Raw genomic sequence first — 115,343 nt, 5'->3', positions numbered from 1 at the left:
TAACAGAGGGATGGGAATTAGCCCAAGGCGTTGCCGGTTACAGGCTTTTATACAGTGATGGGTCAACTGTCTTCATTGACAGATCGCCAAATAGCTTTGAGCTTCAGGAATGCATGATCGAACCAGTCATGATGGCGACACCGCCAGCGCAGGAGGATGAACCGCTTGAAGAATTGACTTGCTGCGATGGGTGCAGAAGACGCGTAGTTCCTGAAGTTCCCTACCAAACGCAACCGCTCCGCAACAAAACTAAGGAAAGCGGCGGTGGAAGTAACGAAGCGGTATTACCTGGGGCAGTCGTCGGGAATTGAATGTAACCTCAATGTCCTCATCGAACGATTGAATGATGCGCTGGAGGGAAAATGAACGAGTTTAATTTTCAGGTTGGTGACAAAGTACAGAAATGTACCGGCGACTAACGCCAGGAGGGAAATAAAAATAATTCCTCAGGTCTGGCGGAAGGTAGGGGTAGCGCTAAGGTATCTCCTCCTAGGCGCAAGATACGAAAGTAATGATAGTTAGTAACGGAAGCGTGACACTCAAGGTAAGATAAGAAGAGAGTAGAGACGAAGATTGGGCTAAACTTCCCCACTAGTGTCCCACAGAGACGGAACTAGTCTATCGTTACGAGATAAGCCTTTGATTCTTGGTAGCGAATCCCAGATTCGAACTGGGGACCAACGGATTATGATTCCGCTGCTCTAACCACTGAGCTAATTCGCCACTGTATTTGGAGGGTTTGCAATTATGCCCTTACAGGGCAACTCTGTCAAGGTTTACAAGGGCTTGCGAATATTATCTATATGATCTTGAACAAGAAAAAGGAGGCGTTGTCTCACTCCGGAAATCCGATCAGCACAAAACGCGCAGGGCCGATGACGGGTTAACCTCGCCCCATCGTATTCAAAGCAACTGTATAATGCCTTGATGAAATTCGATCTGGTTATTGTCGGTGGCGGGCTGGTCGGCGGGAGCCTCGCGCTTGCTCTCAAGGGCAGCGGTCTCAAAATCGCTTTGGTGGAGTCTCGCTCGCCGCTTCCGCTTCCTTCCGATGACACCTGGGACAGCAGAATTTATGCCATTAGTCCCGGCAGTGCGGCTTTCCTGCAAAATCTGGGCGTATGGCAAGCCCTGAAGGACGATCGAATAACCCCCGTTTATAACATGGCTGTGTTTGGCGACGACACTGCCGCACGTCTTGATTTCAGCGCCTACGATATCGGTTGCGCCGAGCTGGCTTTTATCGTGGAAAACCGCCAGCTTCAGACCGCAGTTTGGAACGCCCTCAAGCGTCAAAAAAAGCATGTAACGATTTTCTGTCCCGCACAATGCACTTCAGCGGTATGGAGCGAATCTCACGCGGAATTGCGCCTGGACGATGGAAATGCGCTGCAAACCGCACTGATCGTTGGCGCCGATGGCCTGAACTCGTGGGTACGGTCGCAGGCAAATATCGAAGTGGCGCGCCACTCTTATCAACAGATGGGCGTAGTAGCCAATTTCCAAACCGGGCGGGCTCATAATAATGTCGCCTACCAATGGTTCCGGCGAGATGGCGTGCTGGCGCTGCTGCCATTGCCCGGAAAACTCGTATCCATGGTCTGGTCCGCCAAGGAAGAGCACGCCCACGCGTTGCTCGGTTTATCCGAAGCCGAGCTATGCCGACAGGTCAGCCAGGCTTCCTATCATACATTGGGGGAAATGCAGCTTGTGACTCGGCCCGCCGCTTTTCCTCTGAACTTCGTGCACGTGAAGAAGCTCGTGCAGCCCCGTCTTGCGCTCATCGGCGATGCCGCTCATGGCATCCACCCGCTCGCGGGACAAGGGGTAAATCTGGGTTTGCGCGATGCGCACAAGCTGGCTTCCATTATCCAGGAGCGCGGCTTGCAAGCGGATTGTGGCGATTACCTGCTGCTGCGCCGCTATGAGCGGGCGCGCAAGGAAGATATTCTAGCCCTGGAACTCGTTACCGACGGTTTGCAGAAGTTGTTCGACAACACGAATCCAACCCTTGTTCGCCTGCGTAACTTAGGGATGGGAATTACCAACCGCCTGCCTCTCATAAAGGACCGGTTGATGCAGCACTCGTTGAGCTGAAGAGAGCTGAGGCGGATTATAAACTTGAATTTGCAAAGTGTAAGTGATAACAAGTGAGAGGCGGCAGATAACAGTCATGCGCCGTAAAACCTTACTTCAACCGGAGCAACACGACTATGCGTTTAAATCTCGTCATCCCTTCTTTGCTATTGTACTTTTTTTTTGGCGCGGCCCATGCTGATGAGGCATCGTTAAGAAAAGCGCTCGAGGTAAGTTTTCCGGGAGAGAAAATCGAAAGCGTGAAGAAAACTCCCTATCTCGGGCTATATGAAGTCGTGGTGGGCGGGGAGTTATTTTATACAGACGAAAAAGTATCCTACCTTTTTTTAGGCCATGTGGTTGATCCGCAAACGAAGGAAAGCCTTACCAGCGAACGCTTGCAACAAGTGAAGGATGCACGCCGCATCGATACCGCGTCCCTACCGCTGGAACATGCAATCAAGGCAGTCAGAGGCAACGGAAAGCGCAAGCTGGTAGTTTTTTCGGATCCAAATTGCCCTTTTTGCAAGCGGCTGGAAAAGGAATTGACCAATGTTAGCGATGTAACGGTTTATACCTTGCTTTACCCTGTGCTTCGAGGATCGCTCCCGACGGCTACGGCGATCTGGTGCTCTCCCAACCGCCTCAAGGCCTGGGAGGACTTCATGCTCAGGAACATTGCCCCACCTGGAAAAACCTGTGAAACACCGATGGATACGCTCATTGAGGTGGGTCAGAAGAACGGTATAAGCGGTACCCCGACGCTGATTTTTCCCGATGGCTCGATAGCGCCCGGCATGATTCCTGCCGCAACCATCGAAAAGAGACTGAGCGCGGCATCGGTGAAATGACTGCGGGGGAGATGCGAGACCAGGACTCCCGCTGCTAACTTGCCGCTTTACCGGTTCTGCGCGTCCCGCGCCGAACCTTGCGGCACGTATGCGGCAGGCATCAACACCCACATCTTGCCCGTCTGCCTCATCTTCCCTGCCTGGTCCGCTGCTTCCCGGCCAAAACCCCAGAAAAAATCGGCGCGAACATTGCCTTTGATGGCTCCGCCGGTGTCCTGCGCCACCATTAGCCGATGAAGCTGCCTGTCGGTATTGGGCCAGGTGGTGGCAAGAAAAACCGGCGCACCCGGGGGTACGGTACGAGGATCAACAGCAAGGCTTCTGCCTGCGGTCAGCGGCACTCCCAGCGAGCCCAACGGTCCTGGCAGGGCGGCTGGCAACTCGCGGAAAAAGACAAAACTCGAATTCTGACGCAGCAACTCCCCCAGTTTGTGCGGATTCCTCTGACCCCACGCCTTGATTCCCTGCATGGATGCTTTTTCCAGAGGTAATTCGCCGCGTTCCACCAGCAGCCTTCCGACGGATTTATAAGGATGGCCGTTTTGTTCCGAGTAACCTACCCGCACGATTTCACCATTCTCGAGTTCTACCCGCCCCGAACCCTGGATCTGCAGGAAAAACAGTTCGACCTCATCGTCCACCCACAGGAGTTCCTTGCCCTGTAGCCGCGAGGGATTACCGGCTATGTCAGACCGGCTGTAATATGGTACGACCTTGCGGCCTTCAAGCCGGCCTCTCAGCCGCATGTTTTTGAGTTCCGGATAAACCTCGCTTAAATCAATCACGAGAAGTTCATCGGGGGTCGTGTATAACGGAAAGCGGTAGCGCCTGGATTGCTTGCGGCTGCCCTTCAGCAAGGGTTCGTAATAGCCAGTGATAAGACCGTCGCCGCTACCATCGGAATTCAGCACCTGGTGTGGAACAAAACGGCTCTGGAAGAATTTTCGCAGGGTGACGCTGTCCTGCCCGCGCATGGTGTCAGCCTGGGTACAGGTTTCCTGCCAAAGCTGCCGGTTTTTCAAAACAGCGCAACTGCGGAGAAACGCGTCCAGCGCGGGTAAAATATCGTCGTCCGACCAGCCCGTCAGGGTGTTCCAATCGGTTGGCCTGAGGGGGGGTACGGAAAGAGCCGCGACCGGTGAACCGGCAGGCTCGGTCCCCTTTTCGGTAGCGATGCGTGGAGTAGGCGTTGTCGTGCCACATGCATTGAGCAATAATAAGGCGGTAACAGCGAGCAGGCCTAATTGGTCTTTCATCAGGTTATGGGTTAAAGTCGTATAATTGCAAATATACAACATGATTGATCCTATGTGGGTATTACTCCTGGAAGCGGCCGTCGCCCTGTCGTTATTTCTTCTCATCATCTGGTGGACAGCGAAGCCGCGCAAAAAAGATGACGAGAACGATGGAAATGACGGAAAAAAAGACTAAAGGCGTTCGCGAATGACAATTTGATTTCATTATCTCCGCTATTGAATGCATTCTCGCAAGCCGGCAGGAATAGCGGTAGAGGTTTGGGCGGTTCTGTGGGCGTTCCTGCTCCTTCCATCAATAAAATACAGTGCGATCCCGCGGGTTATTTGGCAGAATACTCGTCTTGGAAAGATGGGTTTTCGTACAAGGGGCATTAACAATGAAGTATCAAAGTTTTCAGGAATTCTGCGCGTACATAGGAGAGCGTAATCCAGGTCAGCCGGAATATCTGCAGGCGGCGGCTGAAGTCATGGAAAGCCTCTGGCCTTTTATCACGGAACACCCCCGCTATGCCGAGCACGGCATTCTGGATCGTCTGATAGAGCCGGAGCGAATAATCATATTCCGGGTATCCTGGGTAGACGATAAAGGGGAAGTGAACGTCAACCGCGGGTATCGCATTCAGCACAGCTCTTCCATCGGGCCTTACAAGGGCGGCACTCGTTTTCATCCGACGGTAAATCTTTCCATCCTTAAATTTCTGGCGTTCGAGCAAACTTTCAAGAATGCCCTCACTACCCTGCCTATGGGTGGCGGAAAAGGTGGCGCGGATTTCGACCCTAAAGGCAAGAGCCAGGGAGAGGTGATGCGTTTCTGTCAGGCCTATATGAGTGAACTGTTCCGCCATATCGGTTCTGACATAGACGTACCGGCGGGTGACATCGGCGTTGGCGGGCGGGAAGTGGGGTTCATGGCGGGTATGATGAAAAAGCTGTCCAACCGCTCTGATTGTGTATTTACGGGCAAGGGCCTGAGCTTCGGCGGATCACTGATTCGTCCGGAAGCTACCGGTTACGGCACGGTGTATTTTGCCGAGGAAATGCTCAAGCAATCTGGCCGGTCGCTCGATGGCTTGCGAGTTTCTGTCTCGGGCTCGGGGAATGTCGCGCAATATGCGGTGGAAAAGGCGATGGCGCTCGGCGCCAAAGTCATCACCTTGTCGGACTCCGACGGTACCATAGTTGACGAAGCCGGCTTCACCATCGAAAAACTGGCGGAGTTGATGGAGGTAAAAAACAGCCAGAAGGCGCGCATCGGCAGATACGCCGAACGGATAAAGTGCAATTTTATTCCTGAGAGGCGACCATGGCACGTGCCGGTCGATGTCGCTCTGCCATGCGCCGTCCAGAACGAGCTGAACGACGAGGATGCGGAGACCTTGATCAAAAACGGGGTGATCTGCGTTGCTGAGGGCGCCAATATGCCTTCCACCGCAGAGGCGGTGAAGCGCTTCGAACGGAGCGGCGTTCTTTTCGCGCCGGGTAAAGCAAGCAATGCGGGCGGGGTGGCCACCTCCGGTCTGGAAATGAGCCAGAACGCCATGCGTCTCTCCTGGCCGCGGGAAGAGGTAGACGCAAGGTTGCTCGAGATCATGAAGGCTATCCATGAATCCTGTTTACGATACGGCCGGCGGAAAGACGGTAGCGTAAGCTATGTCAACGGCGCCAATGTAGCTGGTTTTGTAAAAGTGGCTGACGCGATGATCGGACAGGGAGTGATCTGAAGAGAAAGTCTCCGCTTCCATCCGGCTCACTGGACTCGAAGAGATCAACCGATCCAGACCGTTTTGATGTTAACAAACTCCCGGATGCCGTGGTACGAAAGCTCCCTGCCAAATCCGGAAGCCTTCGTGCCGCCAAACGGTAAACGGGGGTCAGACCTGACCATGCCATTGATAAAACAGGAACCAGCCTGAATTTGCCCTGCTATTTTTTCTGCTCGATCCAGATCGCGGCTCCAGATGCTGGAACCAAGGCCAAAACGCGTATCGTTGGCAATGCGAATTGCCTCTTCCTCATCTCGAGCGCGGATGATGGCAGCTACGGGACCGAATAATTCCTCATGATATGCCCTGGTTTTCGCTGTTACCCTATCAAGCGCAGAGGGCGGGTAGAAAGCGCCTGCCCCACGGACGGGTTCGCAGCCAAGGACCGGTTGGGCGCCTTGCGCAATCGAGTCTGCTACCTGCTGATGCAAATCCTCCCGCAAATCTAGCCGCGCCATTGGGCCGATCTGAGTAGTTTCATCCATCGGGTCGCCCATCTTCAGTTCTGCTGCTTTCTTTATAAACAGGGCGACAAACTCATCGGCGATTTCCGCTACCGGGATAATACGCTTTGCCGCTATGCAGGACTGTCCGCAGTTTTGAAACCGCGATCGCACTGCGAAGCTTGCGGCGAGTTCCAGATCGGCGTCCTTCAACACGACGAACGCATCCGATCCCCCCAGTTCCATAACGCATTTCTTCAAATGCTGTCCGGCATGGGAAGCTACTTCGCGTCCCGCCGGCTCTGACCCGGTCAGGGTAACGGCCTGGATGTAGTGGCTTGCGATAACGTCGGCCACGTCAGACGCTTCAATCATGAGCGTAGTAAAGAGATGGGGAGGAAATTCCGCGTCGCGGAACAATTGCTCCAGCGCCAGCGCGCACCCCGGCACACTGGATGCATGTTTCAGAACACAGCCGTTGCCCGCCATCAGCGCAGGAGCGGCAAAGCGCATCACCTGAAAGAACGGAAAATTCCACGGCATCACGCCCAGCACGACGCCGAGCGGTTCGTAGCAGACATAGCTTTTGCCCGCGCCGGTCTGAACCACTTCCGCTCCCATGAAATGCTCGGCATGCACCGCGTAATAATCACAGACAAGGGCGCATTTTTTTATCTCCGCGTGGCCCTCGCGCACGGGTTTACCCATTTCAGCGGCCATCAATGCGGCGTATTCGCTGATCCGCTCATGCAGCAGCTTGGCGACGCAATTCATCCGCTCCACGCGTTCCGCGAAGGTCGTTCGCGCCCAGTTTCGCTGCGCGTTGTAAGCTTGCTCCAGCGCCTCTGCGAGATGATTGCTATCCCAACTGGTATAAGTTTTCAGTGTTTTTCTGGTAGCGGGGTTCAGACTGATATACGGCATGATGTGCTATTCTTCAAAAAGAAGTGTCAAACTCGACGGACGGCAAAAGCAGCCCGAATACAGCGCCGAATCCATTCGATTTTCCATCTCAATTACTTTATATATAGCAGCTTATGAGAATTTTGTTGGCGGGCCTGTTTTTTGCGATTTATGCGGGAACCCTGGCGGCGAGCCAGGATGACGACTTCATGGCCATGAGGCAAGCGTTCCAGGCGGGAGATGCCTTGCGTATGGCGATATTTTCGCAGCGTCTGCGAGGGCATGTGCTTGAACCGTATGTAAGCTATTATCAGTTGCGCCCGCAGCTTGAAAATACAACGGTGAGCACCCAAACGATCGAGGAGTTTTTCAACCGTTATCCGGACAGCCCTTTGAGTGACCGCCTGAAAGCCGAATGGCTGAAGACTTTGGGCAAGGCGCAGGAATGGGAATCATTTGCCAAGGGGTACCCGGATCTGATGAATAAGGATACCGAGCTTATCTGCTATTCCTTTCAACAGCGCCTGGCGGCCAACGATAGCAGTGCGTTCACTGAAGCACGCCCGCTCTGGTTCAACGCACGCGACCTGCCGGAAAGCTGCACCCCCTTATTCGATGCGATGGTTACGGCTGAAGCCTTGACGGAGGAAGACATATGGGCGCGCCTGCGCCTGGCACTCGAAGCTGGCAACGTGGGCGTAGCTAAACGCATCAATGAATACCTGCCGGAGAATCAGGCGCTCGATGAACGCAAGCTCGCTTCCGCGGCCGAGAATCCCCTGCGCTACCTGGAAAGGCACCGGCACGAGATCAAGACTCGCGGTGATCGGGAAATCGCGCTTTTCGCCGTACTGCGCCTGGTGCGCAGCAGCCCGGATCAAGCCTACGCGTATTGGCCGAGGATAAACAAGCAATTCAGCGAAGCAGAGCATTCCTATTTCCTGTTGCAACTGGCGGATCAGGCGGCACGCAGGCTCAATCCCTCTGCATTGAACTGGTTTATGGAGGCGGCTAGCACCACTGCGCCAGTGCCCCTGTCGGATGCGCAACTGGGGTGGAAAACACGCGCTGCACTGCGCGCGGGAGACTGGGACCTGGTGCTGGAAACCATCGAAGCCATGTCTACCCCCGAACAGCAGGCGGGAGTATGGCGTTATTGGAAAGCGCGCGCCTTGAAAGCCAGAGGCAAGACAACGGAAGCCAACGTCATCCTCGCGCCCTTGAGCGCGGAGCATAATTTTTACGGCCAACTGGCGGAAGAGGATCTGGGCGTAACGATCGGCGCTCCAGCGGAATCCTATAAACCCACGAAGAAGGAAATTGCCGCAATCGAACGATTGCCAGGAATCAAAAGGGCGCTCGCCTTGTATCGGCTGAACCTCAGAACAGAGGCCACACGGGAATGGGTATGGGCAATTCGCGATCTGGACGACCGGCGGCTGCTGGCCGCCGCTGAGGTTGCCCGGCGCAATGGAATCTACGACCGCGCCATCAATACAGCGGAAAAAACGGTACAGGATCATGATTTCAGCCTGCGTTTCCTCGCGCCTCATCGCGACGCGCTGCGTAATATCGTGAAACAGCAGGAGCTTGACGAAGCCTGGGTATACGGACTTATCCGCCAGGAAAGCCGTTTCATAAGCGATGCCAGATCCAGCGCCGGCGCAATGGGCCTGATGCAATTGATGCCGGGTACAGCAAAATGGGTATCGAAAAGAATGGGGGTTCGAAAATATCGTCCAGCCCTTGTGACCGAGGTAAATACCAATCTGACATTGGGCACCTACTACCTCAAGCATGTTCTGACGCTATCCGGCAATCAGCCGCTGCTGGCTTCCGCTGCATATAACGCAGGCCCCGGCCGGATATTTCAATGGCGTGACGAGAAGCAACCGCTGGAAGGCGCGATTTTTGCAGAAACCATCCCATTCAATGAAACGCGCGACTACGTGAAAAAAGTCATGAGCAACTCGATGTATTATGCGAAGAGCTTCGGTCATCAGTTAACCTCCTTGAAGAACCGGCTTGGCATAGTGGCATCCAGATCGGGGGTGGAAAAACTTTCGCAGGAGGAAGTGGCGCCATGAAAATCGATAATGTCTGCGTTTTCGGCGGCAGCGGGTTTGTCGGGGGGCATCTATTGAATCTCCTGACCGATCAGGAAATTTATCTGCGTGTTCCCACCCGCAACTATGAACGCTCCAAGGAGCTCCTGGTTATTCCCACGGTGGATCTGGTGGAGGCGAATACATACGACGATGCGGAACTTGACAGGCTGCTTGCTGGCATGGATGCAGTCATCAATCTCGTCGGTGTTCTTCATGGTGATTTCGAGACGCCTCATGTGGAATTACCGCGCAAAATCGTGGCAGCGTGTAAACGAAACGGAATTACGCGCTTATTGCACATGAGTGCCCTGAATGCGGATACCAGTCAGCGGAGCGGCTATCTTCGTTCGAAGGCGGAAGGCGAAAGCGTCGTGATGACATCAGGCTTGGCGGTAACCGTTTTCAGGCCATCCGTGATATTCGGTTCGGGAGACTCATCGATTAATTTATTTGCCAGACTGGGGAAATTGCCGGTATTGCCCCTCGCATGTCCCGAAGCCAAATTCCAGCCGATTTTTGTTGAAAACGTGGTGCAGGCATTTACGCTGAGCCTGAATGACCCGAATACTTTCGGCCGGAGTTACGATCTGTGCGGTCCGAAATGCTACAGTCTGCGGCAGCTTGTGGAATATGCGGCACACGTCACAGGAAATGATCCGGCTATCATTGGCCTCGGCGACGGCCTTTCCCATCTTGAAGCGGCAGTAATGGAGATACTGCCGGGAAAACTCATGACGCTTGATAATTACTATTCGATGAAAGTGGACAACGTGTGTGATTGCGAAAAGTACAATGCCCTTGCGGAAGCCTGGGGTATTCGTCCTACCGCACTGGAAGAAGCCGCACCCTTGTATCTGGCGCACCAGACTCCACGCGAACGTTACGATCACCTTCGGCACTGGGCGGGAAGATGACGTTTCTGAAACCCGGAGGCAAATCAGCCATGAAGACCTATCTGGTTGGCGGCTCCGTACGCGACGAGATACTCGGCCTGCCGGTAACAGACCATGATTACGTCGTCGTCGGGTCGTCGCCTGACGAGATGATAAGGCTTGGCTATCGCCCGGTAGGAAAAGATTTTCCGGTTTTCCTTCATCCTCAAAGCCAGGAACAATACGCGCTGGCCCGGACCGAGCGCAAGATCTCGCGCGGATACAAAGGCTTTGAAGTTTATGCATCCCCTGAAGTTACGCTGCAGGAGGATCTGGCGCGGCGAGATCTTACCATCAATGCCCTTGCCAAGGATCAGGACGGCAATATCATCGATCCGTTTGACGGCATAGCCGACCTTGAAGCCGGCGTACTACGCCATATAAGTCCGGCATTCACTGAAGATCCGGTACGGGTGCTGCGAACATCCCGTTTTGCCGCACGCTTCGGCTTTCACATCGCTCCGGAAACGCTTGCACTGATGAGCGAGATGGTACACAACGGTGAAGTGGACGCATTGGTGCCGGAGCGGGTCTGGCAGGAGTTTGCGCGTGGATTGATGGAACAGCGTCCTTCGCGAATGTTTTATGCGCTGCGCGAGTGCAGCGCGCTCACGCGCATCATGCCCGAAGTGGATGCCTTGTTCGGTGTACCCCAGCCGCCGCAGCACCATCCGGAAATCGACACCGGCGTGCACGTGATGATGGTAATCGATTACGCCGCATCCAAAAATTATTCCCTCGCGGTGCGGTTTGCCGCACTTACCCACGACCTCGGCAAAGGCACGACCCCGCCAGAAGAGTGGCCTCGTCATATCGGTCATGAAGCACGCAGCGTGAAACTGGTACAGAACTTATGTGAGCGCATCAAAGTCCCTAACGACGTCCGCGATCTGGCGTTGCTGGTCGCACGCTACCATGGAGACGTGCATCGCGCGGCGGAGCTGCGGGCTGCCACCATTGCCAACATGCTTCAGGGTGTGGATGCCTATCGCAAGCCGGAACGCTTCGAAGAATTTCTGCAAGCCTGCTCGTGCGACTTTCACGGCCGGCCGGGCTATGCCGAAAAGCCTTATCCCCAAGCTGAGCGATTACGCGAAGCGGCAAATGCCGCCAGAAGCGTGGATGCAGGCGCAATCGCAGCGGAGTTGTCCGGCGCGATTTCCGACCCCGCCCGCTTGCCAGTTGCAATCAACACCAGAGTAAGCGAAGCGCGCATCGCCGAAATCAGAAACCGCCTGGCTCAAGCAAATTCTTGAGAAGCTCGCTTCTGCCGCCTTGCAAGACACCGTGGCAAGCCTGGCCGTCAGGTATGGCAGTGCCCTGTGACACCGCGCTTTTCCAGGTAGCGTTGATGATATTCCTCGGCCGGATAAAATTCGGCAGCTGGAGAGATTTCGGTCACGATGGGCTCGCGCCATCGACCGCTTTGCTCTAATTTTTCCCTGGATGCCTTCGCCGCGGCCTCCTGCTCGGGCGTGTAGAAGAATATTGCCGAGCGGTACTGCGTACCTACGTCCGGCCCCTGCCGGTTGCGCGTAGTAGGATTGTGGCAGTCCCAGAACACGTGGAGCAAGGTATCGTAGTCAACCTGCGAGGGATCATATTTCACTTGCACCACTTCCGCATGGCCGGTTTTACCTGTGCACACGTCGTGATAGCCTGGGTTTTTGAAATGTCCGCCCGAATATCCCGATATTACCTCGCTCACGCCCTTGACGTTCCGAAACGCAGCTTCAACGCCCCAGAAACAGCCTGCTCCAAAAATCGCTTTTTCCGTCATTGTCGTCACCCCTTGAGGTTGTCCGGTTTGAAAATTATAACTGTATACCTATCGGTACCCAAGTTGGTATATAGGTCGGTACATAGGTGAGCCGCAGCAGAAAATAATGCGTTAACTGTTCTTCGTGTACCGGCTATCGCGGTTTGCGCGGCGCATGGGCGAACAGCCGATCATAAAGAAAGTTGGGGAGTAATTTCAATACTGGCGCAACGACTGCCATTTGCCAGGGAATCACGGCGAACAACGTCTTGCTCTCGACAACGTGCACAATTTTTTTTGCAACGTCTTCCGCTGGCAGGAGGAAGGGCATACGGAAAGGATTATTCTCCGTCATGGGCGTAACGATATAGCCGGGACAAACGGTGACGACGGATACGCCGCTACCGTGCATTTCGACACGCAGGCTTTCCAGATAGCTGATAGCGGCGGCTTTGGAAGCCGAGTAGGCGCCACTGCCGGGCAGGCCGCGATAACCCGCGACACTGGCGATACCGACCAGGCTGCCCTGCCCGGCTTTCTGCATGGCAGCAGTGAACGGCTGAAAGAGATTGATCATGCCGACGACGTTAGTCGCGAGGATGTCCTCGAAAACTACAGTATCTTCGGCGTATTCGGTAAGCGTTCCACGGCTGATGCCGGCATTGGCGATGACGATATCGGGACAGCCATGGCGGCACATGAAATCCTGCGCAGCCGTACGGATAGCCGGCGCATCGCGAACATCGGCTTCGTAGACAGACACATCGGAAGATAATTCCGCCGCAAGGACTTGCAATAAATCCCCGCGTCTTGCAATCAGCCCAAGTGTGGCGCCCATATCGGCATAGTGTTGCGCCAATGCCCTGCCCAGTCCGCTGGACGCGCCGCTGATGATGACTTTCAACGCTTGGAAATTCGCGCTATTTCCTTATCTGCTCCTTGCGCACTTTCTCGACCAACTCCTCCAGCGTTCTAATGGTATCTTCAGGTGTGCTCCCCATTCTTCCGCTGGTCATGTATCTCCCATCCACCACTACGGCCGGCACGCCCGTAAGGCCGTAATCCTTCGACATGCGGGTTGACCGCGACACCTGATTCTGAACGGAGAAGGAATTGTAGGCGTCGATGAATTTCTGCCGGTCTATTCCCTGCTTTGCCACCCAGTCGAACAATACCTCGTCCTTGGAGAGATCAGTCTTGTCGCGATGGATGGCGTCGTAAACCTTGTCATGCAGCTTGTCTTTTTCTCCAAGCGCTTCCAGCGCGTAAAACGTTTTTGCGCCGGGAACCCAGTTTGCACGAAAGATGGCCGGAACATACCGGAAGCTTACGTCTTTCGGCATGCGCTTCAACCAGGCCTTGATTCGCGGATGCAGTTCGTAGCAGTGGGGGCAGCCATACCAGAAGAACTCTATGACTTCTATGTTTTTCCCGCTGTCGGTTGGCTGAGGATGGGGCAGAACGGTGTAATCACTCCCTTCCGCAATCTCGGTCCGGGCGGCGGAGATACCGCTTGCACTTATGCCAACCAGTAAAAGTACCGCTGCAAGCAAACGCAATGAATTCATATTTTTTCTCCTGGAGATAGACTATATATTTGTTCGCGCTGACTACCGCGGTATAAAACGTCCTCTTACTGTGCTCCTTCATGTGACTTGATGAGGCTGCTCTGCACGCCGTTTTGTTGCAGTGATGCACGGACCCGGTCACTATCGCTGACGCTGGCAAAAGGTCCCACGCGTACTCTGTGCCAAATACCTTTTTCCGGCAAATCGGCCGCTTGAACCGATGCTTCCACCCCGAGCATCGCCAGTTTCGCTTTCAAATTGTCGGCATCGTCGGCTTTCTGGAAAGATCCTGCCTGAAGAAAATACTTATCCTGAGAGGAAGACGGCTGAGCGGCTTGCTTGAGTTGGCGCTCCGGCACCGCCTCCTCGGCCTCCGGCAGTATCTTGTAGAATTCAAAACGCGGCTTGGCGTCCGCGGCGGCAGCCGGTTTGGCTTCGACACCATGGCCCAGGAGTTCTTTTTCAATCGGGTTTGCAGCGTTTTTTGCTGCCAGACTATCGGCGGGCTTGTCTTGGGAAATAAACGGACTCGGTGCCTGGTTGATATACATCCACGTACCGATGGCGCTGAGCAGGCCTAGCGCGTAGCCGATAAACAGCCCCAGGAGGAGGACGTTTCCGTTTTTGCCAGGAAATGAGGAGTTAGGGTGGGTTTTATAATCTCGGCTCATGGAAAACCTGTCGAATATCATTTACATTTTGGCTGGTGCGGTCACGCCCAGCAGTTTCAATCCATTGCTCAATACTTGCCGTACCGCGGCTACCAGACCTAACCGGGCCAGCCGTAGCGGAACCTCCGGCACCAGGAAACGCGTAGCATTATAGTAACTGTGAAACTCACCCGCCAGTTCTCTGAGATAGAAGGCTATCAAATGAGGGGAAAGTTCCTTTGCCGCCGCTTCCACTATTTCCGGATAATCGATCAGTTTTTGCAACAGGGACAGTTCCACGGTACTCGCAAGCGGACTCATATCCGCAGTAATCAGCACCGCAGCATCTTCGCCCCATTGTTCCAGCACGCTGCAGACTCTTGCATGAGCATATTGCACGTAATAAACAGGGTTTTCGTTACTTTGCGACTTGGCGAGATCCAGATCGAAATCCAGATGCTGATCACTTTTACGCAGCACGTAAAAAAACCGCGCTGCATCGTTGCCTACTTCCTTGCGCAATTCCCTCAAGGTGACAAATTCACCGGAGCGGGTGGACATGGGCGCTTTCTTGCCGTTACGGTAAAGCACTGCGAACTGCACCAGCGCGATTTCAAGCTTCGCGGGATCGAGCGCCAATGCTTTCATCGCGCCTTTCACACGCGGTATATATCCGTGATGATCAGCTCCCCAGACATCGATGACGCGCTCGAACCCGCGCTCGAATTTGTTGAGATGATAGGCGATATCGGAAGCGAAATAGGTGAATTGCCCGTTTTCCCGTTGTACCACACGGTCTTTTTCATCGCCAAAATCGGTTGAGCGGAACCACGTGGCCCCATCCTGTTCATAGAGATGGTCCCCTTGTTCGAGCAATTCAACCGCATGCGCGACAGCACCGCTGGCAAATAAGGATTGCTCGGAAAACCAGGTATCGAAAACAACGCCGAATTCCATCAAGTCATTGCCACAATCCCCCAGCTGTTCCGTCAGGACAAAATTGTGGATATACGCATAATCCTGTCCCAATAATTTTTTTGCGTTGGCAATCAGTCCGTCGAGCTCGGCCTCGGTATTGTCGCCCGTTTCCCCCGCGAGGCCATCGAACAGCAAGTCAGGCTCATGCACATAACGCCCCCCATGAGCCTTGTATATCAGCCTCGCCATATCGCGTACATACTCGCCCTGATAGGCATTGCCAGGGAAACGTGAAGTCACTCCATTCAGCTCAAGGTAACGCAGCCACGTGGATAAGGCGAGAATATCCATCTGTCTGCCGGCATCATTGACGTAATACTCGCGTGCCACAGAATAGCCGGCTGCAGCCAGCACATTGGCCAGGCTCGCGCCGAATGCGGCGCCTCTGCCGTGTCCCACGTGCAGAGGTCCGGTCGGGTTGGCCGAAACGAACTCCACCTGAATCTTTTTGCCCGCACCGATATTGACATGTCCGAACAATTCGCCATGTTCCAACACATGACGCGGAAACTGCTGCTTGGCGGATGTCTTGAGAAACAGGTTGATAAAACCCGCGCCCGCAATCTCGATTTTCTCCAGATAAGGTGAGGCGGATAGCGCATGGACGAACAGCGCAGCGATCTCACGTGGATTTCTACGCAGCGGCTTGGCTAACTGCATCGCCAGGTTACAAGCATAATCGCCATGGCTTGCTTGCCGGGGGCGGGCGAACTCTATGTTCACGCCCACGCTCGGCGGCGCCAATTCGGTAAGGGTTGGGTGCAGAAGTTCGGTGAAGTGGGATTTGAAATCAGGCTGTGCTGGCGAAATCATGGCCACATGGCGGTAATGTGCAGCCCTCATTATAGCGGCGTTGGCATGAATTACGCTTGCCAGTTTGATTTACCCGGATTGCTTCGTGAATAGGCGGATAGGCGGAACGCAGCAAACCGGTAGTCCGCTCCCCTCACGGGAGCGATGCCTACCGCCTTACGCCCGCAGGTTCCTGGCAAAAAAGGGACTCACTGACCCCGTCCTTTTCGCCTGCGGGACGCCTGCAAAGGATCGCTAAAAGACGATGGTCCAGCCGGGTTGATTCGCCTGCTGCTTTGTATAGGATACCCCGTGCACCTTCAACCCGTTCTGGTTCAGCAACGTGATGATACCGCCCTTATTGGATAAGGCAGCGGGCGGTTGCACCTCGACACGAAGCGTGGCGCCGGGCTCGAGCGTTCCGCTCAACGGCATTTTCGCTTTCTGCTTGTCGGCCAAGTGCCAGCCCGCTAGCGAAATGACGCGATCACTGGCATTCAGTAGTTGAACCCACTCCTTTTCGGGCGATTCTTTGGAATTGACCAGCGCCGCAATAATGCGCACCAAGCCGTCAGGTAGTGATTCCGTGGGTTGCGGCACAACCGGGTCGGGGTTGATGGGTTCGTGTTCCTCTCCAGCGCTCAATGTATGCCCCGTTACATCGTCCGTATGCCAGCTTTGCGACTGGAACTTCAAAAAAACCGCTGTCCACTGTTGCTGAAGGGGAAACTGAAAAAGCAGGCCGCCGTCCTGCCATACCCCGTCATCCGCAATAAATCTGCCCACATTACCCTGGTTCATATGAATATCATGAATGCCGTTACCAGGTAAAAATCCGAAGTACTTGTCTGCTTTATTGCTCTCCGGTCCCCATCTTTCACCGAAGGCATAGACCAGCGCCTCCTCATCCGCCATCGCGCGCTGCACGATCTGGTCGAGCTTCTCATTCAGATCATTATCAGGCCCAGGCAGATCATGCGGGAGGGGGGTCATCAGTCCCGCCTGCACCAGGTTGCCTCGGATAAGATCAAGCGCGCCCGACTCGGGATTTGGCGCAAGCCGGTTAAAGCCGCTGGGTAGAACGGACACGACCTCCGTGAGCGGGTGGATGAAGTGGGATTTGATGTGATACATCAACTCGGATGGCGCCAATTGAGATTTCACGTTGATCGCTATTCGATAATTGACGCCGATCTCATCCACGATGTGGATCTGGTAGTGGGGTGAAGACCCCGAACCGAGGCGGCGGGAAATAGCCCTGCCTTTCAAAACGCCATAACTATTCAGCGGCATGTTTTCCTCCCAGACAATTACTTCGAGCGATGCTCAGATTAAGAATAGCCTCAAATTCGCCGGTTTGCGGAAAACATTTTTTACCGCATCTCCTGGCTTATCCCGTCTTTGCCAGGAATTCGACCATGCGTATCGGAGCATATGCCTTCTTTCGCCCCTCACCATCGCAATCTGAGGTAGCCTTCTGTTTCAGCGAAATTAAAGCGCACGGTGTTGGCGCCGCGCTGCAACCGCGGCCGCTGGGCAAGAGGCTTGAATGGCCCTGCCGCCGAACGGGACTGTTCAAACCGGAGCCGTCTGTCGCTTGGGGAGAAGATGTGCAGTTCGTACTGTCCGGCACGAATTTGGCGCAATTCGGGAGCGAATGGCCGGGCCAGCGGTTCACCCACGAATACGCCCTCCCCCGGCCACGCCACGCTCTTCCAGTAAGCCTCGATGGCGCTTGCGCCGAGCGCGTAGTGAAACATTGCAATAGCCGGAAAAGGAAATTTCTGCATGTGATTGCAGGGCTCCACCACAGTGCCGTAGCTCGCGGTGGCGCCTGCTTCCAGCCAGCGCAGGCTGCTCATCTGGTTTGAATCCGTGAGCTGGCCGCCCGCTGATGTCAAATGATCAGCCAAGGCCCCCGGCAGAAAATCCAGTGTATTAAGTTGCGGCACGTGCACCGATCCCGTGAAATAAAAAAGCACGTCGTCGCGGTCCGAAATTGCTTCGGTTTCCAGAATTTCAATGGGAAAAACACCCGCCAGCTCTTTTGCAGCCAGTTCAAAATAACTGGCTCGCACGCTACGCTCCTTGTCTGGCGTTTTCACCAGATAGGCGCTACCGTGCGGGAAACTGTGATCAGCGGCAATACCCCGGTCAATGAGCGCCTTGACTTGCTCGAAGTCGACGCCGGCGAGCATCATCGCGGGCCGCAACTGGTGATCGCTTGCCGGATCAAAGCTGGAAGAGTTGAAATAGGGGCTGGCTTGCGTCGGCCCGCAACCGAGGGAGCAAAAGCTCTCGTCAAAGCCGAAGGCCAATGCGGACGTCAGCGACATGCATCCCACCCGGTAGGGAAGGGTCCAGGCCACGGCGTAGGCTTGAACATGGGCAGGTACCATCCGGTCAATCTCGGCCTTCAGTTGCTGAAACTCTTCCTTTGACAATGCGCTGTGGCCAGCGGGGAACTCCAGATGGATTACATTGCCTTCGGGAATATGGCGCGCCTTCTGGTAATAACTGCCAATTTGCCGTGACAGGGGATCGCTGTCGTTAATAATGACCGCGATATCTTCGGGAGTCAGTGCCGTGTGCGGTAACTGAACCCGCGCTTGGGCAATTCCGGGCGGTGGTGCAAGCAACAGGATAGCGAGCAGCGTGCTGGCAAGCGGCGCGAAAAGCTTTATCGTGGAAAAAAGGCTTTTGCAACCATCACGGCTTGACGCCGTCTGATTACCTGTAAGCGTTACGCCCCCGGCGCCTCTCCAAGTCGAGAGGAATCCGCGAAACCGGGCTGCGCAAATCGGGATTAGAGAGCTGTTCCCCTCTCTTATTGCATAAGCAAATTTCATCGTCATGCATGATAATGATTCCAGGAGAACGAGTCCACTATCCAATGCTGCCTCTCCACGATCTTCTTCATCAGCAAATTCCCGCAGTGCCGGTTACGAAACTGCTCGGAGTGATCAATCTCGTGGTTTTTGCGGCCATGCTCGCCGGTGGCGCAGGTCTATGGCACTCTTCCAATAGCGTCCAGTTGGCATGGGGAGCCAATTTTGGCCCGGCTACGCAAGACGGGGAATGGTGGCGGCTGGGGAGTGCGATGTTCCTCCACTTTGGCGTTGTCCATCTGGCGTTGAATCTTTGTGCGCTCTGGGACGTCGGCCAGCTTGTCGAACGCATGTATGGACACGTGCGCTTCGCGTGCATCTATTTTGCCAGCGGTCTGGCGGGCAACCTGTTGTCGCTCGTCGCACATAGGGGGCTGGCCATCTCCGGTGGCGCGTCAGGGGCCATTTTCGGCATATGTGGCGCCCTGCTGGTCTTTATGTGGCGTGAGCGCGGCAATCTCCATCCACGTGATTTCCGCTGGTTTTTCTGGGGTGCTGCCGGCTTTGCAGCCGTCAGCCTTGTTCTCGGCCTTCTAATTACCGGTATCGATAATGCTGCCCATATCGGTGGGTTTGCGGCTGGAATATTGGGTGCGATGATATTCGCACGACCTGCCGAGGCAGGCGGACGCGGCTCATCCCGTCGACTCCGCCGCACCCGTCTGCTTGCGGGCGGCGCTTTTGCACTCGCGATTATCATCCTGGTCACCCAGATCCCCGTGCGCACTTATCGATGGAGTGAAGAGGTATTGACACGCCAGGAGATTGGAGAATTCCTACGGGACGATGCCGCGATCACCCGGACATGGCAGAACATACTGGACGAGGGCAAGCAAGGGGGCGTTTCCTTCGACGAGCTTGCGGGGCGCATCGATATCGCTGTCGGTGACCGTTACGAAGAAAGTTTTGAGCAGCTTTCCCATCTGCCCCCCGATCCTGCCCTGCCTTCCGCCGCCACCGTGGAAATGCTGCGCCAGTATGCCGAGCGCCGCAGGGACGCATCGCGCGCCCTGGCGGAAGGACTGCGCGCCAACAAACCCGAGCAGATCCGCGATGCGCTGGAAATGGCCAGGCAATCGCGTCAATTGACCCCCGAGCCGTAGAGGGGTTAATACACTTTTTCAGCCATGGTTTGCTGCATCAGGTTCCATGAAGACGATCTCCCAGATATGACTATCCAGATCCTGAAATCCATGCCCGTACATGAAACCGTGGTCTTGTGGCTCGTTGTAGGTTGCACCGCCGGCAGCGACTGCGTTGCGTACCATTTCATCGACTTTTTCCCGGCTCTCTGAAGAAAGACAAAGGAGCACTTCTGTGCTCTTCGCCGCATCGCAAATTTCTTTGGGGGTAAAAGTCTTGAACTTGTCCTCGATCAACAGCATGACGAATATATTGTCCGCCACGATCATGCAAGTGGCAGTCTCGTCAGTAAATCGAGGGTTGAACGTGAAGCCGAGCCTGGTAAAAAACTCCACCGATTTGTCCAGATTCTTTACCGGCAGATTCACGAAAATTTTGGTAGCCATAATCCCTCCATTTTAAATTATCAGCAATGAGCGTCGCTCCGCCGTGCCTCCCTGATAGTTCATGGTAGTACGGAGTGAATGGAATGGGTTTGCTGTAGCCATGTTTTTCTGTTTTTTTACTGCCTTTTACTACCACACAGGAGTCGCAATGGCTTGGCGTTCATTTGGTAATTCTTTAAATCCAGGCACTCGAAAAAATTTTTGACACACATCAAAAAATATAGCACTATGGCCCCAACGCACTAGCAGTAGTAAAATATATCGAAGTTGAATACTAGATGTTGTGGTATGGCAGTACCGCAGCATCCCAGCTTCAACCCCGGGAAAAAGCAGATTTCCCATATAGATGAGGAGAATCGGAGATGCAGCTTGCCACAAACAATACAAACCACGCGACCGTATCCGGGCACGAGTTTTCTTCTGCCCCTTCCACACAGAATTCGCGATATTCTCAATACAAGATCATACGCCGCAATGGTTCCGTGGCTGCGTTCGAGCCGGCCAAGATATCCATTGCGATGACAAAAGCATTCATCGCCGTCAATGGCGGCCAAGGGGTGGCGTCCGCCAGGGTGCGCGAAGTGGTGGCACGGCTGACGGATGATGTGGTGAATGCGCTGATTCGCCGCCAGCCTTCCGGCGGGACTTTTCATATCGAGGATATTCAGGATCAGGTGGAGCTCGCGCTGATGCGCTCCGGAGAGCACGATGTGGCGCGCGCTTATGTGCTTTACCGCGAGGATCGCGCGCGGAAGCGGGCGAAGCAGAAAGAAATGGGAGTGGTGGAAGCGCCGGCCGCCATTCTGAATGTGATCGAGAATGGCCGCAAGGCCCCGCTGGATACGGCACGGCTGCTGACGGTGATTGAATCTTCCTGCGAGGGTTTGGGCGAAGTGGTAAATCCCGGGCTGATACTCAAGGCAACATTGAAAGACCTGTACGATGGGGTGCCGATGGAGGAAGTAAGAAAATCGGCGATTTTATCGGCACGCGCCTTGATCGAAAAAGAGCCCGCCTACAGCTACGCCACCGCACGATTGCTGCTGCATACCATTCGTTTCGAGGTGCTGGGGGAAGAAATCCTGCAACAGGAAATGGCGAACCGCTATGCCGGGTATTTCCCGGAGTTCATCAGGCGCGGGATCGATGCCGAGTTGCTGGATGAGCGTCTGGCGCAGTTTGACCTGCCACGCCTGGCCAAAACCCTGGATGCGGGGCGCGACCTCAAATTTGGCTACCTGGGCCTGCAAACCTTGTATGACCGTTATTTTCTGCATGTGCAGGAGCGGCGTATCGAGCTGCCGCAGGCATTTTTCATGCGCGTCGCGATGGGGCTTGCGTTGAACGAAATCGATCGCGAGGCGCGCGCCATCGAGTTCTACCACGTGCTGTCAAATTTCGATTTCATGAGTTCGACACCGACCCTGTTTAATTCGGGAACCCGCCGGTCGCAGTTGTCTTCCTGTTATCTCACCACTGTGCCGGACAACCTGGATGGCATTTACGAGGCGATCAAGGAAAATGCGCTGCTTGCCAAGTACGCCGGAGGACTGGGCAACGACTGGACGCCAGTGCGGGCAATGGGCTCGCGTATCAAGGGCACCAACGGCAAATCGCAGGGCGTGGTGCCTTTTCTCAAGGTCGTGTCCGATACGGCGGTAGCTGTGAACCAGGGCGGCAAGCGCAAAGGCGCGGTTTGCGCCTATCTGGAATCATGGCATCTGGATATCGAGGAATTTCTGGAGCTGCGCAAGAACACCGGCGATGACCGCCGCCGTACCCATGACATGAATACAGCCACCTGGATTCCCGACTTGTTCATGAAGCGCGTGATGGATAACGGCGAATGGACGCTTTTCTCGCCTTCCGACGTGCCCGATCTGCATGAAAAGTTTGGCAAGCGGTTCGAGGATGCCTATCTGGCCTACGAGGAAAAAGTCGCGCGCGGCGAGCTGAGCCTGTACAAGAAAATCCCGGCGCAACAGCTATGGCGCAAGATGCTCAGCATGCTTTTTGAAACCGGGCATCCGTGGATCACTTTCAAGGACGCCTGCAATGTCCGTTCGCCGCAAAATCACGTAGGGGTAGTGCATAGCTCCAATCTCTGCACCGAGATAACCCTGAATACAAATGAGCACGAAATCGCCGTGTGCAATCTTGGCTCGGTCAACCTCGCAGCCCACATCCATGAAGGAAAGCTTGATGCAGACAAGCTGAAGCGCACTGTCAGCATTGCCATGCGCATGCTGGACAATGTAATCGACATCAATTTCTATGCCGTCCCCAAGGCGCGCAATGCCAACCTCAAGCATCGACCGGTGGGATTGGGGATTATGGGCTTCCAGGATTGCCTGCATATGCTGCGTATCCCCTACGCTTCAAAAGAGGCTGTGGAATTTGCCGACCATGCAATGGAAGCAGTTGCCTACCAGGCCTATTGGGCTTCCACCGAAATGGCCGCGGAGCGCGGCCGCTATGCCTCCTATCGCGGCAGTCTGTGGGATCGGGGGATTCTGCCTCAGGACACGCTCGACCTGTTGCGTGAAGAACGCGGCGGATATGTCGAGGTGGATATGTCCGCTACCCTGGATTGGGACGCATTGCGCGAGCGCATCAGGAATCACGGCATGCGCAATTCCAACTGCCTGGCAATTGCACCGACGGCAACCATTTCCAATATCATCGGCGTATCCGCGAGCATCGAACCGACGTTTCAGAATCTTTACGTCAAATCCAATTTATCCGGGGAGTTCACCATGGCTGGCGAGTACCTGGTAAACGACCTGAAGAAGCTGGGACTCTGGGACGAGGTGATGATTGCCGACCTCAATTATTTCGATGGCGCCCTGGGGAAGATAGACCGCATACCCGCCGACCTTCGCCGGCTTTACGCAACCGCCTTCGAGGTGGAACCGCAGTGGCTGATCGAAGCGGCATCACGGCGGCAGAAATGGATCGATCAGGCGCAGTCGCTGAATATCTATATGTCTGGGGTTTCCGGGAAGAAGCTGGATGAGGCCTACAAACTGGCTTGGCTGCGCGGCCTGAAAACCACCTACTATTTGCGCTCGCTCGGAGCAACTTCCGCGGAAAAATCCACGGTCAAGGGCGGCGCCTTGAACGCCGTATCTGCGGAAGGGAGCCTCACTTCCATCAGTGCGTCACCTGCAACCGACGTAAAATATTGTTCCATTGATGATCCCGAGTGCGAGTCGTGCCAATGATCAATATTCGTGACGTAAATAAAAGGAGAAAAGTATGCTGACATTCGAGGATGAAACAGTGCAATCGGAAACGCCGCGGATGAATGGCGCTGCATCAAGGCTGAGCCTGCAGGATGGCCCGGGGAGCACCAACGGAATTGAAGCGAAGAATACCGATGAACATCAGGCCGCAGATGTGAATCGGCGCATATCGGTGGAAGACAAGCGTATTATCAATTGCAAGGCCGATGTCAACCAGTTGGTGCCATTCAAGTACAGGTGGGCATGGGAAAAATATCTCTCCGCCTGCGCAAACCACTGGATGCCGCAGGAAATCAACATGAGCCGCGACATCGCCTTGTGGAGAGATCCCGAGGGGCTCACCGAGGACGAGCGCCGGCTGGTTAAACGTAATCTGGGCTTTTTTGTCACCGCTGATTCACTTGCGGCCAACAATATTGTGCTGGGGACCTACCGCCACATCACCAACCCTGAATGCCGGCAATATTTGTTGCGCCAGGCATTCGAAGAGGCGATCCATACGCATGCTTATCAGTACATCGTCGAATCACTCGGATTGGACGAGGGCGAGATTTTCAACGCCTATCATGAAGTGGCGTCAATCCGCGAAAAGGACGAGTTCCTGATTCCGTTCATTGACACGCTTACCGATCCGGCGTTCAAGACAGGCACACCAGAAGCTGATCAGAAGCTGCTGAGAAGCCTGATCGTATTCGCCTGCATCATGGAAGGCATGTTCTTTTATGTCGGCTTCATACAGATCCTGGCGCTGGGAAGGCAGAACAAGATGATGGGTGCAGCGGAGCAGTATCAGTACATTCTGCGGGACGAGTCCATGCACTGCAATTTCGGCATCGATGTCGTTAATCAGATCAAGATGGAAAATCCGCATTTGTGGACCAAGGCGTTCCGCGATGAAATCAGTGCATTGATAAAGAAAGCGGTGGAACTGGAATATCGTTATGCGGAGGATACGCTGCCGCGTGGTGTGCTTGGATTGAATGCGCCGATGTTCAAGGAATACTTGCGCTATATCGCCAATCGCCGCTGTCAGCAGATCGGTCTGGACATTCTCTATCCGGGAGCGGGCAATCCTTTTCCATGGATGTCCGAAATGGTTGATCTGAAGAAAGAAAAGAACTTTTTTGAGACGCGTGTTACCGAATATCAGACTGGCGGTGTGCTAAGCTGGGACTAGGGAAACGAAATTGACATGCAGAAACAGCACGAGAAGAATGAGCTTTTGGTTGAATGAGGGAAAGCCTGATTGATGTCAGCAGTGATATGCCATGAATTTCCGAAAGCGAAAGCCGGATGCGCCTGCCCGTCTTGCAACAACAGCGGGCAAGGCGGCATTGCCTGAAGCGAGCTCCGGGGGTTACAGTTCGCCGATATCCGCGGTCCCTGTTTGTCTATATTTGCGTAGCGGTAAGTGTAGTAAACATAGCAAGTTGTAAATCCCGTGTAACCTTAATCTGGAGGTGGAAATGGCAACGACCAAGAAACCCGCGGCAACAAAACCTGACGACAAGAAATCAACGGCTGTAAAAAAGCCTGCGGTTAAGGAAGCTCCAGTCAAGAAAACGCCGGCAAAGGAAACGGATGAAAAAAAAACGGAAAAAAAGTCTGAGGGCAAGACCGCCGCTCCAGCCAAAAAACCCGTAGCCAGGGCTGCAACCTCGACCAAAAGCTCGGCCACAGCTTCGGAAAAGGTTTCGGCAAAAGAAGAAACCCCGGCCAAAAAAACAGCAGGCAAGAAACCTGTTGAGAAAAAAGCGGACAAGAAGGCTGAAAAAAAGACTGAAAAGAAGAAGGCTGAGAAAAAAGCCGAAAAGAAGGCCGAGAAAAAATCAGCGGTAAAGAAAGATAAGTCGGCGAAGAAAACCGATTCAGGCAAAAAAGGGAGCACAAAGAAATCCGGAGGGGAAACGTCCTCTGCAAAAACCATATCAGAGAAAAAAACGAAGAAATCAGCAGAAAAAAAAACGCCTGAATTAGCCACCAGCCCTGCCGCAAGTTGGCCCTTTCCCCTTTCGGGCTCAAACTCTTGAGCTTGACGTCCAGCGTTGCGGATCAGCCTCACCTGACAAGCTGAAAGGCTGATCCGCAGGTTTTTCACATGAAGACCGGCTTCCTCCTGGAAACCGCAAAGGTTTTTTACTCCTGTTTTTTGCTCCTTGAACAACCAGGACACGTTGCCCACTGCGCCGGTGTCATTTGGGAGTCAAGAACAGCCGGTCTTCGCTATACATGAATTATTTACGCTGGTACAATTTTACGGACGAGGTTAGGATTAACTTGAATTCAATCTGTAAATCTTAGTGGAGGTACGGCATGGCTCATACAATTCCACAAGCGTCACGCGATTACGACACCACCCGCATTGTTGAACGTCCAGATGGCTTTTACTGGCATGATGAAAAGGAGAGTGACAAGGTTTTCGGTCCCTTTCCTACCTTACTCGAAGCCATCCAGGATATGGAATACAACGCTGAATCGGATTATGAACCTGGGGAAACACTGGAGCAGGCCGAGGAAGAGATTGGTATATCGGACTGGATTGATCCCGAAACGGGTCAACCGGGGGAAGTGTCGTTCCGTCTCGAGGACTGATCTGCAGGCTTTTGCTCTCGCAGGTTTAACTTTAGCTACCCGGCGATATACTTTTCCAGAAGAGCCGTAGATAATCCGCTGCCAGAGCCAGCAGAGCTGCGTGCGATGGTAAAAAAACGCGGACGCCAGAAAAGCAGATGCGTGGGCTGGCCGGGTAACCAGGGCCGTTTATGGTTCCCCGGTATTTATCGATTGATAAAACCGGCTTCCATCTTGCCATTTCTTCCTTCTTCCTTGATCTGCCTCAATCGTCTCTCTAATCGAAGGTCTCCATGAATTACCGCGAAGAACAGGACACCATGGGCATGGTGCACGTGCCTGTCGCTGCCCTATGGGGCGCGCAGACACAACGTTCCTTGCAGAACTTCAGAATTTCCGGCGAACGGATGCCTCTCGCGCTGCTTCACGCGCTGGCACTGGTGAAACGTGCAGCGGCAAGCGTTAACTGCGACCTGGGCCTGCTCGCTCCCGATAACGCCGCGGCCATCATTCGCGCGGCCGATGAGGTGATTTCAGGCTGTCACGATGCGGAATTCCCTTTGCTGGTATGGCAGACGGGCTCGGGAACCCAGACCAACATGAATATGAACGAGGTGTTGGCGAATCGTGCTTCCGAGTTGCTGGGCGGCGGGCGGGGGCACGAATGCAAGATCCATCCCAACGATGAGGTGAATAAGGGACAGTCATCCAACGACGTATTTCCTTCCGCCATGCACGTGGCTGCGGCACAGTCGATCAATCATCAGTTAATACCCTCCATCGTCGCGCTTCGCGGAACGCTGGCCGCCAAGGCTGAGGAATTTTCAGGCGTCGTCAAAATTGGCCGTACCCATTTACAGGATGCAACGCCCCTGACATTAGGACAGGAATTCTCGGCTTATGTTTCACAACTGGACCACGGCCTGGAGCATATGGAGGCATCGCTTCCGCATCTGTATGAACTTGCCTTGGGCGGTACCGCTGTCGGCACAGGACTTAATACCCATCCAGAGTTCGCCGTGCGTGTGGCAGCGGAATTGGCGGAACTGACGAGCTTGCCCTTTGTCACAGCTCGCAACAAATTTGAGGCTTTGGCGGCGAACGATGCGCTGGTCCATGCTCACGGCGCGCTGAAGACCCTGGCGGCGTCCTTGATGAAAGTCGCGAATGATATACGCTGGCTTGCCTCCGGGCCACGCTGTGGCATCGGCGAATTGAAAATCCCGGAAAACGAACCGGGCAGCTCCATCATGCCGGGAAAAGTCAATCCGACTCAATCAGAGGCAATGACGATGCTGTGCTGCCAGGTGATGGGCAACGATGTAGCGATTAATTTTGGCGGTTCGATGGGAAACTTCGAGCTCAACGTCATGAAACCGCTAATCATTCACAATTTTCTGCAAAGTGTTCGCCTGCTCGGGGATGGAATAATCAGCTTCAACGATAATTGTGCAAAAGGGATAAGCGCCAATGTCGATCGCATTGACGAATTGATGCGTAATTCGTTGATGCTGGTGACGGCGCTCACACCCTACATCGGCTATGACAAGGCAGCGGAAATCGCTAAAAAGGCGCATCGCGAGGGAACAACGCTGAAAGAGGCGGCGATTGCATCCGGCCATGTTACAGCCGGGCAATTTGAAAACTGGGTAAGGCCGGAGCATATGACAGGGGCGGGCAAACAGAATTAAAATTATCGTCCCTGATCTTCTGTTTGAATTAGGATATGGAATAGTGTCAGGACCGGTCCTCCGGCATCCAGCCAAAGTTTATGGAGCAGTCGAAATCTCTCGAACCCTGAACGACTTTATCCTGTGTAGCCTCGCATTAGCTGCGAGAAACGCAGGCACGGCATTGGCCGCTTGAGCCTGATGCAACCATCGCTGACGCCCAAGGTCGGTCTTGTATTGACTGGCGGTGGGGCACGCGCAGCGTATCAGGCAGGAGTGCTGCGAGCCATCGCTGATATGTTGCCCAAAAGGACGCGCAATCCCTTCCCGGTCATTTGTGGAACTTCCGCCGGGGCATTGAATGCCGCCAGTCTCGCGCTTTCCGCCCGCAATTTTCAGGAAGGCGTTCGGAAGCTATCGACAGTGTGGGAGAATGCGCACGTAAGCAAGGCCTATCGTTCCGATCCCATTGGCGCCTACGGAAATGCCGCACGCTGGCTGGCTTCGCTACTCCTGGGCAGCCTCGGAAAGCGCAGCGCGGTTTCCCTCCTGGACAATTCGCCGCTTGCCGATCTACTGAAGCATAGTCTGCCGCTTCGCGGCATACAGCGGAGTATAGACGCGGGAGCCCTGCATGCGCTTGGCATCACAGCCTGGGGCTATACGTCCGGGCAATCGGTTACGTTCTATCAGGGGGCGGATGACATCGCACCCTGGAAACGGGAACGCCGCATCGGCCTCTCGGCGCGCATCGGGATTGAACACCTGCTGGCGTCCTCCGCCATTCCCCTCCTTTTTCCCGCTGTAAGGCTCAATCGTGAATATTTCGGGGACGGCTCCATGCGCCAGCTCGCACCTATCAGTCCCGCGCTGCATCTGGGCGCGGACCGTGTGCTGGTGATAGGCGTGCGCAAGGCCGTCGAAACGCAGCCTGAACGAGAGAAAGTAGACAGCTACCCCACATTGGCACAGATAGGAGGTCACGTTATGGGCAGTATTTTTCTGGACAGTCTTGACGTCGATCTGGAACGCCTGCAACGCATCAACAATACTCTCCTGATGATCCCCGACGAGAAGCTGAAAAATAACGACGTGAAGCTGCGCCGGATCGAATCGATGGTAATTTCCCCCAGCGTGGAGATCAACAAGATTGCAGCGCAATACGCTCATACGCTACCGCGTACCTTGCGGCTTTTTTATCGTGCGATTGGAGCAATGAGGCGGGACGGCTCGGCGCTTCTGAGCTATGTGCTGTTTGAGGAACCGTTCTGCCGCGCACTGATTGAGCTGGGGTATCAGGACGCCATGCCGCGCAGATCCCAAATTCTGCAGTTCCTGTGCGTCAACACAAGGCAGTGAGGCGGACGCTGGTATAATCCCGGTAGCGATCCAGTGAACCGGTAAGGCTGAATTTCTTATCTGCGCTCAAGTAGCCACTTCATTTTCAGAGATTATTTATGGACGTCGCCAGTCCGGAATTCTGGGTCGCGGTACTCCAGATTATCGCCATCGATATCGTTTTGGGCGGCGATAACGCGGTTGTCATTGCCCTTGCATGCCGGCGGCTGCCGGAGAAGCAACGTAATCTCGGGATTTTCTGGGGCGTATTCGGTGCCATTGCCCTGCGCGTGGTGCTGGTTTTCTTTGCCCTTAATCTCCTGGCAATTCCGTTCCTGAAAATTCTCGCCGCAGTGCTGCTGTTGTGGATCGGCACCAGGCTGCTTCAGCCCGAACCGGCGAATAATGGTCACCACATCGACGCAAGTACCACATTGCTCGGCGCAATCAAGACTATCATCATTGCCGATGCCGTGATGAGTCTCGATAACGTGATTGCCATTGCCGGAGCAGCCAGGGACAGCCTGAGCCTCGTCGTTTTCGGTTTGGTAGTAAGTGTGCCCATCATTGTACTGGGTAGTAAGTTGGTGATGAAGCTCATGGATCGCTTTCCCATCACCATCTTTATCGGGGCGGGCCTGCTGGGCTGGATCGCCGGGGATATGAGCGTGACCGACGCGGTGAGCAAAGAGTGGGTTAATACGAACGCTGGTTATCTGCATTGGCTTGCCCCCGTATGCGGCGCGCTGCTGGTCGTGACTACCGGTAGATGGTTCGCATCGCGGGCGAAGACAAAAACCGCGCCTGTCGATCTGGCGGATGATATAAACAAACCTCTGTAGCTGTCCGCATTAGCTATCAGATATTGAAGGAGAACAGTGTGTTGAAATTCCTGTTGCCGGTTGATGGCTCGGACACATCCGTTAAAGCGGTTGGTGAATTCATCAAACTGATCGGCTGGTATAAGGAAGTGCCGGAAATCCACTTGTTGAATGTGCAATATCCATTGCGCGGGAATGTACCCATGTTCATAGACAAGGAGAGTATTGATCTGTATTACCAGGAAGAAGGCTTGAAAGAGCTTCGGCCAGCGCGCGAGTTACTAGAGAGGGCGGGGATTGCGTGCCGGTTTCATATCACGGCGGGGACTCCGCCGGATATGATTCTGCGTTATGCGGAGGAAATTGATTGCGATCAAATAATCATGGGGCCCCGTGGGCTTGGCGCAGTCAAGGGGATCTTGCTGGGCTCGGTAGCCAGCAGGATCATGCAGCTGGCTACAATACCGGTGCTGCTTATCAAATAATAATTCACGGAGAGTACTGGATAGCATGAGCTTCAAGCAAAGGCGTTTTATCGGAATGGGGAGGGGGCAAAGAGGTTTGACCCTGATCGAAATGATGATGGTGTTTGCCGTTATCGGTATCCTCGTGACCATTGCTATTCCCCCGGCATATCAGTTTTACCAGGATTCACAGGCACGGGAACAGGTCATGGAAGCGGTCAATCTGCTGGATAGCGTAAAAGCACCCATCGCAGAATTCTATTCAGAGAAGGGGAGATGGCCAACAGAGGCAGAGTTCGACAGCCTTGTAACGGTCCGGACGGGAAAGTATGTCGCGAGCCTTACACCAGGAACCCTGGCTAAGGGTTTTCAGGTCACGGCCATGTTCAGGAATAACGGAGTGAGTCCCGGGCTTTTGAGCGACGGCACTGGAAGAACGCTGGTACTGGCGACAAAAGACAGCTTGGAATGGATTTGCAATGATAATACCCATCCCGTCACTGGTATTCCCGATCTCGTTGCAGGCAACGTTCTCCCTCAGCATCGTCCCGCATCTTGCAAATAGCGATGCAAATTGCGCTTGCGATATGGTGGGTGAAAGTTAATCGTATCAGGAGGAAGCCATGAGACGCGGCTGGCCGAGATCATTCATGGAGCATTGACCGCTTCCCGCCAGAGCTTATAATCAGGCAAACAGTCATGTCTCCTCCCGGGGAGAATCGTACTTTTTCTCGGCCGCGGTATTTTTACGCTGTCTGACACTGGCTTATCTGACCCCGGCTCAAATCCGGAGGAACAAGGAAAAAGTAAACAAGAGAGTTATGGCACTCACGTGCATGTTCCATCTCAAACAAGACAACGGGAAAAAAATACATGGACGAATATACCGACCAGATAGCAGCATACTTCAATCTAGTGCCCATGTGGCCTTTGGTCTTGCTAGGCGCAGGGATTGTTGTCGCTGGAATTTATGAGTTGTTCAACCGCAAACGCCGGGCCGAGGACGCCGATGAATTCCGTTCAGCCATTCTCTCGACACTCTCCGGTCTGTATCCCGAGCCTACCAATTGGCCTAAAAGCATAGACACCTACCTTTGCGCCCGGTTGCCGGTAATGCAGGAAATCATTGAAGACTTTAGACGCAATATCCCGCAGGAGGATATCCCTGCCTATAACAGGGACTGGGACAACTATAGCCGCTTTTGCCGCGCTGAGGTAACCGACGACAAATGCACCGAAGCGGAAATGAATCCTGGCAAAGAACCTGATCCAAAAAAAACTTTTCGTACGCTGGTCTCCAATCTCTTACGTTACGCGGACTGAGTTCCAGATAGCGCTTTATATGTGCTCGCCAGGGAAACCCCGAACACAACGTGCGCAACTATGGTAATCCAATCGCGGGCCACCGAGAACCAGGGGAAAAGCACCGTCATCCCGTACATGTTTATCGCGTATAGAATCAACCCATAGAGGGAACCTACAAGCACTGCAAGCACCAGGCCAAGGCGGAAAATCAGACAAGCCAGCAACAGGCTGTATGCGATTGAAATCGCAAAATGAATAAGGGTTGCGACCGCCATTACCTTCCAGTCGAATGCAGGCGGTGGCGGTAAAACTTCCGTCCCCATCAGTATTGCTGCTGTCAAACGCGCATCCCTATACAAAATTTCCGGCAAATCATCCGTGAATATCCACCACAGGACCATTTGCGCTCCGGTGGCGACGGTGCCGGCAACAATACCGGCCCAGATCGCTGCGCTCCAACTCAACGACATGCGTAACAAAAAGAATCGAGCCTGTTAAACATCGTACGGCGCCATATTGTCAAAACCCACTAATCGAAACGAATTCGTTCTACAATGCTAGCGAAGCGACTTGACAAGAATAGACGCATATTGGGGTATTCACAAAAAAACCAACACTGTTTCATCGAAAAGGCTTGTTTATGAATGAGGGACTGCAACAAAACAATGTGCCCGCGAGCCGTGAGCGGCTGCTTACAAACTTGAAACCAGGATAGTCAATAGCGGCATGCAATCAGCCCATCCATGCAAAGCGTCGATCTGACCCATCATTTTCTGATGGCCATGCCAGCCATGGCGGATCCTTTCTTTTCCAAGACGCTAACCTACATCTGCGAGCACAGCGACCAGGGAGCGTTAGGTCTGGTAGTAAATCGACCTATCGACCTTACCCTGAAGGATCTGCTGGATCAACTCGATATCTCTGCCGATGATGAGACTGTAGGAGGGCTGCCGGTCATGTTCGGGGGACCGATACAACTGGATCGCGGCTTCGTGCTCCATCAACCTGTGGGCGAATGGCAATCGACCATGGCGGTTAATGATGAAATCGGGCTCACCACTTCACTTGATATTTTGCGGGCGATAGCAAGCGGAGAAAGTCCAAAACAGCTATTGGTCGCGTTAGGTTACTCAGGGTGGGCACCAGGACAGATAGAGCATGAATTATCGCAGAATGCCTGGCTCACCGTGCCGGCATCGCCAGGCATCATCTTTGATTTGCCGGCTGAGGAGCGGTTGATTGCAGCGATGCGTTCGCTCGGCGTCGATTTCTCCGCCCTGTCGGATGAAGTAGGGCATTCCTGAAAGCAGCGCCTGATTCCATAGGGGGTGGCTACTTCAGTCACAAAAATAAACCGATACGGCAATTGGCCATCAATACCGAGAATACCGGGCATCATCTCGCGGGGACTGTTCTGGCTTTCGATTATGGCGAGAAGCGCATCGGCGTAGCGGTTGGTAATCTGGAACTGGGTTTGGCGCATCCTCTTGCCACGATACGCAATGCGAATACGACCGAATGCTTTGCAAACACCGCTCAGCTGATTGAGGAGTGGAAACCGGCCATGCTGGTAGTGGGCCTGCCTGCTCATGCAGACGGCACGGAACACGAGATGAGCCGGCGCAGCCGCCGCTTCGCCCGGCGTCTCGAAGGCCGTTTCGGCATCAAGACGGAACTGGTGGATGAGCGCTATACTTCAGTTGACGCCAGCGCGGCGCTGCGGGAAACGGGTATCACGGGAAAAAAGCAGAAACCCGTGCTGGATCAAATGGCAGCGCAACTGATATTACAAACCTTTTTTGACAGACGAAATGCAACTACCTGATGCAGAACAATTGCTGGCCAACCTGATTGCACAGGTACGAGACGACCTTGCTTCGAGTACCGCAATCGTGGGAATCCACACGGGTGGCGTGTGGCTGGCGGAACGGCTTCACCAGGATTTGGGGCTTTCACTTCCCTTAGGTACGCTTGATGTTTCGTTTTATCGCGATGATTTCGGCCAGATCGGGCTTCATCCACAGATCAGGCCTTCTGATATCCCGTTCAAAGTAGAAGGAAGCCACATAATTTTAGTGGACGATGTGCTCTATACCGGGCGTACCATACGTGCCGCCATCAATGAGCTGTTCGATTATGGCCGACCGGCGAGCATCCGTCTTGCTGCGCTGGTAGACCGGGGCGATCGGGAACTTCCGATAGCCGCCCAATATGTTGGGAAGGTGCTCGATCTGCCGTCAGATAAAATGCTGGCACTTGAAAAAAATGTCGAGGGAAAATTGAGCCTGAGCCTGTATGACAGACGTCGGGATAATGAGTAACAATCCGCAACTGAACAAGAACGGCCTACTGCAGCATCTGCTCACTACCGAGGGACTACCCGCCCCCATTCTGCTTAACATCCTGGACACCGCCGAGTCTTTTGTCGGGGTTACGGAACGCGATGTTAAAAAAGTCCCCTTACTGCGCGGCAAATCCATATTCAATCTATTCTTCGAACCCAGCACTCGCACCCGCACCACCTTCGAAATAGCGGCAAAGCGACTATCAGCGGACGTAGTCAATCTCAACATTGCGGTGTCTTCGCAATCCAAGGGCGAGACACTGCTGGATACCGTAGACAATCTCTCCGCCATGCATGCGGACATGTTCGTGGTACGGCATTCGCAAAGCGGTGCGGCGCACCTGATTGCGCGTCATATGCGTCCGGAGATTCATGTCATCAATGCGGGTGACGGCCGCCATGCGCATCCCACCCAGGCGTTGCTGGACGTATTCACCATCCGCCGTTACAAAAGCGACTTCCGTAACCTGCGGGTAGCTATCGTGGGGGATATTCTGCACTCCCGCGTGGCCCGCTCTCAAATCCATGCGCTGACTACACTGGGGGTACCGGAAGTGCGGGTCATCGCACCTAAAACCTTGCTGCCCACCAAGGTTGAACGTCTCGGCGTGCACGTGTATCACGAGATGACGCAAGGGTTGAAAGATGTGGATGTGCTGATGATGTTGCGCTTGCAAAACGAGCGCATGCTGAGTGCGCGTCTTCCCAGCACCGAAGAATATTTCAAATATTACGGACTCACTCAGGAGAAGCTGGCGCTCGCGAAGCACGATGCAATTGTATTGCATCCTGGACCAATGAACCGCGGGGTCGAAATTGATTCCGCCGTAGCGGACGGCAAGCAATCGGTGATCCTGCCCCAGGTAACGTTCGGGATCGCGGTACGGATGGCTGTTATGTCGATTCTGGCGGGGAATTGAAAACACATGAAAACAATCATCCGGAACGGCCGTGTCATAGATCAGAAGAACCGCATAGACGGCGTCATGGATGTTTTCATCGCAAGCGGGAAAATCGCCGCTCTGGGCACTGAGCCACCACATGGCTTCCAGGCGGACCGCGAAATAGACGCAACAAATTTGATAATATGCCCTGGTCTGGTGGATTTGTCGGCCCGCTTGCGCGAGCCGGGCCTTGAGTACAAGGCTACGCTCGAATCCGAAATGGGAGCTGCGGTAGCCGGCGGCGTGACCAGCCTTGCATGCGCCCCTGATACCGATCCTGTACTGGATGAGCCCGGCTTGGTGGAAATGCTGAAACACCGCGCGAGAAGCCTGAATCAGGCCCACGTCTATCCCATCGGCGCGCTGACCAGGGGTTTGAAAGGCGAATGGCTGACGGAAATGGCCGAGTTGCGCGATGCGGGCTGCGTCGCTTTTAGCCAGTCCGACAAGCCGCTTCCCAACACCCGAGTGATGATGCAGGCCATGCAATACGCCTCCACCTTCGGCTTCGGTGTATGGTTGCGCCCCCAGGATGTCTACCTTGCGGACGGAGGGGTGGCGCACGACGGTGAAGTAGCCACAAGATTGGGCTTGCCAGCCGTTCCGGTATGCGCTGAAACAGTGGCATTGTCGAATATCATTTTGATGGCGAAGGAAACCGGCGCAAAGGTGCACCTGTGCCGGATATCCAGCGCGGAAGGTGTCGCCATGATAAGGGCAGCCCGGCAGCAGGGATTGTCCATTACCTGCGACGTGGCGGCAAACCATGTGCATCTATCCGAAATGGACATCGGCTTTTTCGATTCCAATTGTCATCTCGTCCCTCCGCTGCGCAGTCTGGGCGATCGTGATGCGTTGCGTGCCGGGCTGCTGGACGACACGATAGATGCGATATGCTCGGATCATGCGCCGGTGGACGACGACGCCAAATTGTTGCCGTTTGCCGAGGCCGAGGCGGGCGCCACCGGCCTGGAACTGCTGCTGCCCCTTACGTTGAAATGGGCGGCGGAGATGAAAATTCCCTTGAGTGCCGCTCTGTCCAGGATTACTTCGGGACCAGCCCGCATACTCGGCGTGGAAGCCGGTCACCTGTCTCCCGGCGCTGACGCTGATCTTTGCATTTTCGACCCCGCCCAATACTGGCGCGTTGATGCGGCGGCGCTTAAAAGCCAAGGCAAGAATACGCCCTTCCTGGGCATGGAACTCGAGGGCAGGGTAAAATATACTCTCGTGAGCGGCCTCGTCGTGCACGAGGGCTAAAGCCATAAGCTCTGGCAAGGCCGGTTTCCACATCCCCGAGTTTAACTTACCTGGATCAACATAATGAATCCTCTGCTTGATTTTTCCGGACTGCCGCGCTTCGCGGATATTAGAACCGAACATATCACCCCGGCAGTGCAGCAACTGCTGGCGGAAAACCGCAAGCTGATTGATGGCATACGTGAAGATACAGGCACGCCAGACTGGGAGAATTTCGTACAGCCCATGACGGACGCCAACGAGCGGTTGTACCGCGCGTGGGGACAGGTCTCGCATTTGAATGCTGTGGTGAACACGCCTGAATTGCGCGAGGCTTATAACGCCAACCTCTCTCTGATCACTCAGTATTATGCCGAGCTGGCTCAGGACCAGGCGCTGTTCGAGAAATTCAAGCAACTTCGTAACAGCAAGGAGTTCGAAAGCTTGAGTTCCGCCAGAAAGAAAATAATCGAGAACGAGCTGCGGGATTTCCGCCTTGGCGGTGCGGAGCTGCCCCCGGAAAAAAAGGAGCGGTTTCTCCATATCCAGGAAGAGCTGTCGGCGCTCGGTTCCAGATTCAATGACAATCTGCTGGATGCCACCAATAAATTTGCCTTACATGTGGAGAATGCCGATGAGCTTGCGGGCATTCCAGACGATGTGCTGCAAACGGCAAGAGAAATTGCAGAAAAGGATGGTCTTTCCGGCTGGAAATTTACCCTGCATGCGCCTTCATATCTACCGCTCATGCAATATGCGAACAACCGGGGGCTGCGCGAAAAAATGTATCGGGCCTATTCCACCCGCGCGAGCGAAATTGGAACGAGTGAGACGGGGACCACCGCTCCTCTGATCAATGGCGCCGCCAATCTGGATAATGCCCCGCTTATCTCTAAAATACTGCAACTGCGCAAGGAAGAGGCGCAGCTTCTTGGATTTGATTGCTACGCCGAAGTGTCGCTCGCGACAAAAATGGCGTCGACCCCGAAACAAGTGCTGGATTTCCTCGGCGAACTGGCGGCCAGGGCCAGACCTTATGCTGAACAAGACCTGCGAGAATTACGTCAATTTGCGGCCGATAAACTGCAATTGAAAGCCGTTGAAGCATGGGATCTGGCTTACTTAAGTGAAAAATTGCGCCTTGACCGCTATGCATTCTCGGAACAGGAAGTGAAGCAGTACTTTCCGGAAACGAGCGTACTGCCGGGGATGTTCAGACTGGTGGAGAATCTTTATGGCGTCGTTATCGCGCCCGTGGAAGCTGTCGATGTTCAGCTCTGGCATCCCGACGCCAAGCTCTTCAATATAACCGACACTGGGGGCAATCTCATCGGCCGATTTTATCTTGACCTCTATGCTCGGCCCGGCAAGCGCGGCGGCGGCTGGATGGATGATGCCATCAGCCGCCGCCGTAGCGGGTCTGAAGGAACCGGAGAGCATCACATCCAGGCGCCGGTAGCATACCTTACCTGCAATTTCTCGGCACCCGTCCGCGTTGATGGTCAAACTCGACCAGCGCTGTTTACCCACGACGAAGTCATCACCTTATTCCATGAGTTTGGCCATGGCCTCCATCACCTGCTTACGCAAGTGGAGGACCTGGGCGTATCCGGTATCCATGGAGTGGAATGGGACGCAGTGGAATTGCCCAGCCAGTTCATGGAAAACTTCTGCTGGGAATGGGAAGTGCTGCGTGATATGACCGGGCGCGTTGACTCGTTACTGCAAGGCAGGAGTTTGCGGGAAACGCGCCCTGCCCCGCTTCCCGCCCCTGATGGCTCCGCCAATGCCGTGTCCGCGGGGCGCGTTGACTCGTTACTGCAAGGCAGCAGTTTGCGGGAAACGCGCCCTGCCCCGCTCCCCGCCCCTGATAGCGAGCACATCCCTCGCGAGTTGTTCGATAAAATGCTGGCGGCTAAAAATTTTCAGAGCGGGCTGCAAATGTTGAGGCAGATAGAATTCGCGTTGTTCGATATGCATTTGCATTCGGACTTCGACCCGAATGGCGAGAAAACCGCGCAGCAAATGCTGGATGAAATCCGTGAGCAGGTTGCAGTCATTATTCCGCCCAAATTTAATCGCTTTCCCAACAGCTTTTCACATATTTTCGGGGGCGGGTATGCGGCGGGATATTACAGCTACAAGTGGGCGGAAGTATTATCGGCGGATGCTTACAGTCTTTTTGAGGAAAGCTCTGCTGGAAAGGTAATTAGTCCCGAAAACGGCGCCCGTTTCCGGAATGAAATTCTTGCGGTGGGCGGGAGCCGTCCGGCACTGGAATCCTTCATCGCCTTCCGGGGGCGAGAACCAAAAATAGATGCATTGCTGCGTCATAATGGCATGGCGGCCGCATAAACATTCTCCACATCGGATGTCTGCGGAGGTGCTTTTATGCCGCACGCAAGTGCTAATCCCGTGGGCTTCGCTCCGTTCATGACCTCCGCATTACGCTTGCAACAACGTCTTTCGGAAGTTAGTATACAAGCAATCGGCATTGCTCATCCTCGTCAGATTCGAGGCCCAGTAGCGTAATCTTCGGGAGTTGAGAGTGATCAAGAATTCCCGGCATCATTTACAGTTCAAGCCGACAGAATACCAGTAACGCCGATAATGGCGGATGTTTGGCATCGCTCGACATAGGAGAAATCAGATGAGACGTTTTACATACGGGGTTATTATGGCTGCTGTGCTGGCTACGGCGTTGGCAGCGTGCGCGCAGCGGCCCCCGGCCCCTCAGGTCGAAAAATTCAGTGATGGCGAATTACCTGTACCCGAAAAATACAAGAGCTGGCCGAAATTTTTATCTGACGTACAGCGTCCGGATGCCAAGCAAGTCCGTGAGATTTATATCAACCCCATTGGCAACAGCACCAAGATGGGCGACAATTTCCCCAACGGCACCATTACTGTAATGGAAATTTACAAAGCCCGTGAAGCGGCTGACGGTACTCCGCTGAAAGGCGCCGACGGTAAACTTGTCAAAGGTGAATTGCAGAAAATAGGAGTCATGGGCAAGGGTCCCGGCTGGGGTGAAAGCGTCACGCCGCCAGAGCTCAAGAATGGCGACTGGGTATATTCCATGTATATGGCCGACGGAAAAACGAAAGCCCCGGATGATTACGCAACCTGCCGCGCATGCCACCTGCCGTTGACAGACAAGGACTATATTTTCCGCTATGACGAGTATTTTCAGAAACGGGCGGACTGATACTGGTAAGCCCTGAGTAATATCGCTGGAGTCTGCTGTTAAGCGAAAAGAATACAGCCACAACCAGACCGGCAAGGCACGCCCATAACCATGGAGTGGCGGCGTGAATCAAAGAAAAGGGGCATGCTGCTTGAATGAATCGTGGCACGGCTTCAGGTCGAGCCTGAGCTCTGATGAAATAGAAGCAGTTTTTGAATGACTTTTCCGACCTCAGGAAGATAACCGGCATTCGCAAACCACGCCGCATGCTCTGTATCATAGCGTTGAGAAGAATAAAACAGATCGAGCGAAATACTTACAAACTTGATCCTGTCAGCGATTGATGCCTGGGACCTGCTCCAATACAGGCGTGCGAAGCTAATCTAGCTGAGCTTACCGTGGCATTGTTTATATTTTTTGCCTGATCCGCAGGGGCATGGATCGTTACGGCCGATTTTCTCCCCGTGACGCACAAATGGCTGATGCTTCTCCGCGCGATCCTGGACCTCTTCGCCCGTCTCGCGGCCTTCGACTTGTTCCTCTTCACCCAGTGCTTCTTCGAAAGCCGCATGATGATACTGTACGTTTATCGGTGAGTGCTGTGTTTCCGCCACTGCTTCCACCTGCTGCTGGCTTCTTATCTGCACCGTCATGAGTGTTCTGGTTACTTCCGACTTGATCTCCTCAAGCATGGCGCCGAATAGTTCAAAAGCCTCCCGTTTGTATTCCTGTTTTGGGTTTTTCTGCGCATAACCACGTAAATGGATGCCCTGGCGCAGATGATCCAGCGCCGCGAGATGCTCGCGCCAGTGGGTATCGAGGCTTTGCAGCATGACAGCGCGCTCGTACTGATGCATGACGCTCGTTCCCACCTGATCGACTTTCCCTGAATAAAGTTCCCCCGCAGCCTCGATAATCCGCTGGTGGAGACTTTCCTCTTGCAAGTCGGGCTCCTTCTCCAGCCACTCCTGTAGCGGCAATGGCAGCTGATATTCAGCGGCCATTGCCTTCTCCAGCCCCGGTATGTCCCACTGCTCTTCCACGCTCTGCGGCGGAACGTACGTGGTGACGAGACTACTCAGCACGTCGCCGCGCATCGCGGTAATCGTCTCCGAAATATCTTCCGACTCGAGAAGTTCAGTGCGCTGCTGATAAATTACCTTACGCTGATCGTTGGCGACATCATCATATTCCAGCAATTGCTTGCGTATATCGAAGTTGCGGGCTTCGACCTTGCGCTGAGCGTTTTCAATGGCCCGGGTAACCCAAGGGTGCTCAATGGCCTCTCCCTCGGGCATATTGAGCTTCTGCATGATGCTTGCCACGCGATCCGATGCGAAGATACGCAGGAGCGGATCTTCGAGCGAAAGATAAAAACGGCTTGACCCGGGGTCGCCCTGACGCCCGGCGCGGCCTCGCAACTGGTTGTCCACCCGGCGGGATTCGTGCCGTTCTGTGCCAATAATATGTAATCCACCAAATTTCAGCACTTCATCATGCAGCAGCTTCCATTGCTCCTGCAATTCCGCGATACGTTCAAGTTTGGCCTGCTCGCTCATGCTTTCGTCGGATCGAACGCGCTCAAGCTCGGGTTCCAGATTGCCACCCAGCACAATATCGGTCCCTCGCCCCGCCATGTTGGTAGCGATGGTGATCATTTTCGGACGTCCGGCCTGAGCGACAATTTCAGCTTCTCTTGCATGCTGTTTTGCGTTCAGCACCTGATGCGAAAGCTTCTCGCGGTCCAGCAACTGGGACAGCAATTCATTGTTCTCGATAGAGGTCGTTCCAACCAGAACAGGTTGTCCTCTCTCGTAACAGTCTTTGATGTCCTCAACGATTGCGCGGTTCTTCTCGCCCATGGTACGAAACACCTGATCCATACGATCATTGCGGACCATTGGGCGATGGGTCGGAATGATGACCGTTTCCAGTCCGTAGATCTGCTGAAACTCGAAAGCCTCCGTGTCAGCGGTGCCCGTCATGCCACCCAGCTTTTGGTACATGCGGAAATAGTTCTGGAAGGTAATCGAGGCGAGCGTCTGGTTCTCTTTCTGAATCGGAACACCCTCTTTCGCTTCCACCGCCTGATGCAGTCCTTCCGACCAGCGCCTGCCGGACATCAGCCGTCCCGTAAATTCGTCGACTATGACCACTTCCCCGTTCTGTACCACGTAGTGCTGGTCGCGGAGAAATAATGCGTGGGCGCGCAAACCAGCGTACAGATGATGGACAAGGCTGATGTTGGCGGGATCGTAGAGGCTGGTTCCCGGAGAAAGCAATCCGGCCTGGGCAAGCAATTCTTCCGCATGCTCGAAACCTGCCTCGCTCAGCAGCACCTGCTGAGCCTTCTCATCCACGCTGAAGTCACCCTCGCTTTTCTCTGTTTCCTGCCGGACCAGTTTCGGAATCAATGCATTCATGCGCACATAAACCTCGGTATTGCCTTCGGCCTGACCGGAAATAATCAGCGGTGTGCGCGCCTCGTCAATGAGAATGGAGTCCACCTCGTCAACGATGGCATAATTGAGCACACGTTGTACGCGCTCGCCGGGGTGATTCACCATGTTGTCGCGCAGGTAATCGAAACCGTATTCGTTATTGGTGCCATAAGTTATGTCCGCAGCGTAGGCGGCCTGCTTGTCAGCATGATCCATCTGCGAAAGGATTACGCCAACGCTGGTACCGAGGAACTCATAAATACGCCCCATCCACTCGGCGTCCCGTTTTGCCAGATAGTCATTCACGGTAACGAGGTGAACACCCTTGTCCGCCAGCGCATTCAGATATGCAGGCAAAGTGGCCATCAATGTCTTACCTTCGCCGGTTCGCATCTCGGCAATCTTGCCACTGTGCAACACCATCCCGCCAATCAATTGCACATCGAAATGGCGCATTCCAAGCGTCCGCTTGGCGGCTTCGCGCACCACCGCAAACGCCTCGGGCAGCAACTCGTTCAGAGTGGCTCCGCCGGCAACACGTTGTTTGAACTCGTCAGTTTTCGCCCGTAGTTCGGCGTCGGTAAGCGCCTCAATTTTTGCTTCCAGCCCGTTGATCACCCCGACGGTTTGGAAATATTGCTTGATCAGCCTGTCATTACGGCTTCCGAAGACTTTCTTAAGCAGATTATTGAGCATGAAATATCGAGAATTCTATTAAGCGGCGTCCAAAAAATAAGGGGTGAGGTTTTTGGCCTCACCCCCGCTGCAGAGTGTTGGTCCGGCTCAACCGGGCATTTTCAAGAATCGCGATGGATTTTGCGGCGAGCCCTTGTGTCTGACTTCAAAATGCAGATGCGGGCCGGTCGAACGGCCGGTGCTGCCCACTTCTGCAATCTTCTGCCCCCGCACTACAACCTGGCCCAGCTTGACCAGTCGCTTGGAAGCATGAGCATAGCGACTGACGAAATCATTGCCGTGGTCGACATCGATCATATTACCATATTCAGGGTGGTGATCGGAATACACTACCACCCCACCTGCTGCCGCCACAATAGGCGTTCCTATGGCAGCAGAAAAATCAACCCCTTCGTGAAAAACGCGTTTACCCGAAAAAGGATCGATGCGAACCCCGAAGCCGGAGGAGTACCACTTGGTGTTCACGGGCATAACGGACGGCAGCATCTTTTTTTTGAGTCTGTCCTGCATCATCATGGAATCCAGCGCGCCAAGCTTGTCCGTCCTGTCATCCAGCATGTACGACAATTCCTGGATTCTATGGTTAAACTCCGCGAAGGATATATCCTGGGACGGCAGAGTGGATAGCGTTCCCCCCTGTCCCGGGCTTTGATTGAATAGAAATTCCTGGGGTTTGATACCGGATAGCTCCGCGAGGCGGGCGCCTACGGAATCGAGCCGCAATAGTTGGGCTTGCATCTGGCCCATTCTCACCGCCATTGCGTTAAGGCTATCGCGCAAATACGACTGGGTTTTTTGATGTTCTTCCTGTTGCACGCTTAAAACCAGCGATCTCAGGGAGGGGCTGTCAATCTTGTCCGCATAACGGAGGGAAAGATAGTTCAGACCTATTGCCAGTAACACAGAAGCCAGAAAAAATCCCGCAGCCAGAAGCACCAGATGCGTGCCTGTCAAGGTCAAGGTTTTCGCTTTTGGCAAGTTGTTGGAAATTAGAATAACATTCATCTCATTCCCTTAATTATCGTTCAGCCACTGCCCCATGACCGCACGCAAGATCAATTTTTATCTCGGAGCCATGAGGCTGACACCAGAGCATCAACGCCTGTTCAGCCATGCGGACCTGCTAACTGCCATGCATCAGGCATTCGTAAAAATCGCGCCGCCTCAACTGGCCCAACGTTGCGTTTCAGGCGGATTTTCTGAAGGAAACCTGACAATCTGCGCAGATAACGGCGCGATTGCGGCAAAGCTCAGGCAAACGGTGCCTTCCTTATTATTAAAATTCCACGCGATGGGCTACGAGGTTACTGCAATTCGAATTACGGTGCAAGCAAATTACCGTAATAATCGAGCACACGGGATATCCGGCAAAAAACCCAAAATAGGTCCCGCCGGCATGGAAAGCCTTAATGATCTGGCCATGGAGTTGCCTCAATCACCGTTGAAAACGGCAATCGAATCATTACTGAAAAAACAGCGAATGGGAAGATCCGGTAGGAATCACTCCGACTCGGATACACAGTGAACGGGGATATAGGGCAGCACTTGCAATAGCAATGGAACGCAGAAATGCAAGCGCGACACTGCCGAACGGCAGGCGCTGCAACTTCCGTTTCCGGGGAATGAACAATGGCTGTGCGTCTGCCGGGCGCGACAATATTCAGTACATCCCTTTCCTGATAACTATCAGGTGGACTCCGCTAAAGCGACCCCCGTGCATCAAGGAGCTGCTGCTTCCCGAAATTCTTACCCCGGGATGGCGGTTTGATTAATAGAAAATACTCAATCCGCCTGTTTCCTCAGAAACGCCGGGATATCGAGCACATCCACGCCGGATTTTTTCATCGCTTCAATGGTTGCATCTCGCCGTCTGTTTGTGCGCATTGCGGCAGGCGCATCCAGATCCTTCCAGTTGATACCATCGGCGAACACGGTATTGTCCGTCCCGTTGCGCATCTGGATGACGCTCATCGGCTTGGGTTGCGTGCGGTTGACTACACCGCCAAGTCCCGTTGCCACCATCGTCACCCGCAGGTTTTCCTCCATGCTCTCATCGAGCACCGTTCCCACTATCACGGTAGCATCTTCGGCGGTAAAATCCTTGATGGTGCTCATCACTTCATGTACTTCACGCATCTTCATCGCTGAACTGGCGGTAATATTTACCAGCACTCCCCGCGCGCCGGCAAGGTTGACGTCTTCCAGCAATGGACTCGCAACTGCCTGTTCCGCCGCCGCGCGCGCACGATTTGCACCGGAAGCAAACGCTGAGCCCATCATTGCCATGCCCATTTCCGACATCACGGTTTTTACGTCGGCAAAATCAACGTTGACAAGGCCCGGGCAATTAATAACTTCCGCGATTCCTGCCACCGCGCCGTAGAGAACGTTATTGGCGGCCTTGAATGCGTCAAGCATGCTGACATCTTCGCCGAGGACCAGCATCAATTTGTCGTTTGGAATCACGATCAACGAATCGACGTATTGCGATAGCGCCTCCATTCCCGCCTGAGCCGCCTTGAGGCGTCGCCCTTCAAAAGAAAAGGGCTTGGTAACGACTGCCACGGTAAGAATGCCCATTTCCTTTGCCACCTGCGCCACCACCGGCGCGGCCCCGGTTCCTGTGCCGCCGCCCATTCCGGCGGTAATGAACAACATGTCGGCACCGTCAATCAATTCGGCGATCCGGTCACGGTCTTCGAGCGCCGCGTTGCGTCCAATGTCAGGGTCCGCGCCGGCGCCCAATCCCTTTGTGATGGCAGATCCCATTTGCAGCAGCGTGCTGGCCTGATTCCGCTTCAACGCCTGTGAGTCCGTGTTGGCGCAAATGAATTCAACGCCTTGCACCCCGTTCAGGATCATGTGATCCACGGCGTTACCACCGCACCCGCCGACGCCGATGACCTTGATAACGGCGTCCTGTGTTTGTGTTTCCATGATTTCGAACATAGCGCTTCTCCTTTGTGGGTTGAAACAACAACTTGTTTATTTACGACTTTTCGCTTCTGGAACTGCTTTCCCTTTAGAGGCGCCGGGAAAGCAGGTGCTCAAAAATTTACCTGAAACCAGCTCTTCATCCTTTCCAGAATCCGCTTGAACGAATTGCCCTGCAGCCTGGTATGCTGCTGTCTTTGAAGCTGCTCCATGCCGGCCAGAATCAAACCAATACCGGTAGAACATCGTGGCGTAAGCACCACTTCTTCCAGGCTGCCGCGGTAATTGGGCAGGCCCAATCTCACCGGCATGTGGAATATCTCTTCGCCCAGTTCCACCATGCCTTGCAGCGAGCTGCTGCCGCCGGTAATGACGATTCCCGACGACAGCAACTCTTCAAAACCGCTACGGCGCAGTTCAGCCTGAACCAGCGAATAAAGCTCTTCCGCCCGCGGCTCGATCACCTCAGCCAGTGTCTGTCGCGAAAGCTGGCGTGTACCGCGATCACCCACACCTGCCACTTCCACCATTTCGTGCGGGTCAGCCATGTCCCGCAACGCGCAGCCGTACCGGCATTTGATGTCCTCGGCATCCTTGGTAGGGGTACGAAGCGCCATGGCGATATCATTGGTGATCTGGTCCCCGGCAATCGGGATCACCGCAGTGTGGCGAATGGCGCCATGAGTAAATACCGCAATATCGGTCGTGCCACCACCGATATCCACCAGGCACACGCCCAGGTCTTTTTCATCCTCGGACAGCACCGCCATTGCCGAGGCCAGTGGCTGCAACACCAGATCACGCACCTCCAGCCCGCATCGGCGCACGCACTTCATGATATTTTGCGCTGCCGATACCGCGCCGGTGACGATATGAACCTTTACTTCCAGCCGTATCCCGCTCATGCCGATGGGCTCGCGCACGTCCTCCTGGCCATCAATGATGAATTCCTGATTGAGGACATGCAGGACCTGCTGGTCGTTCAGGATGTTCACCGCCTTGGCGGTTTCCATCACGCGCTCCACATCCAGCCGGGACACCTCCTTGTCCTTGATGGCAACCATTCCGTGCGAATTGAAACTCTTGATATGGCTACCCGCGATGCCGGTATAAACTTCACGAATTTTGCAGTCGGCCATCAATTCGGCTTCTTCCAGCGCACGCTGGATTGCGTTTACTGTTGTCTCGATGTTGACGACCACGCCTTTCTTCAGGCCGCGCGAAGGGTTGCTACCCATGCCGATCACGTCATACCCCCCTTCGGGCTTCACCTCGGCGACGATGGCAATGATCTTCGACGTCCCGATATCGAGGCCGACGATCAGATTCTTTGTTTCATTACTTCTATTCATCTACCTACCGGCCCTTGATCTCGCGATCTTTTCAGAACACACCCTGTTCTTTCTTACCGCATCGTTGCTCACCGCGCAGCAAAACCGCCGGGATAACGCAAATCCACATAACTCAATCTCTGGTTCAATTGCGCCACGCTCCGGTCGTGCAGCAGCACGAACCGCGCCAGCCGCGCTTCCACCTGCTCGCGGCCAAGCTCCAGTACGAGTCCGCTATTTAAATGGACCCTCCACGCGCGGCGGGGAGAAAGGCTCATGTGCCCAATGCTCAGTTCCAGCGGCGCCAGTAGTTTGTTAAACACGTCATACTGCCTGACCATTTCACCCGAGCTTTCCGGCGGACCCTCAAATACAGGCAATCTCTCATCCGACGCAGCATTGAATATTTCGCCGTGCGTACTTACCAATGCATCGCTGCCCCAGCGCGCCAGCGCCACATGCTCCTCCAGCGTTACTTCCAGACCTCGTGGCCAGATACGACGAACACTTACCGCGCTCACCCACGGGAGCTTGTCAAAAGCTTTACGGGTCGCTTCCAGATCAACTGTAAGAAAATTCCCCATTTCTTCGCTGCGCACCACGCCGTCGATTTGTTCCCGCGTCACGTGCCCCAAGCGGCCATCACTATTGCTACCGCGAATATTCATTTCCTGTAGCGGAAACGCGGGCAGATGAATTACCCAATAGCTGATGAGGTAGATCGCCATCACAGCCGCCAGCGCAAATAGCCAGTTCGCCACCAAGTCCAGCGACTGATGGTTATCCCACATGCGCCAGCTCCAGGATCCGCACCACCAGCTCGTCAAATGTTATTCCCGCCGCGCAAGCCGCCATTGGCACCAGGCTGTGGCCGGTCATGCCGGGCGACGTGTTGGTTTCAAGAAAATAGGGCTTGCTGGATTTATCCAGTATCGCGTCCACTCTTCCCCATCCCTCGCAACCTAAAACCTTGTGCGCCTGCAGCGCCTGCGCCTGGATCGCGCGCTCCTCGGGAGCGGACAAACCACTTGGGCAAAAATAGCGTGTTTGCTGCGACACATATTTGGCTTCATAATCATACAAACCGCTTTCGGTCTGAATCCGGACCAGGGGCAGCGTCATCTCGCCGAGAATGGCGACAGTGACTTCCATGCCCTCGATATATTGCTCCGCCAGTACCATGGAATCGTGACTGGCAGCCAATCTCCATGCCGCCGGCAATTCCCTTGCATCCGTTATCTTTGTCAAGCCGATGGTCGATCCTTCACGGGACGGCTTGACGATCAGCGGCAGGCCGAGCTCGTCGATTACCGCATCCAGGTCACTTTGTTCTTCAAGCAAGATGGAACGGGGTGTATTGATCCCTGTCGCCTGCCAGAGTAATTTGGTGCGCCATTTATCCATTGCCAGGGCGCTCGACAATACGCCGCTACCGGTATAAGGCAGACCCATCAGTTCCAGCGCACCTTGCACCGTACCGTCTTCGCCGTAACGTCCATGCAGCGCAATATGAGCGCAGCTGAATCCCTGCCGCAGAAGGGCTTCCATTGGTTGTTCAGACGGATCGAATGGATGGGCATCGACACCCTGCCGCCGTAGTGCATCAAGCACGGCCTCACCGCTTTTGAGTGAAATCTCGCGCTCAGCCGAGCGGCCGCCCAGGAGAACGGCGACTTTGCCAAAATCGTGAGTTCTTGCCATATTGATCATGTCCTGCCCTATTCCTTGACCATATAATTCAGGGCGAATCTCGATGGATCCGGGGGTTGCCGATAACCCGGATTTCCGGTTGCAATTCAATCCCAGTTTGTTCTTTCACTGTTTTACGTACGGTCGTGATGACTGCTTCAATATCCGCTGCGGCGGCGCCACCGGTATTCACGATAAAGTTTGCATGCTTGGGCGAGACCATCGCGCCACCAATACGCATACCCTTCAATCCGCATGATTCGATGAGCCGCGCGGCCGAGTCGCCGGGTGGGTTGCGAAACACCGATCCCGCATTGGGCAGATTCAATGGCTGGCTACTGATACGCCGGTCGAGCAGATCCTTGATCTTCCGGCGCGACGCCGCCTCTTCGCCGCTCATCAGTTTGAAGTACCCGCCTGCAAACCATTCCTCGTTGATGACAAATCCGGTTTTCTGCTCCTTGACCGGGGTAAACGCCTCGGCCTTCAACGCCACATGCCGGTAGCCGATCTCGTAATCTTCCACTATGCGTTCACGCAGATGCCCCGTACGGTCGAGCGTTTGTACCCGTTCGACGATTTCCCAGGTTTCTACCCCGTAACAACCCGCATTCATCGCCAGTGCTCCCCCCACCGTGCCGGGAATGCCCGCCAGAAACTCCGCCCCGGCCATGCCGTGCATGGCGGCGAATCGCGCAACCTTCGCGCACGCCACTCCGGCTCCCGCATATATCAATACGACCCCCTCCTTCAGTTGCTCCAACCGGAGATCGTTAAGCCGCGCATGCAGGATCACCACCGTGCCTCGCAATCCTCCGTCCCGTACAAGCAGATTACTGCCAAGTCCCACTACATATACCGGCTCATCCGGCGGCGAAACTTGCATAAACTCGACAAGATCGGTCAGATCAGCAGGTAGATAGAGACGCTCGGCCTCTCCCCCGGCGCGCCAGGACGTGTATTTTTTCATCGGCTGATTCACACGCATTTCACCGCGCAGGGTGTGCAAGTCATGGGTCAACGTAATTTCCGACATATCCATCCGTGCATCCTGTTAGCTGATCTTCTGCCGCGAGTCCGAATGCTTTCGACTTCCTTCGATTACCGGCCCAGCCTGCTCAACCTGAGTTCCCTTTAAAAGATTAGGCGCCACGCTTCCCACCGATCCCGCACCCATCACCAGCACCACGTCGTTGTCCTGTGCCACGCCCTGGATGGCGGCGGGCAACTCGTCCACTGTCTCCACAAAGATCGGCTCTACTTTACCCAGCACTCTCAGCGCGCGCGCCAGCGCCTTGCTATCCGCGGCAACCAGAGGCGCTTCGCCTGCCGGATAAACCTCGTTCAATAACAGCACATCGACAGTTGATAAAACTTTGACGAAATCCTCGAACAAGTCGCGTGTGCGGGTATAGCGATGTGGCTGAAACGCCAGTACAAGACGGCGGTCGGGAAACGCGCCCCGCGCGGCTGCAATGGTGGCCGCCATCTCCACCGGATGATGACCGTAGTCGTCGATCAGCGTGAACTTTCCGTCCCTGATGCCGCTTCCATCGGCCGCCAGATCAATTTCACCGTAGCGTTGAAAACGCCGATCCACGCCCCTGAAGCCTGCCAAGGCCCGAACTATGGCTGCGTCCGGTAGCCCTACCTCGTTGCATACGGCAATGGCGGCCAGCGCATTTTGCACGTTGTGCAAACCGGGCAGATTTAGCGTAATTTTGAGCTTGCGCGTCCTGCCGTTGACTCCTATCAAAGCCGTAAAATGCATTTTTCCTTCGCTGTGGCGGATATCGGCGGCTCGAACCTGGGCGGTGTCGGATAAGCCATAGGTCGTGATGGGCTTGGTGATGGCGGGCATGATTTCACGCACGCTCGCGTCATCCACGCACAGCACCGCCATACCGTAAAAAGGCAGGTGCTGCACAAAATCGACGAATGCCTGCTTGAGCTTGCTGAAATCGTGGCCGTAGGTTTCCATATGATCCACATCTATATTGGTTACCACTGCCAGCACGGGCTGCAAATAGAGAAACGAGGCGTCGGATTCGTCGGCCTCGACGACGATGAATTCACCACGGCCCAGCTTCGCGTGAGAACCTGCGGCCTCCAGCCTGCCACCGATAACGAATGTCGGATCCATATCGGCTTCGGCTAAAATGCTGGCGATCAAGCTGGTGGTAGTGGTCTTGCCATGGGTGCCGGCAATGGCGATTCCTTGGCGTAGTCTCAGCAATTCCGCCAGCATGATGGCGCGCGGGACAACCGGAACATTACTCTCCCGGGCCGCGACCACCTCCGGGTTGTCAGGCCTGATCGCCGTGGAAGTAACCACCGCGTCGGCAAAGGCGATGTGACTGCTCGCGTGGCCAACATGAACGATCGCACCCAGTTTCTTCAAACGCCGGGTAATAGCGGTAGCTGTCAGATCAGAGCCGCTGACCTGATAACCCAGATTAAGCAGTACTTCGGCGATGCCGCTCATGCCCGAGCCCCCGATGCCAACAAAGTGAACGCGTTTGACCTTATGTTTCATATTCGCAACGTGTAAATCGTGAAGCGCAACAACATAATTGAAGAACCGTAGTGCTATTCATTCCCGCCGCATTCCTTTTTATGTTTTTATCATTTCCATGCATGCTTCCGCCACCAGCCGGGTCGCATCCGGTTTCGCTCGTTCGCGGGCCTTCATTGCCATTTCCAGCAGCTGTTCCCGGTTGAAGCCCACCAGTAGTTCCGCCAGCCGTTGCGGAGTCAATTCATTTTGCGGCAGCAATACCGCCGCATGCCTGTCACTGAGAAATCTCGCGTTGCATGTCTGATGATCGTCGACCGCATACGGATAAGGCACGAGAATGCAGGCTACCCCGGCTGCGCTGAGTTCGGCGATGGTCAGCGCCCCCGCACGGCAGATCACGAGATCGCAATCGGCATAATGCCCTGCCATGTCGTCGATGAAGGTGAGCAGATTGCCTTCCACCTGCGCTTCGGCGTAATTTTTACGCAGCGCATCCAAATGCCTCTTCCCTGCCTGATGGGTCACGCGCGGACGTAAATTTTCCGGTATCCGTTTCAGCGCCTGCGGGACAGTGGTATTCAGTGCTTGCGCTCCCAGGCTCCCGCCAATTACGAGCAGCTTCAATGCTCCACTCCGGTTGGCATACCTTTCTTCCGGCGGCGCCAATTGGCTGATTTCACTGCGCACAGGGTTGCCGGAAAACAGTACCTGCTTATTGCTCCTGATTGCATCGGGAAATCCCAGCAGTACCTTGTCAGCAAGCTTCGCCAGTATCCTGTTGGCCAGACCCGGAATTGAATTCTGTTCGTGTATCAACAACGGCTTGTTCAGCAACGAAGCCATTGTGCCGCCTGGAAATGCCGGATAACCACCCATGCCCAGCACGACGTCAGGACGCACCTTCATTATCACTTTGGCGCTTTGCCATAGCGCCAGTAAAAGCCGCAGCGGCAACAGTGCCCATGCTCGAATACTCTTCCCGCGCAAACCGGAAAATCGAATGACTTCCAGATCATGCCCTCGCCGGGGCACGAGTTCCGTCTCCATTCCTCCTTCGGTGCCCAACCACACTACCCGCCACCCGGCAGTCTTCATATATTCCGCGACCGCAAGTCCGGGAAACACGTGCCCGCCGGTTCCGCCCGCCATAATGAGTATGGTGCGAATCAAGTTCGATATCCCGATATCCGATTTTCGGCAGATTTCATAACGCATAACCTTTCATCAGCTGCCGGTTTTCCCAATCTATACGCAGCAGCACGGCTAGCGTAATACAGCTGGCGACGAGGCTGCTGCCGCCAAAGCTCATCAGAGGCAACGTTAATCCCTTTGTCGGCAGCACCCCCATATTCACACCCATGTTGATAAATGCCTGCAAGCCCAGCCATACGCCTATCCCTTGTGCAACAAGTGCGGCGAAATGCCGCTCCCTTATCGCTGCCTGCCGGCCGATGATAAAGGCTCGTATCACCAGGCATGCGAACAGTGACACAACTGTCAGGACGCCAACGAAACCAAGCTCTTCCGCGATCACCGCAAGCAGAAAATCCGTATGCGCTTCAGGCAGGTAAAAAAGCTTTTCCACGCTACCGCCTAGGCCCACACCCAGCCACTCGCCACGCCCGAACGCAATCAGGGCGTGGCTCAACTGATATCCTTTTCCATAAGGATCATCCCACGGATCCATGAATCCCAGGAAACGCTGCATGCGATAAGGTTCGACCCAGATCAACGCCAGCAGGCTGATCGCCAGGAAACCGATCAATCCCGCGAATAGCTTCAGGTTCACTCCTCCTAAAAACAGGATCGCCATTGTGATGACGGTGATGACGACGAACGAGCCGAAGTCGGGCTCAAGAAGCAACAGCACACCTACCATGAGCATGACGATCAGCATGGGAAGGAAACCTTTGCGAAAACTTCCCAGATAAGCCGTCTTGCGGACTGTATAGTTGGCGGCGTAAAGGACCATGCACAGCTTCATGAATTCCGATGGTTGAAAATTTGCGACAATCAATGGAATCCAGCGCTGGCTGCCGTTGACCTCGTGGCCTATGCCGGGAATCAGCACCAGCACCAGCAGGAATACGCCAAGAAAGAACAGATGGAATGAATACTTCTGCCACAACCGCATCGGTACCTGAAATGCGATCAAGCCCGCCAGCAAACCCAGCCCCAGGTTAATTCCATGCCGAACAAAAAAAAAGGCCGGGTAACCATTGGTGCCCTGTCCCGCCTCGGCAATAGAGATGGAAGCGGAGTAAACCATCACCAACCCCAGACTCAGCAGCAGTATCGCGGACCAGATCAAAGACTGGTCAAAATGCGGCAGGGCTTGCTGGGCTCCGATATCGTGCTGGTAAGTCATCAGTGGATCACCCTCTTAGGCAGGCTGATCAGGTCTGCGTTTGCCGACATGATCCCGCCACCCTGGATTTGCCTTACCGCCGCTACAAATACTTCTGCACGATGCGCATAATTCCTGAACATATCCAGGCTTGCACATGCTGGTGACATCAGTACCGCGTCACCAGCATGTGCCAGCGCAAAACTTTTTTGCACCGCCTCTTCCATTGTCGGGGCATGGTGCAGTGGCACGCCGCAATGCCTGATCGCAGCCGCGATTCTTCCTGCATCCCGTCCGATCAGCACTACAGCGCGCGCATGTTCCGCCACCGGCCCAGCCAGAGGCACAAAATCCTGTCCTTTGCCATCCCCGCCCGCTATTAAGACCACGCGTGGCTGCATGCCGGTCAGGGCCGCGACCGTTGCTCCCACGTTGGTACCTTTCGAGTCGTCATAAAAAGTGACACCGCCAATGGTTGCAATCTTCTCCATCCGGTGCGGCAAGCCCTGGAATCTACGCAAGGCCTGCAGTAATGGTTCAAACGGCAAAGCAATCGCACGGCACAGCGCCAGCGCAGCCAGAGCATTCGCCGCATTGTGCAAGCCGCTGACAACCAGTTCGCTGGTTTTCATCAAACGCGTGTTTCCTTGCACCAGCCAGATATTCTTACCTTCATGCAACAGACCGAAATCGCTATCACCCATCGGCAAATCCAGACCGAAAGTCATCTGTTTTCTGCCCGTCAACGCCATTCCGCGAACGATATGATCATCACGATTCAATATCTGCACTCCTCCTCCATCATTGCCGCCGCTGGCGCTGACCCCACGGAGAAATAACCGGGCTTTCGCTGCGGCATAATCCCGCATCCCGTCGTAGCGGTCGAAATGATCTTCACTCAAATTCAACACTGCCGCCCCGTCCGGGTTCAGATTATGTGTAGTCTCCAACTGAAAACTGGAAACTTCCAATACCCATGCCTGGGGCAATTTTCCCGAATCTTCACGCCGCACCAGTGCATTCAGCACGGCTGGGCCGATGTTGCCCGCCACCTCCACATCCCAGCCGGCTTCTTTCAGCATTGCCCCCGCCATGGCCGTGACCGTTGTTTTGCCGTTCGAACCTGTAACGCCCAATATTGCGGGCCTTTGAATGCCCGCTTGTGCGATTGCCCACGCAAAGAGTTCCATGTCCCCCACCACGGGAACACCATCCTTCAACGCCGTCTGCACGAATCGCTCAGCCAGTGTTACGCCGGGACTGATAGCAATAAGGTCGATATCGGCGAAAATGTCGGCCGCAAATGGACCAATGGCAATGCGGGCATGAGGCAGGGCCTGTTTCAGGTCCTCCAGGCAAGGTGGGGCTGTACGGCTGTCCGCAGCGCGCACGTTTGCTCCCCTGCGCGAGAGCCACTTGGCCATCGAGAGCCCGGTTTCGCCTATTCCGAGTACTAATACCGTTTTGCCCTGCAAGTTCATCATGGCTTTGGAGTTCATCTCAACTTCAAGGTCGACAATCCAAACAGCACCAGCATCATGGTAATAATCCAGAACCGCACCACTACCTGGTTTTCCTTCCAGCCTTTCAGTTCGTAATGATGATGCAGCGGCGCCATCCGAAAAATTCGTTTACCAACCAGCTTGAACGAAGCCACTTGCAACATCACGGACAAGGTTTCCACCACGAACACGCCGCCCATGATGAGCAGTACAATCTCCTGGCGTACAATCACTGTCACGATCCCGAGCGCGGCCCCAAGGGCAAGCGCCCCGACATCGCCCATGAATACTTCCGCCGGGTAGGCGTTGAACCAGAGAAAAGCGAGCCCGGCGCCCGCCAGCGCGCCACAGAAAACGGCGAGCTCACCTGCATGGGGAATATGAGGAATCCCGAGGTATTTTGCGAATACCGCATGTCCCGCCACGTAGGCGAAAATGGCCAGGGCACTGCTGATCATCACTGTCGGCATGATGGCAAGGCCATCAAGGCCATCGGTCAGATTCACCGCGTTGCTGGTGCCCACTATGACAAAATAGGTAAGCGCCACAAACCCGGCTAGTCCCAGCGGTATCGCGACATGCTTGAAGAATGGAACGATCATGATCGTCTGGGCCGGCAACTCGGCCGTTAAAAAAAGATATAGCGCCACCAGGATCGCGATCGCAGACTGCCAGAAGAGTTTTGCCCTGGCGGAGAGCCCCTTCGGATTGCGATACACCACCTTCCGGTAATCATCCACCCAGCCGATCATGCCGAAACCCATGGTGGTAACAAGCACAACCCAGACGTAGCGATTGCTCAAGTCCGCCCAAAGTAGCGTGGAAACAGCAACGGATACCAGTATCAGTGCGCCACCCATCGTTGGCGTGCCCGCTTTGACAAGATGCGTTTGTGGTCCGTCATCGCGCACGGATTGTCCGATTTTGTAGGCGGTGAGCTTGCGTATCATGGCGGGACCCACTATGAATGAGATCCCAAGGGAGGTAAGCGCCGCCAGAACAGTACGCAACGTAATGTAATTGAATACATTGAATAGGCGAATATCCTTTGCAAGCCATTGGGCAAGCTCTAGCAACATGTGTGCCGCCGGCAAAAGACTTCGTTCTTCGGGGCCTGTAAACAGGAGAACTTTATCGGCTTGTTCATGACTTCCGCAATAATCAAAAATTCATGGCTCATCAGTCTTATCAGTCCCTGGTAATTCAATATGCCTGACTACCCGCTCCATTTGCATGAAGCGCGAACCCTTTACGAGCAGCGTCACATCGCGTCCCAGCAGGCTTTCCACTTCAGTGAGCAAATCCTGGATGTTCTTGAAATGCCGCGCACCGCTACCGAATTTTTCCACGGTGTATGCGCTCAATTTTCCCAAAGCCAATAATCTGTCAATCCCGGCAGCGCGAGCCTCGGTCCCGACACGTTCGTGAAAATCCCTGGCACCGCTACCCAGCTCACCCATATCGCCAAAGACGAAAATTTTTTTACCTTCCGCTTTTGCCAGCACGGCCAGTGCGGCTCTGACGGAATCCGGGTTCGCGTTGTAACTGTCGTCTATCAATGCGGCGTCATGCAGTCCACGTTTCTTCTGCAAGCGTCCCTTCACGCCTCGAAATGCGGTCAATCCCGATACTATTGCTTTTGCGCCAATACCCAGGGCCACTCCTGCCGCCGCCGCCGCGAGCGCGTTTCGTACATTATGTTCACCGGGCACCTGTAGCTTCACCTCCTCAACGCCATCGGGCAGATTCAGTGTAACCCTGCTGTCCAAAACGCCGGGCTGATAGCGTGCACCCACTGCGGGCTCGCCCTCAAGACCAAAATCCACCACCTTCCTGTCACCGGCAAGCCTGCGCCACAGCGGCGCATGAGGATCATCCGCATTGATCACGGCTACCCCATGTTGACCCAGTCCCTCAAAAACTTCCCCTTTGGCGCGAGCGACCGCTTCCACGGAACCCAGCCCCTCAACGTGCGCCTCTCCTGCATTGGTGATCAGTGCAACATCCGGCTTTACCAGCCCTGTCAAGTACGAGATCTCGCCGGCATGATTCATGCCCATCTCCATCACCACGTAGCGATGCCATTCGCGCAACCGCAAAAGCATCAGGGGAACACCGATATCGTTGTTGAGATTACCTTCCGTCGCCAGCACCTTATCTGACCCGCTCAAGTGCCCCTTCAAGGGTTCCGCCTGCCCGGCAACACAACGCAAAATAGAAGCGATCATTTCCTTTACCGTGGTCTTGCCGTTACTGCCGGTCACCGCGACCACCGGCATGCTGAACCTGCCGCGCCAGTGCGCTGCCAGCTGTCCCAATGCCAACCTCGTATTTTCGACCCGTATGAGGGGGATTCCCGATTCCCGAATTTTAGCTCCCGCATCCCGGTGAACCATCGCCGCTGCCGCGCCTTTTTCCGCTACCTCGGCAATAAAATCATGGCCATCGAAAGCCGGTCCCGTGAGAGCGACGAATAGATCGCCTTGCCTCACCGAACGGCTATCCGTACCGACGCCGGTAAAATACGCGTCTTCACCGGACCAATCACCGTGCAGAGCACGGGCTGCTTCCTGCACAGTCATCATGTCCGTACCGGCACTCTCTCCATCAGTAACCGTGTAGCGACTTCACTGTCGCTGAACGGTATCTTTCCCCCGTTTATTTCCTGATACGCCTCATGCCCTTTCCCCGCGATCAATACGACATCACCTTTCCGGGCGTCATTGATTGCACGGCGAATAGCAGCGGCCCTGTCTTTCTCGATATGAAAATCGGCAGTTGCCCCCGCCGAGATTTCACTAATAATGATGTCCGGGTTCTCGGTCCTGGGATTGTCATTGGTGATAATGACTTCATCAGCCAGTCGTGTCGCAACTCCGCCCATCAATGGACGCTTGCCGGCGTCACGCTCGCCCCCACACCCGAATACGCATATCAATCGGCCCGATCCTGTATCCACTTTTGAATCCGCATGAAGAATCTCTCGCAGTGTGGTCAACACTTTTTCCAGGGCATCCGGGGTATGGGCGTAATCGACCATGATGAGCGGCTGATCGCCACCCCCTATCTGCTGCATTCTGCCCGCTACCGGTCGTATTCCCTGCAGGGCGCGTACTGCATCCGGGAGGCGGATTCCGCTGGCAAGAAGAGAAGCGAGCACAGCCAAGAGATTGGAAGCGTTGAAGCTTCCCACGACTTCCGTTTTAAATCTCAAATGTGCAGCTTCGAATTCGATATCGAATTCCAGACCTTGCGGCCCCGCCTTGAGATTGCGCCCGCGCAATAGCTTGAATTTGCCGGAATCGCTGATCTTAACTGCGGGTTCGGCAAATCCGTATCCGATTATTCGCTGGTCTGTTCCTTCAAGATCGTTCAGCAAACGGACGCCAAACGGATCATCGAGATTAAGTACAGCATGCTTTAGCCCGGGCCAGTGAAACAGCCGGGCCTTGGCGGCAGCATACGCTTCCATACTGCCGTGATAATCGAGGTGTTCCCGTGACAGGTTCGTGAATAAAGCGACTGCAAACGCTGCGCCGTTGATACGCTCCTGGACTATTCCGTGCGACGATACTTCCATTGCCACGCAACGGGCGCCCGCTTGCAGGAAACCCGCCAGTTTCCGATGCAATAGCACCGCATCCGGCGTCGTGTTGGCACTTTCTTCAAGGTCTCCGTAAAAGCCGGTCCCAAGGGTGCCGATAATCGCGGCTTTTCTGCTCAACGCGGTCATCGCCTGCGCAATCCAGTGACTGCAGGAGGTCTTGCCATTCGTTCCTGTAATACCTATGAGCCATAATTTTTGAGAAGGGTGGTCATACACGTTGTCGGCAATAATGCCCGCCTTTACGCGCAGTCCTGATATCGGCAGATTAGGTATTTCCCATGACGGGTTCCATATGAAGCTGTCATGTTCCCACAATACAGCGTTTGCCCCCCCTGCAATGGCCTGAGGAATGAACTGGCGGCCATCACCCTTTTCGCCTGCATAGGCCACGAATGTGTCTCCCGGCTTCAGCAGGCGGCTATCCGTCACAAGATTGGTGATTCTGACACCCAAACCATCAAGCGCGCGAAAATCAAAATATGACTTTGATTGTTCCGGAAACGCTTTGTTTCCAACACCCGGTCTTGAGCTCATACGTCGCCCTTGTCTTGCTTTGGCCCTGGTGCGGCCGTCAACGACATTACACTGGGTACGGGCGCGTCATTTGGGACATTTCGCAGGCGCAGGACCCCGGCCATGACCCTGCTGAATACCGGAGCCGCCACCGTTCCGCCAAAATATTTGCCGGCGGAGGGTTCATCCAGCATTACCGCAATGACAAATCTGGGATTGGAAGCCGGCGCGTAACCGACGAACGTGGATAGATAGCGGTTCTTTGCATAACCATTGCCTTCCAGCTTATGCGCGGTACCCGTCTTCCCCGCGACCCGGTAGCCGCTGACTTGGGCCTGCATAGCGGTACCGCCCGGTTGCGCCACCGTTTCCAGCATCCTGCTTACAGCGAGCGCGGTCTCGCGAGACAATACGCGCTTGCCTGCGGGAGGTGACTCGAGCTTTACGAGCGATACCGGTTTCAATTCGCCCTCGCCGGAGAATAAGGTGTAGGCGCGGGCGAGTTGCAGCAGACTCACTGCAATGCCGTGCCCATACGACATGGTTGCCTGTTCGATTGGGCGCCAGGTATGGTGGGGACGTAGCTTGCCGCTCACCTCGCCGGGAAATCCTGAGCCGGTCGGGGCGCCAAACCCGGCGCCGCTCAGCATTTCCCACAATGTTTGCGGCGGCAGCGACAAGGCAATCTTTGCGGAACCGACGTTACTCGACTTCTGAATCACCTGCGCAACCGTTAGCTGTCCTTCCTCATGTGCATCGCGTATTGTCGCCTTGCCTATGGAGAACGTGCCCGGCGCTGTCTCGAAAATGGTATCGGGCTTTACCCCGCCGGATTCAAGCGCCGCCGCGATGGTGAATGGTTTCAGTGTCGAACCCGGTTCGAATACGTCGGTCAAGGCTCTGTTGCGGGCTCGCCCGCCATTCATGTTCATCCGGTTATTGGGGTTGTACGTAGGCAGATTGACGAGCGCCAATACCTCGCCCGTCTGCGCATCGAGTACGACGATACCCCCCGCCTTGGCTCTGTTGATTTCCACTGCCTGGCTCAATTCACGGTAAGCCAGGTATTGAATTTTACTATCCAGGGACAGCGCTATGTTCTCTCCGGACTTCGGCGACTGGATACTTTCCACATCCTCGACGACACGTCCTTTGCGATCCTTGATGACCCGGCGGCTTCCGGGCTTGCCCGCGAGTTCATCCTGCCACGCCAGCTCTATTCCCTCCTGCCCCTTATCGTCCACATCGGTAAAGCCAAGCACATGGGCGGTTAATTCCCCGGCCGGATAATACCGGCGGTATTCACGTTTGAGAAATATGCCCGGCATATTGAGCCCGACTACCCGGGCGGCGACATCCGGCGACAAATGACGCTTAAGGTAAACAAAATCGCGCTTTGATCCATGCGGCGAGTTGTGCTGCCGCCCATGCTTTGACCCCTCGAGATGCGATCCATCGAGACGACGACGGACTTCCGCAGCGTCCAGCCCGATCAAATTTGCCAGTTTTCCTAATTGCTCCGGTGTTGCGTTCATGTCCTGCGGACTCGACCATACCGATTCGACAGGTGTGCTGATCGCAAGCGGTTCACCATGCCGATCCGTAATCATTCCCCGATGTGCGCTCATTTCCAGTATCCGGCTGTAACGCGACTCGCCCTTCTGTTGCAAAAAACCGTTGTGCATTCCCTGCAGATACGCCGCGCGCCCCGCAAGTCCCGTCAGGCCCAGCAGCAATAGCGCAACCAGCAGGCGCGAGCGCCACGCTGACAGAATGATATGTGGAGGATGACGGGGCTTCATGGTTTCGATGCTTCTACGGAATCTGCGGCTTGGGGAGGGACCGTCAATGGGATGAACTGCACGCGCGATGCTTCTGGAACGCGCATGCGTAATTTCCCGGTAGCGATCTTTTCAACGCGCGCGTGCATTGCCCATGTACTTTGTTCAAGCTGCAATTGTCCCCATTCCACCGCCAGCTGCCTTGCCAGCGCCTGTTCTTTTTCCAGCTCTACAAAAAGCTTGCGCGCCTTGTGCTGTGAAGTCACAACACTCAGCGCGCAGGCGATGAGAATTAAAGTCAACAGAATGTTTATCCTGGTCACATCAGTCTCTCTAGGCCGGGAACGCCGCCATGACTCTTTCCCTTTATGTCGTGTTTATTCGTTCAGCAACCCTCATCACCGCGCTTCTAGCCCGGGGATTGGCTGCAATCTCCTTTCCGCCCGGGCGTATCGCCTTGCCTACCAGGCGCAATTTGGGGCGGCTTAAAAGCTGCACTTCCTTTGCCCGCAGTGGCAATTCCTTTGGCAAAATGTCTGGATTCGACAACTCACGCATGAAACGTTTCACAATCCGGTCCTCCAGCGAGTGAAAGCTGATGGCAACGAGGCGACCGCCAGAGCTCAGGATTTCCACGCATTGTGGCAATGCCAGCGACAGCTTCTCAAGCTCCTGATTGAGATAAATCCGGATAGCCTGAAAAGTCCGCGTCGCCGGATTCTGTTTACTTTCGCGCGCGCGCGCGGGCATGGCCGCTGCCACGATGGCGGAAAGCTGATCTGTTGCGACGATGGGCTGCCGCGCTCTAGCCTTAACAATCGCTCTTGCAATCTGCTTAGCAAACCGCTCTTCGCCATAATTTCTTATCACCTCTCCCAAGTGAGCTTCTGAAACGGAAGCAATCCATTCCGCTGCTGTCTGCCCCTGGCTCGTGTCCATGCGCATATCGAGCGCCCCTCCCAGCCGGAAACTGAAACCACGCTGCGCGTCTTCAAGCTGCGGCGAAGACACTCCCAAATCCAGCAATATCCCATCCACGCGGTCTACGTTCAACTGGCGTAAAACCTCCTTTATCCTCGAAAAACTATCATGGATCATTCTAAAACGCGCATCGTCGAAAGCTTGCCCGACCTCCCATGCCGCCGGATCCCTGTCGAACGCTATAAGCCTCCCGCTCTCTCCCAGTCGCTCCAGAATCAAGCGGCTATGCCCGCCTCGACCGAAAGTGCCATCCACGTACGTCCCCCCGGGCTTGACCGCCAGCGCATCCACCGCCTCCTGCAGCAAAACCGTGGTGTGTATGTAAGCGGCAACCACAGCATTACAGCGAAAAACCGTCGAGTTCCACCGGAATACCGTCTTTGAAAGCCAGGGCATTCTCGATTTGCAGATTCCATTTTTCATCGTCCCACAATTCGAATTTTGCGCCCTGTCCCACTAAAACAACCTCTTTGCTCAATCCGGCAAATTCGCGCAAGGGCGGCGGCACCAAAATGCGGCCCGAACTATCCATTTCCACGTCGCTGGCGTTGCCGACAAGAAGACGTTGGAGACTGCGCGTTTGTGGATTAAAGCTGGAAAGACTGTTGAGTTTTTGCTCTATAGGTTCCCACGCAGGCTGGGGATAAATCAGCAGGCACCTTGAAGGGTCGGCAGTAATAATCAAATGACCGGCGCAAAGGGAGACAAGCCCCTCGCGGTATTTCGCCGGCACTGCGAGCCTACCCTTGTTATCCAGGCTAATAGGTGTGCCACCGCGAAACATTTTCGCCCCTTAAGAAACATGCCCCCTTCTACTTCCGGAGGGAAACCGTTAAGGTTTCCTCCCACTTTTACCCACTTTTTCCCACTGTAGTTAAAAAAAATAGCAAAGTCAAGGAACAAACGGGGCTGACTATAGAGCGAATATTTAAATCAAAAGCGGTGGAGAAGTCTGATCAGGCGAAATATCCATGAAGATGAAGGGGATATGAAGAAATCGGATTAAGGGCGGCGAAACACCGTCGATATATGGGAGTAATAAGGGTTGCCGGAAACTGAAAGATTGGGCATGTCGTTCACCCGGGAAACTTTTCAGGAAATGAAAATTGAGAAGCGGTACGTGCGCCGTTCGGCCTGATCGGACGCAGATATTGAACCCTTTTGCTGAAGGTTCTCGGGATTTTCCCTCATCCATCGCGAATTTTGATCCGGCAAACGCTCGCAGACTGAAGACGATGTTGCACAGGCGCAGGCTGCACGATTTGCTCGGCAGCGCCGCCGCCATTCATAAAGTGGGCCGCTTACTTCACCACTTTGGAGAGGCGCTGTGGGATTGTCGTCGCGCAAAGACGTATATGCACCCAAAGCGTGACGACACAACCGGCCTTGGGAACGGCCGTTTCCGCATTCTCGGCAGCGATGGCGCGTTTGCGTATGAAACCTTTGCCGAGCCGGTGGATGATGAAAAGGCGGCCCATGAAGCCGCGGGTGCAAAGGGTCGGGCGTGGGTCGATGATCAATAGCAGACCCCGGCATGTGCTAATCATGCGTATAGCCCTCTCCACCACGGGAAAAACAGCCAAGTCCGGATTTTGCTGTTAATTTCCTCCTGCCCGACCGTGACGAACGGTTTTTGTGTCAGGGTTAACAACGTGGTTAACGTCAGTAGTGGCGGTAGATGCTTCGCCCTGCTTCCTGTCCGGATACTTTCGTTCCTGCCAGGTTTCGTTATGCTCGGGTGGAAAACGCCGATCAGGCGCAGGACTGATCCATCTACATCAGTTTGAGGATCTGGTCTCGAGCCGCAGGGTTGACTCTAGCGCAATCCGAGAAAACTCAAAACAGCAAGAAGGATAACTATGAAGCCTACCCACCAGATTATATTGTTCATGGCATTTCCTTAAACGGGTTTAATCAATCAAAATCAAATAAGCACGCCGTAGCTGCTGTCTGTTATCAATTCTTCCCTTCCTGGCGCTTATTTTCTGTACGCCATATCACATAAGAGCAGTATCAGGATTTCTGCAGACCCAAAAGTTGTTGTTCCGAGTTAAAAAATGGAAACAGGGGGCGAAATTGGCGGCGCTGTCCCGTGAAGGACGGCTATGTGCGACAGCGTACGGTTTCGCCCCTGCCCAAATGCAAAGATATAAACGAGTCATTACTGAACGGGTGTAAATGCTCAGGCACTCGTTAAACGATGGAAAAGCGAGTCGGCACCTGTCGCTAGAGGTAACAGCATGAATACAGATCACTTTGTGCTTTCCGGAGTTAAGGTACTGGTTATAGATGACGAACCGGAGGCACGGGCGCTAACGAAACTGGTACTCACTCTTTATCATGCCGATGTGATTGCGGCAGGCAATGCTGTCGAAGGATTGGAACAGGTGCAGATGCACAGGCCCGACGTTATCGTGAGCGACATCGCGATGCCACAGACGGACGGCTACCAATTTATGCGCCAACTAAGGAACCTGCCGGCGCACAACGGAGGACAAACCCCAGCCGTTGCACTCACCGCATTCGGCCGTCAGGAAGACCGGGCAAAGGCCCTGGACGCCGGTTTTCAAGGGCATCTTTCCAAACCTTTTGAATTGCAGGCATTGATCGATGCAATTTCGAGTGTGACAAGACAGCTATTTCGTAACTAACGTTATCGTTGCTGCCGGATGATCTTTTTGGGCAACAGGAAGGATTGAACTTGTTTTGCAGACAGGCTCGAAGAATGCGCGCTGTACGGAGAACAAGTTAATCCGGTCAAGCCCATGAGCTCCGTATCCGGAATAAAATCCTGCTCTTTGAATCAAGGACGAACCCGTTCTCTGAAATTAAGCTGGAAGTACACTAGAATTTGATAGTTGCATTACGATCGCAAGGATCGAATACGGTATCTTCCAAGTGATTTGCCGATTATCGCAGCGCAGCGTTCGAGATGAAGGGTGGGATTGCCGCAATTAAAATATTGAGGAGGAACCATGACAAAAGCTAACCCGATTCAAGTGCAAAAGTTTTTATCCGGCATGGATTACCCGGCGAGCAAGGAAGAAATTGTGGATCACGCCAAGTCCAAAGGGGCTGATAAAAATATAATGCAAACGCTGGAGCAACTGCCGGACGAAAGCTTCGAGACCCCCGCCGACGTCAGCAAGGCGATTGGCGAGATTGACTAGTTTCCGGGTATAGGGGATATGAAGTCCGCTTTGACCGAGGGGGAGGATTGGAACCAGCACCAGGGATGACACAAGCGGCAGGAGTGCTTACTCCCCGTAGACTTGACGCCAGCTTACCTGCTTAGCGTGCCGCGTAAAATCGCCGTTCTCCAGGCCAAGGCGCTGGGGGATTTTATTGTCACCTTACCTGCACTGGGGGCGATAAAAGAAACCTATCCAAATGCCGAGCTGGTCTTGCTTGCAAAGCCGTGGGTAAAGGAATTCCTCGCCAGGCGGCCGTCAGTGATCGACCGGGTTATTAACGTCCCGGCCCTCGCCGGCGTCAATGATCCGGTTGAAACAAAAGGCCGTGTAAACAATGCCAATTCGGGCAGCGGGGGTCCGGTTGAGGTTGAACTGTTTTACGAAGCCATGCAGGCGGAAAAATTTGACGTTATCATGCACCTGCAAGGCGATGGCAAAGCAGTCAATCCTTTCATTAACAAGCTCGGCGCTGGCCTCACGGTAGGCATGGGTAACCCGAAGGCAGAACCTATCGATCGCTTTATTCCTTACGTACATTACCAAAGTGAAGTCCTCCGCAATCTGGAAATTGCCGCGTTAATAGGGGCTTGCACCACCAGGCTCGAACCTCATCTCGAGGTGACGGAAACAGATGAGCAGGAAACTGCCTTCCTTAAAGAGATCATTAAGGACAAGCGCTATGTCGTGATCCACGCGGGTGCCGATGACACCCGGCGACTTTGGCCAGCCGGCAAATTTGCCAATGTAGCCGACAGCCTGATTGAGCGAGGATATGAAGTTGTCCTGACAGGGACGCCGAAAGAAGAAAAGATTATTGCAAGCGTCATGCAGGCGATGAATCGTGCCGCCATTCCCTGCACCTCAATGAAGCTTGGCGGCCTTGCGGCCCTCTTGCAGAAGAGCGAACTGGTCATCAGCAATGACACGGGACCGCTTCATTTGGCACAAGCAGTTGGCTCACCGACGGTCGGTATTTTCTGGGCGCCGAATATGCTTAACTGGGGACCGCTTAACCGGAACCGTCATCGCCTTGCCATCAGCTGGCAGCTTGAATGTCCTCAATGCGGCGTCAAACCTGTTTCCCCATGGCCTTTTCAACCGGTTGTGTCCGGCTGCGATCACCCATACTCGTTTGTCGAAAGCGTATCCGCCGGAGAAGTACTTGAACTGGCCTCGGAATTGCTACCACCCGCAAAAAACTAGGGTCCCTCCATGCTCTATCGAACGTTTTCTACAAAACGACCGATGGCCAGTTGCCAGTCCCTTCCAAATCGCTTTATGCCGAAGCGCTGATTTGCATAATGCCTGGCGTTTTGACTCAGTTCTTTGGCATGTCCGGGGTTATCGATCAGATAGCGCATCCGCTCGATAAGCTTGTCTGCATCCGTTTCCACATAACCGGTTTTACCGTTTTCAACCGCCGTCACCATCTCGGTTGTAGCAAGTCCTACCATTGGTAATCCGGCCATCATCGCTTCACAGACTGACAGGCCCAGACTCGTATAGCGAATCGGATTAAAGAAGAAACGGTATTTCGCGACAAAAGCCGGCAGCTTGTCATGAGGCACTTCGCCCAGGCCACCCAGTTCAGTTGCCCCCATCCCTACCAGATCCAGGGGTATCTGCTCACGAATTTTCTCGAATACATCCAGGCCCAACCGCCGTCCCCGTTTCCGGATATTATTCACCACCACGACCCCCTTGGGATACTCCCCTGTATAGATCACGTCGTCCGGCACTATCACTCCGTGGTCGATGACGATTGCCGGGGTCCGGTTGTTGTCCCACATCAGTCGGTTAAAGTCGGTCACGTGAACCAGTAGCATGGCCGGATCGTCAACCCAGTGTTTGGTGTTGGTAGGGTGTTCCTGCGGCGGGTCATGTTCGAGATAGATTTTTGGCAAGCGGCGCTGAGCCTCGGATAATATCTCGTACTGGTCAACTTCGTAATTCTTGCGATGCTGGAACAGTATTGCGTCCAGTTCCAGATCCTTCACCTCGTCCACGGGAACATCGTGCACATTTTCTCCCCAGGCAAAACCAGGTGCGCGGCCACCATAGCCCTCGCCCTCTCCTTTTGGCAGATAAAATTCAAAGGGTGCCTGCGTGAGGTAGTAAAGATAATTACCGTGAATATGCCAGGTAAGAACGCGGAGTTTTCTCTGAGTTATGGGTTTCTCCTTTCATTTTCCAGTACTGCCCTGGTTGCCGAGATAGCCGCTTCAGGCGTCGCGGCAGCTTTTCCTGCCACAACCCTGTGGCGAACCTGATCAAGCGGGCCCCAGATCAAGGGATCGGTTGTCGTAAAGACGATCACGCTGGGCGCGTCAACCGCTACCGCCAAATGCGCAACGCCGGTGTCATTAGAAACAACTGCTCTGCTGCCTTTTATCAGCGCCGCAAGCGACCCGATATCGGTTTTACCCGCGAGATCAATCGCCGTCCCTGTCATCGCCTGCATGACTGCTTGTGTCAGCGGTTTTTCCTGAACGGTACCCGTCAAAACCACTTTCAAGCCCTGCTGGATGCAACTGTCCGCCACTGCCGAGAAATGCTCAGCCGGCCAGGGCGTCGCGGAAATAGCACCCGGATGCAAACAGACGTAAGGCTTGCCGCTGATGGACGTGTATTCTTCCAAAGCCTGTAGCCTTTGATGGTCCGCCTCGAATAACGGAAATTCCATGGCAATGTCCGACTGACCCATGCCAAGAAACTCCAGCAGGCTAGGGCCTTTATTCAGCTCGGCTTGCCGGGCGGGATACTGCATGAAAAAATCCCGATTAGGCCAGTATGTTTCCTGACTCGCAAATCCGGCCAGTATCCGGGCACCGAAAAGGGATACGATGATATTTGACATCGTGCCTTTGCCATGCATTTGCAAGACGAGGTCGTATTTTCGCTGCTGCATGTCGCTCAGAAACCCTGTAACCGCTTCGGCGCTAAACGAGGACTCCCGCAACCCCGGAAAACCGGGAAATTCGACAAACTCATCGATATAATGATTGTAGCGCTTTGCAAGCGCCCTATTCCAGGGTAAGCCGACATAATCGATGCTGGCTTGTGGAAAAGCCTGCCGGACAGTTTTCAATACCGGAGTAAACAACAGGAAATCGCCTAACTTCAACGCTCTGAAAATGGCAATTTTTTTTATTGGCAGATCGCTTAGCTGAGCCATATCGTTCCTGCTGATATACCCTTTATTGTCTTCTACTGTCCCGCGGTATTGCGAACAGTATACATAAAAGACAAGACACTATTTCTGCAAGCGTTTTTCCGATTTACCTGATTGATGTTTTCGCCACCACCTTTATCAAGCAAGAAGATATTATCTAGTTGTCATCAGTGGGCTTAATCGTATCCAGTAGGATGGATGGAGTGAAACGTAACCCATCAAGCGACAGATGGATTACGGCTTCGCCTCCACCATCCTGCGAGCTACTGCTGCCAGGTTCCGCTAGCATGACGTGTCATATTTGTTCGCCCGCCAAGAAAGGAGACTTTATGTTTATTACCAGTCCAGTATTTCACGATCGTACTAATGTCCCAACGCTGCATACTTGCAACGGAGAGAATATCAGTCCTGCCCTCGAGTTTCGGGAGTTGCCCGCCAAGACCAAAAGCCTTGTTCTTATCGTGGAAGATCACAATGCAACGCCGGGTCCCTGGATCCACTGGCTCGTTTTTAATATTCCCCCAACGACAACATCTGTACCAGCCGGTCATATTCCTGAGGGAGGCACAGAAGGCATCGCGAATGGCGGTACCCACGGATACGAAGGACCTTGCCCCAAATACTTCAGCGGCATCCACCATTACCACTTCCAGTTGTTTGCCCTCGATACGATGCTTGACCTGCCTCCCACCGCCGATAAAACGCAGGTGGCCGCGAGCTTGCAGGATCACATTATCGATTCTGCAACGCTTGTCGGCCTGTGTGAAGGAACAAAAGCGGGAGCGTAAGCTTCCTGTAGATACATTCATACAGCGGAACGTTCTGTCCCGGGATGTTCCGCTTTGGCGCGTCCTTTATCGCTGCCATAGGATCGGAAACAAAGATAACTTTATTGGACCTCTACTCAATAGAACAATTTACTTCCGTCGCGACTGTGTCTTTCCGTACAGAGATTTCAGAAACCACGCCTAATAATACTTCCTTCTGGCCGTACCTTCTCTATCAAGTAGCTATCGACATCGATAACTGTTGATAAACGATCATGCTTTCCCTGAACCGCTTCTTAAAAGGAGAAAAATCATGATACACGCGGAAGACTCAACGAGCGCAGACCGCGTTCGTCACTCAACAGCGCCCCATGTGAACCGCGAAATAGATCGACAAACAAATAGCAACATCCGGCGTTACGCCAACAGTAGCGAGGAAGTCATCAATAGACGCATCGGGGAACTCGACAAAGAGTGGGACGTTGAGCGCGCGCTTGAAGTCAACGCCTCGACACTCGCCTTGACCGGTCTTTTGCTTGGCGTAACGGTCAACAGGAAATGGCTGGCGTTACCGGCGGTTGTACTGTCATTCCTGCTCCAGCACGGGCTTCAGGGATGGTGCCCGCCAGTACCTCTATTGCGTCGCTCTGGCGTACGTACGCGGAGTGAAATCGACAGGGAAAAATATGAGCTAAAGGCGTTGCTTGAGGGAAGGTAATTCCGGGCAGAGAAAAAGGGATTAGAAAGGGGGCTCTCTAATGATCGGGGGGCGTTTGAATTCGTCTGGTAACTCTTAGAATCATCCAAGTAACTTGAGATATTCCCCGGCAAAAAGACCGATAGAGGCCAATATCATCAATAACGCCTGCATGACGGGTTGCTCGAGCATGGGTTGGTAAGCGCCTTCGTCGATCGCATCTATTCTGCTGATGGTTTCATTTTCTAAGCTGTTATTCAAGCAGTTATTCACACATATCACCCGCACGCTCTTTTTGACGCAAAGCCTAAGTTCGTTTGCCTCGTGCCGAAGCACGAAGCCCGAAAAGAAGAGAAGTGAGATGGCTGCGCCGAAAGTAATGCCTTTGCTGAGCGGGAATTCCTGGTTATCGAAATAGGTGATCTTGGCAAACAGCATCAGCATAATGCAAAGCATTGGATAATAAATAAGCTTGTCAACCGCCCGGGTTCTTTCAGCTACCAGCGGAACCATATCTTTAAGCGACGGGAGCCCAGCAATATCAGGGCTTTGAACAGTGAGCAGCGGATGTTGTGTACGCAGCTTTTTGATCCAGTAAAAATTCAGTCTCACTGTATCGAGTATGAAAAAGAGCAAAAGCATGATTACGGTAAAGCCCAGTACTCCTGTCACGCGAGCCATTTCGAACCAGGAAATCCAATCGGTAGCGGTAGGGCCTCGCCCCGGTAATGGCCAAGGCGGCAGCAGGTAAGCAAGCAGGGTTTCGATGATGGCAAAGATCAGCCATATTCCCACGACTCGTACTATGCGAGGGCCAAACCGGCCATACTTCTTATATTGTTTCCATAATTCTCTTTCATGATTTACTTGACTGGAAGGACTACTCCAGCTGTCCGCCTCCATCCAATGTTTGATTGAAATATTATTCTTAAGCTTCTCTATTTTCTCTATTACTATTAGATAAACTGTTGCCAAAATCGCAAGGATTGTAAAGCAAGGCCAAAAGGAAAAACCTGACGGATCGACATCATTCCATGCATAAACGGTAACCGATACTGTGAGAACAACGAATAAGCGCCATTCCCTTCTCAGACCTCTTAACCACAGCCCCAAGCTATGCAGCCGACTTCTTACCAGCGATTCGCATCGGTTAGAGCGAACACGCAAGTGTGAGAGGCGATTTCGAAAGTACCGTACGTTCAGCCGGCAAAAATTCCCCTCAAGCTCGCCAATGGTTTGAACAAAAAAAACGCCCGCTAAAAAAACCGCAAGGATTTCGATAAATAGCGTAGGCCAGAGACTCACGCCATCAGTAAAGCTGAAGGGCTCTCTTGATTCGTTTGTGCTAAAGAAATCTGTGCCAAAGCCGAAGGCAATGGCGAACATTAAGGACGTAAAGAGGAACAGGAATGCAGTGAATCGGTCGGACCAGGGGCGTATAGCCCAGTGAAACCCTATAAGGGAAGCTGCAATTAGGGCCAGGAGCGTCAGCTGTTCAGCGGTATTTTCCTGAGTGTTATTGGGAGGATGGTAATCTAGAGGGTTATTTTTTTCCGCTGTACCCAAGCTGACAAAACCGTTTCGACCGACTTCAAAAATCCGGGGAAAGGTTTTTTCTGATTCTTCGATTCCTTTTGCATCGCCTGCAGCAATGCTGAGAATGCGGTAAAAGATATTGGTCTGCTGGCTGTCCCGAAAGGGAGGAAACTGATCCTGGTGTTGCCAAAAGCGCGTTTTTTCATCTTCGTTTTTATCATCTCTGTTTTTATCGTCTTTGGTTTCTTCTCGAAGCAGCAGATCAAAGTGCGAGGCGACAATCAGGTTTCTGATGGACCGCCAATGCTTCCGGTGAAGCATCTGCGCATCCAGCTCGGTTGTAAAAACCAGAATATGGGGCATTTCTGCGCGCAAAGCCTCAAGTATCAGAAGTTTGTCATGAAAATCACTGCCGAAAATGCCCACGGCTTTTATCCCGCTGTCGCGTTTCTTCAGATCTATATCATGGTGAGGAGCTTTAATTTGTCCTGCCAAGCGATGAAAGTAATCCAGTTGGTTGGGGCCGATAGGTAGCGGTGGCGAATTATGCAGATCGATAGCAGGACGGCGATCAGCCTCATTGGCGGCTGCCTGATTTTCATTTTTATCTTGTTTATGGATTATTTGCTGATAGGCAGCCGCGCCTTTTAGATAGAAAACGTTTCTTATTTCACAAGCACCGCTTTCGGCATTATCAGTCCTGTTTTCCGCATTATGAATAGGCGTCTTCGTGCTGGATTCAGGTTTACATTTGTCAAAAGATTCACTGAAAGTTTTACGAAAGTCGCGCGACAGATTGCGAGCGTTCTGTGAATCGTGTTCAGTAATAATCAATACTTCTTCAGGTTCTTTAATATTGCGTAGCTTTAGCTCCTTCGCTAGTTTTTTAGTAAGCGCCTTGCCTGAGGCTGTGTCTGAGCCGGCCGGCTTGACGATTTTGATATTATCATTTTGATTATTTTTATTAATATCCTTAATTTCTTCTCTTATCTCGTCGGAGCGGTCCTGATCAAGGATGTTGTTCAAATCATAAATATAGAAGTTATTTTTAATTATCTCTTTTTCTCCGAGCAGATTTTTTGACATAACCCGGAACCTATTATCATCAATAAATATTTCACTATTCATCCAGACCACAATAACGTCGGATTTACCTAGGGCTAACTCATCTTGGGATTCACGGGAGTAATGCTCCCAGCGCACATCATATTCTTGGTTTCCGCTGTTCTCTTGACTGGAGCAAAAGTGCAAATGGCCTGCCTCTAAAGAGTGATGGCCGCGCGCCAGGGGGCGATAGCCCGGCTTTAAGGGGCGATAGCCTGATTCTATTAGTCCTGCAATTACCGCGTATCGATGCCTGGTTCGAAGCTCCCTATTTTCCAGCGTATCGGGCCGAACTTTTAACAACGGGGCCAATATTTTTACGGGATTTTCAGTAGCTTTTATTTCCTCGATTAACTGTTTTTTGCAGTAACCTTTAGATTTGTCTTCCTTCGGCTCAGGGGGATCGAAGGCAAAAGTATCCTCCCAAAAGCGGCTTTCATAAGCGTGTCCGGTAGTACTCGGGGTTTGACGTTCAACGTCTGGATAAAAGGGACGGGATCTCTCGAGTGGGCGGTTATGCCAGATCAAGAATCCAAATATGACGAGTAATGCTAACCCCGCGAGGGGTTCTTTTACCGGAGGCATCATCCTGCTATAACCCCCCTGAGTTATTGTTAGGTGTTATTTCACAGCGACAGGATCAAGCGGCAAATTTGATAATTTTCTATTTCTGTAATGACATTAGTTTTTGAACCGAGCGGTGATGTTATTTAAAACAAGGGAGGTACGCCTCCACCATTGCTGAAGATCCGGCAATAACCCCTGTCGAACGTATTGTCCAATCCTTGCCTTCGTAATCCACCGCTTTGCCCCCTGATGCCCTGACCATACAAACACCCGCTACCATATCTGCTAGTTTGGTCGAGGGGCGGAAAAACAGGTCGAGGCGTCCTGTAGCAACGGCTGCGAGAGATAGCACGGGCGCACCGAACACCTTTACTGCGCGCGCTTGTTCCAATACGCGAGAAAGTTGCTTAAGTGTCTGATGACGCGTGGCGATTTTCGACGAAAAATCGAGGCTGATAACGGCCTTTGCGGGGTCGGTCTGGCTGCTTACTCGTGCAACTTCTCCGTTTACTCTTGTTTGCCCGCCTTCTTGAGCACTGTACAAGGTGGAGTGAATGGGATCGTAGATGACGCCGAGAACAGGTTTACCATTGCGAAGAAGCCCAATCGAAACGGCAAGAAGCGGAGGATATCCGTTCATATTTTCTGTTCCGTCAAGCGGATCGACCATCCATTGATCGCCTTCTTCGGCAATATCTCCACCTTCTTCTTCCCCATAAAAACTGCAGGAGTGGATTTTTAGTAGCTGTTCTTTTAGTAGCTGTTCAGACTCCCTGTCGGCGCTGGTTACTACCTGGCGCCCCGACTTAAATTCGTGGGCCACACCTTCAGAGTAGTGCGCTTTGATAATGTTTCCTGCGTTTCTTGCAATTTTTTCTATTTCTTCAATAAAAAAGAATTGTTCGTCGTCAGGAGTTTTGAACTTCAAGTTATCCATGGGAGGAAGTTGGCCCAAGATCGAATGTTTCGGGATCGCTTATCTGGCAAGGAAACAGAATGATCGCCATTTGCGCGAAAGCGAGTATCCAACGGCGGTGAATCACCGTCATCAGTTTTAGCTGGATTCCGGGTCAGGCCGGAATGAAGGAATTCAAGGTATCTCCCGGTCAAGCCCGAATAACGGAACTCACCGTCTTTCTTGGCAAGCAAGTAATGTGGATAGAGGGGATAAGCAAATTTTTTAAGTATGAACGCCCCGTCCTTTTGCTCATAACGCCAACTCTTTCGGAATATCGAATTTTCTGTTTGTTACCGTGGTTGGCACTTCCTGGTGATAGGCTCCCGATGGGATAAGGCCGCACCCACCGTAGCGCTTCATGACTCTCAGCTGTGCAAGGACGTCTTCGCCAGCATGCTCCATCGGTACTTCCTTCCAGAATTTAAAACCGCCCGTTTCTCGCAGCTTTTGAGCGTCGTACAGCACGCAGCCCCCAACCCAGGCAACCTTGTATTTTTTTTGTGCGTCGGGGGCGAGCTGTAGCCTTTCCTGGATATGAAGAATATTGGCTGCATTATGGAGGGCGTGGCGCTGCCAACTGATATCCAGCGGAGTAACAAGCTCCGGCTCTACCGGCCCCTCCCATAGCTCGATCGCCTGCTGCTCGGGCCGGTAATCATTCCGGTATGAAAGTCCTATGACTGCTTGCCCTACAAATCCAATCTCCTCCTCTCTTTGCGCCCGCAGCATATTCTGGATAACAAAAGGCTCCAGCAAAACGTCATCATCAAGATATAGGCAGTACCGGGACTCTACAAGGTCCAGTAAAAATTGACGCTGCTGTGCCAGGCCGCGGGGCGGCGAGTTGGTCAGTTGCTGCACCTGATGCCCTTTTTTTTCCAGCAAGCGAATAGCGGTCTGGACTGAAGCATCGAGATAAACAGACGCATCGCTCTGGTCGGAAATAATGACAGAGAAATCCGGGCAGTGCTGAAAACAAAGCCCTGTCAGTGTGACCGCAAGTGCGCTGGGCCGATTATATGAGGGAATGAGTACAGTAATTTCTGTGCGCATCATTTAACGTTTTCATGTTGATGTCGGGAGCAAATATTGTATTCGTCAAACCCGGAGAACCCGCTACCCGATGGGATGGACGGCATGACGCGGTTGCCTGCGGCTGCGCTCCACGTCAAGCGCGTGGCGCCAGATAGGTGCTTTCCTGACAGGGAAACAAGCTCGGTTACAGCGGCCACAATCCCCTCCGGGGAAGCCCTCGGGGTTGAGGGTCCATGAAAAGACTGAAGCAGCCGGTTTTTTGTCCGCAGCTTTGACGGTACCTCAAAATAAAGCACTTGATTTGCCACCTGCCAGGGTGTGTGCTGAGGGTTCGTCATGGCGTAGAGCACGACGACTGGTGTCCCTACGGCGGCAGCGATATGAACCGGCCCTGTATTATTCGAGACTAAAACCGGGGCCGCGGCAATCAGCGCAATCAGTTCCGCAATGGATAGCTCGCCTGCGGCATTCATGGCAACACCGCCGAGCTGGCGCGAAATTTCGCCCACGTAATCTCGCTCACTGCCACTTCCGGTGAGTACGATCCTGTAGCCTTGTTTGATGAGCGACCGGCAAGCGCTTATGTAATCGCTGGCTGGATAAAGCCGCTTCTCCTCACTGACCCCTGCGTGCAGCACCAGCCAGGGCTCATCCGCGCGAATGCCAGAGGAGACTAACAAGTCCGATATTTTGTCCGATACGTTTTGCCGGCCCTCCTTTGGGATCTCCAGCAAAAGCTTTGTATTCGAGGTCTTCGCTCCGGCCATGCCGACCAGCCGAAGTTGCCGTTCAACTTCGTGGATTACATAATCGAGAGGTTCTTTATCGGGCACCCACTGGGCGATAAGCTGGTAGGGATTTTCACGGCAGTAACCTAGAACTTTCCTGATGCCTGCCAGGTAGCACAGCATGGCGGCTGGTAGCGGGTTCTGACTGTAAACTGTGAAGATTACGGCTGCGTCGAATTCCCGGCTTCTCAACTCATTCGCCAGGGCCAGTAACTGTTGCTCTCCCCTGATTTCATTCGTCTTTACCCAGGGAACATCAAACGTGATGGTTTCATCCACTTCCGGAATAAACGGAGCGATCGATGACCCCGCGCCCGATGTCAGCAGAGTTGCTTTCCTGCCTTGAATTCCTTCTTTAAGCGCCCGGATAGCCGGCTGACTCATCAGCACGTCACCCATGTTGTCCAGCCGGATACAGAGTATATTCTTGCAGCTTTTCCAGGCCTCAGAGAACATTGCTTGTTTCCTGATTACGCAACTTGTTTATCGAGGCTTTTAATCCTGGTAATGATGTTTGTTGTCGATCGATCCTGTACAAAAGGCATGATCTCGACTTTTCCGCCATAGCGCAGGACAACAGGGGCTTCAGGGAGATTGTCGAGGGTATAGTCACCGCCTTTCACATACACATCTGGCCGAATGACGTCCAGAAGACTTATCGGCGTGTCTTCCTCGAACGACGTTATGAGCGTCACAGACTCCAGCCCGGACAGTATGCGAATACGTTCGTGCAGATTATTGATGGGCCGATTGCTCCCTTTCAGGCGTTTAATGCTGGCATCGGAGTTGAGGCCTAAAATCAGGATATCGCCCAGTGCCCGCGCCTGCTCCAGATAAGTAACATGTCCGCTGTGAAGCAGGTCGAAGCAACCGTTCGTAAACACCATGCGCTTGCCTTCTTTTCTGAAAATATCAACATGACTCTTCAATTCCTGCCAGTCGTGAATATATTTGCTGCTACTTCCAAAATATTGGCTCAGTTCGTTCTGCGTGCAGGTAGCGGTGCCTGATTTTTGCAGTATGACTACAGCAGCAGACTTGGCAATCTCGCCTGCGACTTCAATGGATGCGCCGCTGGCCAGCGCAAGCGTAAGCGCGCCGACATAGGTGTCACCAGCTCCGGCTGCCCTGGTATTCTCGACGGGTTTCGAGAACGTGCGGTAAGGCTCCCTGCCGTGCTGGAACAGCATCGCCCCTTCAATATCAATTGTGGCCGCAACATATCGTGCACCGGTTTTTTCAAGCAGCCTCCGCCCATGGAGTTTGACCTGCTCGGACCGGTGACCAATCACTGCCGGCTCCGTAATCGCAAGCAGCGTAACAAGTTCCTGGTAATTCGGCTTCGCAACCGTGGCCCCAACGCGGCTATATTTGTCGAGTGACTTCGCATCAATCACCAGAATATTCTCTTTTTTACGCTGCAAGACGCCAAGCACGGCAATGATCTCGTCTGTCACAATGCCATAGCCATAATCAGAGACAACGACGGCATCGACCTCATGAAACTTTTCTTTCAACGTGGCTATCATCTGCTTCTCATGCAAGCCGCATATCGCTTCCGTCGTACCGGTGTCAAAGCGCACGAGCAGTTGATTACCGGCAGCCACGCGTTGTTTGGTTAGGGTCCGTCGGGTCTGGTCGCATATAATCAGCGAAATGTCGAGTCCATGGCGAACGAGAGCCTCTTTTAATAGCTCCGCCTCGTGATCGCACCCTACGACGGATAGATAATGAACCCCGGCCCCTAATTGAGCCAGATTCACCGCCGTATTGGCCGCCCCCCCCGGCACTGCCTTGACATCCTTGATATCGACGATCGGAACGGGAGCCTCCCTGCAAATACGATTAGCCGATCCGTCCAGGTAAACATCGAGCATTGCATCTCCAATCACCAGTACATTCAAGCCGCTAAAACGATTAATCGTGGCAAGATACTCGCTATTCATACTGTCTCCTTCCATGACGGACGTTAACATTACGCGCAACTATCAGCGGATTCGAGAGGGCGGCTGGGCGAGCGGCTGATACTCAGCAGTGAAAGACGGCATCCGGTCGTACCGCGCAGGCGCTGACGCTGGTGCCGGCTTCGTGGCAAATGATGTCCGCCGCTTCGGTCAAATCCCTGACTGTATACAAAGGTTGTCGATAGGCACTCCTTATCCATTCGGTTTCATTGCCATTATCGATATGGATGGTCCGGCAGCCAGCGCGATTGCCCGCTTCGACATCATTCAAAATATCGCCGATCATCCACGAGATTTGCGGATCGAACCCATGGTCCCTTGCTGCCCGTAAAATCATTCCTGGCATTGGTTTGCGGCATTCGCAGTCGTCGTCCGGCCCATGCGGACAGTAATAAAAGGCATCTATTTTTACGCCGTAAGGTGCCAGCAATGTCTGAATCCGCCGGTTAACCGGAAGGAGATGTTTTTCTTCAAACAAGCCTCTGGCGACGCCGGATTGATTGGAAATGACGATCAGTTGATAACCGGCATTTTTCATACGCCAGAGCGCACGGCCCGCACCCATCGTAAGCCGGACATTTTTCGGATCGACGTTGTACGGCACATCGTGAATAAGCGTACCATCCTTATCGATAAAGACCGCCCTGCGCCCTTCTATCCGCTCTACGGCCACGACGTCTCCCTCATTGGCAGCACCATTACCTCCGGAATCACTGTTTCGTCCGGCTGCGTCAGGACAAAGTGCACCGTTTCAGCCACATTTTTGGGGTCCTGGAGAACATTCGGATCGGTATCGGGGAACCGTTCCATGATAAAGGGGGTACGCATCCCGCCGGCAACCACGGCGGTGACTTTTATGTTGTCCCGCCGGCCTTCCGCATGCAAGGCGTGGCTAAAGCCAAGCAGTCCCCACTTGCTGGCATGGTAGGCGGTTGCCTCCGTCCAGACCCGCTTGGCCGCCGTCGAGGTAATGTTGACGATATGACCCTTGCCCCGATGCTTCAGGAGCGGATAAACCGCTTTTGATAGCAGGAAAGGGCCGCGTAGATTCACATCCAACACGCGGTTCCAATCAGCGACACTGATATCTTCAATGGAAAGCGTTACATCCGTTCCGGCATTATTTATCAGTACATCAATTCGTCCGTGTTCCGCCATGATGTTGTCCACAGTTTGCCTGACATCATCCTCGCTACGGACGTCGAGCACATAGGAGTAAGCGGCGCCGCCCGCGTCCTTAATGGCATGGGCCACGTTTTTCACGTGATCTTCCTTGATATCACAAGCACAGACAATGGCCCCCGCTGCGCCCAGCGTATTCGCAATAGCCTCCCCCAATCCCTGGCCTGCCCCGGTAACAATGATTACTTTACCGGTCACACTTCGTTGATTCATGCCTTATTTTCCTCTTATCAGCGGTTTTCCCAGACAGGCCGGCCATCTGGAACTGACTTATCGACCATTCTTCCGTTATCTGAATGACATTCTGGTCGTCTGCCATGATTTGCTGCTCAATCAGGTGGCTCAGCACATGGAGAACATGCAACTGCACCTCCTGAATGCGTGACGTCTCGTTTGAAGGAACGATGATGTTGATATCAGTCAACTCGCCGGCGGCACCTCCCTCTTTACCGAGCAGGCCGATACAAAACATTTCTCTTTTACGGGCCGCCCGGATTGCCTTGAGCAGGTTGGGCGACTGGCCACTTGAGCTTATAACGACCAGAACGTCGCCGGGTTGCCCGTACGCCTCAACCTGCCTGGCGAACACCTCTTCAAAGGTAAAATCATTGGCCCAGGCGGTCACAAATGCGGTATCGGCGGTCAGCGCCATCACCGGTAGACCACGGCGTCCGGTAGCCTCAAACCGGCCGACGAGTTCGGCTGCAAAATGTTGCGCTTCTGCCGCACTGCCGCCATTACCGCAAACCAAAACTTTTCCTCCGCGAGCAAGCGAGCGGTAAATTGCCTGGGCCGAGTCGAGGGTCGCGAGTCTGATTTTCCGCCTCGACTTTTCAATAGTTTCGATTAATGCCTCGAAGGAATCATCAATGTACGATAGAGAGTCATCCTCGTCTTCGGCCCGCAAGGGACTCTGAGTGGCAATTCGCTCATACATATTGGCCGTCAGGTGCGTCGCCTTCATCCATGTATAGCTTTCATTGACATGACGAATAGCATTTTCCTTGAAGTACATCATCAGCTTGTTACTACTTAGCAGTTCAATGATGCGCCGGCCCAGCAGGACAGGGTCGTTCGGGGGCACGAGAAAGCCGGTCTTGCCATCCACAATGGTAGACTTGATCCCACCGACATTTGACCCGATGACCGGGGTCCCGCAGGCCATGGATTCAAGCGGAGTAATTCCGAACGGTTCATACCAGGGAGTAGTCGTAAATACGTCGGCTGCGCTGTAGTAATAGTGCAGCATGTCGCGGGTACGCCGTCCGACAAACGTCACCAGGTCACTCACGCCCTCCGCTTTGGCCAATTTCTGCAGACGGCCAATTTCTGGTGTTATGCCGGGATCGGGCTCATCGGATTCGCCTCCCACGATTAACAGCCGGGCTTCGAAATTATGCTTGCTGCGCATATATCCAAGCGCCTTTATGACGTTATCGACGCCTTTTCGCGGCACCATGCGCCCGAGTTGCAGGATAATTTTTTCCTTGGGATCAAGTTTCAATGCCATCCGGACGAACAGCTTATCAAGTGGATAAATCTCGTCCGGCCGGAAGCCGTTCGGAATAACAGTAATTTTTCCGGGATCGGCTTGGTAGAGGTTGATCAGGTCGTCCCGATCCTGCGGGCACAAGGCTACGATCTGGTCTGCCTCTGCTACCACCCGCTCTTCGATGGCAAAACCTTCATCAGGGAACCAGTCATTCCTTCCCTGATGAATTCTGCGCACTCTTGCCAGCGCGTGAAAGGTGACGATGAAAGGAATACCCAGCTTTTGCTTGATATCCGCCGCAACCAGCGCAGACATAAAGAAGTGGGCATGAATAAGCTTGTAGCGGTTATTTTCCGCTTTAATAAAGCGCAGCATGTCCTTTGTAAAAGCCGTCATATAAGGGAGCAGCTTTTCTTTGGGAATAAATGTTACGGGACCGGCTTCCACATGAATGATGCGTATGCCGTCCCGCCAGTTGAGGGTTTTTGGCAGGCGCCGGTCGTCCCAGCGGGTGAAGATGTCGATTTCATAGCCTAAAGCTGCAAGATGCCGTGCTAATTCGGCTACCGCAATGTTTTGTCCGCCGGTATCTGCGCCTCCAATGGCTGCTATCGGTGAGGCGTGTTCGCTTATAAGGGCAATTCTCTTCTTCATTCTTTCCCCTGTACTGAAGCCAGCCACCTTGGCTAGAAGTAGAAGCAACCCGAATTTTTTATCTCGTAAAGCCGTCCCGGTTGTACGCACCTGTGTGCGCCCACACTATCGGAAGGCATGAAAAATACCCACGCCTCCCGCTTGCAGATCAGCCTGCTGAATTAAGAATAGCCCAATCTTCTCAAATGTCAATTTGAGTGGACCGCTTCAATAAAAAAAGTAATCGAAGAAATAGAAAGGTGCTTAAGTATCAACCTGAAAATGTCGAGGGTTACTTTGTGGTCGTACCCTCTCTACTGCATTTTTGCCCATAAAGTACACGCACAAGAGCTCATTTTCGCAATGCCGATACCACTCCGGGCACGCTCTCTATTAACGCCAGAACCCGCCGCAGCTGTACCAGATCGGTAATTTTCAGCGTGAACTGCATGGTTGCGGTAGTGTCCCGGCTTTGACTCCGAGTGGCAGCGACATCGATTTTTTCGCGCGACAAGATGTTTGAAACATCACGCAGCAGTCCCTGTCTGTCCTGCGCCTGGATTTCGATATCAACGGGATAACGTGCCCCCTTGGATAAATCCCACTCCGCGGAGATGAGACGCGCACTGCTTTCTCCCGATAATCGGGAGAGGTTGGCGCACTCCTCGCGGTGTATCGTAATACCCCGTCCGCGTGTAACAAAACCGATGATGGGGTCCGGCGGGGCAGGTTTGCAACACCTCGCCAATACCGTTAGCAATTTGTCGACGCCGACGACAAGTATGCCGCCCTCGGATTGCGAGTCAGCTTTCCTACCTGCCGGCAATTCCGGCGCTAGCGGAGCTGACGCAGCAGGCTCCGTCTCGCCGCTCAAAACCGCCCCTAGCTGGCGGCTGTTGATCTCGCCCCGAGCCATAGCGATCAGGAAGGCGTCGAGCTTTGGGAATTTGAACTCAGCAGCCAATTTATCCAGGCTCATCGCCGTCATGCCATGACGCTGCAGTTCCTTTTCCACCATTGCCCGGCCTTGCGCCAGCGACGCTTCGCGTTCCTGGCTGCTAAACCATTGCCTGACCTTGGATCGTGCACGAGGACTTTTTAGATAGCCCAATACGGGATTGAGCCAATCGCGGCTTGGGCCGCCCTGTTTGGCAGAAATGATTTCCACCCGTTGCGCATTTCGCAGCGTATAGTCAAGCGGGACCATGATGCCGTCAACTTTCGCACCACGGCAGCGGTGGCCAAGATCGCTGTGCACGTGGTAAGCAAAATCCACCGGCGTTGCGCCCTTCGGTAAGGCTATTACCCTGCCTTGCGGAGTCAGCACATAGACGGAGTCCTCGAACAACGCCAGTTTGAAATGCTCAGCTAGTTCGCCTGCATCCGCTACATCATCCTTCCATTCCAGAATCTGCCTTAGCCAGGCTATTTTTTCTTCATACCTGGCATCGCGTTTCGCCCCTTCTTTGTAGCGCCAGTGCGCGGCAACGCCCATTTCCGAGTGCCGATGCATTTCATGCGTCCGGATTTGCACCTCAATCACCTTGCCTTCGGGACCATGGACGGCAGTGTGAAGCGAACGGTAATCATTGCCCTTGGGCCGCGCAATGTAGTCGTCGAACTCTCTCGGTATCGGCACCCACAGGTTATGCACCACGCCCAGGGCGGCATAGCAATCCTTTACGTCATTCACAAGAATGCGTACCGCACGCGCATCATGGATTTCCTTGAAGTCCACGCCCTTGCGTTTCATTTTTTTGTGGATACTGTATATGTGCTTTGGACGTCCTGTAACTTCTGCCTTGATTCCCGTTCGCTGCAACTCGCCCTGCAATTTATCCACCACCAGGGCAATATACTGTTCCCGGACGCGGCGCGTATCCTCGAGCAATGTTGCGATTTTTTTATAGCGTTCAGGCTCCAGGATTCGAAACGAAAAATCTTCCAGTTCCCACTTCACTTGCCATAGCCCCAGGCGATTCGCCAGTGGCGCGAATACATCCAAGGTCTCGTGCGCAATCGCGGTTCTTTCCGAAATGCCACTCGCAACGGCATAGCGCATCGTTTGCAAACGATCGGCCAGCGCGAGGATGACAACGCGAATGTCTTCCACCATTGCCAGCAACATTTTGCGCAGTGCCTCGACCTGAGAACTACGGTCAGTCACATCGCCAACAGCTCCCGCACCCATCGTTTTGATGCGGCCCATGCGTGCCATTCCTTCCACCAGGTGAGCGACGGTGGGACCGAAAGCAGCTTGCAGCTTTATTTCGTATTCATCCAGATGGTCCGCTGTAGCAGAAAGGATGCCTGCTGCCAACGTATCGCAATCCACCCGCAGCGATGCCAGGATCGAGGCGACACCCCGTATATGCACACTGATCAGCTCGCCGGTGGGCAGGGATAGGTCGGCATAAAGCGGTTGGGAAAAATTCAGTGCCTGGCGCAGGATTTCAATTTCGCCGGGCGAAAAGATAGGCCCGACAGCTTCCAGCCAGGAGACGGCATCCCATCTGCCCGCATCGGAAGAAGCCACCGTGAACCTTTGGCCTTGTAGCTTATCGTTCATTTTATGCCTGTTCCTATACTATCCGGGAATGTCTTGCCAGTAACGGTGCTTGAGCGCTCGTCCGGTTTCCACAGCAATACTCTTGTCTGCGAAGCGCAGCACTACGGCGCCATCGGTATCGCTGCGCAGCAATCTGCTTCCAAGCGCCTGATACCGCTCAACTACTTCCTTCTTTGGATGTCCAAAGCGGTTTCGATACCCGACGGTAAATATTACCAGCCTTGGATTCACCCGGCTTACAAACTCGCTGGTGGAGGACGTTTTGCTGCCGTGATGCGGCGCCACAAGCACCGTCGAGGCGAGTGCGTCGCCCTTATCTGCGAGCAACTTATACTCGGATTTTTTATCAATATCGGCCGGGAGCAGCACGCTGCCGTGGGTGGTGGTGATTTTCAGCACACAGCTCAACGCATTGGTTTTGAGCCTGGGATTATTGTAGTTCTGTTCTGAAGGATGCAACATGTCAAAGCGTACCCCATCCCATCGCCACGATTGTCCCGCGCGGCACTGCTGTTTGTTGGAAGCAGCCAGTTGGATGGGGTGGTCCTCGTTCAAGGACGATACCACCCATCCCACCGGCACCGCTTCCAGAACCGACAGCGCGCCGCCGCTGTGATCCAAATCAGCATGCGTTACGATCATCGCATCAAGATGCTTTACACCTTCTGCCCGTAAAAAAGGAACAATAGTACGGCTGCCGCTGTCCGCCTCAGCACTGAAACCCGGACCTGTATCGTAGAGCAAGGTGTGATTTTCCGTGCGCGCAACCACCGCCAGTCCCTGGCCGACATCCAGCACCGTCAACCATAACTCCCCTGACGCCGGTTTTGGCGGAAGCGCCAGAAACATCGGCAGCAAGGCAACCAGTCCCAGCCAGCGGGCAGGAAATCCTGTGGTAAGCCTGGGACCCAACCCCCACCCCAGTCCCAATCCTCCAGGCAGCATTAGCCAGAAGATTCCCGCCATCGCCGCTGCCACTGTCCAGGCGGGCGGCGCATGCTGGCTCCAGACCGCCTCCGGTAAATCGCTCATCCACTGCATGGCTGCCATGCAAATGCTCAGCAGCCAATGTGCGGGCATCAACATGAAGTCGAGCAACGGCAGCGTGCCCAGCAGGGTAAGCGGAACTACCATCAGGCTCACCAGGGGAATCGCGATGGCATTTGCGACAGGCGATACCATCGATACTTGCTGAAACATCGCCAGCAAGGGAGGTATCAGGCTCAACGTGATGGCCCATTGCACCCGAGCCCAGCCGATCAGCCAGTGCGTTCTACCGATGCGCCCTGCCGACACCAGCATGATGATTGCTATGGCCCCGAATGATAACCAGAAGCCAGGCGAAAGTACCGCCCATGGATCGAGCACCACCACCGCCAGCAATGCCCAGGAAAGCACCGCCGTCACTGAAGTGGAACGCCCTAGCCACAAAGCAATGGCTACGACTGCAAGCATGTAAACCGTGCGCTGGGCCGGTATTGCGAAGCCTGCAAGCAGCGCGTAACCCAGCGCCACCGTTAACCCTGCGGCCGCTGCCGCTTTGCGAGCCGGCAAGCGCAGCGTCAAATAATGGCTCCTGCGCCACAACCAGTACACCAGCGCAAATATCAGACCGGAAATCATGGTTACATGAAGCCCGGATATACTCATCAGATGGTTTATTCCAGTTCGGGTAAATATCTGCCACTGTTCCCGCGGAATTGCCCTCTGATCCCCCACTGCCAGCGCAACGAGAACACCAGTATAAACATGGCCAGGCAATGCCTGAATGAACTGCTCCCGGACTTCCTGCCGCAAACGCTCGACCTGATAGGCCGGACGATTAACCATCTCATCCAACCGCACATTCCCATCGTTTTCCCGCACGTATCCGCTGGCTCGAATGTTGCGCTCGAGAGCCCATTGCTCGAAATCAAAACCATGAGGATTGACGCTGCCATGGGGACGCTTGAGCCGCGTTGTGATTCGCCAGCGCTCGCCTGCACGGATCTGTGGCGGTGCAGCTTCAGCCTTGAAACGCTTTCCGCGCGCGTCGTACCAGGCAAGGGAAATACGCGCAGGAACAATCGCATCTTCCGTTAGCACTTGTTCCACATCGAACGCAAAACGCACGTTACGCTCATTGACTTGCGGCAATTCCGCCACCACGCCGATCAATTGAATATCGCGTCCCTCCCATTCATGCGGGAGCACATCGGCCAGGCGCCATTGAGCAAATGCTGCAGCCCAGAAAAATCCCGCCGCCAGGAAAACTACCGCAAACAGGACTTTGCCGATCGTGATCAGACCATTGCTCCGGGTACGCAAAAGCAGGAATGCGAAAGCCGCACCGGGTAAAAGCGCCCATGCCCATGCGCTTTCGGGCAACATGGGCTGCTGTTGCAGTAGTCCTATCCCAACGGCAAACACCAGAATATGAGTTCTCATCGGCGGCTTGCGCCAAGTATCGAAAATACGGACATGGAAACTACGGAATCAGCGGGAATACGAAGGCATCGAAGGCTGGATTCGTAAGGTTGGGATACAAAGTCTTAGCAGCAAAAGCAGCATACATTAGCGCCAATTCTGTTTCTTTCAGGCGGTACAAATTTTCTGTCAGCATGGTGATTGCGGACCCTAATATTTACATTGCACCTCGAGCCGGTATTTCCGTACACTCATTCTTGTGCTGCGAAAATTTTTCAAAAAATATCTACCCTCTCACGAGACCATCCGGCAAAACCGCTTTGTCGGATTATTTGGAGACCGACTGCACCATCATAACTTATGGCATCTCCATCGCAGGTCGGTCGCGGGAGGCGTTGCGGTTGGCTTATTCACAGGCCTGATCCCCGGCAGTAACCCGATTCAGTTCTTTTTTGCCGCTTTGTTCGCCATCGTTTTCAAGGTAAACCTCCCCGTGGCGGTAATTTCGACACTTTATTCCAATCCCTTTACCATTCTGCCGATCTACATCGCTGCCTATGCGATAGGCACAGCCGTAACCGGCGATAACACGGGCAGCATGCCCGAAGTAGAGCTGCACCTTATGGATAAAAGCATCAGTGAATGGATCCCTGCATTGGTGGAATGGGTGGTTTCGCTGGGCAAGCCTTTACTCGTGGGGTTGTGTCTGCTGGCGCTACTGCTTTCTTTCGCCGGTTATCTCCTGGTGCGGGGGGGGTGGCGACTCTATGCTATTCATGAATGGCGCAAACGGGCGAGACGGCACCGACATTACTAAGTGCAGGGCGGGTGAGGGGTGAGGCGGAACCCGAGCCTATCCTGGCATCGGAAATAAACGCTGGAGTTCTTTCGTCACTCCAACCATCCATGATCCCGATTGTTCTGCGGAGGCGCCGAGCGTAACCCATCCTGCACCTACACTCGGGGTCCTTCAGCGGGCCATCACCCGGTCAGTAAGCCATCTTCGAGATGTGATATCCGTCCGGCCTTCCTGGCGAGTTCCGGGTCGTGCGTCACAATGATGAGACTTGCGCCCACGTTCCGGTTAAGCTCGAGCATCAGATTGAATACCTCTCCGGCGGTACGCCGGTCGAGGTTGCCGGTAGGCTCATCCGCAAGAACACAAGCCGGCCTCGTAACCAGGGCGCGCGCTACCGCCGCGCGCTGACGCTCGCCACCGGAGAGCTCACCCGGCGTGTGGGTAAGGCGATGCCCCAGGCCCACCTGCTTCAATACTTCAGTTGCGCTGCCATAGGCTTCGGTAGCGCTCGTGCGTCGAATGAGCAATGGCATGGCCACATTCTCCAACGCGCTGAATTCAGGTAGCAGATGGTGAAACTGATAAATGAAGCCAAGCGACGTGTTACGGAGCTCGCATCTTTCTTCCTCGTGGATGGTGGCGATATCATGTCCCATGATGCGAATATGGCCGCCTGTTGGCGCATCCAATCCTCCGAGCAAGTGCAGCAGCGTACTTTTTCCGGAACCCGATGAGCCGACAACGGCAATCGTTTCCCCTGCTTCCACATTCAGGTCTATTCCCATCAGTACCGGCACTTCAAGCTTACCCTGGTAATAGCTCTTGCGCAGATTCTGGCAGGAAATGATCGTCTTATTCATATCGCAGCGCCTCGGCGGGATTGACCCTGGACGCCCGGTAACTGGGATAAAGTGTCGCGAGCAAAGTCAGCACAAACGATACCGCGGCCACCGTGATCACGTCGGCGAGCTGGGGATCCGATGGAATTTCGCTGATGTAGTAGACCTCCCGTGAAAGGAATTGCACGCTGAATACGCGCTCGATCAGTCCTATCACCGCCTCGACGTTATAGGCTAGCGATACGCCGCCGATTACACCAAGTGTTGTGCCAAGAATACCGATCAGCGTCCCCTGCACGATAAAGACCTTCATGATGCTGCGCGGGCTGGCGCCCAATGTTCGCAGTATCGCGATATCGGACTGCTTATCGGTTACGGTCATGACCAGGGTGGAGACGATATTGAATGCCGCAACCGCGATAATGAGGGCGAGAATGAGTCCCAGCATGCGCTTCTCGATCTGGATCGCGCGGAAATAATTGGCATGCTGGCGGCTCCAATCGGTGATGTGGATGTCTGTGGAAATCATGGGCGCAAGCTCGCGCGCCACCTGGGGCGCCTGGAACAGGTCGCGCAGCTTCAACCGCACACCAGACACCTGGTCGTCTCCCATGCGATACAGCTTCTGTGCGTCCGCAATATGGATCAGCACCAGGCCCGAGTCGTATTCGAAATGTCCCGCTTCGAAGATACCGGTAATAGTGAACTGTCTGAGGCGTGGCAATATGCCTGCTGGCGTTACCTGCCCCTGCGGAGAGATCAGAACAATTTTGTCGCCGGTAAATACACCTAGAGCTCGTGCCAATTCCCTGCCGATAACAATGCCGAATTGCCCCGGCACGAGATACTCGAGCTTGCCGTCTATCATCATTCGTCCCAAATCGGCGACATTGTCTTCCATGCCTGGCAGAATGCCCCTTACTACAACCCCGCTGACGACCTGATCGAACGAGACCATGCCCTGTGCACCGACGTAGGGTGCGGCAGCCTCCACCTCGGGGTGCCTGAGCGCTTCCTCCGCTACCTGGCGCCAGTCGGTCAGCTTGCCATCTATGCCACTTACCTGAATATGGGATGCGACACCGAGGATACGCGAGCGCACTTCTTTCTGAAAACCATTCATTACCGACATGACAGTGATAAGTGCTGTCATACCGAGTGTAATACCCAGCAGGGAAATCAGGGAAATAAAGGAAATGAAGTGATTGCGGCGCTTCGCGCGGGTATAGCGCAAACCGATAAAGAGCTCGTAAGGCGACACGGATCAACAGACCTGGATATAAAACGCAATCCCGAAGTGTGCCACATTCCGCTGAGGCTTAACAGACAACTGAACAGTGAAACCCCGCATATACGCTTCCGCATCAGATCAACGCCTGCTGGATCGCGCCAGGGGGAGCAATCAAAACCCGCCTCTCAAGCCGATCACGACCGCTCTTCCCGGTAACCGAGCAAAATTCTTGAAAAAAAAGTTAAGCCCGCGCATTTCTTCATCAAGAAGATTCTTGCCTTGAAGAAAAATTTTGATGCCATTCGATCTGGTTTCCTTGATGCTGTAACTTACCTCGGTATTCACAAGGTTCTGCCAGTAGCATGGCAAGAATTTAAACTCTGCCGCGTGTCACCCGCTCTCCGCGAGCAGTAATCATCTCTTCTGCTTGCTTCTGAAGATTCAACAAATGTATAAAAGTCTATATTGCAACCAAGTTGCCTCTAGCATAAGTGGCCAAACACCTCGTCGCAATCCCGGGCTACAAACGCCGGCGATAACTGCGTAAGATGCTCAGCATGCGCTGTTCGCCCCGGCTCCAATATTCCCTTCACCGTCTTTTAATGATCGAATTAAATCACAATCTTTCTTTTCGGTTGCTCGTGACGCTGGCTGGCATTCTCCTTGGCTCATCGTATACCTATGCCCATCCGATTTATACTGCAAGTCCCGACAGCTATCGCGCAAGGCTAAAAGCATTGGAACCGGGTGCCCATCTGCGGCTGATGCCGGGAGAATACAAGGACGGCCTGCCAATCCATAATCTTCATGGCACGGCGGCGGCGCCTATTACAATTTCGGGACCAGACAGCGGTCCGCGTGCAATTTTTGCCGGGCGGCCGGGGCATAACACGGTGAGCATCGTCAATTCGAGCCACGTTACCATTCGCAACCTGGACCTCGACGGACGTCAGTTGGCCGTGGATGGGGTGAAATGTGAAGGAAGTGCGGATTGGGCGCATCACATTACCCTTGATGGGTTGCGTGTACGCGGGCACGGCAACGATCAGCAAACGGTGGGTATTTCAACCAAATGCCCGGCCTGGGGCTGGGTAATTCGCAACAATGTGATCGCCGGCGCGGGAACGGGCCTCTATCTTGGAGATTCGGATGGACAGGCGCCTTTTATTGCGGGGTTGATTGAGCACAATCTGGTAGTTGATACGCTGGGTTATAACTTACAGATCAAGCATCAGCAGCCTCGGCCGATTCTTCCGGAAATACCGGAGGGGCGAAGCGTGACAATCATTCGCCACAATGTTTTCAGCAAAGCGAACGGCGGATCCAAAGCGTCGCCCAGGCCCAATGTGCTGGTAGGGCACTGGCCGCTTTCCGGACCAGGGTCAGACGACATGTATCTCGTCTACGATAATTTCTTCTACCAGAATCCGCACGAATCGTTATTCCAGGGAGAAGGGAATATCGCGCTGTACAATAACCTGTTTGTAAATCATTTCGGCGATGGGGCACGCATTCAACCACATCATGGCACTACGCGCACGATAAGCGTGTTCTACAATACCGTCATAACGAAGGGATCCGGCATGACTATCGTGCGCCGCTGGGGGGACCCGGTGAATCAGCAACTCATCTCGGGTAATATCATATTCGCCCTGTCCCCGCTGCGCGGCACTTCCACGGAAAGCAACCTGACGGGTGGTTTCAGCGAGGCCCGGAATCACCTTGTGCGGCCATTCGCACCTTTGGGTGAAATGAACCTGGCGCCTAAGGGCATCAAGGTGCGAAAACATGCCGGAAACAGTGCCCGTTTTGCTATTTACCCGGACGCGGGCATGGACTTCGATGGCGAGGGCTTGATCGGCGCCGACAGGATAGGCGCTTATTCGCTTGATAAGGAAAGGCCCCGTTGGCGGCCGGCGCTGGAAATTAAACCGATTAACAGGCCATGATGGGCAAAGTTTGGAATACGACAGAAATCCGCTGGACCGAATCATTGCATAGCCGATATCGGAACAGAAGTTGAATTCGCCAGCTGAAAGAAATGTAGCTTCCTCTCGTATCAGCCGCAAGCAGCTGATGTGGTTCGCGCTTGGCTATTTATTTTTTGCGGTTTATGGAAGCCTGGTACCGCTGGAATATCGACCCAGACCGTTGACTGAGGCATGGGCTATATTCGGCGATATTGCCGGGATGAGCCTTTCGTTCGTCTCGCGCGCAGACTGGCTTGTGAACATTCTTCTATTTATTCCTCTGGCATTTCTACTGGCGGGCGCATGTTGGCCAGCGCACGGCGTGGTTGCGGCTATGCTGGTTGCACTCGGGGTATTCGCCTTGTGCCTGGGATTCAGTGTCGCGATCGAGTTCATGCAGGTATTTTTCCCGCAACGCACACCGTCGATAAACGATATCGTCGCGCAGAGCATTGGAACAGGGCTGGGAATAGCAGCGTGGATAACATTTGGTTCGCGTTTGTCAGCCTGGTTCAGCGGCTGGCGTAGCGCTCGATCACCCCTCGATATATGGAAACGCCTCCTGTATTCCTATCTGTTCGTATTGTTCGGCTATAGCTTGTTGCCATTGGATCTTACTATCAGTCCGGTTGAGCTTCTGCACAAATGGCGCGAGGGAAGGTTGATACTGCTCCCGTTCTCTTTTGCTTTCGCGGAACCAATTGAAGCAATTTACGACTTGGCGGTCGATGTGCTGCTGTGGATGCCGGCAGCATTCCTCTGGTGTCTGGCATTTCCGGGAAGGCGGTTGCGTTCCTGGTTGGCAGTAGTAGGAGCTGCGGCAGTGCTTGAGTTTTTACAACTTTTTGTCTATAGCCGGGTAAGCGACGTAACCGATATATTTACAGCTGCGGCCGGCGCGGGAGCGGGGATTTGGCTTGCCGGGAGGATGGGCCGGACCGATGTAACGAAAGCAGCACGCCCTCTATTCCATCCACCGTTGGGATGGCTTTTGCTGACGCTGGCGTGGATACTCGTACTAGCGGCGATATTTTTATATCCTTTTAATTTTCAGACGGACCGGGAATTCTTGTTGGCCCGTTTGCAGGGTGCCCGCAAGATTCCCTTCGAAGTGTATTACTTCGGGACGGAATACCGTGCGGTAACAGAAGTTATGCATAAAGCAGGATTCTTTTTTCCTTTGGGTGCGCTGTTGGCCCTCGCGGTAACGCAGACCCGGAACTATATATGGAGACGATACGCAGTTGCAGCGGCGATGGCAATGATCGGTATGGTCGCTTTGGGCGTCGAAGCGGGCCAATTATTCATACCGGGTAAAAATGTGGATGTGACGGATTGGATGCTGGAGGTATTGGGTGGCGTTGCCGGCTTTGCCATTATGAGGTATCTACACCCGCGGTTGTCCGCCCCTGCGGGAAGGACCGCAGCGTTGCGACAGCGCCCATCCGAACTGAATACGATGGATGCGATGAAAGGTACAAATCCTGCAGGCGCACAAATGCGGGGGCGGCAGGCGGGCACAATAATAGCAATCGGGATTGGATTATTGACAGTAATGGCCTGGCTTGCTACACGGTCTGATATGGTGCCGTATAACGTTCGCGAACTGGTGGACGAAAAACACCCCTTTTTGTCATTGATATTACTGGCCGGTGCAATTTACTGGATAATGGGTTTCCCGGTATTGATCGTACAATGGTTGGCGCGAGGCGAACTTTATCTGCTCAGCTTGCCGGTCCTGGCTCTGATACACGGGTTGATCGCATGGATACTCCTTCGGTTCGCGGTTCCGATCGAGAGCATCCATGACATCGTTGGCTACCCGGTTCTGGATTGGCCCTGGGAATGGGAAATGTTTGGGCGCTTTCTGGCTTTATTCAGCTTGTGGACCGTTGGAGCGACGGCTGGTGGAATAATCGCTTCGTGGCACATTTTTCCAGGTAATAAATCAGCACTATTGGCGTGGATAGTGGGTGCCTTGCTGCTTATTCCAATCTCATACTACGTCGTGGTGGTGGCCGCCGCCACGGACAATCTGGTCGAACTGATGGCCGGCAACGGGAGCCTGGGCGCATTTTTACTGGTTGGTCTATCTCTAACGGGGGTGGCTTTGGGGGGAATGAAGGCGGTGCTTGCCTTGATTCCCGGGGCAGCCCGGCGAATGGCGGCAGCCGCGTGGGTACTGGGTGCCGGAATCTTGACCTACGGGGCGCTTTATTATGGAACCGAACAAATAATTGTCAAATATAACCAGGTATTTTCAGCATTGCAGTTCTTGTTGAGCAGCAACCGCGCAACGCTGGCCGGACAGGGAGAGCTGCTTTTCCGGTATGCGGCGCTCTATTGCTTTCTTGTCGCAGCCATCATCATGGTGCAATATCCCCTGTGGCGGCTCATGCCGATACCGAGGCAACGGGGAACGCAGGGGCATAGTGGCGAGCATATGCACTCGTCAATTGCCAGATTCTGAATACAGTGCGATCGGAGCCGGACATGTCCGCTATTTTCCTTGCGAAGACATGCTCATGAGCTTCAGCCTGAGGGGTTTATCCCATCGAAAAATGGAAATCTCGATTACCGTTGCGATCCGCTTCCATCCAGCATGTTTAAAAGCGCGTAAGGATGGCGTATTCGACCACCAAATGCGCGCATACATATGCTTGAACCCTTGTCGAGACATTTCCCGGGTAGCAAATTTTATGAGGCTCCGGGCAATACCCCGTCCGCGCATTTCCGGAAGTACGACCATTTGCACGAGCTTAGCTTCCGCCTCGGCCAGCGGCCAAAAATTCCTTTTCCTGTAACGCTCTCCATGCCAAAAAAAACATAAGCCCACGATTTCGGAATCTTTAAGGCAAGCGTACGCATGAGCGCCCTCGCCGTGATACCACGCTTGTTGAACAATCAGCTCGTTCCTTGAGTTGTCTATTTCACTCTTTGTTACCGCCTGAAACCGGAGCTCGGCAGTGAGTGGTCCTGCCTCATCTGCGTATGCCGCGTTTCCACCAGAATATCCGTAGATGGAATAGATGGAATACTCCCGAAACAATAGCCGGGCTAAGCGTTTGGGATTCATCATGCTTGTAGTAATTTATCCGCCGAATCGCATCAGCCTCTTCACCGACGTTTTCATACCCAACCGGTCGAGTGCTTCGCCCGCCACTTGCCCCAAGCGATCGACTAACTCGCGGCCACGCACGAGTAAAAGGTTGCTCGCGCTTTTGCGTAGAAAGAAAACGTTGGCACATTGAATGCTGTGAGTCGAAAATAGCTTCTTATGCTCTGATTGCCCCTCCGTGAAATCAAAAAAGCGGAAAATATTTTCATCGAACAAGTACTCGAGAGCGAGCCATTGCAGAACAGTTCCTACTGAAAAACTCATGTGGCCAGGATCATAACCAAGGAATGCATAGATCAGGACACCGTTGGAAATTGGGCAGTAAAGATAGGAAACTGGCTGATTTTTATAAAATAGAATAAATCCACGTACGCATCCCTGTTGAGCAAGTTGCTCCATTTGCCGGCGAAACTCTTCCGAATCAGGCAAGCCTGCGTCGAGCAATTTTTCCTGATAAGTTATCCGGGAAACAGCGCGAGCCAATCCAAAGAACTCGGCCATCTCACCCGGGGACTTATAAACCTTCCATGAAATATTTCCGCCACAATGTTCGGCATACTTCCTGACCTTGCGATTGAGGGTGGAGCGTGTCTTGGAAGAAAACTTGCTCTTGTACTCCTCAAATGACTGACACATGTCAATGTAATAGCGGGAATATTGCGAAGGTATATAGCAGAGGTAGTCGCCCTGCCTTCGCAGTGTCGGCTGCTTGCCGATAACGCGCAGCGATCTTATCAGAAAGCCCTGACTATCAACCTGAAGAGGATTAGCGGGCGGTATCGGCTCCGCCACTGGCGGAACTTCATCGTCAAGCCCTGCTTCCCTAACCTGTAGCCACAACCTGGGCGCCCACAGGATCTTGTCGCCAAGCTGTATTTTCAAAGGCACCTGTTGATAATGCCACGTTTCGTTCAACGCAATCTCCGCCGTAAACCCTGTTCCAGCATTCTGAGCCCCGTTCTCCAAATCGGAGAAGTGAGAGGAGCAGGTTGTGTAAGCACCGGCAGGGGCGTCAAACCGCGAAAACCCCGGACGCGAAAGCAATCCCTATGGCGATCCAGAAAAGCGCAGAGTTTGCGAAAGCGAGCTACCACGATATCGTCCGGCCGATTCATGGCGCTATTGAGCAACTCGAAATTGTGAGAAAGGATAACGAAAGCTTTACGCCCCGATTCCAGTGCTTGCCAGAGCAGGCTTTCCATTTCCCGGGAAGAACATGCCGTCAGCTGCACATGCCTCAGCGAACCCGTCCCGCCATCGAATACGGTCATGGGATACTCGTAAACGCCTTCGCATTTGACGGGCTCCACCAGTGGAATCTCCGGGCTGACTCCGCTGTCCAGGCCAAACATGCTCGCGTTGTAGCTGCTATCGAAAGTGATTCGATTCGTGGCAAGTGCCAATAGCGTTTCCCTATTGAAGCCGAAGCTTCCTGCCCTAAAGGCGTTCACATTTCGCCCCCCGGCTGATTCAATCAACTTCATGCCCGTCCGGATCAGGATCGTTTGTTCTTCCAGGGAAAAGTAACGCAAGAACTGCTTTTTGCCGGTGATGTTGTCGAGCAGCGGTACGCTTGATTCGTCAACCCATTCGGTATGCAGGTGAAGCTGTATTTCATGGCCTCTTTCCTGCACCAGGCTTATGATTTCAGATAACGGTTCCAGTCCGAACCGGGTTGAGAAAAGCGGTTCGACGAAGAACACTCCCGTCAGGCCATACTCCTGCAATTGATGCAGTTGATATGGCAAACCATAGTCACCTCTTGAGGTGTGGCCGTAAATATATCGTTGAAATGCGCTCGGGAATTTTGCATCAATGTCGTCCCAGCCGTCACACCACACCTCTACGTCAACGGTAAGAAACACATCTATCATTCGCCGCCTTGCAGAGTTTCAGGCGATACCTTCACACAACTATCGCTTGTGGGTTTCGGCGTCTTTTCAGGACGATGACGGCTGCATATGCCGCAGTGACCTTCGCCGCCGGGCGCCGCCTTGTTGTTTCCGAAGTTATGGTTATACATTGCTAGGCCACTTTCAGGTCATTCCTGCGCGAACGGGGTTGCTCTGCCTGGAGCACGTTGCGCAGAAACGATTCGAACATTAGCAGTGACCACAGGGAAGCGCTATAGTCACGGCGTCCCGACTGATGCTGATCAAGCATTTCCTTTAGAAATGCCTTGTTGAAGATTCCCGTATCGGCCAAAACCGGGCCCATCAGCGCATCGGTCAATTTCTGGCGTAGCGGGCCGCGAAACCAGCTTGCCAACGGTACGGAGAAACCCATTTTGTCGCGATAAAGTATGTCGTTCGGAAGATAGGGCTCCAGCGACTTCTTGAATATATATTTGCCTTCATGCCCGCGCAGCTTGAGCGAGACGGGAAGACCGGATATCCATTCGACCAGCTTATGGTCCAGCAACGGCACGCGCACTTCCAGTGCATGCGCCATGCTCGCCCGGTCCACTTTGGTGAGGATATCGCCCACGAGATAAGTTTTCATGTCAAGGTATTGCACGCGTGACAGGGGGTCCTCGACAGGGCATTTGGTTGCGTGCATGCGCAGCACCTCCACCGCTTGATATCCCTGGAGACTGCGCTTGAAGGAATCGCTGAACAGACGCTGGCGCATCCCGTCCTTCATGAGTGAAACACCATGAAAATAGCCTTCCGCGGAGTCGCGCGCCAATGCTTCAAAAGTGGATTTGGCACGCAAAACTTTTGGGGCCCAGTCGGCCTTGGGATAGAGGCCGCCCAGCATGCCGAACAGGGGCTTGCGAAGTCCCAGCGGCAGGATGGACCGCATCCGTTCCTCATATAAGTGCCAGCGGTAGCGGCGATATCCTGCAAGGTTTTCATCACCCCCATCGCCGGATAACGCGACCGTGACGCGTTTCCTGGCTAACTCGCAAACCCGGTAGGTGGGCATGGCCGAACTGTCGGCGAAGGGTTCGTCGTACAGGGAGGCCAACTTATCGACCAGGCCGAAATCATCCTGGTCCACCTGCTCTACACTATGTCGGGCGTGGTAGCGGTCAGCCACTTTTTGCGCATATTGGGATTCATTGAACGCAGGATCGCCAAACGAGATGGAGCACGTATTAACCGGTTCTTGCGTGAGATTGGACATCATTGCCACCACCGCGCTGGAGTCGACGCCACCCGACAGGAAAGCGCCCAGCGGAACTTCGGTCATGAGGTGGATGTTCACCGATTCACGCAAGCGGACAATCAGTTCTTCCTGCGCCTCTTGCGCATTTGTGCAGCCGTGCGGGGTAAACGGCACATCCCAATACTGGCGCGGTTGCGGCATCCGGTGGCCATGATGAAGCGTAAGGGTATGCCCCGGTGACAGTTTGAGACCCTGTGAGAAAATGGTCCTTGGCTCGGGAACATAGCCATAAGCAAAGTAATCTTCGATAGCAAGCGGGTCCAGATCGCGCCGGAAATCCGGGTGAGCCAGCAGTGCCTTCAGCTCCGAAGCGAAAATGAGAATGCCATCTGTAAGCAGGCTATAGTAAAGCGGTTTGATACCTAGCCGGTCGCGCGCAAGAAACAGGACTTCCCGGTTACGATCCCACAAACCGAACGCGAACATGCCGCGGAAACGATCGACACAATTTTCGCCCCACTCTTCCCAGGCATGAACAATGACTTCGGTATCGCAATGCGTGCGAAACGTGTGACCCAGAGCGGCCAGCTCGCCGGCAAGCTCCTGAAAGTTGTAAATCTCGCCGTTAAAAACGACCACTACGCTGCCGTCTTCGTTGAAAAGCGGCTGCTGACCGCTGGAGACGTCCATAATCGAAAGGCGGCGGTGGCCGAAACCTACCCCTGCCTCTGTATAGAGCTCTCCTTCATCTGGCCCCCGATGAATCTGAATCTGATTCATGCGCCCAAGCAACTCCCGGTCGATCTCTCTTTTCCCGTGAGTATCAAATAATCCGACGATCCCACACATGCCGCTCTTTCCTCTTTGTTCAGCGCACTACAGGCATAAAGCCTTGTCATAGACTCGCAGATAGTTCCGGGTCATCGCGTCCAGGCTGAAATTTGCCTCGATTTGCTCCCGTGCCGCTCTGCCGTGACCGGCAATCAGATCCGGATTTCGATAATATTCCAATATCGCTCCCGCCATCGCGACGGGCTCGTCTGGCGGAACCAGCGTCCCCGTATGCCCCGCCTTCACAAGTTCCACATTTCCGCCGACCCTCGTGGCTATTACCGGTAAGGCGGTGGACATGGCTTCGAGGATCGTGTTCGAAATGCCCTCGCCCAACGAGGGGAGTACAAACAGGTTCATCGCGCGCATCAGTTCAGGAATGTCCGCCCGTTCGCCTGGAAACCAGGCAAGCGCCTCTGCTCCGGCCTCGCGCAGCATGTCCCGGCATACCTGCCGGGAATTCCCTTCACCAATGACCAGAAGCCGAAATCGTTCCCGAGCGAATGGCACTTCTTTCAGCAGCAGCAGAAAAGCGCGGATCAGGCCGGGAAAATTTTTTACTTCCGTCATTCTACCGACACTGCCAATGACGAAAGTGTTTTCCGTAAAAAACCCTTCCGGCGGTTCTCCAAACTCCGCCACCCTAACGCGTTCACCGTCCCCCGGATGAAAGCGCACGCTGTCGACGCCATTGTAGATCTGGTTGATGCGTTCCGGCGTAGCCCCCACCGTATTGACGAGCCACCCTTCGAGATCCTTGCTGACAGCAATGAAGTGATGCACAAAAGGCCGGATTGCTTTTCGCAGCAGATTATATTTGCGATTTTTTCCGTACAGATCAAATACGTCCCTGCCGTGTTCCCCATGCACTCGTGCCCGTGCTCCCGCGAGAACAGCAATTAACTGCCCCTCCATGGTCCCCAGATTGCGGGTATGCACGATATCCGGTTTCAGTCGCCTCAAAGTCTTGAAGAGATTAGGATAAACATTGAAATCCTGCCCCTCGCGCTTGTGCAATGCCACAATTTCTACATTGTCCCTGATGATGCGTTGCCTGAAATCCGAGTATCCTTTCAGACACACGATGGCGTGCCGGTAACGCTGGGGTGGAATATGGTTGATCAGGTTTACAAGTCCGTTTTCAAGACCGCCAACACCGAGATGATGAATTACATGAACAATAAGGGGTGGCTGCACCGCGCTTTCCACGGGCTTTGTCCCAACTGGCTGATTGCTAGCGCTCGCCTGCATTCCGAAGGACGTCCGTTATAGCCGTTGTCATATCGCCAGCAAAGCTTTGAAGTACCGGAACAGCTTCGTCTGGTGCCTCCTCGTAATGGGCAACGATAAGGATCTCTGCGCCGTCATCTTTCCTGCGCAGGAGCTTGTTCCTGGCCAAAATGAACTTCGCCACGTATGGACTGGCGGTGCTCTCGTCGCCGAGCCAGTACCACCGCCATACAAGCAGCTTTGCAGAGGAGGAATGCAGCTGGTTCTCGTTTATTGTCTCTTGCCGTGGCCCAAGGGAGACGCTGCGTGCTTCCTGCTTGATGCTATGCCAGCGGGACCCCGTTTCCGCAACCAGCACGTTTTGCGAGCTGATCAACTCCGCTCCCTGCTGCTGATTGCGGTAATAATTGATGTGAAGATCCACCGATCCTTTTCCGTTCCGGTAATTTTGCAGCAACTGGGCAGTGGCACCTGTATATTCAGGCTTCCAGTCAGAGACAAGGCTCGCGCCGGGCTCCCATTCTCCACGTCGGCGGGGGACTTCGATCCCCGATGCCGGGTCCGTGGCACCGGAATACTCGCGCTCCAGGTAACTGGCGTATACAGGCCAAATGAAGGCAACAGCAAGGACGGCGCCAGCGGCGGAAACCGTGCTCTTCAATGGCGCCTTGTCCGAATTGAACTCAGCTTCAGGCTGCAACCCGGCTGCAACACCGGTGCTACTGCTATCGAACTCCTCGTCATCCTCGCGCCAGAAGGAGCCTATCCAGAATAACAACAACATCACGAAGCCAAAGAATATCCAGCCATAGATCAGATGATCGATGCCAACAGCCATCTGCATGTCGCTCAGGTGCCCGGTCATAACAATCAGGTAGGCCCGAACACCATTGGCAATGATGGGCACAATCACCGACATTGCAATAAACCCCGCGCGGCGACTCAAACTCCGATATGTCAGGTAGGCGTAAAGCGTACCCAGTGTGAAAGATGCGATCAGGTAGCGCAGGCCGCTGCATGCTTCCACTACAGACCAATTTCCGCTCGGAATGGAAAAGAAATTACCTTCGCGATAAACAGGAATGCCGGTCCACTGAAGTGCCGTTACGGTAAAATCAGCGGTAAAGTCTATCAGGGGCAGGATCAACCCGTCACCAAAAGGTACCGCAAGCAGGAGATAAGTCAACGGAAAGGCAAGCGCCCGCACCATCCGGTTCCCCCAAATCGCCCAGACCGTGGCAGGAATCATTGCAATCAGGAAAAATTGTGCAAATACCTGAACACTGGAAAGGGTCGCCAGCAACCAGCAAAAACCCAGGCCACCAAGCGCCAGCAGAGCCAGGAAGTTTGGCTGAGAAGAAAGCTTGCCGAGATGCTTGCGTCGTACCCATATAAGGTAGGCACTGAACGGAAAAATTAGAAAACCATGGGCAAATGTTTCGGACCGGTTCCAGATCGAAACCATGGACCAGGTGGTTTCATGGTAGGCGATCAGGATTACCGCGACGGTCGCGAGTGTGAGCAGCGTGACCATCTTCACCTTTTGCTGGTCTATCGCTACCGGCGCATCATCCACAATTTTTTGCGGCATTTGCGCATTCATACCCTGTTATTTCCGGCAGCTGAAAATCTGTTTTGCACGTTTTATCAATCCTGGTTGATCAACTTGCCTCTGGCTGTAACAGGAGCACGTCGATTTGCCCAAGGCTTTTATTCCAGCTGTAATCATCCAGGACCCGCGCCCGCGCAGCATGGCCGATTGCATGGTGTGGTACGTCCTGAAGCAGCGTTATGATGCGGCGAATAAAATCGCCTGCGTCGTTAGCCACCACCAGTTCCTGACCGGGGAAGGCGTTTATTCCCTCCATCGCCTGGGGAGAAGCGATGACGATCTTTTCCATTGCCATGGCTTCCAACACCTTATTCTGTATTCCGCGGGCGATGCGGAGCGGCGCCACAGCCAGGGCTGCGTAAGTCAGATAGGGCCGGACGTCCGGCACCGAACCGGTTACGGTGACACCAGGGAGGCTCGACAAGGCCAGCACCGCTGCGGTTGGACGGGCGCCGACAATATAAAACTCAAGCCCGGGCGACTGGGCGCGAATGGCCGGAAAGACGCTGCGCGAAAACCATACTACAGCATCGATGTTGGCCCAATAATCCATGGCTCCCACGAAGATCAGCGTGTTTGTACCGGCCGGGTAGGGATTAGCGTAACTATTCTGCGGCGAAAAATAATCAGCGTCCACGCCGTTATTGAAATAGGTTACTTTTGTTGCAGCGTCCGGCACGAGCCGCCTGAATAGATCGGCTTCTGTCTCGGAAACAAAAGTCGCGCTGTCAAAATCCTTAACGACCCGCCTTTCGTAGTCGAGCAGCAATCTTGACTCGCGCCGATAGACCCAGCTCATCGGCCACGTCTTGGTCGCCGCATATTGCATCCATTTATCCGAGTCGATGTCCACGAAATCCATTACCCGATTAATGTGACCCGCATGACTGACATATTGCGCCATGGCCGATGAGAAGATCAGAATATTTTTGAGAGGCCGGGTTTCGAGCACATTGTTTACCCATGCCTGCAAACGTTTATCATGGTAGTAGGGCAAGGTGAGAGGCTGCCCGGTAAATAGACCGGAGAGGCTGCGCATGCGGGCTATCGTTGGGTGGAGACTGACGAAACAGGTTTCCTTGCAAAGACTTTTGACTTTCTCAAGATATTTCCGGTCGTTCTCGTCATCAATAAAGGTACCCAGATGAACGTGATAACGCTGGCTCAGGTGTTTCAGGAGATGGTAAGACCTTATTTTGTCGCCCTTGTTCGGAGGGTAGGGAATGCGGTGGACAAGATAGAGAAGTTCCCGCATTTAACTAACCAAGATTTCTTACGATATGAGGGCCGACAAGATTCGCCAGCGAAAGGGGAAGTTTTCGCCATGCCTTGATGAAGAGCTGATATTTAGGATTAAGGGGATTATTGTCAGGTACGGCTTCGGCCCGGTGAAGCTGATATTCGTAATGGAGGGGTTGTGGCTCGAATCCCCAATTCTTCTTGAAATCGAAAGAGCCGGAGTTACGTTTGCTGCGTCCAAAATCAAAGGTTTTATAGCCTCTTTCACAAGCGCGCCGCATCAGTTCCCAATACATGAAATCGTTTCCCGCCACATCCCGAGCGTCGCTGGTCCCGCCCCCGTAATAAGGCAAAACTTCATCACGAAAATAAAAGCTCATGACACCGCTTATGATACGTCCTTCCTTCGTGATAATCATGAGCTCGCAATCATCAGTAAACACTTCTTCAAGGAGGCGGAAATACCTTTTCGAGAAAACCGGCGTTCCAAGGCGATGCACGCTTGCCGAATAGGCTGAGAAAAAGCGCTCGATGCCCGTATCTACGGTACTTTCCAGTCCACCCTTGATGCCCTTGCGTACCATTGCCCGCTGCTTCCGCGGAATCGCCTGCATGTTCTGCTCAATTTCCGGCAATATTTCCTTGCGGAAGGTCACATACAGATCCTTCCCGGGCCAGTCGAGGTGCAGCGTTTTTACGTTCCGGTATTCCAGATAATCCACCCCCAGCCGCGACGCCAGCTCTTGAGCAGCCGCATCCAGCGCTTCCCGGGCAGGTTCTGAGATAGCGGCAATGCCCCCATAGACACAAAACGGCAGGGAACTCAGGGAATGGCCAAAAACGCGGCTGTTGATCTCTGCCAGCGGCAATACGCCTTGAATGTGTCCCCGTAATTCGGCAAAGAGGAACCAGGTTTTATGCGCAAAGGCGCGTTCTATAACCGTTTGCCAGCCGGCCCGGTGAAAGAAGGTGGCTTCCGGGCAAGCCAATACGAATTCATCCCATCGTTTCGCGTCCTGTGCCTGTAGCAGGTGAACAGACGGTTTCTCCGCAACAAGAGAGGAATCCTTGTGCTCCTCCAGGAGCACATCAATAGCAGAGCTCATGCATGCCGTTCCAGAAATATCCGATCCACGCGATCCCACTTGAAATCGCGGGTAAGCGCCCTCACCCGATCTTCCATGCGATGAAGATTATGGTAATGACGAAAGCGCGTTTTCATGCTGATACCCTTCTGGCGTGGCTGCTGATGGTCGATCTCCCAGGGATGGAAATAAAAGATGGCGGAACGTTTTTCAAGCCGGTTCAATCTCTGCAGAAACCATCGCGAAACAGGATAAGGCCATAGCCGGAAATAGCCGCCGCCTCCAGCCGGAATATTCCGCTTGAACACCCGCATCGTAGTGATCGGCACTTCAAGCAGATCACTATCGCGCGGATAATAGGCGAAGCGCGGTGCATCGGGTATACCGTAATGGTCGTGCTGAATTGGATAAATGCTGGAACTGTAGCGGTAGCCGGCCTCTTGAAGCAGATCCAGGGCCCACTGATTATGGCGGCCTATGGAAAAGCTGGGCGCCCGATACCCGATCACCTGCTGACCGCCGATATCCTCCAGTAGCATTTTGCTTCGGGTTATATCATCGCGGAATTCATGGGGCTCTTGATCCGAGACGCGCTGGTGAGCCCATCCATGACTTGCGAGCTCGTGGCCGCTTGCGACAATTCGTTTGACCATTGCCGGGTAACGGTCGGCGATCCATCCCAGAGTGAAAAAGGTCGCCTGGGCGCCTTCCTCATCGAGCAAGGCAAGGATCCGGTCTATATTGAATTCCACCCGGCAGGATATGGATGTCCAGGATTCCCGTGAAATATGAGGCGCAAAAGCAGAAACTTGAAAATAATCCTCGACATCGACCGTCATGGCGTTGCGGATCGGTAACGGATTCATTTGAACATCTCGCATCGCCCAGGCGAAACAAGTAACTCTGCACTCATTTCTCCATGCGAAGCGGTGCCTGCGATTCCTGCCATCCGCCAACCCTGAATGTAACCGGTGAATGGCATAACTTGCGTGAAGATGCACATTTGGTCTTTTCCTACCGAAGCCTCTTGCTCACATCAGCCAGCGAGAGTATACGCTTGACCAGTATCATTAAAGAGACAACCGAATCCTCAAGATTCGCCACCCTGCCGGCCATCTCCTCCAACCGCAGGAGGGATTCGGCCCTATCCCGATCAGCAGCGGTTTCATCTTCGAACGGAATGTCTCCCGTGGCAACGGACATATCGAACTCATGCTGAATATCGCGAATGACGTCGGTGACCGCGGAGCTGCCGAAGTTGTGCAATTGCTCCAGGTAGCCCATGAGCAAGAGGCGGTCGCACAATGCGTTGATCCTACGGGGAATGCCATCCGTATAAATATGTATTTCCGCAAAGGCGTCATCGTCAAAAGACGGATCGCCGTTCCAGCCCGCGGTCTTTAACCTGTGCTCGATATAAGCTCGCGTTTCCACCAAATCCATGGGCCCGAGGTGATAGGTTGCGGTCACTCTTTGCCGCAACTGCTGCATCTCGCTGCTGAGCATGGTTTTCCGGAACTCGGGTTGCCCCAGCAGGAAGGTCTGTAACAGTGGCTTATCATCCGTTTGAAAATTGGAGAGCATTCTCAACTCTTCTATGGTGCGCGAAGAGAGATTCTGTGCCTCATCCACCACCAGAAGCGCGCGCTTTCCTTGCTGATCACATTGGCGAAAAAACTGTTCGAGTCCGATCAGCAGGGAAGCCTTCCCTGCGTTTCCATGGGGCACGGCCAACCCGAACGCTGCCGCCACCATCTTCAATGTATCGTCAGAGTCCAGGTTAGTATTGACGATTTGGGCGGCAACGATCTTCTCGGATTCCAGCTTCCGGAAAAGATTGCGCATCAGTGTAGTTTTACCGGCGCCAACTTCTCCGGTAATGACGATAAAACCTTCGCCCTGTGACAGCCCGTATTCGAGATAGGCCATCGCACGTTTATGGCCCGTGCTGCCAAAGAAGAAATGCGGGTCCGGTTTCAATTGAAACGGCTTGGCGTTGAAGCCGTAGTATGATCGGTACATTCGGCTAATCCATCAGAAGCTTATGCTCAGCGAAGCGAGAGCGGCATTCTCTCGATAATTCCCCCCCGGCCGATTGGAATCCCGTTCGTTATGCCGCACCATGATCATGCCATTCAGATTGCGCAGGATTTGGGGGAACTGCCTTGTCAGGCTAATGCTTGACAACATGAAATCATCCTCCCGGTCGTGGCCAAGAAAACTGAATCGTGAATATCCGAAATTGACGTTCGCCCGGGTAAGATTCGAGAGCCTGTAGCTCCACATTGCATTGGCGCCGCTCTGCCTCGTGTGGTTAAGAAGCGCCAGATTCTCCGCCCCGACAATGCCGACATCGACCGATTCCGGCGAGAATGCTTTGCGCGTCATATTGAATACTCTGAATACGAGCGTATTTCTTGTGCCGTTCATCGCAACCGATGCCTGAAAACGCTTCTGCAAAAAAAGCCGGTTGGTAAAAAAATTGTTGGGATCAAAAAAAGCACCCGAAGCACCGAGACCGAGAAGGGCGCCACTGTTTTCCTGGATGAGTCCGGGACTAAAAGTGGGATTCTGGGCACCCAGCAACTGGCCTAATGAACCGGCCAGGTTGATCGGTGCGCCAGCTTGTGCCTGCTGGTTGAAGGTCGTGATATCTTCGCTATAACTCACATCCCATACTGTCATGCGTGTGCGATGATTGGCCAGGACAAAATAGGTATCACCAAAAAATCTTTGACCGGCATTTGCCACAATGCTCGTTCTTTCACTTGGATTCCAAAAAAAACCAACTGTCCAGGTGGGACTCGACGGGTTTCCCCTGATCGAAATGAAACTATTTCGTTCATATCCTCCACTTGCCGTCAGGCCGAACTGGGGCGTGATCCGGTATCCAAGATTAGCTATAGTGCGCTCCATTTCGACTGTTCGATCATTACGATCAAAGTGAACCATTTGATTGCTATAGTTCACGCCCCAGCTGAGCGTCTGGAAGGCAGTCCCGCTATTCAGTCCGCCGCTGAAGCTGTCCCCGCTGCTGTTGAAAAGCGAATTCGCATTTGAAGTGACCAGGCTACGGGTATAGCGCAATTCTGCGGATGCAAAGTTCTGGAAACGATGACGCAGATATGGACTGACACTAAAGGTTCTTACATCAGCCCGGTTACCCGTGACGTTGACGTTGTCGAAAGATTGCGGCCCGAGCAAGGAAACATTTTGCTGCCTTATTCTGGCTCTCCCGTCCACAAAAAAAAGATCTTCAATCAATTCGGTAGTAGCAGTAGCGTTCAGTTGATGCCTGATTCTGTTGAAATTGCTTGCTTCAGCGTAGATGAGATTGTTCATCGTGTAGTCCGCATCGAGACTGAAGCGGCGCGCTACGCTGCTCACCGACAAGCCGGGATTGATCTGTGTAATGAGGTCACCCGATCCGTTGTCATTTCGTGTCATTCTCAAATTGTCGGAATAAGTTTCGAGCACACGCAGGCGCGGAAGAACCTTCCATTCAGCTGCATTCGAGTAAGACGATAACAGCAACGCAACGGTGCCCAGGGCGCAAGCAGCCTGGAACAAAGCGCTGTGACGGCGCTTATGTTCAGGCACTTTCATGATAGTAGTAACCGTAATATTCTCCGCCGGAAAATGATCCGGCCTTGTTATAGATCAAATTCACCACATCGCAGGATTCGATCTGCCGGAGCGTTTCCTTGACGGCCTGTTGGGATGTCCTTTCCGCCTCCACTACCAGCACGATCTGCCCCATCTGGCTCGCCAGAACACGCGCTTCACTCGTCAGCAACAGCGGTGGGGAATCAAAAATAACGACGCGATCGGCGTAGCGTTCCGCAAGTTCCTTCAATAGCTCGCCCATGCTCTGGCTTGCCAGCAACTCGGTCGAATGCGTATGCCGTCTCCCCGCCGTGAGGAGAGTAAGCTTCTCTACATCGGTTTTAATCAGGACATCCGCCAGCTCGAGCTTGTCATCGAGGAGAATATCCAGCAAACCTCTTTCTGTGCCAAGACCCAGAATTTTCGGTACCGAAGGACGGGCCACATCAGCATCCACCAGCAATACAGTACGGTCCATCTCCATTGCGATGCTCATGGCGAGATTAACCGTGCAGAAGCTTTTTCCTTCTCCTGCGAGCGCGCTGGTAACCATGATCAGGTTGCCATTCTTGATCATGCCCGGACCCTTGTTAAACGCATTGGTGAGCAACGGCCGCTTGATAACGCGGAATTGCTCGGCTATTTGCGTTCTTCCTTGCGCTGGGGTGACGATCCCATACTGCCGCATTTTTGCCTGGTCAAGCGTAATGCGTTTTGATGTCAATGCAGGGCTTGACTGAAAATCCGGGCCGGGCTCATCCCGGGGCACGCCATTTTCGCCGTGTGCCGGGGCAGGATCAACGGGGGCAGCGGGTGCCTGCTGGACGTGGGGCTTCACTTCCTTTTCGAGTTTATCTGCGGCTTTTTCAATAATGCTCACGCTTTCTCCAATGTGATTGGATTCGGGACTGCCAGAGTTTGCGGTTTTATGGGCTTCACTGCGAGAAAGATGTTTGGCATCAAGGTTGAGAAGGATTGCAGAGGTTCGATAAAAAAGATGCGAAATACCTGTTGTTCTCCGGGAGTAACACCAGTGCGGGAAACTGTTTTCATGGCAAAGCTATATTGCCATAAACACGCGCAGACACGAGATCCGGGGAAAAAGGCGAAACTTCGCATCTAAGCCTCCTGCTGCATCCGAAAAGTTTCACGCAAATAACAAGCGAGGCCGGGGTAAGTTTCCAGAACCAGTTAGACCATTTTTATCATTAGCACGCCATATAAACCCAGCAAGGACAGCAGCGAAAAACCGAATGCGTAAAGCCGCTTCCTGCGCTTTACTTTTTGCTGATCGGTCCAGATCATGGGTATTGAACCCAATATCGGCTTGCCGGAAACTTCGCGCAAACTGATTTGACTGTGGAACGTGGGCCTTATCTGGCTGACGACAAACGCTGCCCAATCCCGGCCAATAACGCGCCAAGGAAGATAATTGAGAAAAACTTGGCACGGTCCGGTCCCACCGGTCTTTCCGAAACCGTGGGCGGGTCAATAATTCTGAACGACATCAAATCGGTTTGCAAACCAAGCTCTCCCGATATCTTGGCTGATTCGCGGCGCTCAAGAAGCTTCTCATAATTCGCCTTGTTCACCTGATAGTCGCGGTTAAGCTGAGTAAGTTCCGCTTCAACCTGGGGCACTGCATTGCTCAAGGATTTCAACCGATCGTAACGGGCAGTATACTCTTCCACTCGCGCCATCATCGAAGCCACGTCAGCTTCGGCTTCTGCCAACGCTACATTGAGTTGCTGCAGCATGGGGCTATAATTTTTCCCTGGGTCAGCGCTGTACCTGGTCAGCTTTGATTCCTCCAGCTTGCGCTCCTCAAGCTGAGCAATCAGCCGCTTTGTTGCAACGATATCGGGGTGCAGTTCCGTAAAGTTCAGCCTGAGCATATCCAGATTCTTTTCCAACCCGCCGATTCGAGAATCAAGCTCCACGTTGACAATGGATGACACAGGGTCGCCCTGGTCCACCAGAAGAACGGGTTCATCACCGGTGATCTGCCTTTTGATCGCATCCCGCGCCTGTTCCGCCTCACGTAACGCCAGCCTCGTCTTGTTGAGATCTTCCATAGCCTGAGATAGCTGTGAGTAATAATCACTGCCCTGCTGCGGCATTATTCCGATATTTTTTTGCTTGAATGCCTTGAGGTTGTTTTCCCCGGCAATCAGTTTTTCCTCGTAACTCTGAATCTGCTCATCGATAAAACGAATTGCCGACGAGGAGTCTTGTTTCTTGTCCCCGAGACCCCCTTCGACAAAAATGGTTAACAGGGATTGAACGACATCCTTGGCAAGTTTTGGGTTCTGGCTGTTATAGTGAATCGTAAAAAGATTGTCGCGCCCTGCCGCCCCGAGCTTGATTTTATCCATCAGATCCTTGATGAGCCTTTCATGGTCCTTTACATCCTTCGCCTTGATATCCAGATCCACCATGCGGACTACCCTCTCGACATTTGGACGGCTGATAAGGGTCCGGCTCATGATGGAAACCTGCTGTTGCAGATCAGGAGATACAGTCATTCCTGCCATCAGGGGCTTCAACACATTTTGAGTATCGACGTAGATTCTGGCGGAGGCCTGGTAATCATCTGGCAATTTGTAAACAATAAGCCACCCCGTTATGGCGACGGTCCAGGCGGCGATAACTGCAATCCAGCGATATTTCCATACCCCTTTCAGATAAACGAGCAGCTGGGTAGTAAGTTCCTCCATTTATCAAACGATCCGTATAGATATTGATGCCATTTTTGCGGCAGTAAAATGATTTCTCATCGTCTTTGTGTGACTCCGCCAGCGGATCCCATTACCTTTGTTCTCGTCATTATCTTTGTACTGCTTCCTCCTGATCATGAAACCAATCCGGTTTATCAATAAAACTGGATCGCCAGCGCAAGGTTGCGGTGAACAGGAATAATTATTGTCTGTAGCGAGCGGCGGAAGAGGAATAGCTGTTCGGAAGATCCTTTCCCCGCAATTAATCTCCATGGAACAAACCTTGTCGGAAAGACCTCTCACTCTGTAACGGTTGCCTGACCGGTACAAGCAGGGTTGAAAATCAGAAAAAGCTTTCCGGAATGACAAGAACATCTCCCTGACGGACCGGCATGTTAGCCGTTATATCGCCATCTCTTATCAAGTCGTCCAGCCGGACGCTGAACTGCTGCTGTTTTCCATTTATGTTGCGAACGATTCTGGCCTTGTTGCCTGCGGCAAATTCCGTCATGCCTCCAACCTCGATCAATACATCCATCAGCGTCATCTCTTCGCGGTAGGGTAGCGCCTGGGGCTTGGCAGCTTCACCTATGACCCGGATTTGCTCGGTGTACGGCCCTACGAATTCTGTCACGACAACGGTGACAACCGGTTGCTGGATGTACTTGGATAACGCAACCTCAATATCCCGGGCCAGCTGTGTCGAAGTTTTCCCGCTGGCCGGCAGATCCTCCACCAGAGGAGTTGTAATTTTGCCATCCGGCCGAACCGGTACCGCCATGGAAACCTCAGGGTTGCGCCAGACGATGATATCCACGTTATCGCCCGGACCTATCAGATAATCGTGTGCAAGATACTGCTCGTCTGGAGAAAGCGGCGGAAACGTTTTGCAACCACCGAGGGAAAAAACGGGAAACACGATAGCAAAAAAAGCCAGCCGCTTTATGATGCCGATATGCAGAGCCTTCACTGAATTTCCTTTTTTGTTTATTTAAGATGCGCTGGGCCGCGCAGGAACATTGGCTTTCACTGAAAAATAAGATGCTACAAGTCAATATGTCTGTCAAGACAGCACTGATTCAAGCGCAAGTTTTATCGGACAAGGCGAGCAGACAGCATCTTTAAGGGCCGCATAATAGCATCTTACGGCTCATCAGCGAGTGCAATTCATGACGCCGTTTTCCCGTGTCGCACACATCGTTTCCATCAACAATATCGTATAGGCAAATCGTCTCTGATCGGCGAAAATTTCATTCGCAGCCGACTTCCCGAAACCACAATTTGAATCTTACCGACTTAAGCAAGTGCTGCGAATTGGACCTTAGTACACCTTTCGCTCATCGTCTGTTAAATGCCGTACACAGTCGAGCTTTTTATTGCTCTACATATTGCACCCGGAATCCAGGGGCTCAAGGAAACTCAAGGAGACTCAAGAACTCTGGCCGCGCGGCTATCATGCTGATGCAGTGCCCACTGCACATGCTCGCGAACCAGGGAAGAGGGGTCGTCCCGGCGCGCTTGCAGCGCAGAGATCACGCCTGCGGAGAATGGCGCGTTGCCCAGCCCAACCGCCAGGTTACGCAACCATTGCTCGTGGCCTATGCGACGGATCGGGCTGCCAGCGAGCCTGGCCTCGAACTCTTCCCTGCTCCAACTGAATAGCTCAACCAGGGATGTGTCGTCCAATCCATTCCGCACAGAGAAATCGCCTTCACCTGTCACTGCCGCAAATTTATTCCATGGGCAGACCAGCTGGCAGTCATCGCAGCCATACACCCGGTTACCGATCAAGGGACGCAGTGTTTCGGGAATACTGCCCTTATGTTCGATGGTGAGATACGAAATGCAGCGCCGCGCATCCAGGCGATACGGTGCGATGATCGCCTGAGTAGGACATATGTCCAGGCATTTGGTGCAGCTTCCGCAATAGTCCCCCACGGGGTTATCAATCGGTAATGGCAAATCGGTAAACAGTTCGCCAAGAAAAAACATTGATCCCCCTTCGCGTGAAAGCAGCAGGGTATGTTTGCCGCGCCAGCCAAGACCCGACCTCTGCGCCCATTCAACTTCCATCACCGGCGCGCTGTCGGAGAACACACGGTAATTGAACTGTCCTGTCGCGGCGGTGATTTTATCCGCAAGTCTTTGCAAGCGTCCGCGCAGCACCTTGTGGTAATCGCGCCCGAGCGCATAACGCGAAATGAACGCCTTTTCACCGTCCCGGATCACTTGCCAGCTATCTCTCGCCTCCGCGGGCATATAGTTCATGCGCGCGGAGATCACACGGAGCGTGCCGGGAACGAGCTCCGCCGGACGAGTACGCCGCGTACCATGCTTTGCCATATAATCCATCTCACCATGGAAACCGTGGCGCAGCCACTCGCTCAGCCCGGATTCGGCCTTGGCCATGTCGGAGCCGGCATCCGCAATACAAATATCCTGAAAGCCGAGTTCCTCAGCCCAGGCCTTGATCGCCCGGGTGAGCTGAGTAAAATCGAGAGTTTGTGCCGGAGGCGCTGGTAGCGGATCTTTAGAGGTTTTTTCTTGCATAGTTCACATAATACCGGCTCGAGCGCGGTCCATCACCTTAATTGCCCTAAGCCTATCGTGCGCACACTTGCAGATGAAGCGGCAACGCTGGCGCTTGGCGCCGAGGTGGCGCAAATATTGCACCCCGGCCTTGTCATTTTCCTGAGCGGCGATCTGGGGTCGGGCAAAACCACGCTGGCGAGAGGCATCCTGCGCGCCCTGGGACATCAAGGGAAAGTAAGAAGTCCCACATATAATTTGGTTGAACTTTATAAAATTTCTAGGTTATACTTCTATCACTTTGATTTTTATCGTTTCAAGGACCCAGTTGAATGGGAAGAAGCGGGCTTCCGGGAATATTTCAACCCAGACTCGATCTGCCTGGTGGAATGGCCGGAAAAAGCGGGCGGCTTATTGCCCACGGCTGATTTAGGGTTTGTTCTCCACATCGCCGAAGCTGGCCGCAATATTGAAATTCAGGCAGGCACGGAGGCCGGAAGACTGTGTTTGAAACATTGGCAGGCCCTGAAAGACAGCGGCCGCCTAGATACTTGAATGCGACAACGGGTGGTTGCCGTAACGTTAGTGTCCCATCAATCTTCATTATCTGGTTGTCGATGGTGGGGCTCCTGTTGCCCTTGCTCTCCCATTCGGCTTGGGCAGACATCAAGGTCAGCGCTACCCGCGTATGGCCCGCGCAGGAGTATACGCGCCTCACGCTGGAATCCGCTTCACCCATACAGTATTCAGTCAGCATTGTAAAAAACCCGGATCGTGTCGCGATCGACCTGGAAAAAGTCGTGCTAACGCCGGAACTCGAAAGGCTGCCCGAAAAAATCGGCGCTGCCGATCCCTATATCAGTACGGTGCGTATCGGCCGTTTCAAGCCCGGGGTATTACGGCTGGTACTGGACCTTAAAACCGAGGTGGCGCCGCAGGTATTTGTCCTCAAGCCCGTAGGCAACTACGGACACCGACTGGTGCTGGATGTTTATCCTGTTATCCCACCCGATCCGCTCATGGCGTTCCTGAATGAGAATACAGCGACCGCGCTGCAACCGGAGCTCGATATCGGGAATAGTACCAATGTAAATGTCAAAGCCAAGTCTGGCCGAAGCATTGAGAGCCCCAAAAAAAACAAACCGGAGATGATACGCCTGATAACCGTGGCAATTGACCCGGGACACGGCGGTGAAGATCCTGGCGCGATAAGCCGCAACGGCACGCATGAAAAAAACATCACGCTGGAGATCGCCAAAAGACTCAAAGCCAAGATAGACAAAGAACCCAATATGCGTGCAGCCCTGACAAGGGAGGGAGACTACTTCATTTCGCTGCCGATGCGCCTGGTAAAAGCACGGCAGTTGAACGCCGACCTGCTGGTATCGGTGCATGCAGATGCGTTTATCAAGCCCCATGCCCGGGGTTCCTCCGTGTTCGCACTCTCGGAACGCGGCGCAACTTCCGCTGCCGCCCGCTGGCTGGCAAAAAAAGAAAACGAGGCGGACTTGATCGGCGGAGTCAATCTCGATATCAAGGACCCCTATCTCAAGCAGACCTTGCTTGACTTGTCCCAAACCGCAACGATTAACGATAGCCTCAAGCTTGGCAGAGAAGTGCTGGCGAAGATCGGGGACGTCAACCATCTGCACAAAACTGAAGTGGAACAGGCAGGCTTCGCGGTTCTCAAGTCGCCGGATATTCCCTCCATATTAGTGGAAACCGCTTTTATCAGTAATCCGGATGAAGAAAGGAAATTGAAAAATGCGGCCTACCAGGAAAAACTCGCGGAAGCCATACTGGCCGGCATCAAACGCTATTTCGCCGATAACCCTCCGCTGGCGCGCTCGAAGATGGTGTTGATGGAGTAAGGCCCTTTCCCTGTCTGTCTCTGTCCTGTCTGCAATAAATTCTGCCCTTCCTGTCCAGAAATGCTTTCAAGGGGATTACTCGCGAACCTCTTCTATCGTACCCATGTGAAAGCTCAACTTCCCTTGCCGCCGCTCCTCAAAGTAACGTTTCAGGGGCTCGCGAATAACGCGGAAAGCAAGCGCGTCCCAGGGAATTTCGGCCTCATGGAAAAGTTTGACATCCAGGCTTTCAATCCCGGGCTTGAAGTCCATATCCAGCAGACGGGCGCGAAACAACACGTGGACCTGATTTATATGGGGCACATTATAAATGGAATAAAGGTCGCCCATCTCCACCCGGGCGTTGGCTTCTTCCAGTGTTTCGCGCTCCGCGCCCTGAACCAGGGTCTCGGCATTTTCCATGAAACCAGACGGCATGGTCCACAAGCCAAGGCGAGGCTCTATGGCTCGGCGGCATAGCAATATCCTGTCTTCCCATTCAGGTATGCAGCCAACCACGATCTTCGGGTTCTGATAATGAATAACATTGCAGGCGGAACATACGTAACGGGGCAGCGTATCGCCTTCAGGGATGCGCAGTTCAACAGCCGTACCGCAATTACTGCAATATTTCATGAAAATGCTCTAATCGTTATATGCAGGCGAACGCTGCAAGCTCTCGCGTTTTTCAGACCAGCGCGCAAGAGCGCAACCCCGCCCAAATGCCCTGATCAAGGCCCTGGAAAAGGCAAGATCATTTACCCACCTCTTTCCTGAAAGGTGAGCTGTCGTTCAGTTCGTTCAAATAATGATCAATGTCCTGCGCTTCCCTTCCCAGATAATCACCGATGGCGGCAGCAAATTCGGGATGGGCAAGCCAGTGAGCAGACCAGGTGCGGACAGGGAGAAAACCGCGCGCGAGCTTGTGTTCACCCTGTGCGCCCCCCTCGAATAATTCGATGCCATGCGCGATACAGTAATCAATCGCCTGATAGTAGCAAGTCTCGAAATGTAGCCCCGGAATGAATTCTTTCGTACCCCAGTAGCGTCCGTAAAGGGTGTGCGAGTTATGCAGGTTAAGTGCCGCCGCAATTGGTTCGTCTCCCCGCAAAGCCAGAATCAGCAGTATATTCTCCGGCATGCTCTTGCCAAGTTGCACAAAGAATTCCAGATTGAGGTATGGCATGGAGCGGTGATCGTCATAAGTCTTGTTGTAACAGTCGACAAAAAAACGCCAGCACGCGTTGCTGATGTCGTGCCCGGACAGCCACTGGAAACGGATACCTGAAGCATGGACCTTTCGCCGCTCCTGCCGGATTTTCTTGCGCTTGCCATGGCTCATCCCTCCCAGAAAGTCTTCGAAATTCTCGTACTTCCCTTCCTCCCGGTTTTTCCAGTGAAACTGAATCCCCTGGCGCAGGGTCATCCCCGCCGCTTCCATTTCCCGTGCTTCATGCTCCTGTGGAAAAAGACAATGAAACGATGAGACGGTTGCGCCGCGATTGCTCTCCTGCCCGATCTTCATTGCAGCGGAGATGAGCAAGGCGC

At 53.7% G+C, this 115,343-nt stretch carries 99 protein-coding genes and 1 tRNA gene (1 of these 100 cut by a window edge); 37 read left to right on the top strand and 63 right to left on the bottom strand.

Translation table 11 applies throughout. The annotated features are described in order from the left end of the window. Nucleotides 1–113 precede the first annotated feature (113 nt). Entirely contained in the window at nt 114–311 is a 198-nt protein-coding gene (locus tag BMZ14_RS15290; RefSeq protein ID WP_218145006.1) for a hypothetical protein, read from the top strand. Between the two features lie 336 nt (nt 312–647). Here BMZ14_RS15290 and BMZ14_RS09320 read toward each other — a convergent pair. Next, nucleotides 648–723 (bottom strand) — tRNA-Met (locus BMZ14_RS09320). Nucleotides 724–927: 204 nt separating this feature from the next. Here BMZ14_RS09320 and BMZ14_RS09315 point away from each other — a divergent pair. Further along, nucleotides 928–2,097 (top strand): UbiH/UbiF family hydroxylase, encoded by a 1,170-nt coding sequence (locus tag BMZ14_RS09315; protein WP_074796979.1) that lies wholly within the window; start codon nt 928–930, stop codon nt 2,095–2,097. A 116-nt stretch (nt 2,098–2,213) separates the two neighbouring features. Next, entirely contained in the window at nt 2,214–2,927 is a 714-nt protein-coding gene (locus BMZ14_RS09310; protein ID WP_074796978.1) for a DsbC family protein, read from the top strand. A gap of 47 nt (nt 2,928–2,974) precedes the next feature. Here the strand turns inward: BMZ14_RS09310 and mltA are convergent, their stop codons facing one another. Further along, nucleotides 2,975–4,183 (bottom strand): murein transglycosylase A, encoded by a 1,209-nt coding sequence (mltA, locus tag BMZ14_RS09305; protein WP_074797072.1) that lies wholly within the window; start codon nt 4,181–4,183, stop codon nt 2,975–2,977. Nucleotides 4,184–4,223: 40 nt separating this feature from the next. Between mltA and BMZ14_RS15470 the strand changes: the two genes are divergently transcribed. Next, nucleotides 4,224–4,358 (top strand): hypothetical protein, encoded by a 135-nt coding sequence (locus BMZ14_RS15470; RefSeq protein WP_256208531.1) that lies wholly within the window; start codon nt 4,224–4,226, stop codon nt 4,356–4,358. Nucleotides 4,359–4,560: 202 nt separating this feature from the next. Then, a complete protein-coding gene (gene gdhA, locus BMZ14_RS09300) occupies nt 4,561–5,904 on the top strand; it encodes an NADP-specific glutamate dehydrogenase (protein WP_074796977.1) in 1,344 nt (447 codons plus the stop codon). Between the two features lie 44 nt (nt 5,905–5,948). Here gdhA and BMZ14_RS09295 read toward each other — a convergent pair whose 3' ends face one another. Beyond that, complete coding sequence (locus tag BMZ14_RS09295; protein ID WP_074796976.1) at nt 5,949–7,313, bottom strand: NAD-dependent succinate-semialdehyde dehydrogenase; 1,365 nt, start codon at nt 7,311–7,313, stop codon at nt 5,949–5,951. Between the two features lie 113 nt (nt 7,314–7,426). Here BMZ14_RS09295 and BMZ14_RS09290 point away from each other — a divergent pair, with 113 nt between their 5' ends. From BMZ14_RS09290 to BMZ14_RS09280, 3 genes are read left to right on the top strand one after another with little or no spacing between them, the layout of a single operon-like run. Continuing rightward, nucleotides 7,427–9,379, top strand: a complete 1,953-nt coding sequence (locus BMZ14_RS09290) for a transglycosylase SLT domain-containing protein (RefSeq protein ID WP_074796974.1) — start codon at nt 7,427–7,429, stop codon at nt 9,377–9,379. Beyond that, nucleotides 9,376–10,314 (top strand): complex I NDUFA9 subunit family protein, encoded by a 939-nt coding sequence (locus BMZ14_RS09285; RefSeq protein ID WP_074796972.1) that lies wholly within the window; start codon nt 9,376–9,378, stop codon nt 10,312–10,314. The genes BMZ14_RS09290 and BMZ14_RS09285 overlap by 4 nt, the downstream gene beginning before the upstream one ends. Before the next feature lie 29 nt (nt 10,315–10,343). Continuing rightward, nucleotides 10,344–11,588, top strand: coding sequence for a multifunctional CCA addition/repair protein (locus BMZ14_RS09280; RefSeq protein ID WP_074797071.1), 1,245 nt, complete (start codon nt 10,344–10,346; stop codon nt 11,586–11,588). A 47-nt stretch (nt 11,589–11,635) separates the two neighbouring features. On the opposite strand, the gene msrA is transcribed toward BMZ14_RS09280, so the two are convergent. The 7 genes from msrA to BMZ14_RS09245 all read right to left on the bottom strand — a co-directional run bounded on the left by msrA (nt 11,636) and on the right by BMZ14_RS09245 (nt 18,934). Further along, a complete protein-coding gene (msrA, locus tag BMZ14_RS09275) occupies nt 11,636–12,112 on the bottom strand; it encodes a peptide-methionine (S)-S-oxide reductase MsrA (protein ID WP_074796970.1) in 477 nt (158 codons plus the stop codon). Between the two features lie 133 nt (nt 12,113–12,245). After that, nucleotides 12,246–12,995 (bottom strand): SDR family oxidoreductase, encoded by a 750-nt coding sequence (locus tag BMZ14_RS09270; RefSeq protein WP_083396733.1) that lies wholly within the window; start codon nt 12,993–12,995, stop codon nt 12,246–12,248. Between the two features lie 16 nt (nt 12,996–13,011). After that, nucleotides 13,012–13,659 carry a thiol:disulfide interchange protein DsbA/DsbL gene (locus tag BMZ14_RS09265; protein ID WP_074796969.1) on the bottom strand — a complete coding sequence of 216 codons (648 nt, stop codon included), beginning with the start codon at nt 13,657–13,659 and terminating at the stop codon, nt 13,012–13,014. A gap of 65 nt (nt 13,660–13,724) precedes the next feature. Continuing rightward, entirely contained in the window at nt 13,725–14,330 is a 606-nt protein-coding gene (locus BMZ14_RS09260; RefSeq protein WP_074797069.1) for an SPOR domain-containing protein, read from the bottom strand. 21 nt (nt 14,331–14,351) lie between these two features. After that, nucleotides 14,352–16,100 carry an arginine--tRNA ligase gene (gene argS, locus BMZ14_RS09255; protein ID WP_074797068.1) on the bottom strand — a complete coding sequence of 583 codons (1,749 nt, stop codon included), beginning with the start codon at nt 16,098–16,100 and terminating at the stop codon, nt 14,352–14,354. Between the two features lie 234 nt (nt 16,101–16,334). Then, the gene (locus BMZ14_RS09250; RefSeq protein ID WP_074796967.1) at nt 16,335–17,372 is read right to left on the bottom strand and encodes a DUF2278 family protein; all 1,038 of its coding nucleotides are present in this window, start codon (nt 17,370–17,372) and stop codon (nt 16,335–16,337) included. 158 nt (nt 17,373–17,530) lie between these two features. Beyond that, complete coding sequence (locus BMZ14_RS09245) at nt 17,531–18,934, bottom strand: TIGR03790 family protein (protein ID WP_256208530.1); 1,404 nt, start codon at nt 18,932–18,934, stop codon at nt 17,531–17,533. Nucleotides 18,935–18,972: 38 nt separating this feature from the next. Between BMZ14_RS09245 and BMZ14_RS09240 the strand changes: the two genes are divergently transcribed. After that, nucleotides 18,973–20,070, top strand: a complete 1,098-nt coding sequence (locus BMZ14_RS09240) for a rhomboid family intramembrane serine protease (protein ID WP_074796966.1) — start codon at nt 18,973–18,975, stop codon at nt 20,068–20,070. A gap of 18 nt (nt 20,071–20,088) precedes the next feature. Here the strand turns inward: BMZ14_RS09240 and BMZ14_RS09235 are convergent, their stop codons facing one another. Next, the gene (locus tag BMZ14_RS09235; RefSeq protein ID WP_074796964.1) at nt 20,089–20,496 is read right to left on the bottom strand and encodes a VOC family protein; all 408 of its coding nucleotides are present in this window, start codon (nt 20,494–20,496) and stop codon (nt 20,089–20,091) included. Between the two features lie 362 nt (nt 20,497–20,858). On the opposite strand from BMZ14_RS09235, the gene BMZ14_RS09230 reads away from it, so the two are divergent. The 10 genes from BMZ14_RS09230 to BMZ14_RS09185 all read left to right on the top strand — a co-directional run bounded on the left by BMZ14_RS09230 (nt 20,859) and on the right by BMZ14_RS09185 (nt 31,928). Next, nucleotides 20,859–23,720 (top strand): ribonucleoside-diphosphate reductase subunit alpha, encoded by a 2,862-nt coding sequence (locus BMZ14_RS09230; RefSeq protein WP_074796962.1) that lies wholly within the window; start codon nt 20,859–20,861, stop codon nt 23,718–23,720. Nucleotides 23,721–23,754: 34 nt separating this feature from the next. Then, the gene (locus tag BMZ14_RS09225; RefSeq protein ID WP_074796960.1) at nt 23,755–24,918 is read left to right on the top strand and encodes a ribonucleotide-diphosphate reductase subunit beta; all 1,164 of its coding nucleotides are present in this window, start codon (nt 23,755–23,757) and stop codon (nt 24,916–24,918) included. 289 nt (nt 24,919–25,207) lie between these two features. Beyond that, nucleotides 25,208–25,771, top strand: coding sequence for a hypothetical protein (locus BMZ14_RS14825; RefSeq protein WP_074796958.1), 564 nt, complete (start codon nt 25,208–25,210; stop codon nt 25,769–25,771). A 283-nt stretch (nt 25,772–26,054) separates the two neighbouring features. After that, nucleotides 26,055–26,333 carry a hypothetical protein gene (locus BMZ14_RS09215; RefSeq protein WP_074796956.1) on the top strand — a complete coding sequence of 93 codons (279 nt, stop codon included), beginning with the start codon at nt 26,055–26,057 and terminating at the stop codon, nt 26,331–26,333. A gap of 272 nt (nt 26,334–26,605) precedes the next feature. Next, a complete protein-coding gene (gene fumC / locus BMZ14_RS09210; protein ID WP_074796954.1) occupies nt 26,606–28,003 on the top strand; it encodes a class II fumarate hydratase in 1,398 nt (465 codons plus the stop codon). A gap of 180 nt (nt 28,004–28,183) precedes the next feature. Beyond that, a complete protein-coding gene (locus BMZ14_RS09205; RefSeq protein WP_074796952.1) occupies nt 28,184–29,341 on the top strand; it encodes a patatin-like phospholipase family protein in 1,158 nt (385 codons plus the stop codon). 98 nt (nt 29,342–29,439) lie between these two features. After that, a complete protein-coding gene (locus BMZ14_RS09200; RefSeq protein WP_074796950.1) occupies nt 29,440–30,162 on the top strand; it encodes a TerC family protein in 723 nt (240 codons plus the stop codon). 38 nt (nt 30,163–30,200) lie between these two features. Further along, a complete protein-coding gene (locus tag BMZ14_RS09195; RefSeq protein WP_074796948.1) occupies nt 30,201–30,626 on the top strand; it encodes a universal stress protein in 426 nt (141 codons plus the stop codon). Nucleotides 30,627–30,651: 25 nt separating this feature from the next. Continuing rightward, nucleotides 30,652–31,170 carry a pilin gene (locus BMZ14_RS09190; protein ID WP_074796946.1) on the top strand — a complete coding sequence of 173 codons (519 nt, stop codon included), beginning with the start codon at nt 30,652–30,654 and terminating at the stop codon, nt 31,168–31,170. 308 nt (nt 31,171–31,478) lie between these two features. Further along, complete coding sequence (locus BMZ14_RS09185; protein WP_074796944.1) at nt 31,479–31,928, top strand: hypothetical protein; 450 nt, start codon at nt 31,479–31,481, stop codon at nt 31,926–31,928. Here the strand turns inward: BMZ14_RS09185 and BMZ14_RS09180 are convergent. Further along, complete coding sequence (locus tag BMZ14_RS09180; RefSeq protein ID WP_074796942.1) at nt 31,916–32,380, bottom strand: sodium:proline symporter; 465 nt, start codon at nt 32,378–32,380, stop codon at nt 31,916–31,918. The genes BMZ14_RS09185 and BMZ14_RS09180 overlap by 13 nt on opposite strands. Before the next feature lie 273 nt (nt 32,381–32,653). Here BMZ14_RS09180 and BMZ14_RS09175 point away from each other — a divergent pair, with 273 nt between their 5' ends. The 7 genes from BMZ14_RS09175 (at nt 32,654) to BMZ14_RS09145 (ending at nt 39,645) form a co-directional block, all read left to right on the top strand. Then, nucleotides 32,654–33,214 carry a YqgE/AlgH family protein gene (locus BMZ14_RS09175; protein ID WP_074796940.1) on the top strand — a complete coding sequence of 187 codons (561 nt, stop codon included), beginning with the start codon at nt 32,654–32,656 and terminating at the stop codon, nt 33,212–33,214. 62 nt (nt 33,215–33,276) lie between these two features. Beyond that, nucleotides 33,277–33,735, top strand: a complete 459-nt coding sequence (ruvX, locus tag BMZ14_RS09170) for a Holliday junction resolvase RuvX (RefSeq protein WP_256208528.1) — start codon at nt 33,277–33,279, stop codon at nt 33,733–33,735. Then, nucleotides 33,722–34,231: a bifunctional pyr operon transcriptional regulator/uracil phosphoribosyltransferase PyrR gene (gene pyrR / locus BMZ14_RS09165; RefSeq protein ID WP_074796938.1), complete on the top strand. Its 510-nt coding sequence runs from the start codon at nt 33,722–33,724 to the stop codon at nt 34,229–34,231. The genes ruvX and pyrR overlap by 14 nt, the downstream gene beginning before the upstream one ends. After that, nucleotides 34,224–35,174, top strand: a complete 951-nt coding sequence (locus BMZ14_RS09160; RefSeq protein ID WP_074796936.1) for an aspartate carbamoyltransferase catalytic subunit — start codon at nt 34,224–34,226, stop codon at nt 35,172–35,174. Before pyrR ends, BMZ14_RS09160 begins: the two co-directional genes overlap by 8 nt. 6 nt (nt 35,175–35,180) lie before the next feature. Then, nucleotides 35,181–36,458 carry a dihydroorotase gene (locus tag BMZ14_RS09155; protein WP_074796934.1) on the top strand — a complete coding sequence of 426 codons (1,278 nt, stop codon included), beginning with the start codon at nt 35,181–35,183 and terminating at the stop codon, nt 36,456–36,458. Between the two features lie 63 nt (nt 36,459–36,521). Next, nucleotides 36,522–38,792: a M3 family metallopeptidase gene (locus BMZ14_RS09150; RefSeq protein WP_074796933.1), complete on the top strand. Its 2,271-nt coding sequence runs from the start codon at nt 36,522–36,524 to the stop codon at nt 38,790–38,792. A 295-nt stretch (nt 38,793–39,087) separates the two neighbouring features. Continuing rightward, nucleotides 39,088–39,645, top strand: a complete 558-nt coding sequence (locus BMZ14_RS09145; protein WP_074796931.1) for a cytochrome P460 family protein — start codon at nt 39,088–39,090, stop codon at nt 39,643–39,645. Nucleotides 39,646–40,007: 362 nt separating this feature from the next. Here the strand turns inward: BMZ14_RS09145 and secA are convergent, their stop codons facing one another. Together secA and BMZ14_RS09135 are read right to left on the bottom strand one after the other, a co-directional pair. Further along, nucleotides 40,008–42,761 (bottom strand): preprotein translocase subunit SecA, encoded by a 2,754-nt coding sequence (secA, locus tag BMZ14_RS09140; protein ID WP_074796929.1) that lies wholly within the window; start codon nt 42,759–42,761, stop codon nt 40,008–40,010. 87 nt (nt 42,762–42,848) lie between these two features. Next, nucleotides 42,849–43,766 (bottom strand): M23 family metallopeptidase, encoded by a 918-nt coding sequence (locus BMZ14_RS09135; RefSeq protein WP_074796927.1) that lies wholly within the window; start codon nt 43,764–43,766, stop codon nt 42,849–42,851. A 34-nt stretch (nt 43,767–43,800) separates the two neighbouring features. Here BMZ14_RS09135 and BMZ14_RS09130 point away from each other — a divergent pair, with 34 nt between their 5' ends. Continuing rightward, nucleotides 43,801–44,286 carry a DciA family protein gene (locus BMZ14_RS09130; protein ID WP_074796925.1) on the top strand — a complete coding sequence of 162 codons (486 nt, stop codon included), beginning with the start codon at nt 43,801–43,803 and terminating at the stop codon, nt 44,284–44,286. A 257-nt stretch (nt 44,287–44,543) separates the two neighbouring features. Here the strand turns inward: BMZ14_RS09130 and ftsZ are convergent, their stop codons facing one another. The 17 genes from ftsZ to BMZ14_RS15285 form a co-directional block, all read right to left on the bottom strand. Then, the gene (gene ftsZ / locus BMZ14_RS09120; protein WP_074796921.1) at nt 44,544–45,710 is read right to left on the bottom strand and encodes a cell division protein FtsZ; all 1,167 of its coding nucleotides are present in this window, start codon (nt 45,708–45,710) and stop codon (nt 44,544–44,546) included. A 98-nt stretch (nt 45,711–45,808) separates the two neighbouring features. Continuing rightward, nucleotides 45,809–47,047: a cell division protein FtsA gene (gene ftsA / locus BMZ14_RS09115; protein ID WP_074796919.1), complete on the bottom strand. Its 1,239-nt coding sequence runs from the start codon at nt 47,045–47,047 to the stop codon at nt 45,809–45,811. Nucleotides 47,048–47,115: 68 nt separating this feature from the next. Beyond that, nucleotides 47,116–47,817, bottom strand: coding sequence for a cell division protein FtsQ/DivIB (locus BMZ14_RS09110; RefSeq protein ID WP_074796917.1), 702 nt, complete (start codon nt 47,815–47,817; stop codon nt 47,116–47,118). Further along, the gene (locus BMZ14_RS09105; RefSeq protein WP_074797065.1) at nt 47,807–48,727 is read right to left on the bottom strand and encodes a D-alanine--D-alanine ligase; all 921 of its coding nucleotides are present in this window, start codon (nt 48,725–48,727) and stop codon (nt 47,807–47,809) included. The genes BMZ14_RS09110 and BMZ14_RS09105 overlap by 11 nt, the downstream gene beginning before the upstream one ends. A 37-nt stretch (nt 48,728–48,764) precedes the next feature. Further along, on the bottom strand, nt 48,765–49,757 hold the full coding sequence (gene murB, locus BMZ14_RS09100; RefSeq protein ID WP_074796915.1) for a UDP-N-acetylmuramate dehydrogenase: 993 nt from the start codon (nt 49,755–49,757) through the stop codon (nt 48,765–48,767). A 12-nt stretch (nt 49,758–49,769) separates the two neighbouring features. Beyond that, a complete protein-coding gene (gene murC / locus BMZ14_RS09095) occupies nt 49,770–51,251 on the bottom strand; it encodes a UDP-N-acetylmuramate--L-alanine ligase (RefSeq protein ID WP_074796913.1) in 1,482 nt (493 codons plus the stop codon). 78 nt (nt 51,252–51,329) lie between these two features. Next, a complete protein-coding gene (murG, locus tag BMZ14_RS09090; protein WP_177186951.1) occupies nt 51,330–52,448 on the bottom strand; it encodes an undecaprenyldiphospho-muramoylpentapeptide beta-N-acetylglucosaminyltransferase in 1,119 nt (372 codons plus the stop codon). Beyond that, nucleotides 52,438–53,601 (bottom strand): putative lipid II flippase FtsW, encoded by a 1,164-nt coding sequence (ftsW, locus tag BMZ14_RS09085; protein ID WP_074796912.1) that lies wholly within the window; start codon nt 53,599–53,601, stop codon nt 52,438–52,440. The genes murG and ftsW overlap by 11 nt, the downstream gene beginning before the upstream one ends. Beyond that, entirely contained in the window at nt 53,601–55,061 is a 1,461-nt protein-coding gene (gene murD, locus BMZ14_RS09080; RefSeq protein ID WP_074797063.1) for a UDP-N-acetylmuramoyl-L-alanine--D-glutamate ligase, read from the bottom strand. The genes ftsW and murD overlap by 1 nt, the downstream gene beginning before the upstream one ends. Nucleotides 55,062–55,075: 14 nt before the next feature. Further along, nucleotides 55,076–56,161 (bottom strand): phospho-N-acetylmuramoyl-pentapeptide-transferase, encoded by a 1,086-nt coding sequence (gene mraY / locus BMZ14_RS09075; protein ID WP_074796910.1) that lies wholly within the window; start codon nt 56,159–56,161, stop codon nt 55,076–55,078. 90 nt (nt 56,162–56,251) lie between these two features. Next, the gene (locus BMZ14_RS09070) at nt 56,252–57,667 is read right to left on the bottom strand and encodes a UDP-N-acetylmuramoyl-tripeptide--D-alanyl-D-alanine ligase (protein WP_074796908.1); all 1,416 of its coding nucleotides are present in this window, start codon (nt 57,665–57,667) and stop codon (nt 56,252–56,254) included. Next, a complete protein-coding gene (locus tag BMZ14_RS09065; protein ID WP_074796906.1) occupies nt 57,664–59,223 on the bottom strand; it encodes a UDP-N-acetylmuramoyl-L-alanyl-D-glutamate--2,6-diaminopimelate ligase in 1,560 nt (519 codons plus the stop codon). Before BMZ14_RS09065 ends, BMZ14_RS09070 begins: the two co-directional genes overlap by 4 nt. After that, entirely contained in the window at nt 59,220–61,004 is a 1,785-nt protein-coding gene (locus BMZ14_RS09060) for a peptidoglycan D,D-transpeptidase FtsI family protein (protein ID WP_074796904.1), read from the bottom strand. Before BMZ14_RS09060 ends, BMZ14_RS09065 begins: the two co-directional genes overlap by 4 nt. Next, nucleotides 61,001–61,306 carry a cell division protein FtsL gene (gene ftsL, locus BMZ14_RS09055; RefSeq protein WP_074796903.1) on the bottom strand — a complete coding sequence of 102 codons (306 nt, stop codon included), beginning with the start codon at nt 61,304–61,306 and terminating at the stop codon, nt 61,001–61,003. The genes BMZ14_RS09060 and ftsL overlap by 4 nt, the downstream gene beginning before the upstream one ends. A 43-nt stretch (nt 61,307–61,349) precedes the next feature. Then, the gene (gene rsmH / locus BMZ14_RS09050) at nt 61,350–62,285 is read right to left on the bottom strand and encodes a 16S rRNA (cytosine(1402)-N(4))-methyltransferase RsmH (RefSeq protein ID WP_256208538.1); all 936 of its coding nucleotides are present in this window, start codon (nt 62,283–62,285) and stop codon (nt 61,350–61,352) included. A 19-nt stretch (nt 62,286–62,304) separates the two neighbouring features. Beyond that, a complete protein-coding gene (gene mraZ, locus BMZ14_RS09045; protein WP_074796900.1) occupies nt 62,305–62,748 on the bottom strand; it encodes a division/cell wall cluster transcriptional repressor MraZ in 444 nt (147 codons plus the stop codon). Nucleotides 62,749–63,265: 517 nt separating this feature from the next. Then, complete coding sequence (locus BMZ14_RS15285; protein ID WP_218145005.1) at nt 63,266–63,511, bottom strand: hypothetical protein; 246 nt, start codon at nt 63,509–63,511, stop codon at nt 63,266–63,268. 693 nt (nt 63,512–64,204) lie between these two features. On the opposite strand from BMZ14_RS15285, the gene BMZ14_RS09035 reads away from it, so the two are divergent. The 3 genes from BMZ14_RS09035 to BMZ14_RS09025 all read left to right on the top strand — a co-directional run bounded on the left by BMZ14_RS09035 (nt 64,205) and on the right by BMZ14_RS09025 (nt 66,361). After that, on the top strand, nt 64,205–64,615 hold the full coding sequence (locus BMZ14_RS09035; RefSeq protein WP_074796896.1) for a response regulator: 411 nt from the start codon (nt 64,205–64,207) through the stop codon (nt 64,613–64,615). A 324-nt stretch (nt 64,616–64,939) separates the two neighbouring features. Next, nucleotides 64,940–65,134 carry a DUF2795 domain-containing protein gene (locus BMZ14_RS09030; protein WP_074796894.1) on the top strand — a complete coding sequence of 65 codons (195 nt, stop codon included), beginning with the start codon at nt 64,940–64,942 and terminating at the stop codon, nt 65,132–65,134. Between the two features lie 102 nt (nt 65,135–65,236). Then, nucleotides 65,237–66,361 (top strand): glycosyltransferase family 9 protein, encoded by a 1,125-nt coding sequence (locus BMZ14_RS09025; protein WP_074796893.1) that lies wholly within the window; start codon nt 65,237–65,239, stop codon nt 66,359–66,361. A 14-nt stretch (nt 66,362–66,375) separates the two neighbouring features. Here BMZ14_RS09025 and BMZ14_RS09020 read toward each other — a convergent pair whose 3' ends face one another. Together BMZ14_RS09020 and BMZ14_RS09015 are read right to left on the bottom strand one after the other, a co-directional pair. Further along, nucleotides 66,376–67,179, bottom strand: a complete 804-nt coding sequence (locus BMZ14_RS09020) for a glycosyltransferase family 4 protein (protein WP_256208526.1) — start codon at nt 67,177–67,179, stop codon at nt 66,376–66,378. Nucleotides 67,180–67,325: 146 nt separating this feature from the next. Next, on the bottom strand, nt 67,326–68,333 hold the full coding sequence (locus BMZ14_RS09015; RefSeq protein ID WP_074796889.1) for a glycosyltransferase family 9 protein: 1,008 nt from the start codon (nt 68,331–68,333) through the stop codon (nt 67,326–67,328). A 326-nt stretch (nt 68,334–68,659) separates the two neighbouring features. On the opposite strand from BMZ14_RS09015, the gene BMZ14_RS09010 reads away from it, so the two are divergent. Continuing rightward, nucleotides 68,660–69,118, top strand: a complete 459-nt coding sequence (locus BMZ14_RS09010; protein WP_074796887.1) for a YbhB/YbcL family Raf kinase inhibitor-like protein — start codon at nt 68,660–68,662, stop codon at nt 69,116–69,118. Between the two features lie 292 nt (nt 69,119–69,410). After that, nucleotides 69,411–69,815 carry a hypothetical protein gene (locus BMZ14_RS09005; protein WP_074796885.1) on the top strand — a complete coding sequence of 135 codons (405 nt, stop codon included), beginning with the start codon at nt 69,411–69,413 and terminating at the stop codon, nt 69,813–69,815. 81 nt (nt 69,816–69,896) lie between these two features. On the opposite strand, the gene BMZ14_RS09000 is transcribed toward BMZ14_RS09005, so the two are convergent. The 10 genes from BMZ14_RS09000 to BMZ14_RS08955 all read right to left on the bottom strand — a co-directional run bounded on the left by BMZ14_RS09000 (nt 69,897) and on the right by BMZ14_RS08955 (nt 86,049). Then, a complete protein-coding gene (locus tag BMZ14_RS09000; RefSeq protein ID WP_218145004.1) occupies nt 69,897–72,962 on the bottom strand; it encodes an MFS transporter in 3,066 nt (1,021 codons plus the stop codon). Between the two features lie 178 nt (nt 72,963–73,140). Then, nucleotides 73,141–73,938: an inositol monophosphatase family protein gene (locus BMZ14_RS08995; RefSeq protein WP_074796881.1), complete on the bottom strand. Its 798-nt coding sequence runs from the start codon at nt 73,936–73,938 to the stop codon at nt 73,141–73,143. Between the two features lie 270 nt (nt 73,939–74,208). Further along, entirely contained in the window at nt 74,209–75,015 is an 807-nt protein-coding gene (locus tag BMZ14_RS08990; protein WP_074796879.1) for a glycosyltransferase family 2 protein, read from the bottom strand. Beyond that, the gene (locus BMZ14_RS08985) at nt 75,012–76,238 is read right to left on the bottom strand and encodes a glycosyltransferase family 9 protein (protein WP_083396730.1); all 1,227 of its coding nucleotides are present in this window, start codon (nt 76,236–76,238) and stop codon (nt 75,012–75,014) included. The genes BMZ14_RS08990 and BMZ14_RS08985 overlap by 4 nt, the downstream gene beginning before the upstream one ends. A gap of 14 nt (nt 76,239–76,252) precedes the next feature. Beyond that, nucleotides 76,253–77,728 (bottom strand): D-glycero-beta-D-manno-heptose 1-phosphate adenylyltransferase, encoded by a 1,476-nt coding sequence (gene rfaE2 / locus BMZ14_RS08980; protein ID WP_074796877.1) that lies wholly within the window; start codon nt 77,726–77,728, stop codon nt 76,253–76,255. An 82-nt stretch (nt 77,729–77,810) separates the two neighbouring features. Next, nucleotides 77,811–78,419: a D-glycero-alpha-D-manno-heptose-1,7-bisphosphate 7-phosphatase gene (locus BMZ14_RS08975; RefSeq protein WP_218145003.1), complete on the bottom strand. Its 609-nt coding sequence runs from the start codon at nt 78,417–78,419 to the stop codon at nt 77,811–77,813. Next, a complete protein-coding gene (locus tag BMZ14_RS08970) occupies nt 78,410–79,141 on the bottom strand; it encodes an SDR family oxidoreductase (protein ID WP_074796875.1) in 732 nt (243 codons plus the stop codon). Before BMZ14_RS08970 ends, BMZ14_RS08975 begins: the two co-directional genes overlap by 10 nt. Then, entirely contained in the window at nt 79,116–81,074 is a 1,959-nt protein-coding gene (locus BMZ14_RS08965) for a glycosyltransferase (protein WP_074796873.1), read from the bottom strand. Before BMZ14_RS08965 ends, BMZ14_RS08970 begins: the two co-directional genes overlap by 26 nt. 331 nt (nt 81,075–81,405) lie before the next feature. Next, complete coding sequence (locus tag BMZ14_RS08960; RefSeq protein ID WP_074796871.1) at nt 81,406–83,622, bottom strand: RelA/SpoT family protein; 2,217 nt, start codon at nt 83,620–83,622, stop codon at nt 81,406–81,408. Between the two features lie 18 nt (nt 83,623–83,640). After that, nucleotides 83,641–86,049, bottom strand: coding sequence for a DNA internalization-related competence protein ComEC/Rec2 (locus tag BMZ14_RS08955; protein WP_074796869.1), 2,409 nt, complete (start codon nt 86,047–86,049; stop codon nt 83,641–83,643). A gap of 238 nt (nt 86,050–86,287) precedes the next feature. Between BMZ14_RS08955 and BMZ14_RS08950 the strand changes: the two genes are divergently transcribed. Further along, nucleotides 86,288–86,845 carry a DUF2062 domain-containing protein gene (locus BMZ14_RS08950; protein ID WP_083396729.1) on the top strand — a complete coding sequence of 186 codons (558 nt, stop codon included), beginning with the start codon at nt 86,288–86,290 and terminating at the stop codon, nt 86,843–86,845. Nucleotides 86,846–87,009: 164 nt separating this feature from the next. Here BMZ14_RS08950 and lolD read toward each other — a convergent pair whose 3' ends face one another. The 3 genes from lolD to BMZ14_RS15280 form a co-directional block, all read right to left on the bottom strand. Further along, complete coding sequence (gene lolD, locus BMZ14_RS08945) at nt 87,010–87,687, bottom strand: lipoprotein-releasing ABC transporter ATP-binding protein LolD (RefSeq protein WP_074796867.1); 678 nt, start codon at nt 87,685–87,687, stop codon at nt 87,010–87,012. Further along, on the bottom strand, nt 87,680–88,927 hold the full coding sequence (locus tag BMZ14_RS08940; protein WP_074796865.1) for a lipoprotein-releasing ABC transporter permease subunit: 1,248 nt from the start codon (nt 88,925–88,927) through the stop codon (nt 87,680–87,682). The genes lolD and BMZ14_RS08940 overlap by 8 nt, the downstream gene beginning before the upstream one ends. A 141-nt stretch (nt 88,928–89,068) precedes the next feature. Then, complete coding sequence (locus tag BMZ14_RS15280; protein ID WP_218145011.1) at nt 89,069–89,242, bottom strand: hypothetical protein; 174 nt, start codon at nt 89,240–89,242, stop codon at nt 89,069–89,071. Nucleotides 89,243–89,499: 257 nt separating this feature from the next. Between BMZ14_RS15280 and BMZ14_RS08930 the strand changes: the two genes are divergently transcribed. Further along, a complete protein-coding gene (locus BMZ14_RS08930) occupies nt 89,500–90,846 on the top strand; it encodes a right-handed parallel beta-helix repeat-containing protein (protein ID WP_074797060.1) in 1,347 nt (448 codons plus the stop codon). Between the two features lie 70 nt (nt 90,847–90,916). Next, on the top strand, nt 90,917–93,337 hold the full coding sequence (locus BMZ14_RS08925) for a VanZ family protein (RefSeq protein WP_074796862.1): 2,421 nt from the start codon (nt 90,917–90,919) through the stop codon (nt 93,335–93,337). Nucleotides 93,338–93,367: 30 nt separating this feature from the next. Here the strand turns inward: BMZ14_RS08925 and BMZ14_RS08920 are convergent, their stop codons facing one another. From BMZ14_RS08920 to queG, 15 genes are all read right to left on the bottom strand, one after another. Continuing rightward, nucleotides 93,368–93,946, bottom strand: a complete 579-nt coding sequence (locus tag BMZ14_RS08920; protein ID WP_074796860.1) for a GNAT family N-acetyltransferase — start codon at nt 93,944–93,946, stop codon at nt 93,368–93,370. Between the two features lie 12 nt (nt 93,947–93,958). Continuing rightward, nucleotides 93,959–94,900, bottom strand: a complete 942-nt coding sequence (locus tag BMZ14_RS08915; RefSeq protein WP_074796858.1) for a GNAT family N-acetyltransferase — start codon at nt 94,898–94,900, stop codon at nt 93,959–93,961. Continuing rightward, nucleotides 94,897–95,859 carry a polysaccharide deacetylase family protein gene (locus BMZ14_RS08910; protein WP_074796856.1) on the bottom strand — a complete coding sequence of 321 codons (963 nt, stop codon included), beginning with the start codon at nt 95,857–95,859 and terminating at the stop codon, nt 94,897–94,899. The genes BMZ14_RS08915 and BMZ14_RS08910 overlap by 4 nt, the downstream gene beginning before the upstream one ends. A gap of 151 nt (nt 95,860–96,010) precedes the next feature. Then, the gene (locus BMZ14_RS08905; protein ID WP_074796854.1) at nt 96,011–97,945 is read right to left on the bottom strand and encodes an XrtA/PEP-CTERM system amidotransferase; all 1,935 of its coding nucleotides are present in this window, start codon (nt 97,943–97,945) and stop codon (nt 96,011–96,013) included. A 27-nt stretch (nt 97,946–97,972) separates the two neighbouring features. Continuing rightward, nucleotides 97,973–99,178: a TIGR03088 family PEP-CTERM/XrtA system glycosyltransferase gene (locus tag BMZ14_RS08900; protein WP_074796852.1), complete on the bottom strand. Its 1,206-nt coding sequence runs from the start codon at nt 99,176–99,178 to the stop codon at nt 97,973–97,975. Then, a complete protein-coding gene (xrtA, locus tag BMZ14_RS08895; protein WP_256208524.1) occupies nt 99,162–100,748 on the bottom strand; it encodes an exosortase A in 1,587 nt (528 codons plus the stop codon). The genes BMZ14_RS08900 and xrtA overlap by 17 nt, the downstream gene beginning before the upstream one ends. A gap of 70 nt (nt 100,749–100,818) precedes the next feature. After that, nucleotides 100,819–102,024: a TIGR03087 family PEP-CTERM/XrtA system glycosyltransferase gene (locus BMZ14_RS08890; RefSeq protein ID WP_074796848.1), complete on the bottom strand. Its 1,206-nt coding sequence runs from the start codon at nt 102,022–102,024 to the stop codon at nt 100,819–100,821. 4 nt (nt 102,025–102,028) lie between these two features. Beyond that, complete coding sequence (locus BMZ14_RS08885) at nt 102,029–103,114, bottom strand: FemAB family XrtA/PEP-CTERM system-associated protein (protein WP_074796846.1); 1,086 nt, start codon at nt 103,112–103,114, stop codon at nt 102,029–102,031. Beyond that, nucleotides 103,111–103,959, bottom strand: coding sequence for an XrtA system polysaccharide deacetylase (locus BMZ14_RS08880; RefSeq protein ID WP_074796844.1), 849 nt, complete (start codon nt 103,957–103,959; stop codon nt 103,111–103,113). The genes BMZ14_RS08885 and BMZ14_RS08880 overlap by 4 nt, the downstream gene beginning before the upstream one ends. 148 nt (nt 103,960–104,107) lie before the next feature. Beyond that, on the bottom strand, nt 104,108–105,115 hold the full coding sequence (locus BMZ14_RS08875; protein ID WP_074796842.1) for an XrtA/PEP-CTERM system-associated ATPase: 1,008 nt from the start codon (nt 105,113–105,115) through the stop codon (nt 104,108–104,110). A 12-nt stretch (nt 105,116–105,127) separates the two neighbouring features. Next, on the bottom strand, nt 105,128–106,699 hold the full coding sequence (locus BMZ14_RS08870; RefSeq protein ID WP_074796840.1) for a TIGR03016 family PEP-CTERM system-associated outer membrane protein: 1,572 nt from the start codon (nt 106,697–106,699) through the stop codon (nt 105,128–105,130). Further along, entirely contained in the window at nt 106,686–107,579 is an 894-nt protein-coding gene (locus BMZ14_RS08865; RefSeq protein ID WP_074796838.1) for an XrtA-associated tyrosine autokinase, read from the bottom strand. The genes BMZ14_RS08870 and BMZ14_RS08865 overlap by 14 nt, the downstream gene beginning before the upstream one ends. Nucleotides 107,580–108,072: 493 nt before the next feature. Beyond that, nucleotides 108,073–109,416, bottom strand: a complete 1,344-nt coding sequence (locus tag BMZ14_RS08860; protein ID WP_256208522.1) for an XrtA system polysaccharide chain length determinant — start codon at nt 109,414–109,416, stop codon at nt 108,073–108,075. 343 nt (nt 109,417–109,759) lie between these two features. Then, the gene (locus tag BMZ14_RS08855) at nt 109,760–110,377 is read right to left on the bottom strand and encodes an XrtA/PEP-CTERM system exopolysaccharide export protein (protein WP_074797059.1); all 618 of its coding nucleotides are present in this window, start codon (nt 110,375–110,377) and stop codon (nt 109,760–109,762) included. A gap of 458 nt (nt 110,378–110,835) precedes the next feature. Next, a complete protein-coding gene (queG, locus tag BMZ14_RS08850) occupies nt 110,836–111,966 on the bottom strand; it encodes a tRNA epoxyqueuosine(34) reductase QueG (protein WP_074796836.1) in 1,131 nt (376 codons plus the stop codon). Nucleotides 111,967–112,020: 54 nt separating this feature from the next. On the opposite strand from queG, the gene tsaE reads away from it, so the two are divergent. Continuing rightward, entirely contained in the window at nt 112,021–112,500 is a 480-nt protein-coding gene (gene tsaE, locus BMZ14_RS08845; RefSeq protein WP_074797058.1) for a tRNA (adenosine(37)-N6)-threonylcarbamoyltransferase complex ATPase subunit type 1 TsaE, read from the top strand. 62 nt (nt 112,501–112,562) lie between these two features. Continuing rightward, nucleotides 112,563–113,816 (top strand): N-acetylmuramoyl-L-alanine amidase, encoded by a 1,254-nt coding sequence (locus BMZ14_RS08840; protein ID WP_074796834.1) that lies wholly within the window; start codon nt 112,563–112,565, stop codon nt 113,814–113,816. A 75-nt stretch (nt 113,817–113,891) separates the two neighbouring features. Here the strand turns inward: BMZ14_RS08840 and BMZ14_RS08835 are convergent, their stop codons facing one another. Then, nucleotides 113,892–114,431, bottom strand: a complete 540-nt coding sequence (locus BMZ14_RS08835) for an NUDIX hydrolase (RefSeq protein WP_074796832.1) — start codon at nt 114,429–114,431, stop codon at nt 113,892–113,894. 118 nt (nt 114,432–114,549) lie between these two features. After that, nucleotides 114,550–115,343, bottom strand: the 3' portion of a protein-coding gene (locus tag BMZ14_RS08830) for a GNAT family N-acetyltransferase (protein ID WP_074797057.1). It continues 367 nt past the right edge of the window; the window shows 794 of its 1,161 coding nt (coding positions 368–1,161); its start codon lies beyond the right edge, outside the window; the stop codon is at nt 114,550–114,552.

Origin of the sequence: Nitrosospira briensis (genome assembly GCF_900115125.1) — a bacterium.
In the GTDB taxonomy this organism is placed as follows: Bacteria; Pseudomonadota; Gammaproteobacteria; order Burkholderiales; family Nitrosomonadaceae; genus Nitrosospira; species Nitrosospira briensis_A.
Note: the sequence above shows the minus strand (reverse complement) of the source record. Positions and strands in the feature narration are given on the sequence as shown.

Coding starts and splice junctions, on each gene's coding strand:
- BMZ14_RS15290 (WP_218145006.1), top strand. CDS start 114: ATGATCGAACCAGTCATGATGGCGACACCGCCAGCGCAGGAGGATGAA.
- BMZ14_RS09315 (WP_074796979.1), top strand. CDS start 928: ATGAAATTCGATCTGGTTATTGTCGGTGGCGGGCTGGTCGGCGGGAGC.
- BMZ14_RS09310 (WP_074796978.1), top strand. CDS start 2,214: ATGCGTTTAAATCTCGTCATCCCTTCTTTGCTATTGTACTTTTTTTTT.
- mltA (WP_074797072.1), bottom strand. CDS start 4,183: ATGAAAGACCAATTAGGCCTGCTCGCTGTTACCGCCTTATTATTGCTC.
- BMZ14_RS15470 (WP_256208531.1), top strand. CDS start 4,224: ATGATTGATCCTATGTGGGTATTACTCCTGGAAGCGGCCGTCGCCCTG.
- gdhA (WP_074796977.1), top strand. CDS start 4,561: ATGAAGTATCAAAGTTTTCAGGAATTCTGCGCGTACATAGGAGAGCGT.
- BMZ14_RS09295 (WP_074796976.1), bottom strand. CDS start 7,313: ATGCCGTATATCAGTCTGAACCCCGCTACCAGAAAAACACTGAAAACT.
- BMZ14_RS09290 (WP_074796974.1), top strand. CDS start 7,427: ATGAGAATTTTGTTGGCGGGCCTGTTTTTTGCGATTTATGCGGGAACC.
- BMZ14_RS09285 (WP_074796972.1), top strand. CDS start 9,376: ATGAAAATCGATAATGTCTGCGTTTTCGGCGGCAGCGGGTTTGTCGGG.
- BMZ14_RS09280 (WP_074797071.1), top strand. CDS start 10,344: ATGAAGACCTATCTGGTTGGCGGCTCCGTACGCGACGAGATACTCGGC.
- msrA (WP_074796970.1), bottom strand. CDS start 12,112: ATGACGGAAAAAGCGATTTTTGGAGCAGGCTGTTTCTGGGGCGTTGAA.
- BMZ14_RS09265 (WP_074796969.1), bottom strand. CDS start 13,659: ATGAATTCATTGCGTTTGCTTGCAGCGGTACTTTTACTGGTTGGCATA.
- BMZ14_RS09260 (WP_074797069.1), bottom strand. CDS start 14,330: ATGAGCCGAGATTATAAAACCCACCCTAACTCCTCATTTCCTGGCAAA.
- argS (WP_074797068.1), bottom strand. CDS start 16,100: ATGATTTCGCCAGCACAGCCTGATTTCAAATCCCACTTCACCGAACTT.
- BMZ14_RS09250 (WP_074796967.1), bottom strand. CDS start 17,372: ATGCCGCTGAATAGTTATGGCGTTTTGAAAGGCAGGGCTATTTCCCGC.
- BMZ14_RS09245 (WP_256208530.1), bottom strand. CDS start 18,934: ATGACGATGAAATTTGCTTATGCAATAAGAGAGGGGAACAGCTCTCTA.
- BMZ14_RS09240 (WP_074796966.1), top strand. CDS start 18,973: ATGCTGCCTCTCCACGATCTTCTTCATCAGCAAATTCCCGCAGTGCCG.
- BMZ14_RS09235 (WP_074796964.1), bottom strand. CDS start 20,496: ATGGCTACCAAAATTTTCGTGAATCTGCCGGTAAAGAATCTGGACAAA.
- BMZ14_RS09230 (WP_074796962.1), top strand. CDS start 20,859: ATGCAGCTTGCCACAAACAATACAAACCACGCGACCGTATCCGGGCAC.
- BMZ14_RS09225 (WP_074796960.1), top strand. CDS start 23,755: ATGCTGACATTCGAGGATGAAACAGTGCAATCGGAAACGCCGCGGATG.
- BMZ14_RS14825 (WP_074796958.1), top strand. CDS start 25,208: ATGGCAACGACCAAGAAACCCGCGGCAACAAAACCTGACGACAAGAAA.
- BMZ14_RS09215 (WP_074796956.1), top strand. CDS start 26,055: ATGGCTCATACAATTCCACAAGCGTCACGCGATTACGACACCACCCGC.
- fumC (WP_074796954.1), top strand. CDS start 26,606: ATGAATTACCGCGAAGAACAGGACACCATGGGCATGGTGCACGTGCCT.
- BMZ14_RS09205 (WP_074796952.1), top strand. CDS start 28,184: ATGCAACCATCGCTGACGCCCAAGGTCGGTCTTGTATTGACTGGCGGT.
- BMZ14_RS09200 (WP_074796950.1), top strand. CDS start 29,440: ATGGACGTCGCCAGTCCGGAATTCTGGGTCGCGGTACTCCAGATTATC.
- BMZ14_RS09190 (WP_074796946.1), top strand. CDS start 30,652: ATGAGCTTCAAGCAAAGGCGTTTTATCGGAATGGGGAGGGGGCAAAGA.
- BMZ14_RS09185 (WP_074796944.1), top strand. CDS start 31,479: ATGGACGAATATACCGACCAGATAGCAGCATACTTCAATCTAGTGCCC.
- BMZ14_RS09180 (WP_074796942.1), bottom strand. CDS start 32,380: ATGTCGTTGAGTTGGAGCGCAGCGATCTGGGCCGGTATTGTTGCCGGC.
- BMZ14_RS09175 (WP_074796940.1), top strand. CDS start 32,654: ATGCAAAGCGTCGATCTGACCCATCATTTTCTGATGGCCATGCCAGCC.
- pyrR (WP_074796938.1), top strand. CDS start 33,722: ATGCAACTACCTGATGCAGAACAATTGCTGGCCAACCTGATTGCACAG.
- BMZ14_RS09160 (WP_074796936.1), top strand. CDS start 34,224: ATGAGTAACAATCCGCAACTGAACAAGAACGGCCTACTGCAGCATCTG.
- BMZ14_RS09155 (WP_074796934.1), top strand. CDS start 35,181: ATGAAAACAATCATCCGGAACGGCCGTGTCATAGATCAGAAGAACCGC.
- BMZ14_RS09150 (WP_074796933.1), top strand. CDS start 36,522: ATGAATCCTCTGCTTGATTTTTCCGGACTGCCGCGCTTCGCGGATATT.
- BMZ14_RS09145 (WP_074796931.1), top strand. CDS start 39,088: ATGAGACGTTTTACATACGGGGTTATTATGGCTGCTGTGCTGGCTACG.
- secA (WP_074796929.1), bottom strand. CDS start 42,761: ATGCTCAATAATCTGCTTAAGAAAGTCTTCGGAAGCCGTAATGACAGG.
- BMZ14_RS09135 (WP_074796927.1), bottom strand. CDS start 43,766: ATGAATGTTATTCTAATTTCCAACAACTTGCCAAAAGCGAAAACCTTG.
- BMZ14_RS09130 (WP_074796925.1), top strand. CDS start 43,801: ATGACCGCACGCAAGATCAATTTTTATCTCGGAGCCATGAGGCTGACA.
- ftsZ (WP_074796921.1), bottom strand. CDS start 45,710: ATGTTCGAAATCATGGAAACACAAACACAGGACGCCGTTATCAAGGTC.
- ftsA (WP_074796919.1), bottom strand. CDS start 47,047: ATGAATAGAAGTAATGAAACAAAGAATCTGATCGTCGGCCTCGATATC.
- BMZ14_RS09110 (WP_074796917.1), bottom strand. CDS start 47,817: ATGTGGGATAACCATCAGTCGCTGGACTTGGTGGCGAACTGGCTATTT.
- BMZ14_RS09105 (WP_074797065.1), bottom strand. CDS start 48,727: ATGGCAAGAACTCACGATTTTGGCAAAGTCGCCGTTCTCCTGGGCGGC.
- murB (WP_074796915.1), bottom strand. CDS start 49,757: ATGGATATGTCGGAAATTACGTTGACCCATGACTTGCACACCCTGCGC.
- murC (WP_074796913.1), bottom strand. CDS start 51,251: ATGAAACATAAGGTCAAACGCGTTCACTTTGTTGGCATCGGGGGCTCG.
- murG (WP_177186951.1), bottom strand. CDS start 52,448: ATGCGTTATGAAATCTGCCGAAAATCGGATATCGGGATATCGAACTTG.
- ftsW (WP_074796912.1), bottom strand. CDS start 53,601: ATGACTTACCAGCACGATATCGGAGCCCAGCAAGCCCTGCCGCATTTT.
- murD (WP_074797063.1), bottom strand. CDS start 55,061: ATGAACTTGCAGGGCAAAACGGTATTAGTACTCGGAATAGGCGAAACC.
- mraY (WP_074796910.1), bottom strand. CDS start 56,161: ATGTTGCTAGAGCTTGCCCAATGGCTTGCAAAGGATATTCGCCTATTC.
- BMZ14_RS09070 (WP_074796908.1), bottom strand. CDS start 57,667: ATGATGACTGTGCAGGAAGCAGCCCGTGCTCTGCACGGTGATTGGTCC.
- BMZ14_RS09065 (WP_074796906.1), bottom strand. CDS start 59,223: ATGAGCTCAAGACCGGGTGTTGGAAACAAAGCGTTTCCGGAACAATCA.
- BMZ14_RS09060 (WP_074796904.1), bottom strand. CDS start 61,004: ATGAAGCCCCGTCATCCTCCACATATCATTCTGTCAGCGTGGCGCTCG.
- mraZ (WP_074796900.1), bottom strand. CDS start 62,748: ATGTTTCGCGGTGGCACACCTATTAGCCTGGATAACAAGGGTAGGCTC.
- BMZ14_RS15285 (WP_218145005.1), bottom strand. CDS start 63,511: ATGATTAGCACATGCCGGGGTCTGCTATTGATCATCGACCCACGCCCG.
- BMZ14_RS09035 (WP_074796896.1), top strand. CDS start 64,205: ATGAATACAGATCACTTTGTGCTTTCCGGAGTTAAGGTACTGGTTATA.
- BMZ14_RS09030 (WP_074796894.1), top strand. CDS start 64,940: ATGACAAAAGCTAACCCGATTCAAGTGCAAAAGTTTTTATCCGGCATG.
- BMZ14_RS09015 (WP_074796889.1), bottom strand. CDS start 68,333: ATGGCTCAGCTAAGCGATCTGCCAATAAAAAAAATTGCCATTTTCAGA.
- BMZ14_RS09010 (WP_074796887.1), top strand. CDS start 68,660: ATGTTTATTACCAGTCCAGTATTTCACGATCGTACTAATGTCCCAACG.
- BMZ14_RS09005 (WP_074796885.1), top strand. CDS start 69,411: ATGATACACGCGGAAGACTCAACGAGCGCAGACCGCGTTCGTCACTCA.
- BMZ14_RS08995 (WP_074796881.1), bottom strand. CDS start 73,938: ATGGATAACTTGAAGTTCAAAACTCCTGACGACGAACAATTCTTTTTT.
- BMZ14_RS08990 (WP_074796879.1), bottom strand. CDS start 75,015: ATGATGCGCACAGAAATTACTGTACTCATTCCCTCATATAATCGGCCC.
- BMZ14_RS08985 (WP_083396730.1), bottom strand. CDS start 76,238: ATGTTCTCTGAGGCCTGGAAAAGCTGCAAGAATATACTCTGTATCCGG.
- rfaE2 (WP_074796877.1), bottom strand. CDS start 77,728: ATGAATAGCGAGTATCTTGCCACGATTAATCGTTTTAGCGGCTTGAAT.
- BMZ14_RS08970 (WP_074796875.1), bottom strand. CDS start 79,141: ATGAATCAACGAAGTGTGACCGGTAAAGTAATCATTGTTACCGGGGCA.
- BMZ14_RS08965 (WP_074796873.1), bottom strand. CDS start 81,074: ATGAAGAAGAGAATTGCCCTTATAAGCGAACACGCCTCACCGATAGCA.
- BMZ14_RS08960 (WP_074796871.1), bottom strand. CDS start 83,622: ATGAACGATAAGCTACAAGGCCAAAGGTTCACGGTGGCTTCTTCCGAT.
- BMZ14_RS08955 (WP_074796869.1), bottom strand. CDS start 86,049: ATGAGAACTCATATTCTGGTGTTTGCCGTTGGGATAGGACTACTGCAA.
- lolD (WP_074796867.1), bottom strand. CDS start 87,687: ATGAATAAGACGATCATTTCCTGCCAGAATCTGCGCAAGAGCTATTAC.
- BMZ14_RS08930 (WP_074797060.1), top strand. CDS start 89,500: ATGATCGAATTAAATCACAATCTTTCTTTTCGGTTGCTCGTGACGCTG.
- BMZ14_RS08920 (WP_074796860.1), bottom strand. CDS start 93,946: ATGATGAATCCCAAACGCTTAGCCCGGCTATTGTTTCGGGAGTATTCC.
- BMZ14_RS08910 (WP_074796856.1), bottom strand. CDS start 95,859: ATGATAGATGTGTTTCTTACCGTTGACGTAGAGGTGTGGTGTGACGGC.
- BMZ14_RS08905 (WP_074796854.1), bottom strand. CDS start 97,945: ATGTGTGGGATCGTCGGATTATTTGATACTCACGGGAAAAGAGAGATC.
- BMZ14_RS08900 (WP_074796852.1), bottom strand. CDS start 99,178: ATGCAGGCGAGCGCTAGCAATCAGCCAGTTGGGACAAAGCCCGTGGAA.
- xrtA (WP_256208524.1), bottom strand. CDS start 100,748: ATGCCGCAAAAAATTGTGGATGATGCGCCGGTAGCGATAGACCAGCAA.
- BMZ14_RS08890 (WP_074796848.1), bottom strand. CDS start 102,024: ATGCGGGAACTTCTCTATCTTGTCCACCGCATTCCCTACCCTCCGAAC.
- BMZ14_RS08885 (WP_074796846.1), bottom strand. CDS start 103,114: ATGAGCTCTGCTATTGATGTGCTCCTGGAGGAGCACAAGGATTCCTCT.
- BMZ14_RS08880 (WP_074796844.1), bottom strand. CDS start 103,959: ATGAATCCGTTACCGATCCGCAACGCCATGACGGTCGATGTCGAGGAT.
- BMZ14_RS08875 (WP_074796842.1), bottom strand. CDS start 105,115: ATGTACCGATCATACTACGGCTTCAACGCCAAGCCGTTTCAATTGAAA.
- BMZ14_RS08870 (WP_074796840.1), bottom strand. CDS start 106,699: ATGAAAGTGCCTGAACATAAGCGCCGTCACAGCGCTTTGTTCCAGGCT.
- BMZ14_RS08860 (WP_256208522.1), bottom strand. CDS start 109,416: ATGGAGGAACTTACTACCCAGCTGCTCGTTTATCTGAAAGGGGTATGG.
- queG (WP_074796836.1), bottom strand. CDS start 111,966: ATGCAAGAAAAAACCTCTAAAGATCCGCTACCAGCGCCTCCGGCACAA.
- BMZ14_RS08840 (WP_074796834.1), top strand. CDS start 112,563: ATGGTGGGGCTCCTGTTGCCCTTGCTCTCCCATTCGGCTTGGGCAGAC.
- BMZ14_RS08835 (WP_074796832.1), bottom strand. CDS start 114,431: ATGAAATATTGCAGTAATTGCGGTACGGCTGTTGAACTGCGCATCCCT.